Annotated in this window: 117 protein-coding genes and 3 pseudogenes; 61 read left to right on the top strand and 59 right to left on the bottom strand. The window is 39.5% G+C overall.

Annotated features, from left to right (window positions below; genetic code table 11):
* Positions 1-10: 10 nt before the first annotated feature.
* Genes FTU06_RS07845 through FTU06_RS07825 form a run of 5 tightly spaced genes read left to right on the top strand, consistent with a single transcriptional unit; the run spans position 11 to position 3,619 of the window.
* A complete protein-coding gene (locus FTU06_RS07845; RefSeq protein ID WP_373684698.1) occupies positions 11-685 on the top strand; it encodes a 2'-5' RNA ligase family protein in 675 nt (224 codons plus the stop codon).
* The gene (gene cobU, locus FTU06_RS07840) at positions 682-1,203 is read left to right on the top strand and encodes a bifunctional adenosylcobinamide kinase/adenosylcobinamide-phosphate guanylyltransferase (RefSeq protein WP_180003751.1); all 522 of its coding nucleotides are present in this window, start codon (positions 682-684) and stop codon (positions 1,201-1,203) included. Before FTU06_RS07845 ends, cobU begins: the two co-directional genes overlap by 4 nt.
* Positions 1,200-2,252: a nicotinate-nucleotide--dimethylbenzimidazole phosphoribosyltransferase gene (gene cobT / locus FTU06_RS07835; protein ID WP_180145903.1), complete on the top strand. Its 1,053-nt coding sequence runs from the start codon at positions 1,200-1,202 to the stop codon at positions 2,250-2,252. Before cobU ends, cobT begins: the two co-directional genes overlap by 4 nt.
* Positions 2,253-2,876 (top strand): histidine phosphatase family protein, encoded by a 624-nt coding sequence (locus FTU06_RS07830; protein WP_180145900.1) that lies wholly within the window; start codon positions 2,253-2,255, stop codon positions 2,874-2,876.
* Positions 2,873-3,619 carry an adenosylcobinamide-GDP ribazoletransferase gene (locus FTU06_RS07825; RefSeq protein ID WP_180066518.1) on the top strand — a complete coding sequence of 249 codons (747 nt, stop codon included), beginning with the start codon at positions 2,873-2,875 and terminating at the stop codon, positions 3,617-3,619. Before FTU06_RS07830 ends, FTU06_RS07825 begins: the two co-directional genes overlap by 4 nt.
* Positions 3,620-3,683: 64 nt before the next feature.
* Here the strand turns inward: FTU06_RS07825 and FTU06_RS07820 are convergent, their stop codons facing one another.
* Positions 3,684-4,394 carry an LrgB family protein gene (locus tag FTU06_RS07820; protein ID WP_171262654.1) on the bottom strand — a complete coding sequence of 237 codons (711 nt, stop codon included), beginning with the start codon at positions 4,392-4,394 and terminating at the stop codon, positions 3,684-3,686.
* Complete coding sequence (locus FTU06_RS07815; protein WP_111884333.1) at positions 4,391-4,843, bottom strand: CidA/LrgA family protein; 453 nt, start codon at positions 4,841-4,843, stop codon at positions 4,391-4,393. Before FTU06_RS07815 ends, FTU06_RS07820 begins: the two co-directional genes overlap by 4 nt.
* A gap of 97 nt (positions 4,844-4,940) precedes the next feature.
* Here FTU06_RS07815 and FTU06_RS07810 point away from each other — a divergent pair, with 97 nt between their 5' ends.
* A complete protein-coding gene (locus FTU06_RS07810; RefSeq protein WP_180011413.1) occupies positions 4,941-5,840 on the top strand; it encodes a LysR family transcriptional regulator in 900 nt (299 codons plus the stop codon).
* 149 nt (positions 5,841-5,989) lie between these two features.
* Positions 5,990-6,469, top strand: a complete 480-nt coding sequence (locus FTU06_RS07805; RefSeq protein WP_078191046.1) for a helix-turn-helix domain-containing protein — start codon at positions 5,990-5,992, stop codon at positions 6,467-6,469.
* An 82-nt stretch (positions 6,470-6,551) separates the two neighbouring features.
* Here the strand turns inward: FTU06_RS07805 and FTU06_RS07800 are convergent, their stop codons facing one another.
* Genes FTU06_RS07800 through tusD form a run of 4 tightly spaced genes read right to left on the bottom strand, consistent with a single transcriptional unit; the run spans position 6,552 to position 7,977 of the window.
* Entirely contained in the window at positions 6,552-6,863 is a 312-nt protein-coding gene (locus FTU06_RS07800) for a TusE/DsrC/DsvC family sulfur relay protein (RefSeq protein ID WP_180026275.1), read from the bottom strand.
* Positions 6,864-6,911: 48 nt separating this feature from the next.
* Positions 6,912-7,199, bottom strand: coding sequence for a DsrH/TusB family sulfur metabolism protein (locus tag FTU06_RS07795; RefSeq protein WP_180054851.1), 288 nt, complete (start codon positions 7,197-7,199; stop codon positions 6,912-6,914).
* A gap of 13 nt (positions 7,200-7,212) precedes the next feature.
* Positions 7,213-7,563: a hypothetical protein gene (locus FTU06_RS07790; protein ID WP_180145897.1), complete on the bottom strand. Its 351-nt coding sequence runs from the start codon at positions 7,561-7,563 to the stop codon at positions 7,213-7,215.
* Between the two features lie 45 nt (positions 7,564-7,608).
* On the bottom strand, positions 7,609-7,977 hold the full coding sequence (tusD, locus tag FTU06_RS07785) for a sulfurtransferase complex subunit TusD (protein ID WP_180078898.1): 369 nt from the start codon (positions 7,975-7,977) through the stop codon (positions 7,609-7,611).
* Positions 7,978-8,278: 301 nt separating this feature from the next.
* Here tusD and FTU06_RS07780 point away from each other — a divergent pair, with 301 nt between their 5' ends.
* From FTU06_RS07780 to FTU06_RS07765, 4 genes are all read left to right on the top strand, one after another.
* Positions 8,279-8,875 carry a phosphatase PAP2 family protein gene (locus FTU06_RS07780; protein ID WP_180145894.1) on the top strand — a complete coding sequence of 199 codons (597 nt, stop codon included), beginning with the start codon at positions 8,279-8,281 and terminating at the stop codon, positions 8,873-8,875.
* Between the two features lie 516 nt (positions 8,876-9,391).
* On the top strand, positions 9,392-10,399 hold the full coding sequence (locus FTU06_RS07775) for an SDR family NAD(P)-dependent oxidoreductase (RefSeq protein WP_180145891.1): 1,008 nt from the start codon (positions 9,392-9,394) through the stop codon (positions 10,397-10,399).
* Between the two features lie 198 nt (positions 10,400-10,597).
* Positions 10,598-11,992 carry a class II fumarate hydratase gene (gene fumC, locus FTU06_RS07770; protein ID WP_111884341.1) on the top strand — a complete coding sequence of 465 codons (1,395 nt, stop codon included), beginning with the start codon at positions 10,598-10,600 and terminating at the stop codon, positions 11,990-11,992.
* Between the two features lie 361 nt (positions 11,993-12,353).
* Complete coding sequence (locus FTU06_RS07765; protein ID WP_078193829.1) at positions 12,354-12,845, top strand: hypothetical protein; 492 nt, start codon at positions 12,354-12,356, stop codon at positions 12,843-12,845.
* A 125-nt stretch (positions 12,846-12,970) separates the two neighbouring features.
* On the opposite strand, the pseudogene FTU06_RS17090 reads toward FTU06_RS07765, so the two are convergent.
* A pseudogene (locus tag FTU06_RS17090) lies at positions 12,971-13,757 on the bottom strand (IS3 family transposase); the annotation flags it as partial.
* Between the two features lie 385 nt (positions 13,758-14,142).
* Here FTU06_RS17090 and FTU06_RS07760 point away from each other — a divergent pair.
* Complete coding sequence (locus tag FTU06_RS07760; RefSeq protein ID WP_180124021.1) at positions 14,143-14,355, top strand: DUF4177 domain-containing protein; 213 nt, start codon at positions 14,143-14,145, stop codon at positions 14,353-14,355.
* Positions 14,352-14,564: a hypothetical protein gene (locus tag FTU06_RS07755; RefSeq protein WP_168378640.1), complete on the top strand. Its 213-nt coding sequence runs from the start codon at positions 14,352-14,354 to the stop codon at positions 14,562-14,564. Before FTU06_RS07760 ends, FTU06_RS07755 begins: the two co-directional genes overlap by 4 nt.
* 85 nt (positions 14,565-14,649) lie before the next feature.
* Here FTU06_RS07755 and FTU06_RS07750 read toward each other — a convergent pair whose 3' ends face one another.
* Complete coding sequence (locus FTU06_RS07750; protein WP_078188537.1) at positions 14,650-15,135, bottom strand: Lrp/AsnC family transcriptional regulator; 486 nt, start codon at positions 15,133-15,135, stop codon at positions 14,650-14,652.
* Between the two features lie 216 nt (positions 15,136-15,351).
* The gene (locus tag FTU06_RS07745) at positions 15,352-16,212 is read right to left on the bottom strand and encodes an alpha/beta fold hydrolase (RefSeq protein ID WP_180007848.1); all 861 of its coding nucleotides are present in this window, start codon (positions 16,210-16,212) and stop codon (positions 15,352-15,354) included.
* Positions 16,213-16,385: 173 nt separating this feature from the next.
* Here FTU06_RS07745 and FTU06_RS07740 point away from each other — a divergent pair, with 173 nt between their 5' ends.
* On the top strand, positions 16,386-16,847 hold the full coding sequence (locus FTU06_RS07740; protein ID WP_180007847.1) for a hypothetical protein: 462 nt from the start codon (positions 16,386-16,388) through the stop codon (positions 16,845-16,847).
* Positions 16,848-17,120: 273 nt separating this feature from the next.
* On the opposite strand, the gene FTU06_RS07735 is transcribed toward FTU06_RS07740, so the two are convergent.
* Positions 17,121-17,357: a hypothetical protein gene (locus FTU06_RS07735; RefSeq protein WP_078188534.1), complete on the bottom strand. Its 237-nt coding sequence runs from the start codon at positions 17,355-17,357 to the stop codon at positions 17,121-17,123.
* 559 nt (positions 17,358-17,916) lie between these two features.
* Complete coding sequence (brnQ, locus tag FTU06_RS07730) at positions 17,917-19,209, bottom strand: branched-chain amino acid transport system II carrier protein (RefSeq protein WP_180007846.1); 1,293 nt, start codon at positions 19,207-19,209, stop codon at positions 17,917-17,919.
* Between the two features lie 349 nt (positions 19,210-19,558).
* On the opposite strand from brnQ, the gene map reads away from it, so the two are divergent.
* Positions 19,559-20,353 (top strand): type I methionyl aminopeptidase, encoded by a 795-nt coding sequence (gene map, locus FTU06_RS07725; RefSeq protein ID WP_180145887.1) that lies wholly within the window; start codon positions 19,559-19,561, stop codon positions 20,351-20,353.
* Between the two features lie 325 nt (positions 20,354-20,678).
* On the opposite strand, the gene FTU06_RS07720 is transcribed toward map, so the two are convergent.
* Positions 20,679-21,593: a LysR substrate-binding domain-containing protein gene (locus FTU06_RS07720; protein WP_180084912.1), complete on the bottom strand. Its 915-nt coding sequence runs from the start codon at positions 21,591-21,593 to the stop codon at positions 20,679-20,681.
* A 279-nt stretch (positions 21,594-21,872) separates the two neighbouring features.
* Between FTU06_RS07720 and FTU06_RS07715 the strand changes: the two genes are divergently transcribed.
* Positions 21,873-22,784: a LysR family transcriptional regulator gene (locus tag FTU06_RS07715; RefSeq protein ID WP_078188530.1), complete on the top strand. Its 912-nt coding sequence runs from the start codon at positions 21,873-21,875 to the stop codon at positions 22,782-22,784.
* A 133-nt stretch (positions 22,785-22,917) separates the two neighbouring features.
* On the opposite strand, the gene FTU06_RS07710 is transcribed toward FTU06_RS07715, so the two are convergent.
* Entirely contained in the window at positions 22,918-23,826 is a 909-nt protein-coding gene (locus tag FTU06_RS07710; protein WP_180145884.1) for an alpha/beta fold hydrolase, read from the bottom strand.
* A 24-nt stretch (positions 23,827-23,850) separates the two neighbouring features.
* Positions 23,851-24,390: a PadR family transcriptional regulator gene (locus tag FTU06_RS07705; protein WP_180005106.1), complete on the bottom strand. Its 540-nt coding sequence runs from the start codon at positions 24,388-24,390 to the stop codon at positions 23,851-23,853.
* Positions 24,391-24,571: 181 nt separating this feature from the next.
* Between FTU06_RS07705 and FTU06_RS07700 the strand changes: the two genes are divergently transcribed.
* The 3 genes from FTU06_RS07700 (at position 24,572) to FTU06_RS07690 (ending at position 28,418) form a co-directional block, all read left to right on the top strand.
* On the top strand, positions 24,572-26,596 hold the full coding sequence (locus FTU06_RS07700; protein WP_180145883.1) for an NADPH-dependent 2,4-dienoyl-CoA reductase: 2,025 nt from the start codon (positions 24,572-24,574) through the stop codon (positions 26,594-26,596).
* A 122-nt stretch (positions 26,597-26,718) separates the two neighbouring features.
* Positions 26,719-27,123 (top strand): nuclear transport factor 2 family protein, encoded by a 405-nt coding sequence (locus FTU06_RS07695; protein ID WP_078193923.1) that lies wholly within the window; start codon positions 26,719-26,721, stop codon positions 27,121-27,123.
* A 203-nt stretch (positions 27,124-27,326) separates the two neighbouring features.
* Complete coding sequence (locus FTU06_RS07690; RefSeq protein WP_180145880.1) at positions 27,327-28,418, top strand: YheT family hydrolase; 1,092 nt, start codon at positions 27,327-27,329, stop codon at positions 28,416-28,418.
* 38 nt (positions 28,419-28,456) lie between these two features.
* Here the strand turns inward: FTU06_RS07690 and FTU06_RS07685 are convergent, their stop codons facing one another.
* The gene (locus FTU06_RS07685; RefSeq protein ID WP_180145877.1) at positions 28,457-29,632 is read right to left on the bottom strand and encodes an MFS transporter; all 1,176 of its coding nucleotides are present in this window, start codon (positions 29,630-29,632) and stop codon (positions 28,457-28,459) included.
* A gap of 1 nt (position 29,633) precedes the next feature.
* On the bottom strand, positions 29,634-30,440 hold the full coding sequence (dkgB, locus tag FTU06_RS07680) for a 2,5-didehydrogluconate reductase DkgB (RefSeq protein WP_180145874.1): 807 nt from the start codon (positions 30,438-30,440) through the stop codon (positions 29,634-29,636).
* Positions 30,441-30,548: 108 nt separating this feature from the next.
* Here dkgB and FTU06_RS07675 point away from each other — a divergent pair, with 108 nt between their 5' ends.
* Positions 30,549-31,433, top strand: a complete 885-nt coding sequence (locus FTU06_RS07675; protein ID WP_180145871.1) for a LysR family transcriptional regulator — start codon at positions 30,549-30,551, stop codon at positions 31,431-31,433.
* Between the two features lie 111 nt (positions 31,434-31,544).
* On the opposite strand, the gene FTU06_RS07670 is transcribed toward FTU06_RS07675, so the two are convergent.
* Positions 31,545-31,958 (bottom strand): internalin, encoded by a 414-nt coding sequence (locus FTU06_RS07670; RefSeq protein ID WP_180145868.1) that lies wholly within the window; start codon positions 31,956-31,958, stop codon positions 31,545-31,547.
* 229 nt (positions 31,959-32,187) lie between these two features.
* On the opposite strand from FTU06_RS07670, the gene FTU06_RS07665 reads away from it, so the two are divergent.
* The 6 genes from FTU06_RS07665 (at position 32,188) to rodA (ending at position 38,390) form a co-directional block, all read left to right on the top strand.
* Positions 32,188-33,828, top strand: coding sequence for a CTP synthase (locus tag FTU06_RS07665; protein WP_180145865.1), 1,641 nt, complete (start codon positions 32,188-32,190; stop codon positions 33,826-33,828).
* Between the two features lie 31 nt (positions 33,829-33,859).
* Positions 33,860-34,717 (top strand): 3-deoxy-8-phosphooctulonate synthase, encoded by an 858-nt coding sequence (gene kdsA / locus FTU06_RS07660; RefSeq protein ID WP_078188522.1) that lies wholly within the window; start codon positions 33,860-33,862, stop codon positions 34,715-34,717.
* 64 nt (positions 34,718-34,781) lie between these two features.
* Positions 34,782-36,071 (top strand): phosphopyruvate hydratase, encoded by a 1,290-nt coding sequence (eno, locus tag FTU06_RS07655; RefSeq protein WP_180145862.1) that lies wholly within the window; start codon positions 34,782-34,784, stop codon positions 36,069-36,071.
* 16 nt (positions 36,072-36,087) lie between these two features.
* Complete coding sequence (locus FTU06_RS07650) at positions 36,088-36,480, top strand: septum formation initiator family protein (RefSeq protein ID WP_078188520.1); 393 nt, start codon at positions 36,088-36,090, stop codon at positions 36,478-36,480.
* Positions 36,443-37,168 carry a 2-C-methyl-D-erythritol 4-phosphate cytidylyltransferase gene (gene ispD / locus FTU06_RS07645; protein ID WP_180145860.1) on the top strand — a complete coding sequence of 242 codons (726 nt, stop codon included), beginning with the start codon at positions 36,443-36,445 and terminating at the stop codon, positions 37,166-37,168. The genes FTU06_RS07650 and ispD overlap by 38 nt, the downstream gene beginning before the upstream one ends.
* An 85-nt stretch (positions 37,169-37,253) precedes the next feature.
* Positions 37,254-38,390, top strand: coding sequence for a rod shape-determining protein RodA (gene rodA / locus FTU06_RS07640; protein WP_180145858.1), 1,137 nt, complete (start codon positions 37,254-37,256; stop codon positions 38,388-38,390).
* Positions 38,391-38,807: 417 nt separating this feature from the next.
* Here the strand turns inward: rodA and FTU06_RS07635 are convergent, their stop codons facing one another.
* The 8 genes and pseudogenes from FTU06_RS07635 to FTU06_RS07600 all read right to left on the bottom strand — a co-directional run bounded on the left by FTU06_RS07635 (position 38,808) and on the right by FTU06_RS07600 (position 44,721).
* A complete protein-coding gene (locus tag FTU06_RS07635) occupies positions 38,808-39,929 on the bottom strand; it encodes a hypothetical protein (protein ID WP_180145855.1) in 1,122 nt (373 codons plus the stop codon).
* Between the two features lie 251 nt (positions 39,930-40,180).
* Entirely contained in the window at positions 40,181-40,483 is a 303-nt protein-coding gene (locus FTU06_RS07630) for a cyd operon YbgE family protein (RefSeq protein WP_078188516.1), read from the bottom strand.
* Between the two features lie 3 nt (positions 40,484-40,486).
* Complete coding sequence (gene cydX, locus FTU06_RS07625; RefSeq protein ID WP_002120988.1) at positions 40,487-40,588, bottom strand: cytochrome bd-I oxidase subunit CydX; 102 nt, start codon at positions 40,586-40,588, stop codon at positions 40,487-40,489.
* Positions 40,589-40,612: 24 nt separating this feature from the next.
* Positions 40,613-41,758: a cytochrome d ubiquinol oxidase subunit II gene (gene cydB / locus FTU06_RS07620; protein WP_180040995.1), complete on the bottom strand. Its 1,146-nt coding sequence runs from the start codon at positions 41,756-41,758 to the stop codon at positions 40,613-40,615.
* Positions 41,755-43,341, bottom strand: a complete 1,587-nt coding sequence (locus tag FTU06_RS07615) for a cytochrome ubiquinol oxidase subunit I (RefSeq protein WP_078188514.1) — start codon at positions 43,339-43,341, stop codon at positions 41,755-41,757. Before FTU06_RS07615 ends, cydB begins: the two co-directional genes overlap by 4 nt.
* Positions 43,341-43,532 carry a cytochrome oxidase putative small subunit CydP gene (cydP, locus tag FTU06_RS07610; protein WP_078188513.1) on the bottom strand — a complete coding sequence of 64 codons (192 nt, stop codon included), beginning with the start codon at positions 43,530-43,532 and terminating at the stop codon, positions 43,341-43,343. Before cydP ends, FTU06_RS07615 begins: the two co-directional genes overlap by 1 nt.
* Before the next feature lie 752 nt (positions 43,533-44,284).
* Positions 44,285-44,512 (bottom strand): annotated as a pseudogene (locus FTU06_RS17085) (transposase).
* Positions 44,513-44,571: 59 nt separating this feature from the next.
* Positions 44,572-44,721: a hypothetical protein gene (locus FTU06_RS07600; RefSeq protein WP_168378620.1), complete on the bottom strand. Its 150-nt coding sequence runs from the start codon at positions 44,719-44,721 to the stop codon at positions 44,572-44,574.
* A gap of 335 nt (positions 44,722-45,056) precedes the next feature.
* Between FTU06_RS07600 and FTU06_RS07595 the strand changes: the two genes are divergently transcribed.
* Positions 45,057-45,275 (top strand): transposase, encoded by a 219-nt coding sequence (locus FTU06_RS07595; protein WP_168378619.1) that lies wholly within the window; start codon positions 45,057-45,059, stop codon positions 45,273-45,275.
* Between the two features lie 134 nt (positions 45,276-45,409).
* Here the strand turns inward: FTU06_RS07595 and FTU06_RS07590 are convergent, their stop codons facing one another.
* A complete protein-coding gene (locus FTU06_RS07590) occupies positions 45,410-46,129 on the bottom strand; it encodes a UDP-2,3-diacylglucosamine diphosphatase (protein ID WP_180065076.1) in 720 nt (239 codons plus the stop codon).
* Between the two features lie 87 nt (positions 46,130-46,216).
* On the bottom strand, positions 46,217-46,726 hold the full coding sequence (locus tag FTU06_RS07585; protein ID WP_078193500.1) for a peptidylprolyl isomerase: 510 nt from the start codon (positions 46,724-46,726) through the stop codon (positions 46,217-46,219).
* A 168-nt stretch (positions 46,727-46,894) separates the two neighbouring features.
* Between FTU06_RS07585 and FTU06_RS07580 the strand changes: the two genes are divergently transcribed.
* Both FTU06_RS07580 and FTU06_RS07575 read left to right on the top strand, forming a co-directional pair.
* Positions 46,895-48,622, top strand: a complete 1,728-nt coding sequence (locus FTU06_RS07580) for a glutamine--tRNA ligase/YqeY domain fusion protein (protein WP_180004641.1) — start codon at positions 46,895-46,897, stop codon at positions 48,620-48,622.
* Positions 48,623-48,757: 135 nt separating this feature from the next.
* A complete protein-coding gene (locus FTU06_RS07575; protein ID WP_180145852.1) occupies positions 48,758-49,669 on the top strand; it encodes a bestrophin family protein in 912 nt (303 codons plus the stop codon).
* 7 nt (positions 49,670-49,676) lie between these two features.
* On the opposite strand, the gene FTU06_RS07570 is transcribed toward FTU06_RS07575, so the two are convergent.
* Positions 49,677-50,600 carry a LysR family transcriptional regulator gene (locus tag FTU06_RS07570; RefSeq protein ID WP_180134927.1) on the bottom strand — a complete coding sequence of 308 codons (924 nt, stop codon included), beginning with the start codon at positions 50,598-50,600 and terminating at the stop codon, positions 49,677-49,679.
* A 96-nt stretch (positions 50,601-50,696) separates the two neighbouring features.
* Between FTU06_RS07570 and FTU06_RS07565 the strand changes: the two genes are divergently transcribed.
* Positions 50,697-51,758, top strand: coding sequence for an aldo/keto reductase (locus FTU06_RS07565; protein ID WP_180049640.1), 1,062 nt, complete (start codon positions 50,697-50,699; stop codon positions 51,756-51,758).
* Between the two features lie 83 nt (positions 51,759-51,841).
* Positions 51,842-52,300, top strand: a complete 459-nt coding sequence (locus FTU06_RS07560; protein ID WP_373684697.1) for an SRPBCC domain-containing protein — start codon at positions 51,842-51,844, stop codon at positions 52,298-52,300.
* A 139-nt stretch (positions 52,301-52,439) separates the two neighbouring features.
* On the opposite strand, the gene FTU06_RS07555 is transcribed toward FTU06_RS07560, so the two are convergent.
* A complete protein-coding gene (locus FTU06_RS07555; protein ID WP_111883727.1) occupies positions 52,440-52,976 on the bottom strand; it encodes a lecithin retinol acyltransferase family protein in 537 nt (178 codons plus the stop codon).
* 135 nt (positions 52,977-53,111) lie between these two features.
* Here FTU06_RS07555 and FTU06_RS07550 point away from each other — a divergent pair, with 135 nt between their 5' ends.
* Entirely contained in the window at positions 53,112-53,888 is a 777-nt protein-coding gene (locus FTU06_RS07550; protein ID WP_257234330.1) for a phosphodiester glycosidase family protein, read from the top strand.
* A gap of 56 nt (positions 53,889-53,944) precedes the next feature.
* On the opposite strand, the gene FTU06_RS07545 is transcribed toward FTU06_RS07550, so the two are convergent.
* The 4 genes from FTU06_RS07545 to putA all read right to left on the bottom strand — a co-directional run bounded on the left by FTU06_RS07545 (position 53,945) and on the right by putA (position 59,978).
* Positions 53,945-54,193, bottom strand: a complete 249-nt coding sequence (locus tag FTU06_RS07545; protein ID WP_168378614.1) for a hypothetical protein — start codon at positions 54,191-54,193, stop codon at positions 53,945-53,947.
* Positions 54,194-54,454: 261 nt separating this feature from the next.
* Complete coding sequence (locus tag FTU06_RS07540) at positions 54,455-54,679, bottom strand: hypothetical protein (protein ID WP_168378613.1); 225 nt, start codon at positions 54,677-54,679, stop codon at positions 54,455-54,457.
* Positions 54,680-54,931: 252 nt separating this feature from the next.
* Complete coding sequence (gene trmA, locus FTU06_RS07535) at positions 54,932-56,014, bottom strand: tRNA (uridine(54)-C5)-methyltransferase TrmA (protein ID WP_180117323.1); 1,083 nt, start codon at positions 56,012-56,014, stop codon at positions 54,932-54,934.
* A 229-nt stretch (positions 56,015-56,243) separates the two neighbouring features.
* Positions 56,244-59,978 (bottom strand): trifunctional transcriptional regulator/proline dehydrogenase/L-glutamate gamma-semialdehyde dehydrogenase, encoded by a 3,735-nt coding sequence (putA, locus tag FTU06_RS07530; RefSeq protein ID WP_180145846.1) that lies wholly within the window; start codon positions 59,976-59,978, stop codon positions 56,244-56,246.
* Positions 59,979-60,111: 133 nt separating this feature from the next.
* Here putA and FTU06_RS07525 point away from each other — a divergent pair, with 133 nt between their 5' ends.
* Positions 60,112-60,606, top strand: a complete 495-nt coding sequence (locus FTU06_RS07525) for an Lrp/AsnC ligand binding domain-containing protein (protein WP_180007830.1) — start codon at positions 60,112-60,114, stop codon at positions 60,604-60,606.
* A 61-nt stretch (positions 60,607-60,667) separates the two neighbouring features.
* Here FTU06_RS07525 and putP read toward each other — a convergent pair whose 3' ends face one another.
* Positions 60,668-62,170, bottom strand: coding sequence for a sodium/proline symporter PutP (putP, locus tag FTU06_RS07520; protein WP_180145842.1), 1,503 nt, complete (start codon positions 62,168-62,170; stop codon positions 60,668-60,670).
* A 438-nt stretch (positions 62,171-62,608) separates the two neighbouring features.
* On the opposite strand from putP, the gene aspA reads away from it, so the two are divergent.
* The 5 genes from aspA (at position 62,609) to FTU06_RS07495 (ending at position 70,565) form a co-directional block, all read left to right on the top strand.
* Positions 62,609-64,042 (top strand): aspartate ammonia-lyase, encoded by a 1,434-nt coding sequence (aspA, locus tag FTU06_RS07515; protein WP_218954082.1) that lies wholly within the window; start codon positions 62,609-62,611, stop codon positions 64,040-64,042.
* Between the two features lie 333 nt (positions 64,043-64,375).
* Entirely contained in the window at positions 64,376-64,732 is a 357-nt protein-coding gene (locus FTU06_RS07510; RefSeq protein WP_078193486.1) for a hypothetical protein, read from the top strand.
* A 179-nt stretch (positions 64,733-64,911) separates the two neighbouring features.
* Entirely contained in the window at positions 64,912-68,379 is a 3,468-nt protein-coding gene (mfd, locus tag FTU06_RS07505; RefSeq protein WP_180145953.1) for a transcription-repair coupling factor, read from the top strand.
* A 223-nt stretch (positions 68,380-68,602) separates the two neighbouring features.
* On the top strand, positions 68,603-69,037 hold the full coding sequence (locus tag FTU06_RS07500) for an HIT domain-containing protein (RefSeq protein ID WP_067762788.1): 435 nt from the start codon (positions 68,603-68,605) through the stop codon (positions 69,035-69,037).
* A 61-nt stretch (positions 69,038-69,098) separates the two neighbouring features.
* Positions 69,099-70,565 (top strand): adenylate/guanylate cyclase domain-containing protein, encoded by a 1,467-nt coding sequence (locus tag FTU06_RS07495; RefSeq protein ID WP_180004649.1) that lies wholly within the window; start codon positions 69,099-69,101, stop codon positions 70,563-70,565.
* 176 nt (positions 70,566-70,741) lie between these two features.
* Here FTU06_RS07495 and fdx read toward each other — a convergent pair whose 3' ends face one another.
* The 8 genes from fdx to FTU06_RS07455 all read right to left on the bottom strand — a co-directional run bounded on the left by fdx (position 70,742) and on the right by FTU06_RS07455 (position 76,917).
* Entirely contained in the window at positions 70,742-71,080 is a 339-nt protein-coding gene (fdx, locus tag FTU06_RS07490; protein ID WP_180145836.1) for an ISC system 2Fe-2S type ferredoxin, read from the bottom strand.
* A 16-nt stretch (positions 71,081-71,096) separates the two neighbouring features.
* Positions 71,097-72,956: a Fe-S protein assembly chaperone HscA gene (gene hscA / locus FTU06_RS07485; RefSeq protein WP_180145833.1), complete on the bottom strand. Its 1,860-nt coding sequence runs from the start codon at positions 72,954-72,956 to the stop codon at positions 71,097-71,099.
* A 39-nt stretch (positions 72,957-72,995) separates the two neighbouring features.
* Positions 72,996-73,511 (bottom strand): Fe-S protein assembly co-chaperone HscB, encoded by a 516-nt coding sequence (gene hscB, locus FTU06_RS07480; RefSeq protein WP_180007824.1) that lies wholly within the window; start codon positions 73,509-73,511, stop codon positions 72,996-72,998.
* A 104-nt stretch (positions 73,512-73,615) separates the two neighbouring features.
* Positions 73,616-73,936 carry an iron-sulfur cluster assembly protein IscA gene (gene iscA, locus FTU06_RS07475; RefSeq protein WP_078188668.1) on the bottom strand — a complete coding sequence of 107 codons (321 nt, stop codon included), beginning with the start codon at positions 73,934-73,936 and terminating at the stop codon, positions 73,616-73,618.
* A 37-nt stretch (positions 73,937-73,973) separates the two neighbouring features.
* Positions 73,974-74,360 carry a Fe-S cluster assembly scaffold IscU gene (gene iscU / locus FTU06_RS07470; RefSeq protein WP_078188667.1) on the bottom strand — a complete coding sequence of 129 codons (387 nt, stop codon included), beginning with the start codon at positions 74,358-74,360 and terminating at the stop codon, positions 73,974-73,976.
* Between the two features lie 104 nt (positions 74,361-74,464).
* Positions 74,465-75,682, bottom strand: a complete 1,218-nt coding sequence (locus tag FTU06_RS07465; RefSeq protein ID WP_078188666.1) for an IscS subfamily cysteine desulfurase — start codon at positions 75,680-75,682, stop codon at positions 74,465-74,467.
* 1 nt (position 75,683) lies between these two features.
* Positions 75,684-76,157 (bottom strand): Rrf2 family transcriptional regulator, encoded by a 474-nt coding sequence (locus tag FTU06_RS07460; RefSeq protein WP_078188665.1) that lies wholly within the window; start codon positions 76,155-76,157, stop codon positions 75,684-75,686.
* Between the two features lie 112 nt (positions 76,158-76,269).
* Positions 76,270-76,917 (bottom strand): hypothetical protein, encoded by a 648-nt coding sequence (locus tag FTU06_RS07455; protein WP_180004651.1) that lies wholly within the window; start codon positions 76,915-76,917, stop codon positions 76,270-76,272.
* A 207-nt stretch (positions 76,918-77,124) separates the two neighbouring features.
* Between FTU06_RS07455 and FTU06_RS07450 the strand changes: the two genes are divergently transcribed.
* From FTU06_RS07450 to FTU06_RS07425, 6 genes are all read left to right on the top strand, one after another.
* On the top strand, positions 77,125-77,595 hold the full coding sequence (locus FTU06_RS07450) for a phasin family protein (RefSeq protein WP_180004652.1): 471 nt from the start codon (positions 77,125-77,127) through the stop codon (positions 77,593-77,595).
* Positions 77,596-77,761: 166 nt separating this feature from the next.
* Positions 77,762-78,034 (top strand): HU family DNA-binding protein, encoded by a 273-nt coding sequence (locus FTU06_RS07445; RefSeq protein WP_078188662.1) that lies wholly within the window; start codon positions 77,762-77,764, stop codon positions 78,032-78,034.
* A gap of 132 nt (positions 78,035-78,166) precedes the next feature.
* A complete protein-coding gene (locus FTU06_RS07440) occupies positions 78,167-80,032 on the top strand; it encodes a SurA N-terminal domain-containing protein (RefSeq protein ID WP_180004653.1) in 1,866 nt (621 codons plus the stop codon).
* 187 nt (positions 80,033-80,219) lie between these two features.
* Positions 80,220-80,867, top strand: a complete 648-nt coding sequence (locus FTU06_RS07435; RefSeq protein WP_180109198.1) for an Ig-like domain-containing protein — start codon at positions 80,220-80,222, stop codon at positions 80,865-80,867.
* 63 nt (positions 80,868-80,930) lie between these two features.
* On the top strand, positions 80,931-81,557 hold the full coding sequence (locus FTU06_RS07430; RefSeq protein WP_180145830.1) for a hypothetical protein: 627 nt from the start codon (positions 80,931-80,933) through the stop codon (positions 81,555-81,557).
* A 250-nt stretch (positions 81,558-81,807) separates the two neighbouring features.
* Positions 81,808-82,725 (top strand): alpha/beta fold hydrolase, encoded by a 918-nt coding sequence (locus FTU06_RS07425; protein ID WP_373684066.1) that lies wholly within the window; start codon positions 81,808-81,810, stop codon positions 82,723-82,725.
* 77 nt (positions 82,726-82,802) lie between these two features.
* On the opposite strand, the gene FTU06_RS07420 is transcribed toward FTU06_RS07425, so the two are convergent.
* Entirely contained in the window at positions 82,803-83,672 is an 870-nt protein-coding gene (locus FTU06_RS07420) for a DUF2797 domain-containing protein (protein ID WP_078189198.1), read from the bottom strand.
* Between the two features lie 34 nt (positions 83,673-83,706).
* Between FTU06_RS07420 and FTU06_RS07415 the strand changes: the two genes are divergently transcribed.
* The gene (locus tag FTU06_RS07415; RefSeq protein WP_078188659.1) at positions 83,707-84,177 is read left to right on the top strand and encodes a DUF6231 family protein; all 471 of its coding nucleotides are present in this window, start codon (positions 83,707-83,709) and stop codon (positions 84,175-84,177) included.
* Positions 84,178-84,289: 112 nt separating this feature from the next.
* A complete protein-coding gene (locus tag FTU06_RS07410) occupies positions 84,290-84,916 on the top strand; it encodes a YidB family protein (protein ID WP_180090200.1) in 627 nt (208 codons plus the stop codon).
* A gap of 98 nt (positions 84,917-85,014) precedes the next feature.
* On the opposite strand, the gene FTU06_RS07405 is transcribed toward FTU06_RS07410, so the two are convergent.
* The 3 genes from FTU06_RS07405 to FTU06_RS07395 are packed head-to-tail and all read right to left on the bottom strand — an operon-like array spanning position 85,015 to position 86,970.
* Positions 85,015-85,623, bottom strand: a complete 609-nt coding sequence (locus FTU06_RS07405) for an OB-fold-containig protein (protein WP_180145827.1) — start codon at positions 85,621-85,623, stop codon at positions 85,015-85,017.
* A gap of 16 nt (positions 85,624-85,639) precedes the next feature.
* Positions 85,640-85,966: a Rieske (2Fe-2S) protein gene (locus FTU06_RS07400; protein WP_078188656.1), complete on the bottom strand. Its 327-nt coding sequence runs from the start codon at positions 85,964-85,966 to the stop codon at positions 85,640-85,642.
* The gene (locus FTU06_RS07395; protein WP_180004657.1) at positions 85,966-86,970 is read right to left on the bottom strand and encodes an adenosine kinase; all 1,005 of its coding nucleotides are present in this window, start codon (positions 86,968-86,970) and stop codon (positions 85,966-85,968) included. Before FTU06_RS07395 ends, FTU06_RS07400 begins: the two co-directional genes overlap by 1 nt.
* Before the next feature lie 278 nt (positions 86,971-87,248).
* Between FTU06_RS07395 and FTU06_RS07390 the strand changes: the two genes are divergently transcribed.
* The 4 genes from FTU06_RS07390 to FTU06_RS07375 all read left to right on the top strand — a co-directional run bounded on the left by FTU06_RS07390 (position 87,249) and on the right by FTU06_RS07375 (position 92,895).
* Positions 87,249-87,698 carry a GNAT family N-acetyltransferase gene (locus tag FTU06_RS07390; RefSeq protein WP_078188654.1) on the top strand — a complete coding sequence of 150 codons (450 nt, stop codon included), beginning with the start codon at positions 87,249-87,251 and terminating at the stop codon, positions 87,696-87,698.
* A 235-nt stretch (positions 87,699-87,933) separates the two neighbouring features.
* Positions 87,934-88,638: a hypothetical protein gene (locus FTU06_RS07385; RefSeq protein WP_257234326.1), complete on the top strand. Its 705-nt coding sequence runs from the start codon at positions 87,934-87,936 to the stop codon at positions 88,636-88,638.
* A gap of 141 nt (positions 88,639-88,779) precedes the next feature.
* Entirely contained in the window at positions 88,780-91,719 is a 2,940-nt protein-coding gene (locus tag FTU06_RS07380) for an insulinase family protein (protein WP_180145824.1), read from the top strand.
* Positions 91,720-91,737: 18 nt separating this feature from the next.
* A complete protein-coding gene (locus FTU06_RS07375; protein ID WP_180145820.1) occupies positions 91,738-92,895 on the top strand; it encodes a phospholipase A in 1,158 nt (385 codons plus the stop codon).
* Between the two features lie 65 nt (positions 92,896-92,960).
* Here the strand turns inward: FTU06_RS07375 and FTU06_RS07370 are convergent, their stop codons facing one another.
* The 4 genes from FTU06_RS07370 to ilvA form a co-directional block, all read right to left on the bottom strand.
* A complete protein-coding gene (locus FTU06_RS07370; protein WP_078188650.1) occupies positions 92,961-94,298 on the bottom strand; it encodes a TrkH family potassium uptake protein in 1,338 nt (445 codons plus the stop codon).
* 51 nt (positions 94,299-94,349) lie between these two features.
* A complete protein-coding gene (locus tag FTU06_RS07365) occupies positions 94,350-95,009 on the bottom strand; it encodes a TrkA family potassium uptake protein (RefSeq protein WP_180145817.1) in 660 nt (219 codons plus the stop codon).
* A 104-nt stretch (positions 95,010-95,113) separates the two neighbouring features.
* On the bottom strand, positions 95,114-95,581 hold the full coding sequence (locus tag FTU06_RS07360) for a hypothetical protein (RefSeq protein WP_180007813.1): 468 nt from the start codon (positions 95,579-95,581) through the stop codon (positions 95,114-95,116).
* A gap of 194 nt (positions 95,582-95,775) precedes the next feature.
* Entirely contained in the window at positions 95,776-97,314 is a 1,539-nt protein-coding gene (gene ilvA / locus FTU06_RS07355) for a threonine ammonia-lyase, biosynthetic (protein ID WP_180145814.1), read from the bottom strand.
* A 107-nt stretch (positions 97,315-97,421) separates the two neighbouring features.
* Between ilvA and rpiA the strand changes: the two genes are divergently transcribed.
* The 7 genes from rpiA to FTU06_RS07320 all read left to right on the top strand — a co-directional run bounded on the left by rpiA (position 97,422) and on the right by FTU06_RS07320 (position 104,643).
* Complete coding sequence (gene rpiA / locus FTU06_RS07350; protein ID WP_180004663.1) at positions 97,422-98,093, top strand: ribose-5-phosphate isomerase RpiA; 672 nt, start codon at positions 97,422-97,424, stop codon at positions 98,091-98,093.
* A 215-nt stretch (positions 98,094-98,308) separates the two neighbouring features.
* Entirely contained in the window at positions 98,309-98,986 is a 678-nt protein-coding gene (locus FTU06_RS07345) for a SprT family zinc-dependent metalloprotease (protein ID WP_180007811.1), read from the top strand.
* Between the two features lie 629 nt (positions 98,987-99,615).
* Positions 99,616-100,662 carry an N-acetyl-gamma-glutamyl-phosphate reductase gene (argC, locus tag FTU06_RS07340; RefSeq protein WP_180007810.1) on the top strand — a complete coding sequence of 349 codons (1,047 nt, stop codon included), beginning with the start codon at positions 99,616-99,618 and terminating at the stop codon, positions 100,660-100,662.
* A gap of 79 nt (positions 100,663-100,741) precedes the next feature.
* Complete coding sequence (locus FTU06_RS07335; protein WP_180054369.1) at positions 100,742-101,491, top strand: hypothetical protein; 750 nt, start codon at positions 100,742-100,744, stop codon at positions 101,489-101,491.
* Between the two features lie 18 nt (positions 101,492-101,509).
* Positions 101,510-101,923, top strand: coding sequence for an ATP-dependent Clp protease adapter ClpS (clpS, locus tag FTU06_RS07330; protein WP_078188641.1), 414 nt, complete (start codon positions 101,510-101,512; stop codon positions 101,921-101,923).
* A gap of 12 nt (positions 101,924-101,935) precedes the next feature.
* On the top strand, positions 101,936-104,212 hold the full coding sequence (clpA, locus tag FTU06_RS07325; protein ID WP_180145811.1) for an ATP-dependent Clp protease ATP-binding subunit ClpA: 2,277 nt from the start codon (positions 101,936-101,938) through the stop codon (positions 104,210-104,212).
* Positions 104,213-104,289: 77 nt separating this feature from the next.
* Positions 104,290-104,643, top strand: a complete 354-nt coding sequence (locus FTU06_RS07320) for a YnfA family protein (protein WP_180007869.1) — start codon at positions 104,290-104,292, stop codon at positions 104,641-104,643.
* A gap of 330 nt (positions 104,644-104,973) precedes the next feature.
* Here the strand turns inward: FTU06_RS07320 and FTU06_RS07315 are convergent, their stop codons facing one another.
* The 3 genes from FTU06_RS07315 to FTU06_RS07305 form a co-directional block, all read right to left on the bottom strand.
* Positions 104,974-105,450 carry a hypothetical protein gene (locus FTU06_RS07315; RefSeq protein WP_180054365.1) on the bottom strand — a complete coding sequence of 159 codons (477 nt, stop codon included), beginning with the start codon at positions 105,448-105,450 and terminating at the stop codon, positions 104,974-104,976.
* Positions 105,451-105,541: 91 nt separating this feature from the next.
* Positions 105,542-106,462, bottom strand: a complete 921-nt coding sequence (gene argF / locus FTU06_RS07310; RefSeq protein ID WP_078193464.1) for an ornithine carbamoyltransferase — start codon at positions 106,460-106,462, stop codon at positions 105,542-105,544.
* 112 nt (positions 106,463-106,574) lie between these two features.
* On the bottom strand, positions 106,575-107,228 hold the full coding sequence (locus FTU06_RS07305; RefSeq protein WP_111883702.1) for a TetR/AcrR family transcriptional regulator: 654 nt from the start codon (positions 107,226-107,228) through the stop codon (positions 106,575-106,577).
* 239 nt (positions 107,229-107,467) lie between these two features.
* Between FTU06_RS07305 and prpB the strand changes: the two genes are divergently transcribed.
* Both prpB and prpC read left to right on the top strand, forming a co-directional pair.
* Positions 107,468-108,352: a methylisocitrate lyase gene (gene prpB / locus FTU06_RS07300; RefSeq protein WP_180145808.1), complete on the top strand. Its 885-nt coding sequence runs from the start codon at positions 107,468-107,470 to the stop codon at positions 108,350-108,352.
* Positions 108,353-108,355: 3 nt separating this feature from the next.
* Positions 108,356-109,492, top strand: a complete 1,137-nt coding sequence (gene prpC / locus FTU06_RS07295; RefSeq protein ID WP_180007804.1) for a 2-methylcitrate synthase — start codon at positions 108,356-108,358, stop codon at positions 109,490-109,492.
* 64 nt (positions 109,493-109,556) lie between these two features.
* On the opposite strand, the gene FTU06_RS07290 is transcribed toward prpC, so the two are convergent.
* Both FTU06_RS07290 and FTU06_RS07285 read right to left on the bottom strand, forming a co-directional pair.
* On the bottom strand, positions 109,557-110,174 hold the full coding sequence (locus FTU06_RS07290; protein WP_180145804.1) for an aminotransferase: 618 nt from the start codon (positions 110,172-110,174) through the stop codon (positions 109,557-109,559).
* A 79-nt stretch (positions 110,175-110,253) separates the two neighbouring features.
* On the bottom strand, positions 110,254-110,730 hold the full coding sequence (locus tag FTU06_RS07285; protein ID WP_180007802.1) for a CinA family protein: 477 nt from the start codon (positions 110,728-110,730) through the stop codon (positions 110,254-110,256).
* 236 nt (positions 110,731-110,966) lie between these two features.
* On the opposite strand from FTU06_RS07285, the gene FTU06_RS07280 reads away from it, so the two are divergent.
* Entirely contained in the window at positions 110,967-111,197 is a 231-nt protein-coding gene (locus FTU06_RS07280; RefSeq protein ID WP_078190858.1) for a hypothetical protein, read from the top strand.
* A gap of 438 nt (positions 111,198-111,635) precedes the next feature.
* Here FTU06_RS07280 and FTU06_RS07275 read toward each other — a convergent pair whose 3' ends face one another.
* Positions 111,636-112,841: an alpha/beta fold hydrolase gene (locus FTU06_RS07275; protein WP_180145950.1), complete on the bottom strand. Its 1,206-nt coding sequence runs from the start codon at positions 112,839-112,841 to the stop codon at positions 111,636-111,638.
* Between the two features lie 272 nt (positions 112,842-113,113).
* Positions 113,114-113,620 (bottom strand): GNAT family N-acetyltransferase, encoded by a 507-nt coding sequence (locus FTU06_RS07270; protein WP_180145801.1) that lies wholly within the window; start codon positions 113,618-113,620, stop codon positions 113,114-113,116.
* Positions 113,621-114,102: 482 nt separating this feature from the next.
* Between FTU06_RS07270 and FTU06_RS07265 the strand changes: the two genes are divergently transcribed.
* Complete coding sequence (locus tag FTU06_RS07265) at positions 114,103-114,465, top strand: NirD/YgiW/YdeI family stress tolerance protein (protein WP_180145798.1); 363 nt, start codon at positions 114,103-114,105, stop codon at positions 114,463-114,465.
* 336 nt (positions 114,466-114,801) lie between these two features.
* Here FTU06_RS07265 and FTU06_RS07260 read toward each other — a convergent pair whose 3' ends face one another.
* Positions 114,802-115,035, bottom strand: a complete 234-nt coding sequence (locus FTU06_RS07260) for a DUF2171 domain-containing protein (RefSeq protein ID WP_180090177.1) — start codon at positions 115,033-115,035, stop codon at positions 114,802-114,804.
* Between the two features lie 198 nt (positions 115,036-115,233).
* A pseudogene (locus FTU06_RS07255) lies at positions 115,234-115,343 on the bottom strand (IS5/IS1182 family transposase); the annotation flags it as partial.

Raw genomic sequence — 115,343 nt, 5'->3', positions numbered from 1 at the left:
TGATTTATCTGTGTTTTTAAAACCCTCAATGCAAGTCGTACCGACGCTCAATCAGGATTATCCCGATTGGCATCAAGGTCGTCAGCACTATGCTTTGTGGTATATAGAAATACAGGATCCTGAATTATTGGCGTATCTCACAGCACTTCGAGCGCAGTTTTCAGATCTTTTATACACGCCAAATACGCGCCAATTTCATATTACCGTGTTTATTTGTGGTTTTTTTGAAGAGTTAAATAAAACCCAATTAATCGATCATTCTGAACAACGATGGAATGATAATTTCTCAGCAGATGAATTGGCACTGCACCAACAACAACTTCGACAGTTATCGCTAACCAATATTCGGTTACGTACAGGTCAGATCAATAGCTTTCAAAGCGCGCTGTTTATTGAAATTGTGGATTTAGAACGTAAGTTAGACCATCTACGTCAAGCTTTGAATTTTAGTTCGAATGAAATTGCACCAATAGACTATTGTCCGCATATCACATTGGGCTTGTATAAACAGGCGTGGAATAGCGATGATATTTTTGAAAGAATCCAACAAATTGAGCAGCACAGCTTTGATTTTGAAAGCGAGCAACTGACTTTTGGTCATTATCAGGCTCAAGTATTACAAGGCGCTTTGAGTCCTTATTATCAACATCAGTTCAGACAAAATATAGAGATGGCACAGTCATGATTCATTTCATTTTGGGTGGGGCGCGTTCAGGTAAGAGCCGACTTGCAGAACAAAAAGCCAAAGAAAGTGCTCAAGCCGTCATCTATGTGGCGACAGCACAAGCCTATGATGAGGAAATGCAGGAGCGAATTCAGCATCATCAAGCGGACCGACCTGAACATTGGGGGCTGATTGAAGAGCCTTTGTATTTAGCCGATCGCTTAGTTGAAATAGACCAAGCTCATCAAACCATTCTTATCGATTGTTTAACGCTGTGGATGAGTAATTTATTGCTGCATGAACAAGCAGATTTTCAACAGCAACAATGCCAAAAATTACTTACGGTGCTGCCAATATTAAAGTCAGACATTATTTTAGTCAGTAACGAAACTGGACTGGGCGTTGTTCCCATGGGACAAATCAGTCGAAAATTCGTCGATGAATCTGGGCGCTTACATCAACAAATTGGTCAAATAGCTGACCATGTGGTGTTTTGTGTTGCAGGTTTTCCAATGATCTTAAAAGGAGATAAAGCATGAACTGGTGGCAAGAACCCTGTCAAAATCCGAGTATCGAAGCTAAGCAACAGGCGTCAAATCACCAGTTACAGCTAACCAAACCTACGGGCTCGCTTTCAGAACTTGAAAATGTTGCGGTGCAACTTGCATCATTACAAAACACGGATCAACCTAATATGGATTTTCCATGGATCACCATCTTTGCAGGTGATCATGGCGTGATGGAAGAAAATATTTCGGCCTACCCACAAGCTGTCACACGCCAAATGCTACAAAACTTCACGACAGGTGGAGCATGTATTAGTGTCATTGCACGTGAGTATCAAGCCAAACTACAAGTGATTGACTGTGGCTCTGTAGGTGAAGCCTATGAATATGCAGGGGTTGAGCGCTACTGTATTGCAGCAGGGACGGCAAATTTTGCTAAAACTGTTGCGATGAGCGAATCACAATGTATTGAAGCGATGAATCTCGGCCGTAAAAGTGTTGAAAATGCTATCGCTGCAGGTGCGTCTATTTATGTCGCAGGGGAAATGGGCATTGGCAATACCTGCTCGGCCTCTGCTGTCGCATGTTTTTTATTTAATGAGCCGGCCGAAAAACTGACAGGTGTTGGTACAGGTATTCGTGCTGAACAATTGGCACATAAGAAACAAGTGATTGATCAAGCTTTAGCTTTACATCAGGACTATGTCGGCCAAGATGTCTTTAAAGCTCTATGTGCTGTAGGTGGTTTGGAAATTGCCGCAATGGTTGGAGCATACATTCGCTGTGCGCAATTGGGTCTGGCAATGATCGTGGATGGATTTATTAGTACGGTTTCTGCCTTGGTCGCTGTTCGTTTAAATCCTGCTGTACGTGAGTGGATGCTCTTTGGTCATCAATCGGCTGAATATGGGCACCAACGTTTACTTCAAGCTCTTGAAGCTGAACCACTTTTGAAGTTGAATTTACGTTTAGGTGAAGGCAGCGGTGCTGGTGCGGCCTTGGGTTTAATTCGTTTGGCATGTCGTTTACATAACAACATGGCGACTTTCGCACAAGCTGCTGTGATTGGTGAAAAAGTCTAAATGGAACATTTCCGTTTAGATATATTGCGTCATGGTGAGACTGAACTGAGCCATACCTTACGTGGCTCTACAGATGATGCTTTGACGCAAAAAGGTTGGCAGCAGATGCAGCAGACCATAGATGAAGCATTAGACGGTACGTATACATACGGTTTAGCGAGCTGGGATGTCATCATCACTTCTGACTTACAGCGTTGCCGTTTATTTGCTTTGGAACTGTCTCAACAACTTGAACGTCCAATGCTTGAAAATGCGAAGTTTCAAGAAATGCATTTTGGCGACTGGGAAGCAGTATCGACTCAGCATATCTATGAAAACACCCCAGAGTTACTCGGACAGTTTTGGCAAAGTCCTAGCACATTTACGCCACCGAATGCAGAAAGTCTTCAACAATTTCAACAAAGGATCTTAAGCGGTCTAGATGAGCTAGTCTTGCAGGCTCAACAGCATCATTGGCAACGCGTTTTATTGGTTTCCCATGGTGGCGTGATTAAATTATTAAAATGTATGGCACAGCAAAGTCATTTAGATGATTTATTAAAAATGACGGCTGAATTTGGACAATTAAATTCATTCATTGTGCAAAATCGTGCAAATATTCGTCTTTTGGAGCAAAGAGAATGACACCTTTTTGGATTGCTCTACAGTTTCTCACGACTTTCCCGATTCAACTTAAAGCGATGCCATCGAAACAGCAAAATGGACAGTCTTTGTTGTTTTATCCTATGGTGGGATTGTTGATCGGTGGCATTCTTGCCTTGCTTGCTTTTATATTTCACAGCCTGCCAATCATCTTACTCGGCAGTATTTTGCTGGTAGTTTGGATTTGGCTCACAGGTGGATTACATCTAGATGGTTTAGCTGATACGGCAGATGCATGGGTCGGTGGCTTTGGTGATGCCGAGCGTACACTTAAAATCATGAAAGACCCTGCATGTGGGCCGATCGGTGTTTTGAGCCTCGTCGTGATTTGCTTACTCAAATGGTCGGCACTTTATGTTTTGCTACAACAGCAAATGTATTTGGCATTAATTGTATTTCCAGTATTAGGTCGTTTAGCCCCTTTATTTTTGTTTTTAACAACTCAGTATGTTCGTGAAAAAGGCTTGGGCTCATCGATAGCAGCAACTATTCCACGAAAGTCGGCATACCTGGTCTTTATACTCTGCCTAAGTGCATGTTTGTATTTTAGCTGGCTTGGAGTGGTGAGTATATTCGCGTTTATTTGTACTTTACTGTATTTGCGATGGAAATTTATTCAGCGTATTGGTGGCGTGACGGGCGATACAATTGGTGCTGCGATTGAAATTACTGAGGTATCTAGTCTTTTAGCGTTTGTCATTGCACTACATTATTTAGCTGCATAGTTTTACAGATGAAACAGTTTAAATCATCATTTAAAAAGCCCAGCTATTGCACTGGGCTTTTTATTTATCCCAATAGATAAATGACCAAATGAATAAGTGATGGCCCAAGCAATACCATAAAGACCCCAGCAAGTACCATGCTCAAGCAGGCTGCAACACCTTCTTCTTTATGACGTGATAATGCTTTACTTGTACCAAATCCATGTGCGGCATTGCCAAGAGCCGCACCTTGCGCAAAGCGTGAATGCAATTTAAGCCCAGCCAAAACTAGGTCAGCCAAAGCCACGCCGGCAATCCCAGTAATCATGGTAAATAGAATCACCAATTCTACTGAGCCCCCAATATTTGAGGTAAGTTCCATGGCAAATGGCGTAGAAATGGAACGTGCCATCAAGCTATAAGACGTTTCTTGGTCAAATTGAAATAACTGTGCCAAATAAAAAGCACTAATAATCCCAGCTAACATGCCAATCACGATGCCTAAACTAATACTCAGCGCATGCTGACGGATAATTTGTCGATATTCATAGATGGGGATAGCAAAGGCCACAGTGGCCGGGCCGAGCATCCATACAATCCATTGGCTTTCTTGCATATAGGTGTCATATGAAATATGAAAGCAAAGCATGAGTATAATCAGCACAAACGGGACGAATAGTGCAGGGGAAAGAACCATATACGGTAACTTACGATGTAGCTTTTTCGCCAAAATATAACCGACAAGGGTCAGGACGAAAAACAACACTGAGATACTGTTCAACCCAAAATCGTTCATAAGGTTTTTCCTGCTGTGTTGACATCATGATCTGTCGCAGTTTGGTGTTTCGCTTTAAGTTTTGCCTCGAGTTTAAAGCCCCAATAAACCGTAAATGCTGTAAACACCATGACACAGACGGTACCCAGTACCACGGCTAAAATTAACTGCCAGCCAGAGCTGAGTAATAAATCTTGATATTTAATTAATCCAACTACACAGGGGATAAAGAATAGAACCAGTTCAGCCAAAATAAAATCTGAGCCTTGTTTGACCCATTGCATTTTAAATAAACCACTCAACAATGCAGCTAAAAGGAGCAATAAACCGATCACGCCAGCAGAGATCGGCAAGTTAAACCATGATTGAATGCAAGAGCCGATCCACCAGATCAATATCAATAAACTTAGCTGCGCTAAAGTCTTAAGAAACTGGGTAAATTTGGAAGTAGATTGTGGAAACGTATCCATGAGACAACAGCAGAATAGGAGATGACGCTATTTTAAAAGTGCATACCCTGTATAATTATGAATAATTAATTATTAATTATGCTTAAATGGAATAATAATGGACATTAAAAGCCTAAAAGTCTTTGTGACCATCGTACAAAAACAGAGTTTCAGTCATGCAGCTGAAGCGCTTTTTGTCACTCAGCCGACCATTAGTAAATTAATTCGTCAGTTAGAAGATGAGATCGGCGTGCCTTTATTTCATAAAGGAGAAGCAGGTCGAAAAAGGGAAGCACAGCTCACCTATATGGGAGAGCAGATTTATCAGCATGCTTTAGTGATTTTGAATGAACAACAACGGATGCTTGATACTGTCACCCAAGTTCGCGCCTTAAAACAAGGTAAATTGACTCTAGGTTTACCGCCATTGGCATCGGTATTGTTCAGTCAGTTAATTGCGCTGTTTCATAAAAAATACCCCAATATTGAACTGAGCTTTTTTGAGGTAGGGGCGACGGGTATTGAAAATGCCATTTTAAAAAAACAGGTCGATGTGGGAATTATTTTGGGTCACTTGAAACCGGTGTTAAGTGGTATTCCAGTGATGGAGTCACCTTTATGTTTATTATCTAAAAAAAACTCACAGTGGCGTAAGCGAAAAACCGTTTCGTTGATTGAATTAAAAGAAGAATCTTTTTTATTGTATGACGATACCTTCACACTCAATGACATCATTATACAGGCGGCAAATTACGTCGGATTTGAGCCAAATGTGGTGTGTAAAAGTAGCCAGTGGGACTTTATCGCCAAAATGGTAGATTCAAATGTCGGGATTGCACTACTGCCTAAAATTTATTGTGAACAACTTGATGCGGCAAAATACCATATGGCTGAATTAGAAAATCCAAACCTAGACTGGAAACTCAGTATGGCCTGGAATACCACTGTTGCCATGAGTCCCGCAACGCGTGCATGGCTAGAAATAATTGAGGACAATAAAGACAAAATACATTTTTAGTTCATTCTCAGATCAATCCGATGAAATAAATGATTGGAAATGAAGGTCGATTTATGATTTGTATATCAAAGATTATTGAAAAGGATTTTGCAAAATCAACAGGCATGAATTAAATTGGGTGTTGGTCGTTATTTTTGATGGTTCATAAAATGAAATGGGATGATATTGGTCAACAACCGTGTTCAATCGCTCGTGCGCTTTCAGTGCTAGGGGATCGTTGGACCATGTTGATTATCCGTAATGCATTTATGGGCATTCGACGTTTTGATGACTTTCAACAAAATCTCGGTGTGACGCGTCATGTGTTATCCGACCGATTAAAGCGTTTGGTTGAAGAGGGTATTTTAACCAAAGTTGCTTATGTCGAGCGTCAGGAACGTTTTGAATATCGACTGACGCAAAAAGGCTTAGACTTGTATCCAATCCTTTTAGCTATGACACATTGGGCCGATCAATATATGGATCAGGGCTTAGGATCACCTGTTGAATATGTGCATCAGGCATGTGGGCAAAAATTTAAACCGGTTTTGGTGTGCTCATGTTGTGCTGAACCGATCCAAGCCAAACAGGTCAAACCGATATTTACCCAAGCCTATTACATCGCTCTCAACCAATTAAAACCTGCCTAAGCTGTTTTATGGCTTTCTTCAAGATGCTGATTTGCATCTATTTAGCCAAAATAGCCTAAGCGGCATTTAGATTGCTTTAAAATTACAAACAATTTGCAGGCTTAGGGATTCCCGCTAAACGACTTAAATGCCGAGCGACCAAACCCGTGTTAAATTTGTCTTGTAACACCGCATTATTAATATCAGCGCTCACCGTTTTCATTAAAAATTTAATGAGTGGGCGAGTTGCCGGTGAGTGACCAAACTGTTGATAAAACTGTCGCACAGCTTTTAAAACTTCAAAATGCCAAGGGCTTAACTCAAGTTCTAAACTTTTAGCCAGTTCTTGGGCAACAGTTTCATTCCAAATAGTGTAATCCACCAAATGGCCATCTTGGTCTAATTCAAGATTCATATTCATTCCAAAAGAGAAGATTGTAGAAATGGATCGCTTTTACTCAATTTATTTGAGTGAAATACATCTTTTAAATCCAAGGCATAGATCAGCAAAAGCGGCATAGTCGATTACTTTCATATGACTATAATTCATAGTTTTATCTAAAATTTCAGCATCATTTTCAAGTACATAACATGTGCCAAATTGCTGAATTTGTTCATCTGCAATATGTAAGACTGCTTCACCCATCAGGATGATTGCATCTTCAGGATTGATTAAACTGGCTAACTGCTGGATGTGCTGTAGGGTATTGGCATAGCTGGCTTGGACTAAATACAGCGTAGAATTTGACATCATCATTCCTCTTTTACCAATACAACACATGATCAAATTGTTGAATCAATTCAGTATTGAAGTGAACAAACTCAAGTTCTTGTTCACTATTGATCACAAATGGATGCTGTGAATTTTTTTGTTCAATATAAATCGGGGTGAGATCATAAAACTCAAAGCTATCAACCATGTTGGAAGCGAGTTTAAACGCATGCTTGAGCTGACTAAACTCTTGTTCGGCTTGAAGTAAGCTCAGCGCAGCATCTTTGAGCAACACTTTTACGTCACAACCGAAGGTTGCAAGCACCATGGTCGCAGAAAGACTTTCATGTACTTGTAAGCTTGCAAGATTTGCATGGGTTAAAACAACCAGTACAGATTTCACGTAATTTTCCTTTTCAATGCTACAAATGCGCGGCAATAAAAATACTTAGAATTGCAATAAACGGTCTGCAGTTTGTACGGCATCGGCAAGTTCGCCTAGGCCCACAAGTTCAAATTGCTCAGCTAGATTATGTTGCTGAATATTGTGACGCTGTGCATTTTCCTGATCTGTGATCCCACGTGCGAGAGCTGCACTTACGCAAACAGGTAAACGAATGCCGAGTTTTTGCCATTCACTACTGAGTTTGCGTTGATCATCTGGCACCCATTGCAGGGCATTTGCGACATTTACAGCATCTTGATAGAAAAAAACCCGAAAGTTTTCGCCTTTCTGCTTCAGCGCTTGGGCAAGACCCAAAGCATGCCAAGCCAATATCGAAGTGGGTGAGGAGGTAATTAGTAATAGAGTACTCATCGAAATTCACTAAATGAATAAACGGTCTAGATCGACAGTTTGTTCTGAGTTCAGAAGAAAAAGCTAGTATACAATGATTTACTCAATGATCTGAATATTTGCAAAGTTTTGCTTATTTAGGCAGCGAAGTCATTGCCAATTTTTCTTCAAATATAACTTTTGGTTTATTTTGGATTCAGCCTCAAGCTAACACTTTTCATAAATAAACTGTGCGGTTACATACTGAAAAATCTTTATATGAATAAAACGCAATTTTTGATTTTGCAGAGTGCTATGATCTTTTCATTTTTTAAACCATCTCATGAATATAGAGAAATTTAACTTAAGTTTATTTAATTCAATCAATGCTTCGGACAATGCTTTAGATTTCACCATTTCTTTCGCCATATTTATAGCCAATGATCTATTTTATATCGTGATTCTTTTGATGTTTTTGGCTTGGTTTAAAGGCAATTTTGATATCAAAAAACAAATCGTTAAAGCCACTGTGTTTACTATCGTCGCTTTTCTTATCAGCCAAGTGATTTCAAGTTTCTTTTACTATCCTAGACCCTTTGTTTTGGACGTTGGACGTACAATTATAGAACATTCACCGAATGGATCATTCCCGAGTGATCATATGCTGTTTTTTAGCACGATTGCATTTTCTTATATTTTTTCAAAGCAAAAAGCTGTCGGCTATGTATTTCTAGCTTTCGCTTTTCTTGTGGCGTGGTCGAGAGTCTATTTGGGTGTGCATTATCCAATGGATATGGCAGGCGCGTTGATCATTGCGGTTTTGCTGAATTTTGTTGGACTGTCTTTATGGCGAAAATATGGGTCTTATTTGGTGAACATGATCTTAAAAGTTTACGAGTTCCTATTCTCAGCCATGATTAAAAAAGGCTATATCCGCTAAATTAAGTTTGCTAGATATTTGCGATTTCAAACTTTTGCTGCTGCTATAGTTACATTGGCAACATCTTGCCAGATGAATATTTCTGATGATTCATCTGGCGTTCACATCCAGATCCTATACCTCAAAAATAGTCAGACTGCTCAATTCAATTTGCTCATTCGATCAAGATCATTTCTAATATTTTGTTGCTGTCTAACATGCTTCGCAATGTAACTATTATTAAATATCTTCTTCAAAAACCCTTCAACTCAAATGCCACGAAAACTTGTGATGTCTTCAAAATTGATCGCTAGCGAGGTCATTTGTCGTAAATCAAATACAGTTAATATCCATAACTGCAACACAGTCAAAATTCTAAAGCAGTAAGATAAAACTAGAATGCTCTTGCAGATTATTCGGCTCATGAAAAATGCTGAGGCGAAGTTTCAAAATTTAGATCTGTAGATAAGTTGGTGACGACACCAAGATGATGCCAAAGATTTGTAAAAGCTTGATAACTATAAGGAGTATCTAACAATGATTTTAGTGACTGGTGGTTTAGGCTTTATAGGCTCACATATAGCCTTGAGTTTAATGGCTCAAGGTCAAGAAGTCATTATTGTGGATAATTTATCCAATGCAAATTTACAAACACTTGAACGACTTGAATTTATTTCAGGCATGTATGTGCCTTTTGTCAAACTCGATATTCGCAATACTCCCGCACTCAATAAAGTATTTGAACAATATACCGTCGATGCTGTCATTCATACGGCAGGCTTTAAGTCATTGGAAGAATCCGTCCTTAAACCACTTGAATATTATAATGATAATGTCAGTTGTATCATGAGTTTGCTGCGTGCCATGCAGCGAACAGGTGTACGAACACTGATCCATTTATCAAGTTTAGCGGTATATGGTCAGTCGTCGGCAGAATTAACAGAAGACACAGAAATCAATTTTACCTATCCAAATCCCTATGTGAAATCTCAACAAATGGTGGAAGAAATTATACGGGATACTGCACGTACGGATAATGAGTGGAAAATTGCGATTTTGCGTTTAGGAAACGTCGCAGGTGCTTTCGAGCATGCAGTTTTAGGTGAGTTTGTAGCGCCATTGCCAAAAAATATCGTGCCACTAGCGATGCAAGTTGGGGCTTTACAACGAGATTTTATCGAACTTCGCAAACAAGCTAAAACTGGAGATGGTACTGTGGAACGGAGTTTCTTGCATGTACTCGACTGTTGTAAGGCGGTGTGGCAATGTTTGCAATGGTTGTCGCAGCAGCAATTCGCCTGTGAGGCTTTTAATATTTCAGGTGAGTTGGTTTCGATACAGCAACTATTAGATACGCTTTCAGAAGTGACACAGGCGGAGATTAAGACGGTCGAATCTAGTTTTTACCCAAGCCATGAATATGACCAGCTTGGGGCAAGTACACAGAAAGCGAAAAGTACTTTTGATTGGCAGCCTGAACAAGATTTAAAGAAAATGCTAGAAGATGAATGGCGTTTCTATCAACAAACATTAAGAGGGAATTAGCTCGTCTTGTATTGGATAAATTTAATCATTGTGCATGATAATCTTTATAAAATCACGATAAAGATTATCAAATAAACCACTTATAATTGATAATGGTTATTATTTACAAATCTAAGCAAGTTACCTAAACTGTATTTATCAGCAGAATTTGATTCTGCACAGACGTTCAAGTTTATAGATAAGGATATGAGGTCATTTATGCAAACACGTATTGAACATGACACAATGGGCGATGTTGAAGTACCTAGCGATGCGATGTGGGGTGCACAAACACAGCGTAGTTTGCAAAACTTTAAAATTGGTGGTGAACGTTTACCACGTCCAATGATTCGTGCAATGGGTCTCGTGAAAAAATCAGCAGCGATTACTAACGCAGCATTGGGTCAAATCCCTCAGGAACTATCTGGTTATATTGTCAATGCAGCCGAAGAAGTGATCTCAGGTCAATGGGATGCACAATTTCCATTGGTAGTTTGGCAAACGGGTTCTGGTACGCAAAGTAACATGAACTGTAATGAGGTAATTGCCAATATTGCCAATCAAAAACTAGGCAACCCATTGGGTTCACAAAAACCTGTGCATCCCAATGATCATGTCAATCGTGCTCAATCGACCAATGATTCGTTCCCAACCGCAATTCATGTGGCTGCAAGTCTACAAATCAATGAGCTTTTAATTCCAGCAGTAACAAAACTGCGTAATACCTTAGAAGCTAAATCTAACGATTTTAAAGATATTGTTAAAATTGGCCGTACACATTTACAGGATGCAACGCCTTTAACATTAGGCCAAGAGTTTAGCGGCTATGTTTCACAGCTCGATCATGGTTTGAAGCGTTTAAATCAAGCTTTAGAAGGACTGTATGAATTACCACTTGGTGGTACGGCTGTAGGTACAGGTCTAAATGCACATCCTGAATATGCTGTAAAAGCAGCAGCAGAACTTGCGAAGCAAACGGGTCTGCCATTTGTCACTGCGCCCAATAAATTTGAAGCACTTGCAGGACGTGATGCTGCTGTATTTGCTTCGGGTGCATTAAAAACACTTGCTGCAAGTTTAAATAAAATCGCCAATGACGTGCGCTGGTTAGCCAGTGGTCCACGCTGTGGTTTTGGTGAGCTACGCATTCCAGAAAATGAGCCAGGCTCAAGCATCATGCCAGGTAAGGTCAATCCAACTCAAAGTGAAGCCATGACAATGGTGGTTGCTCAAGTACTTGGGAATGACACAACCATTAATGTTGCGGGGGCATCGGGTAACTTTGAATTAAACGTGTTTATGCCGGTTATTGCCTTTAACTTATTGCAATCTATTCAACTCCTCGGTGATGCATGTAATAGCTTCAATGACCACTGTGCAGTAGGCATTGAGCCAAACCGTGAAAAAATCGATCATTTCTTACATGATTCATTAATGTTAGTTACGGCACTCAACCCTGTGATTGGTTATGAAAATGCTGCGAAAGTTGCTAAAACTGCATATAAAGAAGGTAAAACTCTAAAACAAGTTGCGGTAGAACTCGGTTTAGTCACTGCAGAGCAATTTGATGAAGTGGTTCGTCCTGAGCAAATGGTTTCACCAAATACCAAATAAATTGTTTTGAGATCATTCATCTAGAGTGTTGGAAAATAATTAGAGAGGCTGATTCATATTTAGCCTCTCTTTTTATTGGATATATGATTGAATTATTTTTCAACTAGTTATTGCCTAACACAGATTCTTTGGATTCATATTCATCTTGAAATGTATGTATAGAAACTAGACGATTTATTAAAAATAGGGGAACGAAAAAAATGAAGAAAGGCCTGATGATGAAGCGAGTAATTCATTGGATTGGGCTTTGAATTCATTGGCACACTTGTTAAAATGCCTTTCTTTTTCTGTTTTCGTTGCTATTTGACATTTGTTTGAATAAATATTTGCAAGACAGTGTTTTATTTAAGGATTTCCCCCAATGCTCACCATCTATTTGACAGATGTCCAAAAGAACGTTCAATTTAAAGACTATCCGGGCGAGCATCCTGTTAAATTTGTATTGAATTTTAAAAAGATTTTCCCAAGTGTTATGGAGCTTTTGCTACCCGTTTTGCCTGAAAATGAAAATCTAGAAGAAATGAGCTGGGAATCGACAACGACAGATTTTGAAAAATTTAAATTGCTACTCAGTGGTTGGGGCGTAATCGAACTACGTTTGAATGCTATTGCCCAATATAAAGACCGTGCTTATGCAGATAACTTGGTAAAAAAAGCACAGCAAAAGCGTAAAGAATATAAAAAAGCACAGTCAAAATTACAAACTGTTGAACTGGATTATCTATTCATGCACGAAGTTCATGGTTTGATTGATGCAGAGTTGGTTGAGTTAGGTGAAAAATTCTATCTACCGACGTTACGTGAGCTTTGGAAAAACCAAGTGTCAGCGAATGTACTAGAAGCAAAATTCTAAACGTCAAAAAGTTAGTCGAAAAATCCTCCGCTTAGGAGGATTTTTTATATGTACAGCAGAACTTCAGATTTACTTCGACAAGTGACTGTTTCATAGTGACCCATCAAGTAACTGAAGCATTGATCCTAAATAATATCGTGAACGGTCATCCCTTCTAAATACTTAAAATATTTCTGCTTAAAGGCTTTTAGACTTAACCAGTCATTTGTAGAAGGTCGTCTAATTCGATGGTAGTAAACTTTGAGAATAATACAGCATCGGTTTCTTTTCTAGTAGTAAACACTACCGTGAATCACATGGTCTTTTAATGTGGGAGACAAGCTTCGCTTACTGCATTATCCCATGAGCAGCATACTGTGTAAGGTCGCGACGGTTGTATACTAGAATACCGTTATTCATCAATAAATAGCCCCTACAATCATGATTACAGTACTTCGAGTCTGTGAAGTATTGCTTTGCAAGGAAATGTACCATGCACCTGTTTGGATAACCTTGATGAGCTACTGCTTAATTAAATGCATTACACGCATATCAATTGATGGTCTGATTTTACTTGACCATTACAATGGCTAGTTTGCCAACAGACAGTACAACGACTAAATAAACTTAGCATCCACATAAATACAACCCATCTTGCTTGGTACTGATATAAGTAATATCCGTTGTATGCTTATATTTGCGTGCAACTTTATTCAGTAAACTTAGCTTTTTAAATATTCTTAGATTCTACAGACAGAACATTCATTCATACGATAATCAAGATCATGTATGTCATGGACATGATTGTGCGCCTAAATGAGTATGATGCTGCCAATGAATAGCTTTCAAATCATCATACATAAATAAATCTAACATTTTTCATGCATAGAAGCGTGAAGTGCTGACACCTAGATATTTGCAGGCAGAAGAGACTGCAGTGATTATTTTTAACTGATCGGTGATAGATTTAAGTAAGTATATCGTTGCTTTGAATACTTTCTTAGCTTTACGAGTATAGGGCTATGCTGGCAGCATGTCGAAAGACACAGCAAACTATTAGCGAAAGAGTCTCTCAAAGATGCTAAAACTTGAAAATCATAAATGCGGACATTAAAAAGCCCCATGGTTAGGGGCTAGTCGTATCACTCGCGTGATACTCATATAAGGCTCATCTCATACTGCATGTATTAAAACATAAAATCGAAAAAATTGCTGAGCAAATTAGGCGGGTAAAACTAGGTTATTTTAGAAAAAAGCGATCGCTATACTTTGCCCTGAACATTTGTTCATTTCACTATAACCATAAAGAACTATATTGATGAAAGAATATAAAGTTGTTATCTATCAAGAAGGCATGCTGGGATCTTTACTGCTTGGCTCTTCAAAAGTTGATCCTGTTAAATTCACCAATTTTTTAAATCAAAATGCGCAGCAAGGTTGGGCGGTGATTACGATGGAAAAAGATATCCGCCGTATGCTACTTTTTTGGAAGCGTGAAGCTTATGTAGTTGTTTTGGATAGAGAAATATGAAATATGGTGTCTTTAGCGCACTTATTATTTCAGTTTTATGGGGGTTATTAGCCATCGCTCAGTTGTGGTTTGAGTTGCTCAGTGTCGAAGTATTTACCAAAATAACCGTCACTGTGGCGATTCTAGAAGCCATCATTATTATCGCAACATTGGTCATACGTGAGTATTTGACAGATAAAAAATTGAAAAAAGATGGCTTTATAGATTAGACCGCATAAATAGGGCGATTGAGTGCTGAACTCAATTGCCCTTAAATTTTAAAGTCATCTTATAGATTAAATCTATATTGGCTCATTACTCAATCATCATAAGGTCAGCACTGCTGGCAGATTTTAATTGTCGTAGCGCAAAAATAGAGCGTGTATGGCGTATACCTTTCATAGAATATAAGTTTTTACGCAAAAAACGCTCATAGTGTTCAGCATTTTTAACCGCAACTTTCACTAAATAATCGTAATCGCCAGTGACTAAATGTGCCTCTACCACTTCTGGCATATTGGCTAAAGTTTCACTAAATTGATCTAAAATTTCATCATCGTGACGTTCTAATGTGATTTCAATAAAGAATAATTCATTGATCCCAATCGATTTTGGATTGATGTTGGCTGTATAACCATCGATAATTTTTAAATTTTCTAGACGTTTTAAGCGTGTCCAACATGGCGAAGAGGAGAGACCAACACGTTCAGAAAGCTGGGCTATGGTGAGTCGTCCATCTTCTCTTAATGCGGATAATATTAAACGATCAATTCTGTCGAGGTTGTGTCGTGCTTCACTCATGCCAAAATAGAATATAATTGAGAAAAAATAGTTATATCATTTTTTGCAATGGTCGGCTGAAGAAAATTAGCACACTCGGACTTGCAATGCAGATTTTAAAGATAGAAAAATAAATTATGTAAGGTGTTAGGCAGGGTGATTGAAGCTAAAAATAGAAAATCTTGTGCAGATTATAAAAAGACCACTCAGCCGGATTACTGACTGAGTGGCAAAAACTTAAGCGTGTAACTGTTGTTCAATGATCGGCCATAGGTTTTGATGTGACGATTTAAACATCAACATATGTCCGATGGCTTTATGACCTGTTTCTTTCGGTTTTAACTCAATCATTTGAGTCGAAGCATTCGGGTATAAGCGCAGCAAGTCTTTGACATTGGCTTCCGTGGCGATTTCGTCATCAGAGCTCCATACGGCAGTGATCGGACAGCTCACCTGTTGATGAAAATCATGCTGAACAGTTTTGCCTAAGGCGTTGATGACATAACCGGGTTTGCTACAAAATTCAGCCCATTCACGAGCAACATCTTTTGGCAAATTTTCACCCATGCCAATCGCATTAGTCGGGCCATAGCCAATGGTATAGCGTGCAATCGGGAAGATCACATTAAACATCACTGGAGCTAAAAGCTTGGTGCGACCTTTAAGATCTTTGACATGACCTGTAGAGCCAGAAACAGCAACCACTTTGGCAACTTTGTCATAATTTGGCACGATACCTAATAATTGTCCGCCTGCGCTATGACCGAGTAATATGACTTTAGGTGCCTGCGTTTTACTGATCAAAGCGTCGATTGCCGCAGGGATATCTAGCTGCCCCCATTGCACAATACTTGCTGTCGATTGTTTTAAAGGGCTGTGTAGCGACTCACCAATACCACGAAAATCGAAAACTAAAACGTCATAGCCTTGTTGGCTCAACCATGTTGCATAGCTATTATAAAATTGCTTGGTAATGCCTGTGGCTGGACAAATCAACACAGGTAAAGCCTGTTTGAGCTCTGTCTGGTGCGGATAAAAGCGCGCACTCAGTGAATAGCCGTCTTGGCAATGAATCGTGAGTTTTTCAGATGATGACATGATTCAAACTTCATGGGTGTGTTCCGATGTCACTAATTTACACAAGTTCCAAAAAGAAACCTGAAAAGAGTATGACTCTAAAGTCATGTCATAACAGGTTTGAAGCAAGTACTATTGCAGAAGAAATACAGATAAAAATAATGCGTATAATTGAACAATGGATGTAAATTAAAATGGACATGCTTCAACTTTCGAGTGCAGTAAAAATTGCGATAGTTTTTAGTGGGATTTATTTATGGGTAGGTATGCTCACAGGTGTGTGGAAATATGCACAAATAAGGCAGTCTGAACTGGCACGTGCGCATTATTATGTAGATATCGCACATCGGAGCAGTTTGTTATACGCCCCAGCGACGCTTATTTTAGCGGTATTGGCCTATTTTTCAGCACTTCCACATACACTCAATTTACTCTTTGTAATCATCAATTTGTTCTTTTTTAGCTTTTCGATTTTAAGCTATGTGCTGCATGGCTTTTTAGCTGATACCACCAATCAATTTAAAGTACCGCACGTCTTAGGCAAATGGCATTTACCTAAATGGATGATGAGTATGGCAATGCTTGGATTGGTGATTGGCGAGTTAATTGCAACACTCGGATTGCTCTTCGGAGTCATCGTTAAATTTTGGTTTTAAGCAAAGTAGTATCAAATAAAAATCGTATCAATTAGATTGGAGGCTAATCAGGAGATAAAAGCTTTTAAAGTGCAGACGATTGTTAGGTCGAAGAATTTATATAAACAAAATTTTAAGTTCTGCAGAATTGAAAATTTATGAGAAAAGGCTGATGATTTTCTGGTTATTTTAGGGATTATTTGTATTGTTATTTAAAAAGGATTAAATGATCGAGAAGGTGGGGGTGGCATCTTTCTTTTTTCAAGATGGATGATGCCTCATCCATCTTCTAACTTAAAATTCTGTTGATTTTTGCTTTCGATATTTGTGGTCAATGACTGCCCATAAATAAAAGGCTACAGAGACAATAAGCGCATAAGCAAAATATTCAGGTCTTAAATTTCCTTGTATTAAGCCTTGAATAAGTAGTGTCAGCATGAGAGCAATAGTGGTGCTTGTATAGGTCACCATGTTCTTATTTGCCTTCAGAGCGTTAATGAAGAATTGCTTTTTGAAATGTACTGATAACATCTCCACCCCTCCTTGTTGTTGTTTAGCCAAAACCCATGATTTTGGTCAGGTTTGAACTACTGTTGTACTTCGAAACTAGAAGTATTTCAATAGCAAATGTCATTATTTTGTCATAAAACTATGTTAGATCATCGTATAAGAATAATCATTTTATTCATATACTAAATATTATGAATCTAAAGGTGTTGACTGGTGAGTAAAATGGTCGATGCATAATATCTATGTATGAATAAGCAATATATATACCAACACGGGTATATCGGCTTTATGACACGAAACCGCCTAGCTTACAGTCTGAATCGGGCTTAATCATGGAGTTTGTGTACGGTGTATTTTGCAGAAAGTAGTTGTATTTTAACTATTATTATATTTTGTAGCCAAAGGGCTGGATTTTTTTCTCATCATGAAAATAAAACTTTATTAAAAAAGTTCAATGACTTAGGATTTTTGCGCTGTAGTAGGACAAATAAAAGTCAGTTTGGGTAAAACTCGACAATTATTGGTCACAGGTAAAATCGTCATTCGGGTAAAACTCCGATTTTAGACAGGTCAAAAAAGGTTATTTTTTAACTTTGTCAATTACAGCAGCAATAATCAGCACAATCACAGAAGGGATCAGCCATGCTAAATTTTGTTGAGCAAGCGGTAGATTGGCAATAAAGCTTGGAAGCGCATCTTCGAAACCAGCTACTTTTAAACCATCAAAAATACCGAAAATAAACGCACAAGCGGTAACAGGAGCAATAACTCGTGATGGTGAAATAAACCATTTAGAGCAGAAGCTAAGTAGGATAACTGCAATCGCAGGTGGATAAATTGCACTTAAAACAGGCACTGAAACTGCAATGAGTTTGGTTAAACCTAAGTTTGAAATCAGCAGTGAGAAACCAACTAAAATGAACACAAAAACTTTGTATGGAATTTTAGTCAATTCTGAGAAATATTCAGCACATGCGCAGGTCAAGCCAATCGCGGTAACCATACATGCAACAAAGATCATTGCAGATAGGAAATAAGCGCCCATATCACCAAATGCATGTTGTACATATGCATGCAGGATCACTGCACCATTTGTTGCATTTGGAGCAATATCATGGCTGCCCATACCGAGTTTGAACAAGCTGATATAAACCAGTGTAAGTCCAATACCTGAAATAATACTGGCAATGACAGCATACTTGGTGACGAGCTTACTATCCGTTACACCACGTGAAGTAATGGCTTTTACGATCACGATACCAAAAACTAAAGCACCTAAAGTATCCATGGTTAAATAACCATTGACCACACCTTCAGAAACTGGTGCAGCCACGTAGTTACCAATTGCAGGCGGAATTACACCAGCAGGGATAAAGAACGCAGAGATACCCAGTACAATGAGACCTAAGATCTTGAGCGGTGAAAGGAAATAACCCACAGTATCCAAAATTTTGTTTGGATAAAGTGAAACAATGGTCACTAATGCAAAATAAATCACGCTATAAATTAGCAGACTGTTTGCGCCGTTACCAAAATAAGAAGAGAAACCAATTTCATATGAAACGGTAGCTGTACGAGGTGTTGCAAATAAAGGTCCAACAGCTAAGTAACACGCGACAGTAAGGATAATGCTGGCTGCTTTACCCAAAGGTGAACTTAAAACTTGAATAGAACCCTCAACACGCGACAAAGCAATAATCGTGATGACAGGTAGACCAACTGCGGTGATTAAGAAACCAAATGCAGCTAACCAAACATGTTCACCCGCTTGCTGTGCGACAATTGGTGGGAAAATAATGTTACCTGCACCAATAAACAGTGCAAAGGTCATAAAACCTAAGGCAACAATATCCCGTGTACGAAGACTTGTCATAAAGGGGAGATGAACTGTGAAAAAAGGCAATTTTAGTGCAATTAAGCTCGTTTTTGGAGCAAAATTTATAAATCGTATAGATAGTTTTTATAATACGAATCATGAATATATTGACAGATAAAATAATGTTTTATTTATATTTATGATAAATAAAAGAAATTTATTGTATATAAAATTTTTATAGGAATAAGTTTAGCTATTAAGATTTATCAGATATAAATCAATTGTTCTAATTTTCAGCACTAAATAGGATGCTATAAGCCGAATAAATGCAGAAATATTGGCTGAATAAAACAAAAAAAATCTAAAAGGTCTATAATTCGGTGTATTCAAATTTGAGGATATTCAGATGAAAGCTTCCAAAATCACGATTAAAACCGAGCAAGATATTGAAAAATTACGCATTTCAGGTCGTTTAGCTGCTCAGGTTTTAGAGATGATCGGGGAGTATGTCAAGCCGGGCGTGACGACTGAATATTTGGACGATATCTGTAATGATTTTATCATCAACACACTTAAAGTGATTCCTGCCAATGTTGGCTACTATGGCTATACCAAAACCACCTGTATTTCACCGAATGAAGTGGTTTGTCATGGTATTCCTTCGAAAGAAACCGTATTGAAAGATGGCGACATTATCAATATTGATGTCGCCATCATTAAAGATGGTTATTTTGGTGATACCAGTCGTATGTACTATGTGGGTGAAGTTTCACCTGCGGCTAAAAAGTTAGTCGAAACTACCTACGAGGCCATGGTTGCTGGGATTCATGCAGTTAAACCGGGAGCAACTTTGGGGGATGTAGGCTATGCCATTCAACAAGTTGCTCATCGTGAAGGCTACAGCATTGTACGTGAATACTGTGGTCACGGGATTGGTAAAGTTTATCATGAGCAACCAAGCGTTTTACACTATGGTCAACCGGGTCAAGGTGTCATTCTGAAAAAAGGCATGGTCTTTACCATTGAACCGATGATCAACAGCGGTAAAGCGCGTACTAAAGAGTTAAAAGACGGTTGGACAGTAATTACCACAGACCGTTCTTTATCGGCACAGTGGGAACATATGGTTGTTGTAACCGATACTGGTTTTGAGTTGTTATCTCCATGGCCAGAGGGTACAGGCGAATATCCCGCGATCTAAGCTCTGTAGTGTTGTTAATGCCATATCTATCTGCTGTGTTCAAATGATTGAAGTTAAATAAAATTATACAGTTGTATATTTTTTGACTTTAGTCTAATAAGTTGTAGTGTGTATGAGCGTTATAGGTTTTAAGACTAAGAGGTTTTCTCTATAGCTTAATTTATAAGGTTTTGCTTATAACTCTGAAAATCAGTTAGAGCTATTAACGATTTAATAAAGATGTATTTTATTTATATAATATGATTACAGATTCTGCTGTAGTTTCTGATTTTACTTAGTTTTTAAGTTTTCGCTTACCCATCACATGGGTAAGCTTTTTTTTTGCTTAAAATTTAGCGTGTTCATGTTGGCTGAGTTTTTCAACTAAGTAATCAATGAATACACGTACAGCAGGTAGTAAGCCACGACGAGATGGATAAACTGCATGGAAAATACCATGTGCAGCTTTCCATTCAGGTAGTACACGAACCAAAGCACCTGATTTCACGTGATCGGACACAATACTGTCGGGTAATAACGCCACGCCACAATCTTGGCAGGCCAGTGCAGCTAACATAGACAGGTCAGAGCCCATCACGGTTGGGTTAACTTTGATTTTTTTCTGATGATGCTGTGCATCGGTCACAATAATATGTTGATCGAGATGCTCATCCGCCATACTTAATATTTGATGCTGTGATAAATCTTCGGGCTGTTTGAGTTCACCAAATTTATTTAGATAGGCCTGACTGGCAAATAAGTGCTGCTCAATTGTTTCAAATTTACGAATGACTAAATTCGGGTCATCGTCTAAATTTGAACGGACACGTAGAGCAAGATCGAAGCCTTCATTAATGATATCTACGCGGCGATTGGTCACCATCATTTGCACTTTAATTTCTGGATATTGCTTTAAAAATTCAGGCAAAATTTTGGTCATTTCATTTTGCGCGATGGAAACAGGCAAGCTGACTTTAATTAAGCCGCGCGGCTGTGTGCTGAGATGATCAACCAAATCGTGTGCGGCTTGAGCGGCATTCATCATGACTTGTGCATGGCGATAGATATTCATACCAATATCTGTAACAGCAAAATGTCGTGAGCTACGTTGAATCAGGCGGACACCTAAACGTTCTTCTAAGTTATAGACTCGACGACTCAGTTTTGATTTTGGAATATCTGTTGCACGTTCGGCTGCACTAAAACCACCATGTTCGACCACTTGGGCAAAACAATAAAAATCATCTAGATCACTCAGCACTGTTCTTATTCCATATTTGCAACGATTTTGCTAATTAACTTGAATTGTTTCATGAAGTCAATCACGTTTTGTAGTTTTTCATGTGAGAAAGTTGAGCAAAATTGCCAAGACTAAAGTCGGGTTAACCTTGTAATCGTTTCACATTAGCATGACCAAACAATAAATGTGGTGTATATATCTTTTAAATAACCGAATTTGAAGGATGTGATTTGAGTGTCGTCCTGATATATTCAAATACAAGACCATTATGAAAGAAATTCGACATTAAAGGACAATGTCATGGAATTAAGACATTTACGTTACTTTGTCGCCGTTGTAGAAGAACAGAGTTTTACGAAGGCTGCTGAAAAGCTATTTATTGCTCAACCTCCTTTAAGTCGTCAAATTCAAAATTTAGAAGAAGAGTTGGGTGCACAGCTTTTTGAGCGTGGCAGCCGTCCTTTAAGAACCACCACCATCGGCCGTTTCTTTTATCAGCAAGCCGTGAAATTACTCTCCAATGCAGAAGAGATTAAGCTCATTACGCAGCGGGCCAGTGCCACTGAACGTACTATTAATATTGGCTATGGCGGTTCGTTACTCTGTGGTTTATTACCTCGAATTGTTTATTTGTTCCGCCAGCAATACCCACACTTAAATGTAAATTTAATCGAACTGAGTGCAGTTGATCAGATTCAGGCATTAAAAGAAGGTCGGGTTGATGCATGTTTTAGCCGAGTTCGTGTGTCGGATCAGGCGGTTAAACGTGTGCTATTGCGTGAAGAGCCGCTAATTGTTGCGGTGCATTCGAGCCATCCTTTATCTTCACAGCAGCAGATTGCATTAAATAATCTCAAAGATGAGCAGATTTTTATCTATCCAGCAACGGATGGTCAAAGTTATGCAACGCTGATCAAGTCGTTGTTTTTAGAATACGGTATGGAGCCGAAACGCTTTAACACCCAAGCAGATTTGCAGCAATCACTAGGCATGGTTGCAGCAGGCGAAGGTATTTGTATTGTTCCTGAATCTGTACAAATTATGCAGTTTAGGCATGTGAATTATGTGAAATTATCGGATAGTGCGGCCATTAGCCAAATTTACTTGATCGTGCGGAATGATGATGAAGGGGAGTTGGCGCGTCCTTTATTTGACTGCGTTTACCAAGTATATGATTTGGAAGCAATTGAATACGATCGTCGGGTTTTCTAGTGCTTATTTTAAAAAGTAATAATAACGTTAAATTTGAAATTCAATTTTGAAGCAAACGTTTAAGTAACACCTTTCTGCATAAAACATAGGCTCATTCTTGAAAGTATTGAGCCTATTTTTTTATTCAGTCTTATTAGAGCGCTTGTTTTAAGAACTTGGTGATTTCACGGCTGAATTTGACCGGTTCACTGAGCAATGGCGTGTGTCCCGATTTTTTAAAAATAATCTGCTCTGCATTGGCTAGGCTGTCAGCAATAATTTTTTGACCTTGAGCAGGATAGAGGATCGATTTTGCCCCTGTGAAAAAAGTTGTTGGCGCGGTGAGTGCTGCAATGGCTTCACGATAATCTTCAGTATGGTTTAAATAATTTTGAATATACCAATATAAATACGCCACACTTTGTGAGGGTAACATCAGCTTCTGTAAAGTTGGTTGTTGGTATGCAAAACGGAAAGCGGATAATGCATATGGATTGCTATTTTGTAAGTCTATGAATCTTAACCAAGCGTCGACCAGACCTTGACGGTCATGTTTATTCATCTGCTGTGCAAATGGCACGGAGAGGTTGGTTGCAAGTACCTTCGAGATGTCTTCTAAAATACTTAAAAACTCATTGTGGCGTTTGCCATATAAACCATATTGCCAATCTGCATCTACTCGTATTTTAGGGGTTTGATCGATGTGTAAATAGCGTTTAATTTTTTCAGCAAACTGACCGTATTTTAAACCGTGCATGGTGGTCGTTGCCCCCATGGAGTAGGCAATCACCGTGATTTTATCGTAACCAAGCTGGGAAACTAAGCTGTCAATATCTCGCCAATGGCTTGAAATGGTGTCCGTATTTGGAATTTGACAATGTTTAGAGCCGCCAAATCCACGCCAGTCTGGAATGATAAATTTAAAATGCTTTCGGTGTTGATATAGAAAAGGGTGCCATTGCCAACTTTGCATGCCCAGTCCAGATAAAACCAGGATGGGTTCTCCTTGACCATATTCACGAACATACAGTTGTTGTTGATCTGGCATTGTATAGTGTGGCATGCGGCTTCCTATTTATTTTTTGTTTTAGCGATTAAATTTATGCAACTGTGGAATGATGGTTTCAAGCCATTTGATCCAACCGATTTCCAAATCAATCCCAAGCTGTAAAATCATTTTATGAATGTACAAAGTACGGTCTTCATCATGCGCATGTGCAAAGTCTTTTGCAAAAATAGACTGGTACACTTTTAGTTTTTCTTTGTGAATTTCTAGGTGACGTTCTAATTCGGGTAATACGCCGTTTGTGCCCAGTTGAGCTTCAGCACGTAAACGAACCATTAACTCTTCACGTAACTGAGCCGGAGGGCTTTGCTCAACCATCCAATTGGCTAATTCAACACGTCCAAGCTGTTCAACTTGGTAGGTTTTTTTACGGGTTGTACTGTGGTCATCTTCAATGGTGCTGATCCAGCCTTTTTGCTGCATACCACTGAGTTCACGGTAGATTTGCTGATGTGTCGCATTCCAAAAAAAGCCCATAGAGCGGTCAAAACGGCGTGCAAGGTCAATTCCTGTACTCGGTTTTTCAAGTAAGCTCGTGAGTAAAACATGGGCTAAAGACATATATGGCTCAGTCAAAATAGTTTTGTACTTTTTATTATGCAACATGTTGCATAAAAATCAAATCTCGCATATAAATTAGTGCAACAAGTTGCAAAAATCTTGTATGCGTAGATGGAAATAGAAAGCTCGTATACAAGCGAAGATAAAAATAGCCAGCTTTTCAGCACGCTAAGGAGAAAAAATGTCAAATTATCCAAATTTATTGGCACCACTAGATTTAGGTTTTACAACGCTAAAGAACCGTGTATTGATGGGTTCTATGCATATCGGCCTTGAAGAAGCACCGGGTGGCTATGAACGCATGGCTGCTTTTTATGCAGAACGTGCGAAAGGTGGTGTAGGTCTGATTGTAACCGGTGGTATTTCTCCCAATGATGATGGTGTGACATTTGCTGGTGGTTCAAAATTAGACTCTTTAGAAGAAGCAGAAAAACATAAAGTGATTACGCAGGCGGTACATGATGCTGGCGGTAAAATTGCGATGCAGATTTTGCATACAGGTCGCTACTCGTATCAAGCCAATAATGTTGCACCTTCATCTATTCAAGCACCAATTAACCCAGTAAAACCGCAAGCTTTAAGCACAGCAGACGTCGAACGCACGATCAATGATTTTGCCAAATGTGCTCAGTTAGCACAGACAGCGGGTTATGACGGTGTAGAAGTCATGGGGTCAGAAGGTTATTTAATTAATGAGTTTATTGCTGCACGTACCAACCACCGTGATGATGAATGGGGTGGCAGTTATGAAAACCGGATTCGTTTTCCAATTGAGATCGTGCGTCGTACGCGTGAATTAGTCGGTGAAAATTTTATTATTATTTACCGACTTTCTATGCTGGATCTGGTTGAAGGTGGTTCGACTTTCGAAGAAGTTGTGCAACTTGCAAAAGCTATTGAAAAAGCCGGTGCAACTATTATCAATACCGGTATTGGTTGGCATGAAGCGCGTATTCCGACCATTGCAACCAAAGTGCCACGTGCTGCATTTACATGGGTGACCAAGAAATTAAAAGGTCTTGTGAATGTTCCTTTAATCACCTCAAACCGTATTAACACTCCTGAAATGGCTGAGCACGTACTTGCTTCGGGTGATGCAGATATGGTGTCCATGGCACGTCCAATGCTGGCTGACCCACGTTTTGTAGAAAAAGCAGAACAAGGTCGTAGTGATGAAATTAATACCTGTATTGGTTGTAACCAAGCCTGTCTAGATCATATTTTCTCAATGAAAATTGCAACATGTTTGGTTAACCCTCAAGCTTGCTATGAAACTGAACTGATTTTTAAAGAATCTGCACAGGTGAAAAATATTGCTGTGATTGGTGCGGGACCTGCAGGTTTAAGCTTTGCAACTTATGCTGCAGAGCGTGGTCATAACATAACTATTTTTGAAGCATCGAGCCAAATTGGTGGGCAGTTTAATATTGCGAAAACGATTCCTGGTAAAGAAGAGTTTTATGAAACGCTGCGTTATTTCAAACGTAAAATAGAACTATTGCCTCAGATTAAATTGGTATTGAACCATACAGCAACCTATGAAGAATTAGCTCAGTCTGATTTTGATGACATCGTGGTGGCGACGGGTGTAACACCGCGTCAGTTAGATATAGATGGTATTGATCATCCAAAAGTATTGAGCTATTTACAGGTATTACGTGAACGTCAACCTGTTGGCAAACGTGTAGCAATCATTGGTGCAGGCGGTATTGGTTTCGATACGGCTGAATATTTAACGCATGAAGGTGAAAGCGGTAGCCTCAATCCTGAGAAATTTTATGATGAATGGGGTATTGATACCACTTATGCGCAAGTCGGTGGCTTGAAACATCCAGACGTCGAAGAATCGCCGCGTGAAGTGTATTTATTGCAACGTAAGGCTAAATCGGTTGGTGCTGGCTTAGGTAAAACCACGGGTTGGATTCACCGTACAGGTTTGAAACACCGCGATGTGAAAATGATTGCGGGTGCAAGCTACGACAAAATTGATGATCAAGGTTTGCATATTACCGTTGATGGTCAATCACGTATTTTAGATGTTGATCATGTGGTGATTTGTGCAGGTCAGGAATCCTATACCGCGATGTATGAACAGCTAGAAGCAGATGGGAAAAATGTGCATTTGATTGGTGGTGCGAAAGAAGCAGGTGAGTTAGATGCTAAACGTGCCATTCGTCAAGGTGCAGATTTGGCTGCGGTGATTTAATCAGCCTCATACTAAACCACGACAACTTCATTCAATTTAATATGCAGTTGTCGTGCTTCCTCTCCATTTGGGAGAGGAGTTTGAGGAAAGGGAAATGATTCATCAAAAAAAAGGACATAAACATGACTATTGAAACAACAAAAAAATCTGTTGCACGTTGGCACGAAATGCTTAACACACGGGATATGAATATTTTAAATGAACTCTTGGCAGAAGATGTGGTGTTTCGTTCACCTGTCGCGTTTAACCCATATCCAGGTAAGCCTGTAGTAACTTTTATTTTGACCAATGTGATTCAAATTTTTGAAAATTTTACCTATCACCGTGAGTTTTACTCAGAAGATGGTTTAAATGTGGTGCTTGAGTTTTCTGCCAATGTTGGCGAGAAAAAGTTAAAAGGGATCGACATGATTCAGTTTAATGAACAAGGGCAGATGATAGATTTTGAAGTCATGCTCCGTCCGAAAAGTGGGTTGGAAGCATTGGCTGCGAAAATGGGTGAGCGCATTATGCAATATCAGCCTTAAATCTGCTGATTTTTAAATGCTCATCACAGAATGATAAAAAGCATGATGGATATTGTCATGCTTTTTGCTTATGAGGCTTAAGCAAACAAATATTGCTAGCGAGATATGGTTTTGTAGATACGTTTGTTTAATGGGCATTGTTAGGCAAAGTGAAAAGATTGAAATGATTTGCTGTAGTTTGAAGCGAGGTGAAGGTAGGGTCAATGAATAATGTGATGCATAAAGGGCGTCAGGCTCTTTTAAATTTTGTAGATCATGCAATCGGTGCAGAATTACCACAGCTTTATTATCATCCAGAAGGGCAAATGAAACATGTGCTGCCGAAGTTAAAGCAACTACATGAAAAATATCGTCCTACGCCTTGGTTGTCGAATACCCATGCACATTTACTGTATTTTGATGTCATTAAAAAGCGCCAAGTGAAGCTCAAATACGACGCCATAGAGCAACTGACCATGGCTGATGGAGGGATCACGGCTATAGCATGGTTGGGTTTAGATTTGCCTGCGGATGTGCCAACGGTGGTGCTCATGCATACGATTACGGGAACGCCTGAAAGTATGCGAGAAGTGGTTCGGGATCTTCATCTATATACAGGTTGGCGTATTGCACTGTGTTTAAGACGTGGTCATGCCAATTTGCCTATGCCAGTTGCCAAAATAAATTTATTTGGTTCAACCGATGACTTACGTGAACAGATTGCCTTTATTCAGCAGAAATTTCCTGAATCGAATTTATTTGGCGTTGGTTCATCTGCCGGAACGGGGCTATTGGTCCGCTATTTAGGCGAACAAGGGGAGGAAACACCATTTAAAGCTGCATTTGCTTTATGTCCGGGCTATGATACTGAGCTTGGCTTTAAAAATGTACATCCTTTTTACAGTAAAATGATGACCAAGAAGCTCTTTCAGAAATTTGTAGAACCCTATTCTGCAACATGGTCAACAACACCCTCTTTAATTGATGTATTGAAAAGTAAAAATTTGGCGCAGTTTGAGCGTGCTTATTTCCAAATGGCTGGTTTTGCCGATTATGAAAGTTATGCAAAATCTACCAATCCAATTTATGTATTTGAAAATCTTAAAATTCCATTGATGATTTTAAATGCCGAAGATGACCCTGTTTGCCACATTCAAAACTTTGAACCCTATAAAGAATTAATCCGTTCTTTGCCGAATGTTGTGGTGGTAACCACCAAAAAAGGCAGTCACTGTGGTTATTATGAAGGTTTAGTGGAAACCCATTCATGGGCAACCAAATTGATGGCAGATTTTTTAAAGTTATATGCGAACTAAAAAATAGCCTACTTTGGGTAGGCTATTTTAAGTGTGTGTTACTCAGCTTGTGGGCAACATGCAGTAATTTGAGGTTTAAGCTTCATCTGTATCAATACTAAAATCAACGCTATAGCGCTCAGTGTAGCGCCTGCATAAGACACTGCAGCATAGCTTAGGTTGAGATTTAGCACTGCGGCACCTGCAACAGCGCCCAAAGCATTTCCAAGATTAAATGCACCAATATTCACTGAAGAAGCGAGGCCTGGTGCATCGTGAGCGACTGTCATAATACGCATTTGTAAAGGTGGTACGACTGCAAAAGCTGCTGCTCCCCAGATGATTAATGCAATCGCCGCGCCAATGGTGGTTGTTGCTAAAATTGGAAATAACAGCATCATTAGCATCAGTAAGACTAAAAAGCCAATCAAGGTTTTATCTAAAGATTGATCTGCAAACTTACCACCGAAATGGTTACCGATTGAAAATCCGATCCCGATTAAGACCAACATGAAAGTGATAAGCTTAGGACTTGCATGGGTAAAGACTTTTAAGCTTGGTGCGATATAGGTATAGAGCGCGAACATCGCTCCAGCACTCATGACTGTGGTGAGCAGTGCTAAAACAACAGGCATGCGTGTTAATACTGTTAACTCTGCTCGTACATCAGGTTTTTCGGTCTGTTGCTGATGGGGTAGTGCTTTCCATAATGCCAACATGGTGATGATGCCCAGTAAGGTAATAGCGGCAAAAGACATACGCCAACCGATATTTTGACCCACCCACGTTGCGAGGGGCACACCTCCAATATTGGCAATGGTCAAGCCCATAAACATCATAGCAACAGCACTGGCTTGTTTATCTTTCGGAACAACACTCGCTGCAACCACAGAACCTAAGCCAAAAAATGCACCATGATTTAAGCTGGTGACTAAGCGTGCAGCCATTAAACCAAGATAATTGGGTGCAATCGTTGCCAAAATATTGCCGACCGTGAAGATTGCCATCAGTAAAATAAGGGCAGTGCGTTTTGGAAAACGTGCTAACCATAATGTCATTAATGGTGCGCCGATCATGACGCCAACGGCGTAGGCGCTAATCAGTAAGCCCGCTTGCGGAATAGAAACCGATAAATCTGCTGCGATTTCAGGCAAAAAACCCATCGGTGAAAATTCTGTTGTACCTATTGCAAAAGCACCTACAGCTAATGCAATTAATGGAAAATTGAATTTCATATTAAATATCCCAAACTGGAGCAAGTTCAGGTGGATTCACTTCACGCGCATTTCTGTCCAGTGTGGCAATGGCCTGCATCTGTTCTGGTGTTAAATGAATCTCTTGAGCTTTTAAATTACTGATTAAATGTTCACGTTTGGTTGATGATGGAATAACGGCATAGTCTTTTTGCAGTGCCCATGCGAGTGCAATTTGAGCCGAAGTGACTTGGTGTTCGGCCGCGATGTTTAACAGGATTGGGTCTTGCAACACTTTGCCATAAGCCAAAGTCATATAGGATGTGACATCTATATTGTTCGCTTGCAGATAATTGACTAAGTTTTGATTTTGCAAATATGGACTAAGTTCAATTTGATTGGTTGCAATATTTTCCAGCCCGATGTGATCAATGGCTTGTTGAGTGAGCTCAATATTAAAATTAGATACACCAATATGTTCAGTCAAACCTTGTTTTTTTGCCTCAAGTAAATGTCCCATTAATTCTGGAATATTGACTCCAAGTGCAGGTGCAGGCCAATGAATAAGTGTGAGGTTAACTGCATCCGTCCTTAATTTAATTAAGCTGTCCTTTAGGCTGGGTATCAGTTTGTCGGCAGCATAATTTTCAGTCCAAATTTTCGTGGTTAAAAAAATATCAGCTCGATTGACCTGACTTTCGTGGATTGCTTGGCCTACTTCTGCCTCATTACCGTAAATTTGTGCGGTGTCTACAGCACGATATCCAACTTCTAAGGCAGTTTTAACAGAATGAATGACAGTGTCACCTGTCAAACGGAAGGTACCGACACCAAATTGGGGAACAATCATCAGGAATTCTCTTTTTTGAATTGATGCTATTGTGCTGCTAATTTTAATGAAGAAAAATGCATGAGTTTGGAATATATTATTGATTAAAAATCACGAATCGAATAAGCAATGAAATTGACCATTGAGGAGCTGCAGGCTTTTACTGTTATTGTAGATAGCGGCTCTATTATCAAAGCAGCAGAAAGGCTGGATCAAACAGCATCTGGTGTCAGCCGCGCATTACAGCGTCTGGAATCTAAATTAAATGTAACCCTGTTAGAACGAACAACCCGCAAAATTAAGCTCACGCAAGAGGGGCAATTGTTTTTAGCAAAAACACGGCGGATATTGAATGATTTGAGCGAAGCGGAAGATTCTCTGCTAAAATTAGATGCAGATACTTCGGGGTTAGTGCGAGTCGATTCAGCAATTTCTTTTATTCTGCATATGATCGTTCCCTTGATTCCAGAATTTAATGCACGTTATCCGCATATACAGATTGAATTAGTAAATCATGATCAAGTGATTGACTTATTAGAGCATAAAGCGGATGTTGCAATTCGCTTTGGAAAATTAAACGACTCCAGTTTGCACGCAAAACTTATCTACAAGAGTCGACTGTGTTTGGTGGCGAGTCCTGAATATCTTCAGCAACATGGACGTCCGCAAAATGCTGATGAGCTAACCGCACATGCTTTACTTGGATTTAGTCAAATTACCCATATGAATACTTGGCCGATCCAAGTCGCAGGGAAGCCCCTGACGATACGCCCGAACATCAAGGCGTCAAATGGTGAAACGATACGCGAGCTTGCGATTCATGGGATGGGCATCGCTTGTCTTTCGATTTTTATGTTAGAAAAAGATATTGCAGAAGGACGATTGGTACAACTTTTAGACGATCAAATTGAGCCACATGAACAGCTTATTCATGCTGTCTATTATCAACAAGAGCATTTACCGAAACGTGTTCGTTTATTTATTGAATATTTAGCTGAAAAATTACAAGAATAGTTGTGAGAAAAACAGTGCATCGTCGGGTACAGATTTTTATTTACATAGAAACAATAAAAAACCCGACTTTTGCCGGGTTTTTTTGATCATTTGTTTGATAAAACTTCGATCTTAATTCTCTAAAGCTGGTGTTGCAGCAGCAATGGCAGCAGCTACGGCGTCATCTTCAGACTGTGTAGAACCTGAGTTTTGTTTAGGTTGAGCAGCTTGCGCAGGTTTTTCTGCTGCTTTAGGTGCTTCTGCTTTTGGAGCAGGAGCTTCTGCAGGAGGAGTAGGTTCACGACGAATTTCAGTTGTTGTATTCGGTGTCTCTTCACGAATCACTTCAACATACTGTTGAGTCGGTTCTTCAACAACTGGTTGTTCTTCAACTGGTTCTAATTGTGTAGGTACAGATGCTGTTGGTTCAGATGCTGCAACTTCAACCTGTTCCTGTTCTTCTTCTTTTGGTGCTTCTTTTTTTACACATGCTGTAAGAAGTAGACCTGTTGCGATTGCACCGCAGATTAAAAGTTTCTTATTCATAATTACACAAAACAAAAAAGTGTGGATTGGATAAATGCATTATAACAGCAAATAAGAATATAGAAATGATAAGAACTTACTCTAAATTTTTATGATAATTGCTGTTACAATAGCCAATTGTTAATTGTTCTATGAATTGATGCGGAATGACTTTGCTTTCTTGGTACAGAGTAAAGTAAAATCGCACAACATTGTAGGCCAATTTAGGCTCCATTGTACGAGAAACTTAATGACCCATTTTATTTTCGTTACTGGTGGTGTTGTATCATCACTAGGTAAAGGTATTTCAGCTGCATCAGTGGCTGCGCTTTTAGAAGCCCGTGGTTTAAAAGTAACCATGGTAAAAATGGATCCATACATTAATGTCGATCCAGGGACTATGAGTCCATTCCAACACGGTGAAGTTTTTGTCACAGAGGATGGTGCTGAAACTGACTTAGACTTGGGTTATTACGAACGTTTCTTGCGTCGTGCGAAAATGACCAAACTGAACAACTTTACTTCAGGACGAGTGTACCAAGATGTCTTGAATAAAGAACGTCGTGGTGACTACCTCGGTGGTACAGTTCAAGTTATTCCACATATTACTGACAATATTAAAGAACGTGTTCTTCGCGCAGGTGAAGGCTATGACGTTGCGATCGTTGAGATCGGCGGTACAGTAGGTGACATTGAATCTCTCCCATTCATGGAATCTGTACGTCAACTTATGGTCGAACTAGGTCATAAGCGCACAATGTTAATGCACTTAACTTTACTCCCATATATTAAGTCAGCTGCGGAATTAAAAACCAAACCAACTCAGCACTCTGTAAAAGAACTTTTGTCGATTGGTATTCAACCAGACATCCTGATCTGCCGTACAGAACATGATGTTGATGCTGACACTACACGTAAAATTGCGTTATTTACGAACGTTGAAGCACGCGCAGTTGTGGTATGTAAAGATGCGCGTTCAATTTACCAAATTCCACGTACTTTCTATGAACAAAACGTTGATGATTTAATCTGTGAACGTTTTGGTTATAACGATCTTCCAGAAGCTGACCTTACAGACTGGGATAACGTTGTAGATGCATTACTGAACCCTGAATACACAGTTCGTGTAGCGATGGTTGGTAAATACGTTGAACTTCCAGATGCATACAAATCTGTAAACGAAGCACTTTTACATGCGGGTATTCAAAACCGTGTGAAAGTTCAGATTGATTATGTCAATGCAGAAGAACTTGAAAGCCAAGATGTAAACGATGTATTGAAAGATGCTGATGCGATTCTTGTACCAGGTGGTTTCGGTGAACGTGGTACAGAAGGCAAAATGAAAGCGATTCGTTTTGCACGTGAAAACGGTGTGCCATTCCTTGGTATCTGTTTAGGTATGCAGTTGGCTGTGATCGAATATGCGCGCAACGTTGCGGGTATTAGCGATGCAACTTCAACTGAATTTAACCGTTCTACAAAATCACCATTGATTGGTCTAATCACTGAATGGTTAGATGAGCGTGGCGAAGTCCAACAACGTAATGCAGATTCTGATTTAGGCGGTACAATGCGTCTGGGTGCTCAAAAATCTGAATTGGTTGCGGGAACAAAAACTGCACAAGTTTACGGTTCTGAAGAGATCGTTGAACGTCATCGTCACCGTTATGAAATGAACAACCGTTATATCCCAATGCTTGAAGAAAAAGGCATGAAGATTTCAGGTTATTCTCCAGTGCAACGTCTTGTTGAAACTGTTGAAATTCCTGAACATCCTTGGTTTATTGCTGTACAATTCCATCCGGAATTTACAAGTTCACCACGTGATGGACACCCATTATTCGCAGGCTTTATTGATGCTGCTAAAAAGCAGTACCAAAAAGCGAAATAATGTGTTTTTGACTAAACCAGGAAGAGTTTAAATGTCACAATTAAAACCACAGGAAATTGTACGTTTAGGCGATATACAAATGGCAAATCATTTGCCATTTGTACTATTCGGCGGCATGAACGTACTTGAGTCAAAAGACCTTGCTTTTGAAATTGCTGAAACCTATGTGGATATCTGCAAACGCTTGGATATTCCGTATGTGTTTAAAGCAAGTTTTGATAAAGCCAATCGTTCAAGCTTGAACTCTTTCCGTGGCCCAGGCCTGGAAAAAGGAATCGAGTGGTTAGCTGACATAAAAAAACACTTTAATGTGCCGATTATTACTGACGTACATGAACCATATCAAGCTGCGCCTGTTGCTGAAGTTGCGGATATTATCCAGCTTCCTGCATTTTTAAGCCGTCAAACTGACCTTGTTGAAGCGATGGCGAAAACTGATGCCATCATCAATATTAAAAAAGCACAGTTCCTCGCACCACACGAAATGCGTCATATTTTGCATAAGTGTTTGGAAGCAGGGAATGACAAACTGATTCTTTGTGAACGTGGTTCAGCATTTGGTTACAATAATTTAGTTGTAGACATGTTGGGCTTTGACATCATGAAAGAAATGAATGTCCCTGTGTTCTTTGATGTTACACATGCGCTTCAAACGCCGGGTGGTCGTGCGGATTCTGCAGGTGGTCGTCGTGCGCAAATCACGACACTGGCACGTGCAGGTATGGCGACTGGTTTAGCAGGTTTGTTCTTAGAAGCTCATCCAGATCCAGAAAATGCCAAATGTGACGGTCCATGTGCGCTACGCATGTCACAGTTGGAACCTTTCTTGGCACAGTTAAAAGAGCTCGATACCTTAGTTAAAGGTTTCGCAAAGTTAGACACACACTAATTCGATACACATTGATGCGTCACTTTTGACGCATCATTTTTATTAATCAACTGAGGAATTGTTCATGAGCCAAATCGTTGACATTCGTGCACGTGAAATTTTGGACTCTCGTGGTAACCCTACCATCGAAGCAGACGTAATCTTAGCCTCTGGCGTTGTAGGCCGTGCATGTGCACCATCTGGTGCTTCAACTGGTTCTCGTGAAGCTTTAGAACTTCGTGACGGCGACAAAGCTCGTTACTTAGGTAAGGGCGTTAAAACTGCGGTTAACAACGTTAACACAGTAATTCGTGATGCATTGTTGGGTAAATCAGTATTCGAACAAAAAGACATTGATAACACAATGATCTCGCTTGACGGTACTGAAAACAAAGAAAAATTAGGTGCGAACGCAACTTTAGCGGTATCGCTAGCTGCTGCACGCGCTGCTGCTGACGAAAAGAAAATTCCACTTTTTCAATACATTGCAGACCTTCGTAATAACAGCATTTTGACTATGCCTGTTCCAATGATGAACATCCTAAATGGTGGTTCACATGCAGACAACAACGTAGACATTCAAGAATTTATGATTGAGCCAGTTGGCTTCACTTCATTCTCTGAAGCTTTACGCGCTGGTGCTGAAATTTTCCATTCTTTAAAATCAGTTTTAAAGAAACAAGGTCTAAATACTGCAGTTGGTGATGAAGGTGGTTTTGCACCGAACCTTCGTTCTAACGAAGAAGCAATTACAGTAATTCTTGAAGCAATTGAAAAAACTGGCTACAAAGCAGGTTCTGACATTATGCTTGCGCTTGACTGTGCATCTTCAGAATTCTACAAAGATGGTCAATACATCCTTGCAGGTGAAGGCAATAAAGCATTCACTAGCAACCAATTTGCTGACTACCTTGCAGGTTTTGCAAAACAATACCCAATCATCTCAATTGAAGATGGTTTGGACGAGTCTGATTGGGAAGGCTGGTCTTACCTCACTTCAATCCTTGGCGACAAAATCCAATTGGTTGGTGATGACCTATTCGTTACGAATCCTAAGATTCTTCAACGTGGTATCAATGAAAAAGTGGGTAACTCTATCCTGATCAAGTACAACCAAATCGGTACGTTGACTGAAACTCTAGATGCAATCTATCTTGCGAAAGCAAATGGTTACACTACAGTAATTTCACACCGTTCTGGTGAAACTGAAGATTCAACTATTGCGGATCTTGCAGTGGGTACAGCAGCGGGTCAAATCAAAACTGGTTCACTTTGCCGTTCTGACCGTGTAGCGAAATATAACCAATTACTTCGTATTGAAGAATTGACTAATGCAGCATATCGCGGTAAAGCTGAGTTCAAAGGTTTGAACTAAGCAGATCATGCTATCTATGTTAAATGTATTTGACTCCAAAGCGAGTAAAGCATTGTTGGGCCTTGCGATCTTTTTGATCGCAGGGTTTCAATATTTATACTGGTTCGGTGAAGGTGGTTATCATCAACATCAACAACTGAGTCAGAAAATACAACAACAAGTCGAACTCAATGACGAATTAAAAGAACGAAATCGCGTGCTTGCCGCTGAAGTATACGATTTAAAAAATGGCGTTGAAGCTATTGAAGAGCATGCTCGTCTAGATTTAGGTTTAATTAAACCGCATGAGACTTTCGTACAAATGAGTACGATCAGTACTCAGTACAAACCAATTTATATTGATCCAAACGCAAAAGTAGACCTACGTACCAATGAGTCAGAACCAGCCGAACTTCCACCCGAACCTTAAATTGTGGGCCATTATTCCTGCTGCTGGTTCAGGAAGTCGATTTTCTAAAACTGAACTAAAACAATATCAAAACATTGCGGGTCTAACTGTGCTTGATCACACAGTTGCACGTCTCAACCAATTGCCTTTAACAGGCTATATATTGGCTATAGGCGAGCAAGATAATGTTGCGCAGACCTTGGCACTCACTAATCAAGATAAGGCACATTTTTGTTTAGGTGGTGCAGAGCGTGTGCATTCTGTACTCAATGCATTGCAATATCTATCTAGGATTGCCAATGATGATGATTGGGTGTTTGTTCATGATGCAGCACGACCATGTGTCTCACAGTTGAGTTTAGAAAATTTAGTTCAATCGGCAGTCGATTCAGAGCTAAGTGCGATTCTCGCCATTCCCGTACGCGATACATTAAAACGAGTTGAAACGGCACCACAAATATCAACTACGGTAGATCGTTCAACTTTATGGCAAGCGCAGACACCACAAATTGCCAAATTGGGTGTGCTTAAAAATGCCATTGAACAAGCGCTTGCCGCTGGTGCGACCATCACAGATGAGGCTAGTGCTTTAGAATTTGTCGGTGAGCATGTCAATGTCGTGCAGGGTCGTTCGGACAATATTAAAATTACCTATCCAGATGACTTGGAATTGGCACGTTTAATTTTAGCGTCTCAAGTTAATAGATGATTATTTCAAGGAATATTTAAGGGACAGTGATTTTTACTGTCGCTTTAATCTATAATTCCCGCATCCTTTTTAGATCTGTTTCGCAATGATCCCTTCTCAACAGTATCGTTTTTTACGTCAGTCATTACGCGATGGCCGCAGTATAAAACACGATTCTTCTCGATGGGCTAAACTTCATTTAGACCCGTGGTTACTTTGCTTCTTGGTACTCAATGCAATATTGGGGCTGATGGTTGTCTATAGTGCGACCGCGGAAGATTCGGGAATGGTACTACGTCAAGCCACAAGTTTTGGTGTAGGCTTTATTGTGATGCTGATCTGCGCGCAAATTCCACCCAAAGTTTACCAATCTATGAGTCCGTACTTATATGCCATCGGTATATTTTTACTGTTGTTGGTTCTGGTTATTGGTGAAAAAAGGATGGGGGCGAAACGCTGGATTAGCTTGCCGGGTATCGGCAGTATGCAGCCGAGTGAGTTTATGAAATTTGCCATGCCACTGATGATGGCGTGGTATTTTGCGCGAAAACCATTTCCACCGAAATTTTTACAAATTGTCGGGGCATTAATTTTATTATTGATTCCATTTGCATTGGTCGCTTTACAGCCCGACTTGAATATTGGTTTGATTATTCCAGGTATTTTTGTTTTATTTTTAAGTGGTATGTCTTGGCGTTTAATTGCAGGTGCTTTAACAACCTTTGCAATTGCAGCACCTGTACTCTGGATGTTTTTTTTGCAGGAATATCAGAAAAAACGTGTACTGACCTTATTTGACCCTGAGTCTGACGCACTTGGTGCAGGTTGGAATATTATTCAGTCTAAAATTGCCATTGGTTCAGGCGGTTTAATGGGTAAGGGGTATACCGAAGGGACGCAGTCGCACTTGGGCTATCTGCCAGAGCATCATACTGACTTTATCATGTCGACTTATGCTGAAGAATTTGGCTTTATTGGTGTATTCCTTTTATTTAGTTTGTTTACAGCAATTATTGTTCGCTGTCTGATTATTGGACTAAATTCCTTCCATAATTTTGGACGACTTTATGCAGGGGCGATGGGCTTAACCTTCTTTTTCTTTGTGTTTTTGAACTCAGGTATGGTTAGCGGTATTTTGCCTGTAACAGGCGATCCATTGCCTTTGATGAGTTATGGGGGTACAGCAGTCATATCCATGCTTGCAGGTATGGGGATTGTGATGTCGATTCATACGCATCGTTAAACAGAATAGACAACATTAAGCCGGATTTATATTCGGTTTTTTTATGGGTTGGGTTTATAGATTTAAAAATTGGCTATTTAAGTAACCACTAAATGTCTCAAGCTGCATAAAAGTACCATCTCGTAGGATAGTACTTTTATGCATAGTTTAAGGTTGATCTAGCAAAGGTAATTGGAAGTATTTTGTGTAACGTGTATTGTGTTGATTTTTCCTTTAAAATAAATGGATCTAAAGTAAAATTTTTCTTAAGATCCATTCGGTTGATCTTTAAAAACAGAATGTAATTCAGTTAGAAAAGGGATAAAATATAAAAAATACTACTATATATTTAATAGAATACTTAAAATAGTTGCCTGTATTTTAGATAAGTCCAATCTTTTTTAATTTTTCGATAATAAAAAAACTTAACTTTACTCACTATTTTATTTTATTAGGAATTTTAACACCTTTTTCTTTTGCCAGTTCAATTAGACTTTGTGCAAAAATATCTTTTTTTGAATCTTGAATAAGTTGTGCAATATAAAAACCTTTCACTTTTTTATACTTTTTAATATCAAAGATATTTTCATATTTATTTAGATTTCCTGAAAGATCTAAAGCAAACAAAGTTCTTAGGCATTTATTGCAAGTTGAACAATTTTCATGTGTATCATCACCACTTACACATACATTTAAATATCTATACGTTGGCTCGTAGTTTGATATATCTACTATTTTGTCAACACGTGAGTACGCAGCACCCTCTTGATAAAACTCCGTACTTTCTGTTGATAATAAAGGTAATAAAATAGGATCACAATAAATACCAATATCTTTATCTCTATATTTTTTTGAGAAATTTATAATCTGAGTGTAATTAAATCCAGCAGATGCATAATAATATTTTGAAAAATGTTTTTGTAGTACTAGGACACCAGCACAGCCTGTCAAAGTATGTATCTTTTCATGCCCCCAGGGATGAAAAGTGTGTAAATTAGAATCTATAGGTATGTAATCAAGATTTACTTCTTTGGGATAGTTTTTAAGGTGGTTATATCTTTGCAAATATTTTACCTTTGCACTTTCCTCCTTACTGCCATGAGAACCTACATTTAAAAATAAAAGTGTATTTACTCTTAAACCTATATCATTTTGTTTAACAAATAGCTCATGTATCGCATTAAAAGAGTCTACACCACCAGAAAATCCTGTACCAATACCTGTATTATCAAAAAATTGTTCACTTAGTTCCTTCGCACTAACTTTTATTTTTTTAGCAGTAGGGCAAAATGAAATGAGTAATGGAATGACATATTTATTTATGTTAAAAATTAATTTCTTAGACACAATGCCATCAATATAAAGATCTTCTCCACACATCATTGCTGGAAAAAGCATCCCTACAAGAAATGCGTCCATTTGAGTGGTACAAATATGTTGTTCATACAATTCTGGTACAGAAAACCAAAGATTTTTAGATCCTAAGACACTACTTTCTATAGTGGCTGATAATATTAATTTATCGTTTTGGTGAGTAACCTCAATACTTTTAATATACATGTTTTTTACACTAACTATAAAGTGGCTGAATTTTATATATTTTTACTTTTTTTTTACAAATAAATGTTCGCTATTTATCCATTAGTATATTAATTACTTTTTTATATCCATTGAGCATAACGGCGATTATACGAACTCTAAAGTATCTAACTCGGATCGTTTTTTTTATTTATCTGTGGGATTTAAAGCGGTTTTGGTGGTTTCAGTCTAAAAAATAAAGCCCTCTAGTGAGGGCTTTATTTAGATATCAATTAATGTAGGAACCATGTGTAGTAGCCCCATAACATGAGTGGCCAAGCGAGAAAGGGGCTAAAAAGCCATTTCCAGAACCAATGGTGTGGCGTAAAACCCACACCATGCACAAAACCACCTGAAATACCTATCATGATGAACATCAGCGCTCGATGGCTATATCCACCATTGTCATCCAGCATGGCAGCAGGATGTACAAGTAACACGGCTGCCAAAGGAAAAGCTAACAGGCAGGAAATGACCATTGCAAATTTATTTGGCTTCTTTTCTACAAGTGATTTTTCTACAGCAGCATCAGTCATTTGTTATTCCTCATCTAGATCTTGATGATGTTCGATATAAAGCGCACTAAGTACACCTGCAAAACATGCCATCAAAATACCGAGAATCCAAGCAAAATACCACATCGTCTTTTCTCCTTAGACACAGCCTTAGTATAGGCTGTGTGAATTCTCTTCAATATGTTTGTTAGTAACCACGCCCCACATTTTGTAGTAACACCAAGTTGTGTAGCACAGGATAAGTGGGACAAAAATACATGCTGCAACTGTCATCACAGTTAGGGTATTTTTACTTGATACCGCATCCCACATAGTCAAACTTACAGTTGGGTTGATGCTCGATGGCATAAGGAAAGGGAACAATGCAAAACCAGCAGTTAAGATTGCACCAATGACTGCCAAGCTTGAACCAAGGAAGCTGAAACCGGCTTTACCTTTACCTGCGGCAAGGATAATGATCAAAGCACCTAAAATTGCCATGATTGGCGCAATCATAGTAATTGGATAAATACTATAATTGTTCATCCAACCTGGATTGGCATTGGTGATCACTTCTTTAGCCAATGGGTTAGCAACGCCATTTGTGTCAAATGGTTGCGCTAATGTGTAGCCTTGGATATTACCGAAGTATAACCATGCGCCTGCAAGTAAGAAGCAAACCAAGAATACGATACCCATAAGTTGAGTCGCTTTTGCAGAGCGTGCACGTAGGTCGCCATCTGTACGAAGCATGAGCCATGCACCACCATGAGCGCAAAGCATAGATAAACTCACAATACCGCAAACTAAAGCGAATGGGTTAAGCAGCGCAAAGAAACTACCTGTATAAGTCGAGCGAACAGTTTCGTCCATAGTGAATGGAACACCGAGGAACATATTACCAAACGCAACACCAAATACGAGGGCAGGAACTGCACCACCAATTGCTAAACCCCAATCCCAAGAATTACGCCACTTGGTATTTTCAAGTTTAGAACGGTAATCAAAACCGACTGGACGTAAGAAGAGGGCGAAGAGTACCAGTAACAGTGCCCAGTACATGCCTGAGAATGCAGTCGCATATACCATTGGCCATGCTGCAAACAGCGCACCACCGGCAGTAATAAACCAAACTTGGTTACCGTCCCAGTGTGGGGCAATCGTATTGATTGCCGCACGACGTTCTTCGTCTTTTTTACCTACGAATGGCATGATCGCCATTGAGCCCATATCGAAGCCATCGGTGAGAGCGAAGCCGATCAGTAGGACACCGACTAATACCCACCAAATGATTTTGAGTAATTCATATTCGATCATGCTTGAGCCTCCTCATTTGCCTTTTTTGCAGCTTCAAGTTTCTCGAAGTGGTATTTACCAGTATGTAGAGAACTTGGGCCAAGGCGTGAGAATTTAATCATTAAGTACATTTCAATGATCAGCAGTACAGTGTAGAACGCTGCCAATGCAAGGATAGAACCCCATACATCACCTGTACTTAAGCTAGAAGCTGAAAGATGTGTAGGTAGAACTTCACCGATAGTCCAAGGTTGACGACCAACTTCGGCAACATACCAACCTGTTTGTGCTGCAATCCAAGGTAATGGCAGGGCAAATAAAGCAAACTTTAATAACCAAGGTTTGTTTTCTGCATTACGTTTACCGACAGCAAAGGTAGCAAGTACGAACAGAAGGAGCATTAAGAAACCAGAAGCAACCATTGCACGGAATGCCCAGAACAAGCTTGGGACATGTGGAATAGTGTCTTTTGCAGCTGCTTTGATTTGTTCGTCAGAAGCATCGACAACTTTGTCTGTGTATTTTTTCAGAAGCAGACCATAACCCAAGTCTTTTTGAGACTCAGCAAATGCTGCTTTAAGTTCAGGAGACGTATCGCCTGCACGAAGTTGTTCTAACTGCGAGTAAGCCACCATACCGTTACGAATACGCGCTTCGTGTTGTACGATCAGGTCTTTAATACCTGTCACTTCTTTGTCAGTTGAACGTGTTGCAATAATCCCCATGACATAAGGAATTTTGATCGCGTAGTCAGTAGACATGGTTTCTTTATTTGGAATACCAAACAAAGTAAATGGCGCTGGAGCTGGGTGAGTGTCCCATTCAGCTTCAATCGCAGCTAGTTTAGTTTTTTGTACGTCACCAATTTCATAACCAGATTCATCACCCAGTAAGATCACCGAAAGTGTAGACGCTAAACCAAAGATAGCAGCGATGGCGAATGAGCGACGCGCAAATGGCAAGTCACGCTTTTTCAATAAGTAGTAACTTGAAATTGCCAGTACGAAAATAGCACCAGTCACATAACCTGCAGATACGGTATGCACGAATTTAACCTGAGCCACGGGGTTGAAAATCAGCGCACCGAAGTCCACCATTTCCATACGCATGGTTTCATAGTTAAAAGCAGAACCAACAGGGTTTTGCATCCAACCATTGGCCACTAAAATCCATAGTGCAGACATGTTCGAGCCTAGAGCAACTAACCAAGTGACAGCCAAATGCTGAACTTTGGATAGGCGATCCCAGCCGAAGAAGAATAAACCAATAAATGTTGATTCAAGGAAGAATGCCATCAGACCTTCAATGGCTAATGGTGCACCAAAAATATCACCGACATAGTGCGAGTAATACGCCCAGTTAGTACCGAACTGAAACTCCATGGTCAAACCAGTAGTAACACCTAATGCGAAGTTAATACCGAAGAGTTTTCCCCAGAATTTAGTCATGTCTTTATAAATTTCTTTGCCAGAAATCACATAGGTGGTTTCCATAATGGCAAGAATAAAAGCCAGACCTAAAGTCAGCGGAACAAAAATAAAGTGATACATCGCGGTCATTGCAAATTGGAACCGCGAAAGATCGACCACGCTTTCAGAAATCATCAACGTGTCTCCTTGATTTGGGAAGGACTGCCAGCAATATGCTCGGCAACTTGATTGTCAAAGTTTTTAGGGATGGTAGGGGCGTCGAACCAAATGTTCTTAATGATCATTAAAATAATCACTTTAATTATTAGTATTGCGGTTATTTCTCTGACCACACGACGATTTAAATCTTTGAATTTTAAGCTCATGGAGATAAGCCTATTCTTTAAACTTGTACTATATTATTAACAAATATACACAAAAAGCAAATAGGTTGAACAGTTAAAATAAAAATATATTATCAAAGTGTTTTAATACAATAACTTAATCGTTTTAATGATTTAAAAATAAACTAATTCTGTTATTTAAATACCTGACTAAAATACTTATATTTAAACTTTTTAAACCCGACTAAATTGCTTATGTATCTAATTTAAATTCTGACTAATTTACTATATTTACTAAAATTTACATTGTGAATAATGAGAATCTTTACTAATTAAATATAAGTAGGTTAAGTCTTGAAGTGCGACACCACCTCGCTATTAAATAACCCGAATCATGAATAAGCCCAGATATATCATGATAAATTGAGGCTTGTTTTGATGTGGGCCGCATTCTTCAGTGTATAAACTTCTGTCTGCGGACATATCGCAGCAATTGCCTCAGGAAGCTTTTACGTCCATCAATGCAGGCGATCAGAATGTCTGTCACTATTCTGCAAATCTGTGAATACGCTGAACATTCATTAGCACCTTCACTTTTTGAAAGGTAAAGACCTAGCCGTTCTTTATGGTCCTCGGCATGTAATCCCAGAATGGTAAAACGGCTTTGTTGACAGAAATACCTTCATTCTTGATCTTTTTTGTTAAAAACACGACATTTTAATTGGTGAATAATACTTGTAATGAATGGTATTGAGCCACACAAATGGATATACGGCAATATCGAGAAGACGCAGTTACCAAGCATGTAATTCAGGGATTAACTTGTCTGTAATATTGGTAATGCCACCCTTGGAAAGAACCAGTGCATACATATCGGTAATTTGTTTCTGAATATTGCGGTAGCCCGTACGGAGTGCATATAGCGAAATGACTTTGTTGTCGATCTATTTATGGAGTTAGGTTTGATTTTTCTTGACGAGTTGAGGCTCAAAATCGTCAGCACGATCCCGAGGTATTTCCAGTTCAAATGAACCGTAAGATGATTTTACAGTCTTACGAGAATAGCTATTCCTACAATTGGCTAGTGGGGGCTTCTAAATTCAATTTCAGCATTTAAAGCTGCTTCTGTCAGTTGTTTGAGGGGTGGGGTTAAGATACCGTTTTCACCAGTGAGGAGGGCTTGACTGTAATTGTTTTTAAAAACAGCTTTGAAATCAAAGTTGCTTGCCATGATGTGTCATTTCTTGTTTCTTGCCATGATGTGTCATTTCTTGTTTGATTCAGTTTATTGAAATGACACAGATTTTTGAATACTATTGAAAAAGCAGGTATTTATAACGTATATAAGTCCTACTTTTGCTAATCAAAGCGCAATATTGTATACTTCTGCTTAACTCGAAGCGGGTAATGTTCCTGCTTATCTTTTTTTATTTAGCTGATTGTGATTTATCTGTATTCAAGCTTCTGACTTGAATCATATCTTTGTAACTACAGAATTATTATTCCAAACCCGATTGATTAATCTCTTTGTTCTGTCACAAAAAGCTCACATGTTGAGTAAATCTTTTGAATATTTTAAATACTTGGCAAACTGCCAAAGCCGTAAATGGCGACGAAATTAATGTAAAAATGGTGCCTTTAAAACGTCAACAAAATACCAATGCTGGTTTAATTTGGGTTGATGTTGGGCAAATGGTTGAATTAGAAACAGGCGAGACATTTAACCTGAATCTAGATGGCAAAAGCTTCTATACTGGCCCAAACCAGCTATATCGCTTAGCCTAAAAGCAAAAAACAGCAGATGATCTGCTGTTTTTTTTTTGCTTAATTTAAAGTCTACGTTTGCATGGTCTGGATGCGTATATTAATCAAATATGATGGTAAGTTTTTCTAAAGGCTAACGATTAGAAAGCTATGGACTAGTAAGACCAAATTTTTAATTTTAAATCACTCACAGATGGGTTTTCACCAATCTCTAATATTTGAGCTTGTTCTGTACGCCAGTCCCCTAAAACGATACGAGGTTTGCCATGCACATCGTGTATTTGGGGGCGGTGGGTATGTCCATGAATCAGTAGATCGGCATGCTCTAAAGCTTTTTCTACAGCTTCGGCATTTACATCCATGATTTCATAAGATTTAACTTGCTTGGTTTCTGTACTTTTTTTGCGGAAGCCATTGGCGATTTTTTGTCGAATGCTAAGCGGTAAGCTCTTTAAGAAACCTAAAAGCAAAGGATTACGAATCACTTTACGAAACTTTTGGTAAGACACATCATCGGTGCAAAGTAAATCGCCATGTTCGAGGCGAATTTTATAGTTGCCAATGTGGAGATAATCAACGTCTTGTAATAATTGACCGTGAAATTTATTTAAAAACTTTTGACCCAATGCAAAGTCACGATTACCCACTTGGAAATAAATTTGATTTCCCAAAGCAGTAAAATCTTTTAGCACTGCAATGATTTCATCTAACCAAGGGGCAGTGAAGTCATCACCAATCCAAGCATTAAACCAATCACCTAAAATATACAGCTGGGTATTTTGAGTTTTGTATTGTTCTAACAAAGCTAAAAACCCCCGAACGAGTCGAGGGTGTTCAGGTGACAAATGTAAATCAGCGATAAACAGATAGGTCACGAATCTTTTCCTTTGAATCTCCCTAAATCCCTCTTTAAAAAAGAGGGACTTTTCCTCCCTTTTATAAAGGGAGGTTAGGAGGGATTCTTATTCAGAAATGATTTTAGCTGATTCGATTACAACGTTCTCTAGAGGAACGTCTGCGTGGTAGCCACGGTTACCAGTACGAACGCTTTTGATTGCGTCAACAACGTCAAGACCTTCAACTACTTTACCAAATACTGCATAGCCCCAACCTTGCGCTGTTTTACCAGTGTGATTAAGGAAAGAGTTGTTTTTCACGTTAATGAAGAATTGAGCTGAAGCAGAGTGAGGTGCTTGAGTACGTGCCATAGCGATCGTACCAACATCATTGCTTAAACCGTTGTCAGCTTCGTTTTCAATAGAATCACGAGTTGTTTTTTCTTTGAAGTTTTCATCCATGCCGCCGCCTTGGATCATGAAACCATCAATAACACGGTGGAAAATCACGCCGTCATAGAAACCATCGCGAACATACTGTAAGAAGTTTTCAGCAGTTTTAGGTGCTTTTTCAGTGTTAAGCTCAAGAACAATACGACCTTTATTGGTGTTTAATTCGACTTGAGGAAAACTCATTGTGTAATCTCCTGTACATGGACATGAAAGCCATGGGTTTTTTGGTTGTGAGAAGCATAAGCAAACTGTAAACTACAAGGCAAGTAAAAACGTTACTTTCTTTGTTAAAAATGAAGAAAAGCGTTTTAATTATCCTAATTTTATCTTTATAGAAGTGATTTTATTACCATGAAGCCAAACGATGTTGTTTCATCCCTGCCTAACAATCCGACAACCAAGAACAATGCCCCTGTCGAAGCTGCGCAGCAGGAACAACAGCCAGGCTTAGATTTTGTACGTCAAGTCATTACCGATGATTTATCTGCAGGTCGTACAGAACAAGTTGTAACACGTTTCCCACCAGAGCCAAACGGCTACCTACATATTGGTCATGTAAAAGCCATTTGTCTGAACTTTGGTATTGCTCAAGAATTCGCGGGTCTATGTAACCTCCGTTTCGACGATACAAACCCAGATGCCGAAGAACAAGAGTATGTAGATGGTATTGCCAATGACGTGAAATGGCTAGGTTTTGAGTGGAACGGCGAGCCGCGTTATGCATCGAGCTATTTTGATCAGCTTTACACTTGGGCAGTTCAATTGATTGAACAAGGTGATGCCTATGTGGATTTGCAAAGCCCTGAAGAAATCAAACTAAACCGCGGTAATTTTGTTGAGCCGGGTAAAAACTCGCCGCAACGTGATGCTAGCGTAGAAGAAAACTTAGCGCGTTTTGAACAAATGCGTAATGGTGAGTTGGGAGAAGGTCAGGCAGTACTACGTGCCAAAATTGACATGACTTCACCTAACATTCATATGCGTGATCCTATTTTGTATCGTATTTTGCATTCTGAACATCACCAAACTGGTGATAAATGGAAGATGTACCCAATGTACGATTATGCGCATCCATTATCAGATGCCATTGAAGGAGTTACGCATTCACTGTGTACACTAGAGTTTGTTGATCATCGTCCGTTCTATGACTGGGTTGTAGAGAAAGTTAAATCCCCATCTGTACCACGTCAGTACGAATCAAGCCGTCTAAATGTGGATTACACCATTACCTCTAAACGTAAATTACGTAAATTGGTTGAAGGTGGATTTGTGAATGGTTGGGATGACCCACGTATGCCGACCGTTGTGGGTATGCGCCGTCGTGGCTTTACTCCAGAAGGTCTACGTGACTTCTGCAAACGTGTAGGTGTAACGAAAGTTGATGGCAGTATCGTAGATGTTGCAATGCTTGAATACTGCATCCGTCAGTCTTTAGAAAATACTGCTTCGCGTGGCATGGCTGTGTTGAATCCACTCAAAGTGACTTTAACTAACTTGCCTGAAGCGATGGATTTGGTGCATGCACGTCATCCAAACGTAGACATGGGTGACCGTATCATTCCGTTAACTCAAGACATTTACATTGATCGTAAAGACTTTGAAGAAGTTGCACCTAAAGGCTTTAAACGTCTGATTCCGGGCGGTGAAGTGCGTTTACGTCATGCGTATGTGATTAAGTGCGATGAAGTGATTAAAGACGAGAACGGTGAAGTGGTTGAATTGAAATGTTCAATTGACCCTGAAACTTTAGGTAAAAACCCCGAAGGCCGTAAGGTGAAGGGCGTTGTACATTGGGTTTCTGCAAGCAAGGGTATTGCTGCGGAAGTTCGTATCTACGACCGTTTATTCACTGAATCAGACCCTGAAGTGGGTGATGACTTCCTTGCAAACTTAAATCCAGAATCACTTAAAGTGGTTCAAGCGGTCATTGAGCCTGCATTGGCAGAAGCAAAACCTGAAGATCGTTTCCAATTTGAACGTGAAGGTTACTTTGTTGCAGATCAGTTTGATCATACAGCTGAAAAACCAGTGTTTAACCGCATCTTAGATTTGAAAGACAGTTTTAAACCGGGTAAATAAAATCTTAGTTTTTAAAGGGATTCATCTTTGAATCCCCAATAGGTTAAGATCAAGTAGGTTAAGATTAAGCTCAACTTCGGTTGGGCTTTTTTCATGCTTGAGATGGTTCATTAAGGCAGTACAGAGGGGAAATAAGTGATCATTCGAAATAAAAATAATAGCTTTAAACTTTTATTTGCATGGCATGGCACGATACTCCCAAAAGTCATGCCTGCGTTGGCTGTCGTCGTGAGTTTGTCGGCGATTTTGGTGTATCTAAGCGCTGCACACTACCTGAATACGCCTGAAGTTCCAGCCATCGGATTTACCATCTTTGGGGTGATTCTGTCGATTTTTTTGAGCTTTCGAAATACTGCCTGTTATGACCGTTGGTGGGAAGGGCGCAAGCTTTGGGGCTCATTGATTGCCAATACACGCCACATGATTCGTGATAGCCATGTCCTTGAAGATGAGCAAAGAAACGTGTTGATGTACCGCATCATGCTGTTTTGCAATTTGTTACGTGATCGCTTACGCCATGAATCACAAGATATTGCACATTTTAAAGACGGCGTAGCTTTGACGGATCAGCAATGGCAGCAATGCCGAGACAATATCAATGCACCACAGTATTTACTTGAAATTATTCAAAAAGATTTAGTCAAAACCTATAAACAAGGTCAGATTACAGACATTATTTACAGCACGCTCACACGTCATACTGTAGCGATGGGTGATATCCATGCAGGCTGTGACCGTATCATGACCACGCCATTACCATTTTCCTATTCGGTGCTTTTACATCGCGCAGTGTATTCATTTTGTCTGATTTTGCCATTTAGCCTAGAGGCCAGTTTAGGGATATGGACACCTGTCATTGTGGCTTTGATTGCATATTTATTTTTAGGTTTGGATGCGTTAAGTGCAGAACTGGAAGAGCCTTTTGGCTTGCAGGAAAATGATTTACCGCTGGACTCGATTGTACGAAACATTGAGCGTGAAATATTTAGTAGTTTAGAGGTGGATCTGCCACCGCTGATTAAGACTTTTAACAGTAACCTAAGATAAGTTTGGCCTAATTTTCAGATAAATTGGGCGATATGTACCAAGCATACTGATGCTGAAAAAAATCGTCCAAGTGCTGCATAAAGGCCTGTACTTTAGGCGGGACAAAATGTCGATGCGGAATTACCACATAGATTGCTGTGCTTTGAACAGGGATTGCTGGTAGAACTTGGACAAGTCGGCCAGAGAGTAGATCGTCCTCCACATGCCAAATAGAGTGGTTTGAGATGCCTAAACCTGCAAGTGCTGCTTGGCGTACACCTTCACCTGAGTTGATATGAAATTGCCCTGAAACGGGTATTTTTATGCTGTATTGATCTTGGAAGAATGTCCAATATTGCGAAACGCCTTTAGGGTATTTCTGTAAAATGCATTGGTGCATAGAGAGCTCTTCTAGAGAGCGAGGTTCGCCATGTTGCTCGATATAGTTTGGCGAGGCACACAAAATACGACGGTTTAAGCTAAGTGGTTTAGCAATCAGCGATGAGTCTTCTAGTTGACCAATACGTATCGCAACATCGATACCTGCCGAGACCAAATCTAAATTTTGATCGGTCTGTTCAATATCCAAAGTCAATGTTGGATGCAACTTGGCAAAGGCTGCAAATACTGGCCCTAAAATACGATTTCCAAAAACTTCTGAACATGTGATTTTTAATACGCCACTGAGTTGTTGTGGTTCAGGCTGAAATTGGCTCAGTAGCGAATTAAATTGTTCGAGTAAGGGAAATCCTTGCTGCAATAAAACAGCACCTTCCTGTGTTAAATGTAGCTGCCGTGTGGTGCGATGAAAAAGGCGCAGCCCTAAACTTTGTTCAAGTCTGTGTAGACGGCTACTAGCGACAGAAACAGAGAGATTGGCTTCTTTGGCAGCTTGACTGATTGAACCCAGTGCCGCCATTCGTGTGAATAAGTCGAAATCTTCAGTTAGCATTATCAATATAATCAAGAAAGTCTTTCTCGATATTCAGGGTTTTTCTGATAAATATCTGTGCCTATTCTGTGTGTAAATTAAACACAGGAAATCACCATGAACTATCACAATCTAGGGCAATCTGGCTTACAAGTTTCAGAGTTCGGCTTTGGTGCAGGTACATTTGGCGGGCAAGGCCCTATTTTCTCTGCATGGGGGCAATCGAGTTTAAATGATGCCCAACGTATGATTGATCTGTGTATTGATCAAGGCGTGAATTATTTCGATACCGCAGATGCTTACTCAAATGGTGCCTCAGAGCAGATGCTCGGTGCATTACTTCAATCAAAACGCCAAGAGGTGATTATTTCCAGCAAAGTGGGTATCCGATTGAACGATGGAATCAATCAAGGTGGATATTCTAGAAGCTATTTAATACAAGCTGTGGAGGCGAGTTTAAAGCGTTTAGGCACAGATTATATTGATGTGCTGCAACTACATCAGTTTGATAGCACGACGCCACTTGAGCAGCTGATGCGCAGTTTGGATGACTTGGTACGTAGTGGAAAAGTTCGCTATATCGGTGCGTCGAATTTTTCAGGCTGGCAGCTCATGAAAGCTCAGTCGATTGCCCAACAGCAGGGCTATGAAAAGCTAAGTGTGCATCAAGTCTATTATTCTTTGATTGGACGTGACTATGAATGGGAGTTGATGCCTGCGCAGCATGATCAACAGATTGGTGCAGTGGTTTGGAGTCCGCTGGGCTGGGGGAGATTAACAGGGAAATTTGATCGTGAGCACGCGATTCCAAAGCAAAGCCGGCTGCATGAAACAGCACAATTCGCACCGCCAGTTCAACACGAGAAGTTATATGCGGTGTTAGATGTAATGCAAGAAATAGCCATGGAAACAGGGCACTCTATCCCGCAGATTGCATTGAATTGGCTGAAAACCAGACCGACAGTTTCTAGCATTTTGATAGGCGCACGTAATGAACAGCAACTGTTGGATAACCTTGCGGCGAAAGATTGGTCGTTAAGCGTAGAGCAGTTAGCCCGATTAGACGCAGTCAGTGCAGTGTATCCACCTTATCCATACTATCCCTATTGGAATGGGCAATTTACAGAGAAGAATCCCACGCTAGTGACATCAGCATTTATTACAGAACATACAGCATAATAGGGCAATAACAATTCAGTGGTAGGCAATGATCAGTTCTCTGTGCTATCACTGAATAAAATTAAAATACTGTAGGAATGCTGATGAGTGTCGTGATTGAAACCCAGATGTTAATTCGTAAGTCCATCAATATCGTATTTAATGCTTTTGTTGATCCTTTAATAACACAGCATTTTTGGTTTAGTGCATCGAGTGGCTATCTAGAAGAAGGTAAAACCGTGCAATGGACTTGGCAGAAATATAATGCAGTCGCCGATGTAGACGTGCTGAGTATTAAGGAAAACAAATTAATTCAAATACAGTGGGGAGAACCAAAAACTCAAGTCGATTTTATTTTTGAGCAGATTAGCCCGATGGAAACCTACGTTCGTATCAAAAATTCAAAGATTCCTCTGCAAGGTCAGGCATTAATTGATTTTATTATCGATAGTACAGGTGGTTTTACAACGGTTTTGGATGCAGCCAAAATTTATTTAGAACATGGCCTGCAAAGCAATTTGGTTGAAGATAAATTTCCACCTTTTAGCAATGTGAACTTTTAGCAATGTGAAGAGTGACCAAAATTAAGCATGACATCTGATACGCCGTAAGGAAAAGCTTGTGTATTAGCGCAGTATTTCTAAGCAATGTGCTGATGTATTGAAATTTGATAAAGCCACGGTTCAATGCTGCTGCAGTGAATTAACGATTCTTATGTTCTTCACGCTTTAAATAGGTATAAACCGGCATCTGCATTTTGGCTTTTTCGCGCAGTTTCTTTTTGATATAGAACACCAGTGCAAAGCAAGTGGTGGTCACGGTCAGCATCATGCTACTCATAAAACTCATCAGAGAACTGACATACCCAATCGTGGTGAGTCGGTTCATCATACGAAACACCTGAGGACTACTTTCAACACCGGTAATGGCCCAAGTGCATAAGTGTTCACAGTTATTAATAATCAGATGATAGTTGTTTTCATGCATACGTGAGCGCATACGACGCACCACTTTACGCCCTTTAAATTTTGGATTGCTATATGACTGAACGATAATTTTTTTGCCGTGGCTGAAATTTTCGATAGAGGTCATTTCAATCGGATGTTTTTTGAAAAGGTGTGCAAAACCAGAGTAGTGAATGACTCTACCGCGGCCGGCATATATGCCATGATGGCTATAACCGAAGTGTTTAACAATAAGATGTGTTCCAAGAGGAAAACCATCTTTCTGCACGTGCATGAATTTACTAGTCCTACTTTAAATCCGAATTATTTTTAAGGATTAGTCTACTTTTAATCTGTGAATTAATCGACTATTTTAGCGATGATTTAGCTAAAATTTGTTCGATTTTTAACTCACGCTATGGATAGGGTCATGCTTGGTGTTCAATCAACCTCAATGTTTAAAAAAATGCGCTTTATGATGCTGCTCGGTCTGATTTTCTCACCGACTATTTCCTATGCCAATATTCAAGCGAAACGTGTCAGTCAGCCCATTGCCGTGGATGTGGTTGAAATTTCGGATCTGAGTCAACTAAAGCTCTATTTATATGATGCAGAGCAGCAGCCATATCGAGACTTACAGCGTTTAAAGCAGGCATTAGCGCGTAAATGTAATACGATGAACTTCGCAATGAATGCAGGGATGTATCATGCAGATTTAGCGCCTGTTGGTCTTTACGTTGAAAATGGGCTGCAGAAAAAAGCCTTGAATCGTGCAACACGAGGCTTTGGTAATTTTTTAATTCAGCCGAATGGTGTTCTAGCATGGAATGACAAGCAAGCGGTGATATTAACTACACAAAAATATGCTTCCACCAATTTTAATGCACGTTATGCGACGCAGTCAGGCCCGATGCTGGTGGTAGATGGAAAAATCAATTCAAACTTTATCCCACAGTCAGATTCATTGAAAATCCGCAATGGTGTGGGGATCAAAAACGGCAAGTTGTATTTTGTGATCAGTCGTGAAGGCGTGTCATTTTATGCATTTGCACAATATTTTAAGCAGCAATTATCGATTAACAATGCCTTGTATTTAGATGGATCTGTGTCTAGTGCAGAAATCCAAGCGTTGAATAGACATGATTCAAGTTTGAAAGCTTTAGGACCAATTGTAGCGTATACAACAGCATTTCAATGCAAACAATAAAAGCCCGAATGGTCGGGCTTCATGTATACAGTCTTTAGATTGATAGCAACTACTGTTTATTTGCCAACTAAACCTAAAAAGGTACTTTGGGTTTGGCACATTTGAATGGCTTGTTCTTTAGATTGTTGCTTAATACTTTCTTCAAACTGTTTTTTCTGTTCTTTGATTTGCTCTTCGTTTAAGCCCATTTGTTTCGATAGGGCTTCGAGTTTATCCCAAGATTCTTCGCATTCTTTGGGGATTTGGCTACAAGCACTTAGACTGAGTATGCAGCAGGCAATAAGGCAACTTGTTAATTTATTCATGTTCATTCCTTTAATTTTTATATCAATGCTGTTTAGAGGTCTTCGGCATCATATTTGATGCAATATTGGGTTTTATTGTCGAGTGCTTAAAAATTATATATCGCTAATTTGCCTTGGAGCATAGCATAAAAGTTGTAAATTACGATGTGGCCGACTCACAAAACCTGATCTGTAAATAAGCGGCATCATTATGATTATTTTAAAAATGAAAAAGGCACTCTGTAAATAGAATGCCTTGTTTGAACACTGAATGTTCAGACTCTACTGTAGAGGTAGATGCTGGATTTCATTTAATTCCTTACGGCTATAACCGCGCGAAGCGAGCACTTTTTTAATACCGAGGATAACATCTTCATCTGTTGCCTTTGTAAGAGCAGCAATAAGCTGTTCATTGGTTTTACAAGAGCAATCATTTTCAACACAGGCAATTTGATTCTTATGCCCGTTTTGCTGTTCATTAGCGAACAACTTATGCCAAAAACTCATAGAGCCTTCATTTGCGACCTAACATAGGACGAAATATAACCAATCCAATAAATAAAGCAAGACTACTAAAGTGAAATTTTAGCCACTTGAATCATCATTTTTTCGATTGGACTTTTAGAATCTTTGCCTAATTGATATAAAAAGGCATCCATTACACCGCATGTGGCGAGAAAATAAAGCTTTTTTAGTATATAAAAAAGGAGCTTTTAGAAAGCTCCTTTTATGACAACAACATGACTTGAAATAATTTGTTTAAATCTTCTCAAGAAACACACCAGACTCTACATGGTGTGTATAAGGGAATTGATCAAACAAGGCAAATTTACTGATTTTATGCGTTTGTGAAAGCAGTTTAAGATTGTCATGTAAAGTATCTGGGTTGCATGAAATATAGATAATGCGTTCAAAACGTTGCAACAGTTTTAGTGTTTCATCATCGATACCTGCACGCGGTGGATCGACAAATACCGTATCGAAGTTATAGCTTGAAATTTCAATCTCAGCTTCTTCAAGGCGGCGGAATGTACGTTCAGCATTGTAGGCTTGGGTAAACTCTTCAGCTGATAGACGAGCCACTTGGATATTATCAATGCCATTTTGCTCAATATTCCACTGTGCTGCATAAACTGAAGACTTGGCTAATTCTGTTGCCAAAACGCGATTAAAGCGTGTGGAAAGAGGCAGCGTGAAATTGCCATTACCACAGTAAAGCTCAAGTAAGTCTTGGTCTGAGTGATCGGCAGCCTGACACGCCCATTCCAGCATTTTTTGACATACGCCGGCATTTGGCTGTGTGAAGCTACTTTCGATTTGCTTGTACTGATATTTACGATCAAATACTTGGAGTTCTTCAACCACATAGTCATCAGTTAAAATCACGCGCTGACCACGACTACGACCATAAATCTTGATGTTGAGCTTTTCAGACAGCGCTTTGGCAGCTACCTCCCATTCAGCATTGAGCGGGCAGCGGTAAACCAATGAAACTAACATTTCACCTTTCAGCGTTGATAAGAAATGAACCTCAAATAAACGGCTCGATAAGATCTCTTGTGCCTTGAGTTCATTTAATAATACGGGCATTAAATCATTAATGCTTTTATCTGCAATCGGGAAATCTTTAATTTCTACAACTTGTTTTTCATTATCTGCATTGCGTTCAAACATTGCATAGAACATATCATTTTCAGTATGCCAAATTCGGAATTCCGCTCGCATACGAAAGTTTTGTTCAGCAGAAGGAAAAACTTCTAAAGAGGGAGGGTTGTATTCTGAAAATTGAGCCGTAATGCGGGCAACTTTGGCATCAAGTTGTTGCTGATAAGTTGAAGTCATATGCAGTAAAAAATCGCAAACATATTAAAAAAAGTCATGTTAGCAAAATTCACCTTATAAGACTAAATTAATTCCACTTTTGGCTGTATTTATCTGTCGAGAAAATGAGTCTGAATACGCTAAACAGAACTTTTATCGAGGGGAAGTTAAAAAAACGCTCAATCTTTATGGAACATTCATAAAGATTGAGCTAAGTGAGGAACTGATTAGTTGGAGTTCAATTCAGTGTTTAATTCATTGTCATTAAGCTAGCATTACCACCGGCTGCCGCAGTATTGACACTGATTGCACGCTCAATCACGAAACGTTCTACAGGGATGTCATATTGGCCTGAAGCTAAATGCGTAATGCCAATAATTGCACCTTCACGAGACGCGATGACTTGTTGAATTTTTAATAACTCAGCTTTTTCACCATGATGTAAAACTGCATCAAAATTGCCATGATAAATATCCGTGATCACTTTAAATTGGTCTACGAGGACTTTTGGCATGCTATTTAAGTGTTTCAACACAAAAGTATTGTCTGCAAGTACAACAGGCTGACTACCTACCGATAAAATCGCAGCAATTTGATTCAGTTGATCTGCATCATTATTAGCCAATGAAAGCACACCTTTACGTGCCAAAATGGCATATTGGTTGTTTTCACCAGTTGGGCCTTGCAGTTCAAAACTTTGTCCTGCAGCTATGGCCTGCGGTGTTTGAATCGCAATGCCTGAAAAATGCTGCTTCGCCCAAGTGTTAAAAGCTTCATATGCAGGGAAGTGTGCAGCTTGCGTTTCTGCATGAGCTGCATACGGTGAAGCTAGTTTTTTCTCAGAAACTTGATGCATTAAACGATAAATATATAAAGGACCGCCCGCTTTTGGACCAGTACCTGATAAGCCCTCGCCGCCAAAAGGTTGTACACCAACCACAGCGCCTACAATATTACGGTTAATGTACAGGTTGCCGACTTCTGCATGACCGATAACTTTTTGAATCGTGTCATCAATACGTGTATGCAAGCCCATGGTTAAACCATAACCTTTGGCATTAATTTGCGTTAATAGGTTTTCAATCTCACCATATTTGTAGGTGATTAAATGCAATACTGGCCCAAAAACTTCGCGTTCTAAATCATTTAAATTTGGCAGTTCAATCAAAGTTGGTGCAACGAATGTTCCCGTAGTAATTAAGGCATTGTTATCAGCATTAAACATGATTTGATGTACTGGATAGCCTTTGCTACGCATCTTCTCAATATGTTTTTCAATATTTTGCTGTGCTTCAAGGTCGATCACTGGGCCAATGTCAGTTGCTAAAAGTGCAGGATTTCCGACACGAAGTTGCTTCATCGCACCTTGTAACATGGTACGGACAACGTCCACATTATCTTCTTGTACACAGAGAATACGTAGGGCAGAACAGCGTTGGCCTGCACTGTCATAGGCAGAGTTAACGACATCTAATACCACTTGTTCTGTCAATGCAGATGAGTCAACAATCATGGCATTCTGACCGCCAGTTTCAGCAATCAAAACCACACTTTCGCCAAATTGGTTTAAGCGCTGTGCCACGGTTTTTTGCAAGATACGTGCGACTTCAGTGGAGCCTGTAAACATGATGCCTTGGATACGTGAGTCCGCGCTGAGTTTGGCCCCAATGGTTTCGCCACGCCCAGGAAGGAGTTGCAATACATCAAACGGAACACCTGCTTCCCATAAAATATGTACAGCTTGAGCAGCAATCAGTGGCGTTTGTTCAGCAGGCTTAGCAATCACTGTATTACCTGCAACCAATGCTGCAGCAATTTGACCTGTGAAAATAGCAAGCGGGAAGTTCCACGGGCTAATGCACAGCACAGTGCCAAGGGGTTCAATTTGCGTATTCTCTGCTAGATCAATTATTTGAGCTGCATAATAACGTAGGAAATCTACAGCTTCTCGAACTTCAGCAATAGCATTGGCATAGGTTTTACCACTTTCACGTGACAACAACACCAAGAGAGATTGCAATTGTACTTCCATCAAATCCGCCGCACGGTTTAAGCATGCTGCACGCTGATCTTTGTCTAAAGTTTTCCATGAAGCTTGGGCATTTAACGCATTATTTAGGGCGATTTCCGCTTGCTCTAGACTAGCTTCACTGACACTGCCAACCACATCACTACGGTTTGCAGGGCTTGTAATGTTGATACTTGCAGTATGAATTTCTTCTAAATTAGCGCCCATTGCACTAGCATGCCACTGGGTATGTGCATGCTGTACTGCCGTGGTATTGAGCTGAGATAAGTCGCGATCATTGGCTAAATCGAGTCCTTTTGAGTTGCGACGTTCTGTGCCATACAAATCTTGCGGAAATGGGATAGAAGGATGCTTAGCGCCAGTGATACCTTCTTTTTCAGCCGTCGCTAATATCGTCTGTCTTGGATTTTCAATTAAATCTTCAATTTTTAAGTTTTTATCTGCAATACGGTTGACGAAAGAGGTATTCGCACCATTTTCCAGTAAACGTCGAACCAAATAGGCCAATAAGGTTTCATGGTTACCCACTGGTGCATAAATACGACATGGCACACCCAGTTTGTTGTCAGACTTTGAACCCACCACTTGTTCATAGAGGGGTTCACCCATGCCGTGAAGGCACTGGAATTCATACTGGCCTGGATAGTAAATCTCTGGCTGTGCTAATTGGTAGATCGTAGCAACAGTTTGCGCATTGTGTGTTGCAAACTGAGGATAAATTTGCTCAGGCGCTGCCAAGAGCTTTTTAGCACATGCAATATAAGACAGGTCGGTATGAACTTTGCGCGTAAATACAGGATAGTCACTCATACCTTCAATTTGCGCTTTCTTAATTTCGCTGTCCCAGTATGCACCTTTCACTAAGCGGATCATTAAACGTTTTTGGCTACGCTTAGCGAGGTCAATAATATGGTCGACCACATAGAAACAGCGTTTTTGGTAGGCTTGAATCACAAATCCAATACCTTTCCAATCCGCTAATTTAGGCTCAAAACATAGGCGCTCAAGTAGTTCCAAAGAAATTTCAAGGCGGTCAGTTTCTTCAGCATCAATGTTTAGACCAATATTGTAATGCTTGGCTAATACAGCAAGTTCAAGCACTTTGCCATAAAGTTCGTTATGTACACGGTCGATCTGTGACCGTTGGTAGCGTGGGTGTAGGGCAGATAATTTGATTGAAATACCTGCACCGTTATAAACATCCTTACCTTCAGAGGCTTGACCAATCGCGTGGATCGCATCGGTATAGTCTTGATAATATCGTTCAGCATCAGGTTCAGTTAATGCTGCTTCACCCAACATGTCATATGAATAGCGGAAGCCTTTATCTTCTAAAATTTCTGCATGTTTAAGCGCTTCATTGATGGTTTCGCCTGTAACAAACTGTTCGCCCATCATACGCATAGCCACGTCGACAGCTTTACGGATAATGCCACGTCCACTGCGTGCTAAAATACCCGTCAATAGACTAGAAAGACTTTTTTGTTGAGGGGTTTCCATTAGTTTACCCGTCAGCATTAAACCCCAAGCAGCAGCATTTACGAACATGAGGCTACTTTGGCCAACATGATCTTTCCAGTTACCTTGGTTGATTTTATCTTTGATCAGTAAATCACGTGTTGCTTTGTCTGGAATACGGAGTAGCGCTTCGGCTAAACACATGAGCGCGATGCCTTCCTGAGAAGACAATGAAAACTCTTGTAGCAAGCCTTGCACAATGCCTGCTTTACCTGTACCGCTTTTACGTTCACGTAATGAATGGGCTAAGTCAAAAGCCAATTGTTGAATTTGATCGCTGATCGGGGAAGGGATTTCACTGTGTGCTAATAAGTTTTTAATACACTCAGTTTCAGCACGACGCCATGCTGTATTAATCGATTGTTCAAAGCTATTCTTGTCTTTAAATTCAGTGATGTAGTCATCGCTTCCCGTGACTTCAAATACTTTTCCATTCATGTTTCAATTTTCCGTGTCAAAGTTCTATGACGAGCAAATAAATCTTGAGCTTGATCCTTTATTTAATTTATCATCACAGAATATTTAGCGAATAACTCACTATAGTTTTAATAATATTTAGAGAAAAATTCAGATGAGTAGCCCATATTTGAGCTTAGACCGTATAGATATTCGAATTTTAGAGCTGCTGCAAGAAGACGGAAAATTGTCCAATATTAAGCTTGCGGAAATGGTGAATTTATCACCCACTGCGGCGTTGGCACGTGTGCAAAAATTATCGAAAGAGGGCTTTATTTTAGGCTATGAAGCACGTTTAAATCCGGTCTTACTCAACAATGGATTTGTGGTTTTTGTGGAGATTTTACTAGATAAAACTACACCCAATGTATTGGAAGATTTTTCGGATGCAGTGCGTCAAATTCCAGAAATCGTAGAATGTCACATGATCAGCGGTGGTTTTGATTTTGTGGTGAAAATACGCTGCGCAAATATGGAAGAATTTAGAAAAATTTCAGGGCAGGTACTTTGGCAATTACCTGGTATCAAGGAAACGCGTAGTTATCCTGTGATGGAAGTGATCAAAGAAAGTATGCAAATTAAGCTGAAACCTGCGGCTCGGCCGAAGTAGCTAATCATCAATAATTGAGTATAAAAAAGGGGCATTTAGCCCCTTTTTAGTGTCAAAAATTTTAGATTTCAGACATTTCTTTTTGATATTGCGCTTCGGCTTTTTCAAAGCGTCCAACCACATCCGCCTCTGGTGCTTTACCCAATAAGCTCACGACAACGATACTGATTGCAGAGAAAATAAAGCCTGGAATGATTTCGTATAAACCAAGGTGGCCTAAGTAGTTTTTCCACACGATGACAGTCACAGCACCTACGATCATGCCAATGATTGCTCCGTTAAGCGTCATACGTTTCCACAGCAATGAAAGAATAATCAGCGGGCCAAATGCAGCACCGAAACCTGCCCATGCATAAGCCACTAAGCCTAAAACTTTACTTGCAGGGTTCATTGCAAAGGTGATTGCAAATACAGCAATTGCCAAGACCATCGCACGTCCAATCCAAACCAATTCTTTTTGCGATGCATTTTTACGAATAAAACCTTTGTACAAATCTTCCGTCAAGGTTGTTGAACATACCAATAACTGACAGCTAAGTGTGCTCATCACCGCAGCTAAAATTGCGGCTAAAATAATCCCTGCAATCCACGGATTGAATAGAATTTTAGTCAATTCCATAAATACCGTTTCAGGGTTGGCATTAACGACGCTTGCCAGTTCTGGGTGAACTTGGAAGTAAGCAATACCGATATAACCGGCTGCTACAGCACCGCCTAGACATAGGATCATCCATGTCATTCCAATGCGACGTGCATTTGGAATGGTTTTAACAGAATCGGCTGCCATAAAGCGAACCAAGATATGCGGTTGACCAAAATAGCCTAAGCCCCACGCCATGCTGGATAAAATCGCAACTGTACTTAAACCTTCAAATAAATTAGAAGCTTGTGGGCGAGCTGTTTCCAAAACAGCAGCAAGATTTTGACTGTTATCACCTAAAGCAAGGTAGGTGATGATCGGTGTGATCAGCAGTGCAAAGATCATCAGACCCGCTTGGAAAGTATCGGTCCAACTGATCGCTAAGAATCCACCAATACAGACATAGCTGATGGTTGCAATTGCACCAATCCACAGTGCTGTTGTGTAGTTCCAACCGAATAAACTTTCGAAAAGTCGTGCGCCAGCCACCATGCCAGAAGCACAGTAAATCGCAAAGAACACTAAAATCACTACAGCTGAAATGATACGTAAAATCTTTTTACGGTCTGCAAAACGGCTTGTGAAATAATCGGGCAGGGTCAGGGCATTATTTTGATATTCGGTATGAACACGCAAGCGACCAGCAACGATCAGCCAGTTCAACCAAGCACCGATAATTAAGCCGATTGCAATCCAAGCTTCGGAAAGACCAGATAGATAAATTGCACCAGGGAGACCCATGAGTAGCCAACCACTCATGTCGGATGCACCTGCTGAAAGTGCAGTCACAACACTTCCTAAACTTCGTCCACCTAAAATGTATTCGTCAAAGTTATGCGTAGCTTTGTAGGCATACAAACCAATGGCAAGCATTGCAAGAATATAAAAAATAAAGGTGACTAATGTCGGGTTTAAATGGCTCATAGGCGGTTCATCCTTAATGAAAGCAAATCATCTCTGTCCTAGATGAAAATTTGTACTTCTGTCGTAAGTCGCAGATTCAAGCACGATTTAAAAATTACACTCTGTAACCTTTAAGCATATTTTATGTATATTTTGTGTAAATGATATTTCTTCTTATTACAAATCGAATTTTTTATTGTGCTGCTGAAATGTTGTCCAGACGGGAATTTAAATTTTGAAATGTAAATCTACTTAAGACTTTTCATCACAAAAAGAGAACTAATGAAAATAGGTAAAAATTACACAATGTTACATATTGAACAAGAAATGTGTATTTGAAATATTTGGTTGCAAATGTGCATCACATCATCTGTAGTGAGATGATTTGAACAGGTCGAATATGAGGTATGCACAGTCTTGGTGCGTAATTAGAGGGAATGCGCAGTGACAACGGTTCAAATGAAAAAAACGAGAATAGAGCATGATTTATTGGGGGATAAAGCAGTCCCGCAGTCATGTTATTACGGTATACATACATTGCGTGCCATCGAAAACTTTCAAATATCAAAGCAGCATGTCGGACAAAATTTAAACTTTGTACGCGCTATTGCTCGGGTAAAAAAAGCGTCAGCAGAAACCAATTATCAATTTAACTTAATACAAGATGATATTCGCCAAGCGATTCAGCAGGCGTGTGATGCATTGATTGATCATCCTGAACAATGGGCAGATTCATTTCCAATTGATATTTATCAAGGTGGAGCAGGCACTTCTATTAACATGAATGCCAATGAAGTCATTGCCAATATTGCCCTTGAGTTGCTCGGAGATGCTAAAGGCAGTTATCAACGGATTCATCCAAACGATCATGTTAATAAGTCACAATCCACCAATGATGTCTATCCAACAGCGCTGCGTCTAGCAACATTTAGCGCTTTTGATGCTTTATTTGTGGTTTTAAATCAGCTAATTGGAAGCTTACATATTAAAGCCGATGAGTTTAAACATGTCATCAAAATGGGGCGTACACAGTTACAAGATGCTGTTCCGATGACTTTGGGGCAAGAGTTCCGAGCATTTGCAACATTATTAAAAGAAGATTTGAAGTTGATTGAGCAAAATCGACAGCTTCTATTGGAAATTAATTTAGGTGCGACGGCAATTGGCACTGGCGTGAATTCTCCTGCGGGTTATGCAGGCAAGGCCGTTGAAAATCTAGCTCATTTGACCGGTCTAAAATTGCAAGGTGCAGAAGACTATGTCGAAGCAACCAGCGATTGTGGCGTATTCATTTTATTATCAAGCTGCTTAAAACGTTTAGCTGTCAAACTTTCTAAAATTTGTAATGACTTACGTCTTTTAAGTTCAGGGCCACGAACAGGTTTAGCGGAAATTCGTTTACCTGAGTTACAAGCAGGTTCGTCGATCATGCCTGCAAAGGTCAATCCTGTGATCCCTGAAGTGGTCAACCAAATTGCATTTCGAGTAATGGGGAATGATTTAACCATTACTTTGGCCGCAGAAGCGGGGCAATTACAATTAAATGTCATGGAGCCGGTGATTGCATTGTCCATGAATGAATCAATTGAGCTTTTGGTGAATGCGGTGAAAACTTTAGACAGCAAATGTATTCAAGGGATTCAGGCAAATGAGCAAGCATGTTTTGATGCTGTGATGCGTAGTGTAGGAATTGTGACCTTACTCGATCCATATTTAGGTCATGCAAAATGTGATGAAATCGGCAAGCAATGTATTGCCGAAAATAAAACCATTCGCCAAGTGGTTTTAGAGCAAGAGCTGTTAACTGAAAGTCAATTGGATGAAATTTTCTCGATTGAAAATCTAGTTTCTGAAGTGACACCATTTAGTATGCCACTCGCTCAAGTGAGTTAAATGCTTATTTAGGACTTTTAAATAGCTAAATGGTGGGTAAATGACGAAGGTTAATCCTTCGTTTTTTATTTGAAGAAATCAGTGGTAAAGCTAGAGAACTAATCTGAGCAGTGATGTATTAAGTCTCTAATAGGAACTTAATTTCTAAAAGAAAGTATTGGGTTGAAAATAAAACGCTATATTTGCTTAAGATCGTAATTATAGTTCTATATATAGTCATGAAGGTTTGGATGAAAAATTTAGCGCATAGATAAAGTCAGAAATACTTTAACTTGCCCAAAAAAGGATGTAATCGAAGTACAATAGGTTTTTTATCATGTTGTAGATAGTCAGATGTTTAATAAGTTAGTCGATTTATTCAAAGGCGCTAAAGAGTCGCCTGAGCAACTTTACTTAGAACAACACCACATTCAATATGATGAAACACAGGGCTATATCATTGAAGGCGTAGTTTTAAATACATTGTCTGAACGTATGGAATATCTGTCAAATAGAAAAATGACAAATTTCGATGATTTAAAACAGCTCTATGCCACTGCAATGATTATCAATGAAAAAATAGACTTGGAAATTGCAAGTCAACGCTTTGTTGCACGATTAGGCAATACTGAAGAAAATCTGTTGCAGTTTAAACTCTATGTCAAACTATTGAATGATTATTATCGTCAATTCATCCGTGATCGTAAGTAAGTGAATGGACTGCAGTGTTTGAGTTTGATGGGTGCGTTAAGGGTACTCTTCAATAGAAAATAAAATCGTAAATCCATATTGGTTAAAACACTGTATATAGTTGCTTAAATCTCGGAATGTAAAAAGCATCGTGTTAATATGATCACTAAGTGATTAAAACATTAAAAGCTATTTACATCATGTTCCAGCAAGAAATTTCACAACTCAATCTTAAACAGCTCAAAGCTGGCGAAAAGCGGTGGGTCGGAAACTTACAAGGCTCATCTGCTGCATTATTATTTAAAGAAATTAGCAAACAATCCAAACAGTTGTTTGTGATTGTAGCACGTAATAATCAGCATCTCGGGCAGTTAGAAAGTGAGCTGGAATTTTACGGAATTAAGCCGACTATTTTCCCTGATTGGGAAATTTTACCTTATGACCGGCTGTCGCCACATCAAGACATTGTTTCTGAACGCTTGGCGATTTTGTCTAATATGCCACAGCAAGGCGTGTTGTTGGTTTCGGCAACAACCTTGGCGCAGCGAGTTGCGCCTGCATCTTGGGTATTAGGTGAACACTTTGATATTAAAGTGGGTCAAAAATTTGATATCGAACAACAAAAATTAAGATTAGTACAAGCGGGCTATCACTTGGTGGATACCGTTTATGATCATGGTGAATTTGCAGTACGCGGCAGCATCATGGATATTTACGCTTCGGGGCAAAGTTCACCGATTCGTATTGACTTATTTGATGATGAAATCGATACCCTCAAATTCTTTGATCCTGAAACTCAGCGAACCACCCAAAACTTAGATTATTTTACGGTTTTACCTGCAAAAGAATTTCCATTAAAAGAAGCGCGCTCACTGTTTCGTGATCGATATGCGGAAAATTTTCCGACGGCAAATCCAAAGAAAAATCCAATTTATCAGGATGTACAAGATGGCATAGCTTCACCGGGTATTGAGTTTTATTTTCCGTTGTTCTTCTCTGAACATGCCATGAGAGAGCAAAGTACGCTATTTTCGTACTTACCTAAGAATGGCATTGTCATTACAGACAGAGCCATAGATGACACATTGATTCAGTTTTGGTCGGATATTGTGCGTCGTTATGAAGACCGCCGTCATAATGTCGACCAACCGATTTTGCCGCCAGAGCAGATTTTCCTACAACCAAATCAGGTTTTAGAACAATTAAATCTCTGCCGTCGTATCGTGGCTTCGCCTGAGGCTTTTGATGAACGCAATGGCGTGATCAATCTTGCAGCTGAGATTCCACCCCGTTTACCTGTCGATCCAAAACGTGAAAAGCCATTTTATGCTGTTAAGCAATATATCGATGCGGCAAATTATCCAGTGCTTTTGGTGGCTGAAAGCGCTGGTCGACGTGAAACTTTAAAAGATGCATTGCGTCCAAGTTTGGGTGATATCCCAACGGTCGAAAGTTTTGATGATTTTATGCATTCTATGCATGCGATTGCGATCACCAATGCGCCCTTAGATCGTGGTTTATTGCTAACTGACAAGCTCAGTGTAATTTCTGAAAATCAGCTTTATGAACACCGTGTGGTTCAACGTCGTCGTAAACGCCAACAGGAAGTATCAGAAGAGTTTCTTGTTCGTAGTTTAACCGAGCTAAGTATTGGCGCACCTGTGGTTCATATTGATTATGGTGTGGGGCGATATGCAGGTTTAATTACCTTGAGTATCGATGAGCAAGACCATGAATTTTTGCAGTTAGACTATGCCGATGCAGCCAAAGTGTATGTCCCTGTGACAAACCTGCATTTAATTAGCCGATATAGCGGTGGTGACCCAGATCTAGCACCATTACATAAATTGGGCACAGATGCATGGTCTAAAGCCAAACGCAAAGCTTTAGAGCAGATCCATGATGTGGCGGCAGAACTTTTACATATTCAAGCTCGTCGTCACTCGAAGCCGGGTTATGGATTTGAACTGGATCAAAGTCTCTATATGCAGTTTGCCAGTGGCTTCGCCTATGAGGAAACCCTAGATCAAGCCAATGCTATTGAAGCGACACTCTATGACATGCAACAAGCGAAGCCGATGGATCGCTTGGTTTGTGGTGATGTCGGTTTTGGTAAAACAGAAGTGGCCATGCGTGCTGCATTTGTGGCAGTACAAAATAACAAACAAGTGGCTGTACTTGTCCCAACCACCTTGTTGGCGCAGCAGCACTACGAGTCTTTCAAAGATCGCTTCGCGGATTGGCCTGTACGTATCGAAGTCCTTTCACGCTTTGGTTCATCAAAATCACATACCAAAACCATTGAAGACCTCGCAGAAGGCAAAGTGGATATCGTGATTGGCACACATAAAATCTTGCAGGAAAGTGTGCAATTTAAAAATCTCGGTCTCATGATCGTGGATGAAGAGCACCGTTTTGGTGTGCGTGATAAAGAGCGAATTAAAGCCTTACGTGCCGATGTCGATATGCTGACGCTAACTGCAACGCCTATTCCACGTACGCTGAATATGGCTTTTAGTGGCATGCGTGATCTATCTATTATTGCAACGCCACCTGCACGTCGACTTGCTGTGAAAACCTTTGTACAAGAGCATACTGGAGATTCGATCAAAGAAGCCATCTTGCGTGAATTGCTACGTGGTGGACAAGTGTATTTCTTACACAACGAAGTCGAGACCATTGAACGTACGGCAGAAACCTTACGGGAATTGGTCCCTGAAGCACGTGTTGCGGTTGCTCATGGTCAAATGCGTGAGCGTGAACTAGAGCAAATCATGCAACAGTTCTATCACAAAGAATATAACGTACTGGTGTGTTCAACCATTATTGAAACTGGGATTGACGTACCAAACGCCAATACCATTTTGATTGAGCGTGCAGATAAACTTGGACTAGCGCAGTTGCACCAACTACGTGGTCGTGTTGGTCGATCGCACCATCAAGCCTATGCTTATTTACTAGTGCCTTCGCTCAAAGGTCTAAAAGGTGATGCTGAAAAACGCCTAGATGCCATTTCTCGTGCATCGACTTTGGGTGCGGGCTTCATGTTGGCTACAGAAGACTTAGAAATTCGTGGCGCAGGTGAGTTGCTGGGTGAACAGCAAAGTGGCTCAATGCAAACCATCGGTTATAGCCTGTATATGGAAATGCTTGAAAAAGCCACCAAAGCCATTCAAAAAGGTAAAACGCCTAACTTTGACTCTCCATTGTCATTAACGGCTGAAATTAGCATGCACATGCCAGCCTTAATTCCAGATGATTATTTAGGTGATGTACATCAACGGTTATTGTTCTATAAACGCATTAGTAATACGGATACTCAAGAGAAACTCGATAACATTCGTATGGAGTTGATCGATCGTTTTGGCTTGCCGCCGCAAGCAGTCAAGCAATTATTCTCTGTCCATCAGTTGCGTTTAAAAGCGGAACAATTGGGTATCACAAAAATTGATATCAGTTCACATGGCGGCAGTATTGAGTTCTCACCAGATACACCAGTTCAAGCCATATCGATCATTCAAATGATGCAAAAGCATCCGACTTTCTTCCGAATGGAAGGTGGACAGCGTCTAAAAGTGATGGTCATGCTCGAAGAATATGAGAAACGCATTCAATTTATAAATGACTTATTAGACAGTTTGCTGAAGGAATTGGCGCCAAATCAATAGATTTGGCGTATAAATTGCTTGTTTAGAATGAGTAGATTTTCATGAGTGTTTTTTATATAGAAGAAACGCTTGATTTTTTTGAAAAATTTATTAGAGTCATAAGCACGCAACGTTTTATTCAAATGCAGTTTATTTGTAATGAAACGTTCTGTACAGAATATTCACACCCATAAGGATGTGATAGTATTAGCCATCATTCTAATTTTGCATCATTTATAAAGATATGTTTAGTTTACATCCACAACTTGCTCAAGATACGTTTTATGTAGGCGACTTTCCTCTGTCAACATGTCGTTTGATGAATGATATGCAATTCCCGTGGCTTATTTTGATTCCACGTGTTCCGGGAATTACAGAGCTTTATGAATTAAGTCAGGCAGACCAAGAGCAGTTTTTACGTGAATCAAGCTGGTTATCAAGCCAATTGTCACGTGTATTCCGTGCAGACAAAATGAATGTAGCTGCATTGGGTAATATGGTTCCACAATTACATTTTCATCATGTTGTTCGTTATCAAAATGATGTGGCTTGGCCGAAACCAGTTTGGGGTACGCCAGCAGTTCCTTATAACAATGATGTCTTGGCACACATGCGCCAAACACTAATGCTTGCACTACGTGGTCAAGGTGATATGCCTTTCGATTGGCGTATGGACTAATCCCGATTTACGGACAATATCAGGATAGTAGAAGAATGAGTGTCCGTATGGGGGCGATCGAGTGCCGTTAGACAATTTAATCAGCAAAGAGCCTAAACAGTTTGAATATTTTCATCGTTTGATGGGATATATCATGCTGTCTTTGGTGATTGTTGTCTATCACTACACCCAACCAGATACGCATTATCAAATCTATATTCCTGCATTTTTATTTTTTCTGATTTTAGTTGTTCCCAAGTTTTCCCATTGGCTAATTTATCGATATAGCAATCAAACTAAACGCAATGTGCTGTTTCTGATCGATATCATAGTTATTGCTGTACTGATGTCTGCGGTACATTTAAGTCTTGTTTTAACCTTTCTTGCGGTCTTTGCGCTGCTATACACAACAATCTATAACAAGATCAATTTCTTAATGATGTCCTTGGCAGGGATTGTTGGCGTCACTGTATTTTATTTATGCAATATTTATGTCTTTGGTTTTCAAGAGTATTTTGAGTCGACCAGCAGTGAATTAACCGTTCTTGGCTTTTTATGCCTCATTACCTATTTCAGCGTAGGGGCTTTTTATCAACACACCCAAGTTCAGTCGTTGAGTAATAAAAAGAACCATTATTATGATCAGATGAATCGTTATATGGAATTCGCCAATCAATTGAGTCGTTATGCGCCAATGCAACTTTGGCAATCGATTATGAAAGGTGAGTCTGAAGCTAAAATCGAATATAAACGTAAAAAACTCACGATTTTCTTTTCAGATATCCAAGGATTTACCGAGCTTTCTGAAACATTAATCCCAGACGATTTAGCATTTCTACTCAATGACTATTTGAGTCATATGACTGAAATTGCCAAGCAGTATGAAGCGACTGTCGATAAATTTATGGGGGATGCAATTCTAATCTTCTTTGGTGATCCACATAGCCAAGGCGTAGAGCAAGATGCAAAAACTTGTTTAGAGATGGCAATGGTCATGCGTCAGCAAATGAAGTTGCTGCGTGAACGTTGGATTAAAATGGGTTATCCGCCGTTACATATTCGTATGGGTATTTCTACAGGGTATTGCCACGTTGGGAACTATGGTGCAGCTCACCGTATGGCGTATACCATCGTTGGTCGTGATGCGAACTTGGCTGCACGATTGCAAAGTGCTGCTGAAGTCGACGAAATTTTGATTTCAGACGATACGCATCATTTAGTGAAAAATGACTATTTATGTGCACCCAAAGCGCCGATCTTCTTAAAAGGCATCAAAGGCCCAGTACGTACTTGGCAAGTGATGGAAAAATACACCTCACAGAAAACAGATTATCAACGTTGGTTTGACTACGAATATAAAGGCTTTAATCTATTGTTGAACTTAGATGAAGTACAAAACTTTGAATATCCAGAACTAATACATGTCTTAGAACGTATGATTCAGCGCCTACAAACACAGCAAAAAATGACCAACTCTGCTGGTATTGTTAAACTGAATTTGGAAGATGAAGTGATTGAAGAAGTCAAAAAAACTGAATCGCACTCTTAATGATTCAACACATGCATAATTAAAATTAGATCTAATCGTATCGCGTAAAATTTAAACAAGAACTCAATTCATGCTTTTATCAAAATGTCTTCTTTTTTGATATGTTGAATACATTTATGTATAAAAAAGCCAGTTACGATAAACTGGCTTTTTAATTATAGAAAATATTCTATAAATTAATGATTTTCTGAAGCATGGTTGATGGTGTATTTAGGAATTTCAATTTCCAAATCTTCATCTTCAATTTGTACTTGGCATGACAGACGAGAGTCTGGTTCTAATCCCCAAGCACGATCGAGAAGATCTGCTTCGACATCATCCATTTCATCTAGACCATCAAAACCTTTACGTACAACCACATGGCAAGTGGTGCATGCTTTAGACATATCACATGCATGTTCAATTTTGATGCCGTTTTTTAACATGCTTTCGCAAAGGTTAGCATTTGCTTCGACTTCAAACTCAGCGCCGTTTGGGCAGATTGTTGCGTGAGGCAGTACTTTAATACGTGGCATAATCTTGACCTATAAATTAATTTGAGTTTGACCAATCATCGAGTTTTGTGCCTTTCAGTGCGGCATCAATGTGCTGATTCATACGAGCTGCAGCAAATGCATCGCTATGTATTTTAAGCTGTTCTACAGCATGTTCAATAGCTTTGATATCTGTCGTTTCAAGTGCAGCATCTAAAACTGTGCGTGCAGCAGTGAGGGAACTATGTTGCTCTTGGCTGAGAAGTTGAGCATCTACTTTAAGTGCTTGATCAAGTGCTTCAAGTTCACGTTTTGCTTCCACTTTGGTTTCTTGAAGATGGCGTAAGTTTTTGTCTTCTTCAGCAAACTTATAACCATCAATCAGTAAGCGTTCAGTGTCGGCATCAGATAAACCATAAGAAGGTTTGATGTCAATTTGAGCATGCACACCAGAAGTGGTTTCTTTGGCTGACACCGTCAATAAACCATCTGCGTCAACTTGGAAAGTCACTTCGATACGCGCTTGACCTGCAGTCATCGGTGGAATTCCACGAAGCGCGAAACGACCTAGACTACGGCAATGTTCAACCAAATCACGCTCACCTTGTACAACATGAATCAACATCGCTGTTTGACCATCTTGATAGGTTGTGAATTCTTGGCGACGCGCCACAGGAATAGCTGTGTTACGCGAAATAAGGCGCTCAACCAAACCGCCCATGGTTTCTAAACCTAAAGAAAGCGGCGTGACGTCTAAAAGCAGTGAACCATCTTTAGAGTTACCAATAAGTTGGTTCGCTGTAATCGACGCGCCAATGGCAACAACTTCATCAGGGTTGATGGTGCAAAGAGGTTCTTGATTGAAGACATCTTGAACGGCTTTTTGTACAGCATACGAGCGGGTAGAACCACCGACCAATACCACATTTTGAATATCGCTGAGCTCAAGCTTGGCATCACGCATGACACGTTTACAAACGCTGATGGTTTTATCCAAAGCAACTTTGATGATTGATTCAAAAGTAGGGCGGTCTAAAGTCAATGATTGATCAAGAACTTTAAGCTCTACAGATTTAGCCTCGGTTAGAGCTTCTTTTGCTTTACGTGCAGAAACAATGAAATGCGCATATTCAGCATCATCTAAAGTTTCAATGTTCAGTTGTTTTTTTGCCCATTTTACAATCAGACGGTCTAAGTCATCACCACCAAGCGCCGTGTGGCCACCAGTTGCTAGAACTTCAAAAACACCTTGAGAGAAACGTAAAATTGAAACGTCAAAGGTGCCGCCACCTAGATCATAGATCACATAGTTTTGATCATGTGCAAGATTGGTGTCTTGGTCTAAGCCATAAGCCACTGCAGCAGCAGTCGGTTCATTTAATAGACGTAGTACATTTAAACCTGCAAGCTGAGCCGCATCACGCGTTGCTTGACGCTGTGCTTCATCAAAATAGGCAGGTACAGTAATCACAGCACCATTAACAGGATTATTTAAGCTGCTTTCTGCAAGGTCTTTAAGCTGTTTTAAAATTTCTGCAGAAATTTCAACGGGTGTTTTGCGACCTTGTGCAGTTTCAAAAGCAGGCATTTCATTCGCTTCACCGACTAAGTTGTACGGGTGTTGGAATTTAATATCTGCCTTAGAGCGACCCATAAAGCGTTTTACAGAAACGATGGTGTTTTTAGGATCAGTCGTTAAGAATGCCTTTGCATCGTCACCATATTGCGTAGTGGATTCGCCATAGTGTGCAATAGAAGGGAGTAACACACGACCATGTTCATCGTTAAGCACTTTCGCTTTACCAGAAAGTACCGTGGCTACTAAAGAGTGTGTAGTCCCAAGATCGATACCAATTGCAATGCGGTGTTCATGCGGTGCACTTGATTGACCAGGTTCTGCAATTTGCAAGAGAGCCATGTGTGTTACATCCTTTGAACGTCAAATATAAAAAATAAATTAAAAATCATCGTCTAAATCAAAGCTATCGTCGTCTAAGAAGCGATCTTCAGCTTTATCGATGTCAGCCATTACTTTTTGGAAGAAGCGTAATTTACGTACGGTATCACGTGCTTCTGCCCAGTCTTCGTCGTCATAATCAATCTTGAATTCACGAACCAAACCGTCTATCCATTGCTGAACTTCAGTTTTAAGTGAAGTGAGGTCATCAGCAGAGCATGCCTCATCTAACTGTTCACGAATTTCTAAGGCATCTTGTAGGAACTCAAAATCACTAATTGATTGATCAAGGTGATAATCTTGTTTTTTGAGACTTAAAAGATATGCAGCGCGGCTATCAACATTGGATAAAGCTTTAAATGCTTGATTAATCTCACTAGATTTTATCAGGGCTAGATCTTTGTCTTCGGCTTTATCTGGATGATATTGTTGCTGCAACTTTAAAAATTCAGCTTTTAAAACTGCTAAATCAATATCGAGTGCTACAGGTAAGTTAAACAACTCAAAATGATTCATGGGAGATGGTGTCCGCAATAGAGGTGCAAAAAGTGTTGCTTTAAATGCAATTAAAACAGTGAATTTTACACTGTTTTAATGCGAAAAAGGAGCGTGGAAATGGCTTAAACCGTAAACGATTCGCCGCAGCCACATTCGCCTTTTTTATTTGGGTTATTAAATTCAAAACCTTCGTTTAAACCATTTTTCACATAGTCCATCTCCATACCTTCAAGATAAACTAAGCTTTTTGGATCAACGAATACTTTTACGCCAAACTGATCGAATACTTGGTCATGCGTGTCAATATCATCGACAAACTCAAGTACATAAGCTAAACCAGAACAGCCAGAAGTTTTCACGCCAACGCGAATACCTTCACCCTTACCGCGATTCTTGATGTAATTGCTGATATGAGTTGCAGCATTTTCAGTTAAATGAATCATGAAAACTCCGTTAATCTTTTTTAAAACACGTAAACAATTAAGCTTTTACTTTCTTGCTACGGTAGTCTTCTACAGCAGCTTTGATTGCATCTTCAGCAAGTACAGAGCAGTGTACTTTTACTGGTGGAAGTGCAAGTTCAGTTGCAATATCAATGTTCTTAATTGCTTGAGCTTCATCAAGAGTTTTGCCTTTTAGCCACTCTGTTACTAATGAGCTAGATGCAATTGCTGAACCACAACCGTAAGTTTTGAAGCGAGCTTCTTCAATTACGCCGTTGTCATCAACTTGGATCTGTAGACGCATAACATCGCCACAAGCTGGTGCACCGACCATACCTGTACCAACGTTTTCTGCATTTTTGTCTAAAACACCTACATTACGAGGGTTTTCGTAATGATCAATTACTTTTTCGCTATAAGCCATGACGCTTCTCCAAACCTCGGGGTCAGCCTTAAGATTAATATGGGGGTGAAATTACGTTAATCAATGAGATAGCCTTAAAATAAAAGCTATCTCACCGGGATGAATTAGTGTTCAGCCCATTCTACAGAATTAAGGTCGATACCTTCTTTGTACATGTCCCAAAGCGGTGAAAGATCACGTAGTTTTTCAACTGCTGCTTTGGTAATTTCAAGTACGTGGTCAATATCGGCTTCAGTGGTGTATTTACCAAAGCTGAAACGAATCGAGCTGTGAGCCAATTCGTCTGAAAGACCCAATGCACGAAGTACATAAGATGGTTCTAAAGTTGCTGATGTACATGCAGAACCAGAAGATACTGCGCAATCTTTAAGTGCCATCATTAACGATTCACCTTCAACAAAGTTAAAGCTGACGTTTAGATAGTTTGCAACGTTGTATTCTGGGTGACCGTTCAGGAAGACTTGTTCAAGACCTTGTAAGCCATTCCAAAGTTTGTCACGAAGTACACGAATACGAGTTTGTTCGGCATGTAGGTTTTTGCCTGCAAGTTCGAACGCTTCGCCCATACCCACGATTTGGTGAGTCGCTAGCGTACCTGAACGCATACCACGTTCATGACCGCCACCGTGCATTTGCGCTTTAATACGTACACGTGGTTGACGACGTACATAAAGAGCACCAATACCTTTAGGACCATAGATTTTGTGGCCAGAGAAACTCATCAAATCAACTTTCATTGTTGAAAGATCAATTTCTACTTTACCTGCAGCTTGCGCAGCATCTACGTGGAAATAAGTTTTGTTTGCACGAGTCAATTCACCGATTGCAGCTACATCTGTAGTTGTACCGATTTCATTGTTCACCATCATCAAAGATACAAGAATCGTATCTGGACGAAGGGCTGCTTGAACCATTTCAGGTGTGATTAAACCTGTTTTTGCTTCTGGCTCAAGATAAGTAATTTCGAAGCCTTCTTCTTCAAGCTCGCGGCAAGTATCAAGAATTGCTTTATGTTCAATTTTACTTGTAATAATGTGCTTGCCTTTAGATGCATAGAACTGAGCAATACCTTTAAGCGCAAGATTGTCAGATTCAGTTGCACCAGATGTCCAAACGATTTCGCGTGGATCAGCTTTTACTAGATTAGCAACTTGTTCACGTGCATATTCTACTTTTTCTTCTGCCTGCCAGCCGTAAGCATGAGAACGAGAAGCTGCATTACCAAAAGTACCGTCAAACGTTAGACATTCCATCATACGTTCTGCGACTTGAGGGTCTACAGGTGTAGTTGCTGCATAGTCAAGATAAATAGGACGCTTCATGTCAAATACCTGTAACCGATAAAAGGGCTGAATCAAAGTTTGCTGAATTTTGACGAATAGATACGGTTTGAACGTTATCGCGTGCTACAAGGTCAGCAAGGGTGATTTTTGCAAGATAATCGGCAATGTGGTGGGAGAGTTCCTGCCATAAATCATGAGTCAAGCACATTGCACCATTTTGGCAGTTGCCTTTGTGGTCACAACGGGTTGCATCAACTGTTTCATTTACAGCTTCAATAATTTCCAAAACAGTGATGTCTTCAGCACTACGAGCAAGGTGATAACCACCGTTTGCTCCACGGATGCTGGAAACTAAGCCGTGACGCTTTAATTTTGCAAATAACTGCTCAAGATAGGCCACTGAAATGGTTTGACGAGCTGCAATTTCTGCAAGAGTGATCGTTTGTTCAGTTGGCTGCAAAGCTAAATCAAGTAGAGCAGTCACTGCGTAGCGACCGCGAGTTGTTAAGCGCATGATTCGATACACATGTTAAGTCTAGATGTGCAGATTTTATGAATCCTGACTAAAATAGTCAAGTTTTTTTGAGATTGTTTATTTGTTTTATTTTGTCTGAAAAATTATGTATTTATTTGAACCACACATTATACACTAATAACGTTATTAAAAGAACAGATATTAGACTAAAAGCGATATTAATCCGCTTTTGACGACGTTCGATACGCTTAATACGGTTTTTATATTGTTTAACTTCAACTTGCAGTGTGTTGATTTTAGAGCGTTGCTGTTCGATTTTTTCTAAAAGTGGGGCAATACGTTTTTTTGACGCAACGATATCGTTTTCTTCGACAGGTTCAGACAGCCAGTGTTTCCAGTCAGATAAAATTTTGGGCACACTAAATAATGAAACCAGATCACGAAATTCATCTTTTAGAACCACATCACCATCGATACGCATGGTTTTGATGCTTTTACGATTACCAAATACAAAAATTTTTACCAAATCTATTAGTGTCGTGCGGACATCAAGGTCGATGGCTTTATCTGGAGATTTCGTGTCGAACAGAATACCGTGCTCAGTAAACTGAACATAAAAATCAAAATAAGGGATGTAGCTATTTATTTTCAGTGCGACTTTTTGATCAACAAATTTTTTAGCTTGTAATGCTACAACACGGTCATGTTTTAAAATGAAAGTAAAAATCGTTTCTAAAACAATCAGGGTCATAGTAAGCAACAAATGTGGTTGAGCTTGTGTTTGTTGCGTATCACTCATAAAAAAAATGTCCTTGTTAAAATCTGAAAGCACTGGAAACTGAGCATCCTGCTCTAGAGGAACTTAGAATATACCAAAAAGTTGGTAATTCACCAGCTTTGTAGAACAGTTTAATCAATCTATCAAGTCATATGTTTGCTATTATGTTGTTAAAATGAAGAATCACATGTTGCTGTGCACATAAAATAATCAGGAGAAGTGCGGATTATGGAAAATACAGAAGGCATAATTGACGATGCACAAGAAACATCAGAAAAGCCGGCTAAAACTCGCGTACGTAGTCATTCTGATCGTCGCTCTAAAATGGATTTTCGCAAATATACCAAACAGATTTGGTTGGCTGGATTAGGTGCTTTTTCACGTGCTGAGGGTGAAGGAAATAAGCTTTTTGACTCTTTAGTCAAAGTTGGAGAGGAGCTTGAGTCCAAAACGATTGATATTGCAGATCAAACTGTCGAAAAAGTTTCAGAAAAAGCCAAAGAATCTGTAACCGATACGAAAGATAAAGTAGAAAAAATTTTAGATAATGGTGTTAATCATTCTTTAAACCGTTTAGGATTGGTGACTGTAAAGGATTTACAGCACTTAGAAAGGCTTATACTTCAATTACATACTAAAGTTGACCAATTGGCCGAAGAAAATGCCCAACTGAGGGCCGAAATACTAAAAAAACACTAACTTTTTTACTATTATCGAATTTTCAAGGTTTTTTTCGTCAAAAAATTCTATAAAAAGAGGTTGATGAGTATTGCGTTTAACCCTAAAGCATTGCTATAAAGGCGTTATGGCGTTTTATACAAATTCTTGAACCTTAAATAAACGATATTAAGAGGACGTAATTTTCATGAATAAATCAGAATTAATTGATGCAATTGCCGAAAATGGGGGATTATCTAAGGCCGATGCCGGTAAAGCTTTAGATGCTACAATTGCTGCAGTTACCAATGCATTAAAAGCTGGTGATACAGTTACTTTAGTTGGTTTCGGTACTTTCAGCGTTAAAGAACGCGCTGCACGTACTGGTCGTAACCCACAAACTGGTGCGACTTTAGAAATCAAAGCAAGCAAAGTTCCTAGCTTCAAAGCTGGTAAAGGCTTGAAAGATTCTGTAGCTTAATCTTATTAAGCACATGAGACGCGCCATTATTTGGCGCGTTTTTTATTGGTAAATGTGATTAATTGATATATCGCATTCATTCATCTCGGGTTTTCGGTTAAAATTCACCGCAAATAAAATATTGGAATACTTATGGAATCGTTTCGTAAAGTCATTAAGGGTTGGCTGGGCAAGGTCTTGCTCGTTTTGTTTTTGACCCCTTTAGCACTTGTAGGTATTGAAGGATATTTTAGTGGTGGATCTAAAGATGCAGCAAAGACTGTAAACGGTACTGAAATTTCTCAAAAAGAACTCGAAGCACTGACGAACTCATTAAAAGAACAATATCTGGCATATGCTCAGGGTGATGAAACATTATTGAATCAAAATTTCATTAGCAATAAAGCGATGGATACTTTGGTTTCACGCCAATTGTTATTGCAACAAGCTGATAAATTAGGCATTAGCTTGAGTGATGCACAAATTGTGCAAATGATTCATCAGCAGCCAAGCTTCCAAGTCAATGGTCAATTTTCAGATGAAGCGTTTGGGAGATACCTCGAATCGATTGGTATGACAAACCGCACATTCATTGATAATTTACGTAAAGACCATGCTTTAAAAATGTTGTCTACAACATTTATGGAATATGCATTGGTGAGTAAGCTTGATATCTTGCAAATTGCGAACTTACAAACGGAACAACGTAGTATTCAGTTGGCGAGCATTAATCTTGAAAATTACAAGAAAAATGTAAAAGTATCTGATGCTGAAATTGCGGCTTATTATGAGCAGCATAAAAACAAATTTAAGCAAGCAACCAGTGTTGATGCAGATTTTGTCGTATTAACACCTGCCAATATTACTGCACCAGTAGAAGCTGCAACTGATGCTGAATTGAAAGAAGCGTATAACAGCTTTGTTGAGAATGCACAGAAGTCAGTTAAACCACTCGTTAAGCACATCATGATCACTGCGGACAATCGTTCAGATGCCGAAGCTAAAAAACTGGCTGAAAGTGTTCAAGCTAAAATTAAAGCGGGTTTAAGCTTTGACCAAGCTGCAGCGCAATTCTCTGAAGATCCGGAATCTAAAGCAAAAGGTGGTGAACTGGTTGCTTATGAAAAAGGTGTGTTTGGTGATGCGTTTGATGCTGCAGTTGAAGGTGCTCAAGCTGGTCAAGTGACTGCTCCAGTAAAAACAGACAGTGGTTATCACTTGATCGAAAAAGTGGCACCAGCTGTAAAAGTGGCTTCATTTGAACAAGAAAAAGCACGTCTACAAGCAGAAGTCGCTGCTTCGAAAAAAGCCAATGTTTTTTCTGACACTGTAAACAGCCTCAATGACATGGTCGTGAGCAGTGATGCCCTTGATGTCGTGGGTCAAGAAGTGAAAGGCGTAAAAGTACAATCATTGAATGGCTTAACATTAGCATCGCAACATCCAGTTTTAAGTGATGCAAACGTCAAAGTTAAATTGTTTAACGATGATGTTAAAAATGGTGAACGTAATGTTTCATCGAGCATTCAGTTGAAAAACGGTGATGTGGTTTGGGTGAAAGTGCGTAACTATCATGCTGCGGGTGTTCAAACCTTAGCTGAAGCGAAAGCGCATGTGAAAACTCAGTTGATTGAAAAGAAAGCGTCTGATGCTGCAAAAGCCCAGATTCAAGCGACATTAAAAGAGTTTGCTGCAAAACCTGCTGCTTCAGTTGCAAAAGGCAGTTTAAACTTTGAAAATGCGGGTACATTCACTCGTGCGGATGGTTTGTTAAAACGCGAAATTCAACGTGCTGCATTTAGTGTAAAAGCGCCGAAAGCAGGTCATTGGTCTGTTACTACGACTAATCTACCAAATGAATTGGTTGTGGTTGCTGTGACTGCAGTGAACAAACAATCTGATGCGGCATTAACGGGTGAGCAGTTAGATGAGTTAACAAAACTTTATCAACAGCTTCGTGGTCAACAAGAATTTGATGACTACACACGTTATCTAAAAGATCATGCCAAAATTAAATAATTAAGGCAGCTTTAAAAAAAACCAGCTTTCGAGCTGGTTTTTTTATGTTTAAGTTTAATGCATCACACTTTAAGAAAAACTTTTAAAAACAAAGATTAAATAAAATTGACTATTTAAATAATTCTCTTAAATTGAGTTTGGGAAGGCATTTTCCCAAATAAATATAATGATGTGATTTGAGGGTGTTATGCAAAAGATGAGAGATTTAAACGGTATTTTAAAAAACATTTTGGGACAAGTTGAAATAAAGCAGTTGCTGATTCAGGGGAAAACACAGCATCAGCATATTCCCTCAACACCAGAAGTGACTGGACTAGATGATCTTATAACTGGCACGGCAGAGCCAAAAACATGGGTGATCATTTCAGTCGGTGAAACTGTTACACGCGTCAAAGTGGATAAACAAGGACATCGGCAGATTGATAATCCACTGAAGGATGGTGGAGTTGCCACAATTTATGCGGTAAATCATCATGGCTTACGCTCAGAGGCAATAATGATTGCTCCAATTGCAGAGCCAAGTGTGCTACCCAAGATGCCGGAAATAATTGAAAAAGGCGAATATTTGGTTGGTAAAGCTGATGCAGGAAATACGGTGGTTGTGACCTATGGTGAGCAAGAGTTTATAACAGTTGCTGATGTAAATGGCGATTGGTCGATGCTCAATCCTTTAACGACCACAGGTGCAATAAGTGTTGTGGCAATTGATCAGGACGGTAATCGTTCTGAGGCGTTGCATACAGCGCAAATCATTTTACCGCAAGCTGTTACGATTTTAGAGTCTGGCGCGGTGATATCAGGTACTGCCGCACCAAATACGACTGTTGTGATTTAGTCGGATCAAGCGGTCTATCGTATTCAGGTCGATGAAAATGGTGATTGGTCAATAGAAAATCCAGTGGCAAATGGTGGCATGTTGATGATTGTTGTGGAAGATCAATTTGGTCAGCAATCTCCTGCGATTGGCTTGGTATTTCCATTTATTCAGACCTCGCCTGAAAATCCAAGCTATCTACTGCCGGCGCCAGAAGTGACGCTAAATACTGAAAAACTCGAAGGCAATGCATTTCAACAGGCTAAAATCATTGTTACAGCCAATGGTCAAGAGTACGTGACGTATGCCAATGAAAGTGGTTTTTGGTCGATGGATAACCCGATTCAAAATGGTGGCTTTGCAACAATCGTGGCGGAGGACAGTCGTGGTGTTCAATCGCCTGAAATCTCAATAGCTAAACTGTTTCTTGCACAACCTGAATCATCTGTTGAACTTACAGAGATTTTATTGGCAAGTGATGAGCAAAGTGAAAACCAAAATGACAGTCAAATTGAGCCGATTCAATCTGTGATCAATCTAGATACGCTTTTACAGGATGCGAATGAAGTCCCAATTGTATTGCACATCGATGAACAGGATTTGATCGCATTGGGCAGCGACGTTTCAAATCCGCCCGCTATACTTCCTGCGCTTGAATATCCAAGCTTACTCATTGAAGCTCCACTGATACCGTCTGATTGGCTTGCTTAGAAATATGAACCAGCTTCCGAGCTGGTTTTTTTTGGTTTAAATTGACAGATATAATTTTTATTTAAAAGATTTGGCAAATGAAATATTGACTCTAGCATCGTAGATTGGTGTTCTCAAAAAATAATATGAAAAAAATAACTCATCACGACAAAGGATTAAGTGGATGATATCTCTGTATATGCCTCAATGTAAACGTTTAAAGAACCCGTTATTGCGATGGATGGATCATTATTTTAAACACATGATACAGATGCTACTAACGATTTGCGTTGCCAGTAGTATTCAAGCTGCAGAACTAAACTTTCAAAAAGTTTTAGAGCAGGAAAGAGCTTGGGCGGGCTTGAGTAGTAAAAAAGTCAAAAATAATGAAATCGAATGGACATACAGTGAAGGAGGAGATCCACGAAAACCGACGCTACTGTTGCTGCATGGTTTGTCTGGCACGCGTGATAATTGGAACCGAGTTGCCCGTTATTTAACGCCCAATTATCATGTCATTATTCCAGATCTGCCGGCACATGGAGAAACTATTGTCGCAGATCAATTTGATCTATCAATTCCTAATTTAACTGAAAAATTACGACGATTTATAGATGCTGCAAAGTTAGATCCAAATTTACATATCGCAGGGCATTCGATGGGTGGTGCAATTGCCATGCTCTATAGCGCTCAGTATCCCTTAGAAGTGAAATCTTTATTGTTGGTGGATTCAGCAGGTGTCTTTAAGTCGAGCAATACAGCGTATCTAAAAGATACGGCAAAGCTTGCAGAGCTAGTGGTCAGAAAAACTGGTGATTTTGATCGCGTGATGAAGATCGTGATGCAATCTCCGCCTTTTATTCCACAAGAATTAAAAATTGGGCAAGAAAAGTTGATGATCGTTCAGTCTAAACAAACCAATAAAATGGTGGAGCAACTGCAAAAAATGGCCACCTTGTATACGCCAGAGTCCTTTGCTTTGGCTGCACGAGGCATTGATGCACCTGTGTTTATTATCTGGGGGAAGCAAGATCAGATTATCAATGTTGAAGTAGCAGAAGAACTGAGACGCTTATTTAAAAAAGCCGAAAAGCCTCTGATTTTAGACCATGTTGGTCATATGCCAATCTTAGAAGCGGAGCAGTTAATGGCGTTGCCATATTTAAAGTTTCTTTCAACTGTTCAATGAATCAGATTGGTAGAGTAGGTGTAAAAAAGCGAGAAATATCTCGCTTTTTTAAACTTAATTAGATACTTTGAGTCGATTTAAGTACGTACTTTAATTTCATAGCCAGTGTATTTTCGAATATTAATCACACCGGTATCCAAAATCAGATACTGACCTTTAATCCCTTGTAATTTTCCTCGAATAATCGGTGTTTTGTCCAAATTATGCGATTTGATTTTTTCAGGATATTCATCTACCGGGTAGATAAATTGGCGTGGCAACTCATCTTCTAGCAGTTCAACGGTTTCATTAAACTCTAAATTTTGGCTAAATTCTTCACGAATGGTCTGAATTTTTGGTGCGAATTCTTCTACCAATTGGTCGCGAATTTCGATCAGGTTGATCGGTTCTGCTTCACCTTTGAGCAATTTACGCCAATCGGTTTTATCGGCCACTTGCGTACCAAACATGACTTCAAGCTGACCAGATAAACGACGTGAACCAACTTTCATAATAGGCAAAGCTTGCGTCGCACCTTGGTCTAGCCAACGTGTAGGCATTTGACCCAAGCGGGTAATCCCCACTTTTAAGGCACTCGAATTGGCTAAATAGACAATATGCGGTTGAAAGCAAACTTCATGGGCAAAATCATCTTCACGGCAAGTCCCGAGATGATAATGACAGGTTTCAGGCTTCATAATGCACATATCACAAGATGCCTTAGTCTTCATGCATTTGAAGCAATGACCTTGTGAATACGATTTAGGCGTTTTTGCGCCGCAAGAAATGCAGTAGATATTTCCAGTGGCTTCAATTTCAATTTCTTGGCCAAGGCTAAACGGTAGATCAACTTCTGAGCGATCTAGAATAAATTTATACTCAACATTTGCCTTGTGTGTATGTTGATCAGTTACACTAAGGTCTTTAAGACCTGCATGCATTTTATGGCAAATGCCTTGTAGTTCCATAAGAATACTCACTTCATTATTAAGGATGCGGTCAATGGCTGAACAAAATGTCATCACTTCTATGCTAGACGATTTGTCAAAAGAGCAGCCCATTTCAACCGCAATCTGTATTGGTCAGGATCTTGAGCAATACAATCAATTTCATCCAATTCAATGGCAACATTTTAACGTAACTGAGTTTTTAAATCTGCCTTTTACCCAGCGTTTTGACCTTGGATTTGTGATTCTTGATACTGAAACGATGTTGAGTTTGGATCAGCAGCAGAAAACGCAGATGTTGGTAAAATTGCGTGACCTATTTGCCAAACGCATCGTAGTGGTGAGTAAATTACACGATGAACAATTATTACGTGCTTTAGGCTTTACTCAGCTCATTGATAAAACCACGCATGAAAGTGATTTTGCTTTATGGCAGTTTAATATTTTGACTTATAAACATATACCAGATTGGTTTAACTCTAAATTTTGGGCAAATCCTGAAAACTGGGATAAATTCCGTTGGTAACAAATACTTAGCCTGCGAGAAATTGCAAAAATTAACAAACATTTATGATAAATCTGTGTTTTCCCACGTATGCTGTAATTAAGTTTATCTAGGTTTCACTGGGAAAAATAAAATGACAAATTTAAATAATATTGTTGAGATTTTAGCAAAGCAGGCCCTTGGTGGTGCAAACAATCAAAATCAACAAGGTGGTTTGGGTGGTATTTTAGGTTCGGTGCTGGGTCAATTGGGCGTAAATGCAGGCACTCAAAATACCCAAACCAATGCTCAAAACCAAGCAGGTGGTTTAGGTGGAATTTTAGGCTCTGTGTTGGGCCAACTGGGTGGTGCAGCGCAGCCGCAGCAACGTAGTAGCGGTGGTAATGCATCAACCATTTTAGTAGCAGTGTTACCTCTGGTGCTGGCTTGGATTCAAAAACAAGGTGGCCTACAAGGTGCTTTGGATAAATTACGTGGACAGGGCTTGAGCAGTCAGGTTGATGATTGGGTATCTACAGGCCCTGGTGATAATGCTGCTGTAACTAATCAACAAGTACAAAATTTATTTGATGATGCCGAAGTGGAGCAAGTTGCACAAGAAACACAAACTCAGAAACAAGATGTATATAGCGCAATTTCAAGGGTATTGCCGCAAATTATTGACTCATTGACGCCACAAGCTGGACAAACCAATCAGCAAGAAGCGAATGCTGATATTCAACAAGTGATGAATTTGGTCTCAGGTTTCCTGAAGCGTTAATCAAAATATCGATTTAGGTATTTGATTGAATACAAGCCAGTGAACACTGGCTTTTTTATGATTTGAAAAATGATAACAATGTGACGCTTAGATTGTCACTAGGATGGATTAAATAAACGGTTCGACACACTGATTTTTTTGCCAATATAGTGTGATTTTTTTTGACGAATCAAAATGATTTTCGACTGAAACTCTAACTCACCAAACTCTGGCTCAACTTGCACATAATGTAGTTGACCAAACTCATCACGCACACGCGCTTGAGCCGAAAAGCCGGGACGGGCATTTCCACTTGAAATGGTTGCTAGACGACCCAGTAGGTTAACGGTTTGTTTTTTATATTTGGGCGGTACAACCTGATCCAAACAATGAATCATAAATACCGTAAAGAATATGGCAATAATAAACGCAGGTAAAATAAGATAATAAGCGGGAACGAATTGACCTTCTTTGGCGTGGATACAAAACTGAAGTACATAGCCTGCAAAGCTAAAATTCATCAGTAAGAAGAACAAAATCAGAGTTTTGGAAAATTTGACATTTAATAATGCCAATTCTTGTATGCGCTGTGGGGCAATTCTTTTCAAAACTTGGCTAGGACTAATATTGATGTAATAGCCAATGGTTTCAACCATGCCCAATAACAGTACGGCCAATAAACTTAAATGAAAAGGTATCAAGTTATAGTCTGTTAAAAATGCGGACATGGTTGTATTCCAGTGTTTATTCTTCTGTGAGGTAGATTCCACCATCAGAATGCACGTTAATGTTCACTTTTTCAAGGGCTTGACCTTGGCATGGGCCAGAAATACATTCCCCAGATTCGACCATAAACAGTGCGCCATGTGTTGAGCACTCAATAAATTCTTGGTCACGATCTAGAAACTGATTTTCTAGAAACTCAAGTTCCACGTGCAAGTGTGGGCAGTTATTTTGATAAGCGTAAAACATGCCATCACGTTGGGTGATAAAAATCGTTTCACCTTCAGGCGTTTCGAATGATCGTGCTTCACGTTCAGGCACATCATCCGTCATGCAAATTTTAAACATTAAGCACATTCCTTCTGAAATGATTGTAAAAGCTGAGCATAGTCTTCAACTGCTAGGCGTGGACCAAACTGAGCCACAACTTCACTTGAGATCAAGATGGCAAGTTCAGCAGCCGTTTGATAGTCATGACCTGCATTGAGTGCATATAGGAAAGCACCAGCAAAAGCATCACCAGCACCATTGGTATCTACTGCGGTAACTTTACGACCTGGCACGGTAAATGTTGCGGCTTCATTATGAATTAAGGCACCTTTGGCACTTAATGTAATGACAATGTGTTTGCTTAGTGATTGCAATTTCGTAAGTGCAGCATCTAAATGATCTGTTTCTGTATACATCAGTGCTTCTTGTTCATTACAGAACAATAAGTCCACGCCATCATCGAGTAATTCATCTAGACCTTGACGTGCATATTGCACCATTGCTGGATCAGATAAGGTCAATGCAATTTGTACACCATTGGCTTTGGCGATTTGACGTGCTTGTTTTACCGCAAGGCGTGCGCTGTCTGATGTAGAAAGATAACCTTCGATATATAACCATTTCGCAGTATTTAAGCTGCCAAAATCAATTTGGCTATCAGTCAATTCCGCAGTAATACCGAGGTAAGTATGCATCGTACGTTCAGAATCAGGGCTGACTAAAACCATACATGTGCCAGTTACACCTTCACTGATTGATTGAGTTGCAGTTTGGATGCCAGCGTCGTTTAAACCATTTAGGTAAATTTGACCTAAGTCATCATTGCCGACACGACAACCATAAAATGCAGTTCCGCCTAAAGCACTAAAAGCAACCGTTGTATTTGCTGCAGAACCACCAGAAGCTTGACCTTTATATTCTTGAGTGGCTTTTAAATTGTTATAAAGGGCTGCTTGAGTATCGCCATCAGTCAGTTGCATCGTACCTTTTTGCAGATTGTGTTGAATTAGGAATTCGTCAGAGACTTTAAATTCTTGGTCAATAAGTGCATTACCAATTGCAAAAAGGTCAACAGTTGCCATGTTGTATGTTCACATCAAAAAAATGAAAGTGCTAAGTTTACACGAATGCTCAGGATTGCTGTAGTTTGTTGAAGAAAATTCAATTAAAGGACAAGTGTGTATAAAAATCGGGCAAATCCATTATATTTTTACATTTTTTTTTGAATTAGTTGCCGTTTTAATCAGCTTTGCTATTGTGCAAATCGAAAAATTTTACTTTTATAGAGCTATAGGGTGTTCAGACTGAATCAAGATGATTTGGTCATCATAAATAGATAACAGATTAAAAGTGTGAATATATGGAAATTACGATTCGTCCAGCAGAGCAACTTCCTGCTCAAATCGAAAATATTGCTGCTTTGGCGCAGCATGAAGGCTATACATTTATACACCGTTTAATTGAAGAATATCAAAGTGGTAAAAATCGTTTTGACCAAACGGGTGAGCAATTATTGCTTGCTTATGATGGCGATAAATTGATTGCTTGTGGCGGTTTAAATCAGCAATGGGGTGATACTGGTGTAGAAGAACGGATTGGTCGAGTTCGCCGTTTCTATGTGCATCCGCAGTACCGTCAGCATGGCGTGGGTAAGCAGCTATTGGTGGAATTGGAAAAGGGTGCGAAAAAACACTTTTCTGCACTTTGCTTAAATACTGAGCTGAAAAATGCTGCAAAATTCTATCAAAAACAGAATTATGTCTATGTCGAAAGTCATCCAAATTATAATTATTTTAAATATCTAGTTTAGTTTTAAATCCACAAATAGACAGTAAATACTGTAAATGAAGCATCCGATATCGGGTGCTTTTTTTATTTGGTAATTCTAAAAAATAGTGCGATTTTTAAAACAAAATTTTAAGCAAAAATTCATTTCAGTTGTCGAAGATATAAGCATCAAAATAACTGCATTGAGTGATGCATATGCACGTGCATGAGCTACAAGACTACGTTAAAAAAGTCCCGAGATTACAGCGCTGTTTTGGTTGACCAAAATTTTTGCGACCACCTTTGGTGAAACCAGTGGTGATGCATTGTCCATGTCCTTAAATTTGGGCTATTTACTCAGTACCTTTATTTTCGCAGGCATATTTATCAGTCTGCTGTATTTTCAAATACAGTCCAAAGCCTATAAACCTTATTTATATTGGGCCACGATTATTGCCAGTACTACGGTCGGTACGACTTTAGCGGATTTTGTAGATCGTTCTTTAGGGATTGGCTACTTGGGTGGTAGTTTTCTGTTACTCAGTTTGGTGCTCATATCGCTTTTTAGTTGGTATCGAGTCGAAGGGTCAATCAATCCAAGTGTAGTGAATTTGCCGCGCACACAGATCTTTTATTGGTTGACGATTACATTTTCTCAAACATTAGGTACGGCTTTGGGGGACTGGACTTCCGATAGTGCAGGATTAGGCTATAGCGGTGGCATTTGGCTATTTGGTGGTTTAACTCTATTGATGGCGTTGTTGTACTTTTTTAGTCGGGTCTCAAAGACGATTTTATTTTGGGCTACTTTTGTTTTGACACGTCCATTGGGCGCAGTTGTCGGCGATTTTTTAGATAAGCCCATCAGTTCAGGTGGATTGGATTTAAGTCGCTTTATGGCTTCTTTTGTATTGTTATTGGCGATTGTGATTTGCGTCTATTGGTCAACACGAAATGATAGGCAATCCATAAAACAAGTCTAAATGTCTTAGTGCGAAAACAAGTGATTTTTAAAATTAAAGTTCAAGTTGATTAAAACAGTTGGAAATGTTGTTTCGGTGAATCTAGTTGTGATTTTTTAAGGTATACTTTGCCTAATTTAAATGAATAGATTAGGAGCACACATGACTGTAGATGTCACTGAAACCATTTCTCAAACTGTACATCCCGCGTTTCAGTTGATTCGTCAACATCATGTTGAAGCTTTAGACATTTTAGTGTCTGAATATAAACACAAAGTGACTGGCGCAGTGCATTATCACTTAGCCACAAACCATGACGAAAACGTATTTTTAGTTGCCTTCCGTACACAGCCGATGGATTCAAAAGGCGAGGCGCATATTCTTGAGCATACGGCACTTTGTGGCTCAGAAAAGTTCCCTGTACGTGACCCATTCTTTTTAATGATTCGCCGTTCACTCAATACGTTCATGAATGCGTTTACCGCAGCGGATTGGACGGCTTATCCATTTGCAACGCAAAATAAAAAAGATTTCCAAAACTTGTTAGAAGTTTATATGGATGCTGCTTTTGCTGCGAATTTGAACCCGCTTGATTTTGCGCAAGAAGGGATTCGTATTGAGCTAGAAAATGGCGAAGCTGTATATAAAGGCGTGGTATTTAATGAAATGAAAGGTGCAATGAGTTCACCTTCAGATCAGTTGTATCACCAACTTGCCCATCATTTATTCCCAGAAACGACATATCATTACAACTCAGGTGGTGATCCGAAAGACATTCCTGACTTAAGCTATGAAGAGTTGGTCAGTTTCTACAAATCACATTATCACCCAAGTAATGCGGTGTTTATGACCTTTGGTAATGAGCCTGCATATAATTTACAAGAACAGTTTGAAACGCTTGCTTTGTCTAAATTTGAAAAAGGTCAAACGCTGTATTCAAAACCTGAGCGCCGCTTAACTGCGCCTGTAACTGTAACTGAAACGTATGCAGTTGATGCTGAAGACCTCAAAGACAAAACATATCATGTGCTTTCTTGGTTATTGCCTGAAGCAAGTAATATTAAATTACGTTTAGGTATGCGTTTGGTTGAGGGGGTATTGCTTGAAGATTCTGCTTCGCCATTACGTCATTACTTAGAAACCTGTGGTTATGCACAGTCTACTGGTCCATTCATGGGCGTAGATGACTCAAACTATGAAATGACGTTCTACTGTGCAATTCAAGGTTCAAACCCTGAGCATGCAGAACAATTTAAAAATGGCGTGTTTAAAGTATTAGAAGACGTTGCGGCTAAGCCTGTTGATTCGGCTTTAGTTGAAGCGATTTTGCATCAGATTGAATTGCATCAGCGTGAAATTAATGGTGATGGTACACCATATGGCCTAAGCTTAATTCTGAATGGTTTAAGCAGTGCGATTCACCATTCAGACCCTGTGGATGTCTGGGATGTGGATACGGCCATTGAACAAGTGAAGGAAGAGTTGAAAGACCCAATGTGGTTATCTAACTTAATCAAAACATACTTGCTAGATAATCAACATCGTGTGCAATTAACTTTGGTTCCAGATGCTGAAAAAAATGCTTTGGAAGCGGCAGCAGAAAAAGCACGTTTAAAAGAAATAGATGCGAACTTAACTGAAGCGCAAAAAGCAGAGATTATTGCGCAGACTGAAGCACTGAACATTCGTCAAGATACCCCAGATGATTTGAACCTATTGCCTAAAGTAGGTTTAGAAGACGTTCCTGCACAATTACAGATTGTACAAGGTCAATTACGCGAAATTATCAGTAATGGCTTGGATACGCCGTTAAATCTTTACCACGCAGGCACCAATGGTCTTTACTACCAACAAGTTTTGATTCAGATTCCTGATGAAGTGGTGCAATCGCCGTATTTCAACCTCTTGTCGATTTTGATGGGTGAAGTTGGTGCAGGTGAATACGACTACTTAGAGCTACAACAGTTGCAAACAGCTGTGAGTGGCGGTTTAGGTATGGGTGCATCCCTGCGTTCAAAAGTGGACGATAAAGGTCAAATTAGTGCTTGGCTAACGTTGACCACTAAATCATTGGTGAATAATCTTGAAGCCATTCGCTTATTGAAATTGGCTTTTGAACAGCTACGTTTTGATGAGAAAAACCGTATCGTAGAGTTATTGCAACAACGTAAAGCACGTTGGCATTCACGTGTTTCTGGCTCTGGTCATAGCTATGCAATGCAAATTGCAGGTCGTCAACATAGTGCATTGGCGTTACGTGATTATCATAATACAGGCCTAGGCGCGCTGAACTGGTTGTCAGAACTTGTCAGCAAAATTGAGCAAGACGACACGGCTTATAATGCCTTGATTGATGAGCTTAAGTTAATTCATAACCGTTTGCTTAAAGCACCAAAACAATTCTTGGTGGTGTGTGAAGAACATCATTCAGACAGATTGGTTGAAGAAGTTCAAACCATTTGGGATAAAGTGGCAATTGACGATAACCCTCATGCTTTAACCCAAGTGAATTTTGCAGATAGCAACAATGACGAAGCTTGGCTCATTCAAGCCAATGTTCAGTTCTGCGCTTCAGCATATCCTGCGGTGGAAGTGTCGCATCCAGATGCAGCACCTTTGATGATTTTGGCGGCTTATTTACGTAATGGCTTCTTGCATAGTGCGATTCGTGAAAAAGGTGGCGCGTATGGTGGTGGTGCAAGCTATGACGGCAATGCATGTTCATTCCGTTTCTATAGCTACCGTGACCCACGTTTAGCTGAAACGTTTAAAGATTTTGACGCAAGTGTGCAGTGGCTACTGAATGCTGAACAACAACCTCATCAGCTAGAAGAAGCGATTTTGGGTCTAATTGCCAGCATGGATAAACCGGGGTCACCAGCGGGTGAAGCCATTACAGCTTGTTATGCTTTATTGCATAAACGCACGCCAGCTTTCCGTCAAATGTTACGTGAACGTTTGTTGAATGTGACTTTGGAAGATCTAAAACGTGTTGCTGTGGCGTACTTGGTTGAACAACAACCGACAAAAGCTGTGGTTGCACCGGTGGCTAAGCGAGATGCTTTGGTTGAGCTTGGTTTCGAAATAAAACAAGTGAATTAAAACAAAAAAGGGGTTTTTATGGCGTTCAAATCTCTTGAGCGTACGACATTGCAACTGAGCCTCATTGCGCTCAGTTCAATGTATGTCAATATTGTAAATGCACAAAATGCGGAAGTGGCTGTTAAACCAGCTACCGCTGAAGCATGTGTGGCACTTGAGTCAAATGCAGAGCGATTATCGTGTTATGACGCTTTGTTTAAAGTGCAACCTGCTGAAAAAGAAATGCTGGTTTCTGAGCGCCAAGCCGCCCAAGAAATTAAACCTGAGCCGACTGAAAAGCTGACTTTCAAAGAAAAAGTCAGTCATGCGTTTACGGACCGTTTATTTGCTGTAGAAGCACCGAACCTCAATCCAAATCTTTCATTATTGGATAGTCGTTGGGAGCTTTCTCCAGAAAGTAAATTGGGGACGTGGAATATTCGTGGCTATCAACCTGTGTATTTAATGCCGGGATATTGGACTTCGGATAAAAATGAACGTCCATCAAGCCCGAATGAAAACAACACGGTACAAGCCGATCAGGAACAAAACCTGAAATCGATGGAAGCCAAATTCCAATTGTCATTAAAAACCAAAGCTGTTGAAAACTTATTTGGTGATAATGGTGATATCTGGTTGGGCTATACCCAGTCTTCTCGTTGGCAAGTCTACAATGAAGACGAATCACGACCATTCCGTGAAACCAACTATGAGCCTGAAGCCAGTCTGGTTTTTCGTACCAACTATGAACTCTTGGGTTTGAACTGGCGTATGCTGGGCTTAACTTTTAACCATCAGTCTAATGGGCGTTCTGATCCTTTATCGCGGAGTTGGAATCGTGTCATGTTAAATCTTGGATTTGAACGTGACAATTTTGCACTGATGTTACGTCCTTGGTATCGTTTCGAAGAAGATACCAAAGATGATAACAACCCTGACATTACCGATTATGTGGGACGTGGGGATTTAACAGCGTTTTATCGTCATAAAGATCATGACTTTAGTTTGATGTTACGTCATTCATTGAAAGGTGGTGATGATTCACATGGTGCGGTGCAGTTCGATTGGACTTTCCCAATCAATGGTAAATTACGCGGCACAGTTCAATTGTTTGATGGCTATGGTGAAAGCCTGATTGACTATAACCATCGGGCAACCTATGTCGGTGTCGGTGTGTCATTAATGAATTGGTTCTAAAGATTCGAATTTAAAAAAAACCACGCTAAGGCGTGGTTTTTTTTAACTGTGAGAAAATGTACAAATCAACCAATCTGAATCTCAGAAGGTGGGTGTTTTAAGCGACTCTTCTTCGGTGTGGCAATCAGATAAGCCAGTGTTAAGGGTCCAAGTCGACCTGCGAACATTAATAACATCAGGGCAACTAAACTAGCAGGTTGTAAGTCACTGGTGATGCCACGAGATAGGCCTACTGTACAGGCAGCGGATACCGCTTCGAACAACAAATCTAAAAAGCGTTTATCAGGTTCGAGAAGCAATAGACTGAAAAAGCCAATGAAAATCAACGTTACTGTAATGAAAATCACCGCTAATGCTTTAAAGGTCGTTTTTTCAGAAACAGAGTGGTTAAACACACGCAGTTCATCTTCACGTCTTAAAAAACTGACCACACTGAGTACAACAATAATAAACGTCCCGACTTTGATGCCACCAGCTGTACTGAGAGAACCACCACCAATAAACATCAGTAACATCGTGATCAGTGAAGATGCATCGCTCATGCTTTCCATGGGTAAGCTGTTAAAACCCGAAGAGCGCGGAACAGTTGCATGGAACCAAGCATTTAGGGCTTGGTCACCAAGTGACATCGTAGCTAAGGTAGCAGCATTATTAGCTTCTAATAACCAAATGGTGATGAAGGCAAAGACATTTAAACCCGCAATAGTCGATAAAATCAGCTTGCTATTGGTACTGAGTTTTTTCCAACTTTTATTGCGCTTAATGTCCATCAGTACCAAAAAGCCGATACCCCCAATAATGTAAAGCATACTGATGGTAAACGTAATGAAATAACGGTCAGCAAAGCTCATTAAACTATTGGGAAATAATGAAAATCCACCATTATTAAATGCTGAAACACTATAAAAGGCAGCATAGAACAGGGCCTGGTTAAAATTGTATTCTTGCATCCAAGCGATGGTCAAAATAACCGTTCCCACCATTTCAAAAAATAGCGAATAAAGCAGTACGCCTTTAATAGTCATGGTCACTTTGGCAAGACTGGTTTGTCCAATGGTTTCTTGAGCCATAATTTGTTGTTTTAGCCCAATTTTAGGGGACAAACTCATAGCGGCCAATATCGCAAAGGTCATAAAACCGAGACCACCGCATTGTAGTAAACCCATAATCACGACTTTACCAAACACCGTATAGGCTTCGCCGACATTCACAACTGAAAGTCCAGTAATGGTTACGGCAGAGGTCGCTGTAAAGAGGGCATTGATCCAACTTAAATCACCATGATGTGAATATGGGAGCTTTAACAGCAAGGTGCCAATGATAATGAGCCCAAGAAAACCCAATGCCAAAATACTGGGTGGGCTGAGATTAATGGTATTACGCTGTTTATTGTGCAGTTTCATGTTTTTTACTGTCATCTTGCGTGATTATGTGCAAAAGGAGCTCGACGCTGATTACAAAGTTGCTTTAAAGTGTTTAGCCAGTCGACGTAAATGTTCGAGTAAACCTTCAACCACTAAAATATCGCCTGTTTGTAAAATCAGGTTCGGATCTAAACTATATTGAAGCTCGGTGCCACGTTTATGCAAAATCGTCTTCACTTCAGGGACATGATCCATTATTTGATTTAAACGCGTGCCTTGTTGTGATTCTTTAATTTCAATTTTCACCAAATAATGGTCATCTTCGAGCACCATGTAGCGGCTCACCATTGGATAACTTAGTGACTGAGCAACACGGACACCCATATCTTCTTCAGGATGGATGATTTTGCTGATGCCTAAATGGGTTAAAATCATGTGATGCGCTTTGGACTTGGCTTTGGCCCAAATTTTGTTGATCCCCATGTTTTTAAGATGGAGCACACATAAGATGCTGGCTTCAATATCTTCACCAATTGCGACTACGACGGCTTCACAATTTTGAATATTGAGTTCATGTAAAACGTGCTCATCTGTTGCGTCAGCAATCACTGCATGGGTCAGTTGGTCCGAAATACTTTCAACAAACTTTTTGTTGCTATCGATTCCAATGACATCGTGTTTTAAACCCATGAGTTCAGTGGCTACAGTTGCGCCAAAACTTCCTAAGCCAATCACAGCGAATTGAGCCATGCCGTATTCCTAAATTATTCTAAAGTTATTGAATATGTTGATGTTAGCTTGTTCAGCCTGGAGCGGCTATGGAAATTTACATAATCCATCTAAACCGAAAAGCTCTAATTTTTAATTTCTTCAGCATTTTGATAGGCATAAAGTTCAACAATATTGGGGCAATTATCCATAACTTGTTGGTATTTAAAAATTTCATAGCCTAATTTATTTTTTAGAATGTATTGAAATTGATGCTGATCTTCTTTAATGACATTTAAGGTGGCTTTACGAACGAGCTCAGAATTGTTCTTTAAACGGTTTAAGCCATCGCATGAAAATTCACGGATGATGGCTTGAACAGGTTCGGGAGCGGTTTGATCACTTAGCTCATCAAAGCGAATATATACAATGTAATTTGGATATTGATTCAACATTTCAGCTTGCGCGGTATAGCCGTAAATATTTTCTAGATTTTGCGTACGGGACTGATTTGGAATTTGTTTCATACTTTGACGAATCTTATCTTCCTCTTGCTTAAGTTGATAAGCCGGATATGCATAAAAATATCCACCTAAACCTACAATAGCGATCATAAATAAGGCATAAAAATTCAATTTTAAATATCCATTTTGTTTTATTTTCAATGGATTATAGGGTGTGGTGAATTTAACAACAATGACAGCGTTGATGAATTAATTTGATGAATTTATTTATTTTGATTCAGGAAATAGTTGATGCAAATAAAAAAGCTGGAACCTAGATCCCAGCTTTCATATAGAAATTTTACTTATTTCAAGAAACGTTGATAACCGAGGTTATTGGTAATCTCAACATATGGATAGGTAATATTTTCCAATGTTTCAATCAAACCATCTGGGTTTTGTTTCGCATCCGTTGCTTCCATACCCACCAATACACGACCTTCCGCAGCACCGTGGTTACGGTAGTGGAATAGGGTGATGTTATGCGTTGGGCCTAGACGTTCTAAGAAAGTCAGTAATGCGCCTGGACGTTCAGGGAATTCCACGCGGAATAGGCGTTCATTCTCGATATCGGCATGACCGCCAATTAAATAACGGATATGGAGTTTAGCCACTTCATCGTCTGAAAGATCGTCTACATCGTATTGGAATTTTAAGGTTTCAAAAATTTCCTGACGTTCTTTTTCGCCATTTTTGAGACTAATACCCACAAACACTTGAGCGGCACTTGAGTAGCTTGCGCGGTAGTTAAACTCAGTGATGTTACGGCCTTGTAGTGCGCGGCAGAATTGGAGGAATGAACCTTTTTCTTCTGGAATGGTCACAGCAAAGATCGCTTCTTTACGTTCACCCAGTTCAGTACGTTCTGCAATGTAGCGCAGACGGTCAAAGTTCATATTAGCGCCGCATACAATCGACACCATATTTTTATTTTCTAGACCATGCTCTGCAACATACTTCTTAATACCTGCAAGCGCCATTGCACCTGACGGCTCTACAATGCTGCGGCACTCATCAAAGGTATCTTTAATTGCAGCACAGATTTCATCTGTATTCACCAAAATAACGTCACGCTCAACAATTGGGCCTGAGTTATCTGATTTTTGTAGCTGAATCACTTCAAATGGTTTTTCACCAATTTGTGCAACTGCTGTACCGTCGGCAAAAAGACCAACAGATGGAAGAATGACACGTTCATTAGCTTCAAAGGCTGCTTTTAAACATGCTGATTCGTCATATTCAACAGGAATGACTTTAACATGCGGTGCCACATCACCAAGATAAGCAGCTACACCGGCAATGAGACCGCCACCGCCAACAGCAACAAATACATAGTCTACATCACGCCATTGACGCAAAATTTCGTTGGCAATGGTTCCTTGACCGGCCATAACGAGTTCGTCGTCATAAGGTGGAATAAAGGTCATACCTTCATCTTTTGCACATTGGATTGCATATTTATTGGCTACGTCAAAAGAATCACCATGCAGAACCACTTCACCGCCTAAGCGTTTAACCGCTTGTACTTTAATGTCTGGTGTGGTTTTAGGCATAACAATAATGGCGCGAATACCTAACTTTTTACCAGATAACGCCACGCCTTGAGCATGGTTACCTGCAGAAGCAGTAATAACGCCACGTTCCAACTGAGATTTCGGTAATTGACTAATACGGTTGTAGGCACCGCGTAGCTTGAAAGAAAAGACAGGTTGTAAATCTTCGCGTTTAAAGCGAATGTTATTGTTTAGTTTTTCACTAATTCGTGGCGCTGCTTCGAGTGGGGTTTCGATTGCAACGTCATAGACCGTTGCCTGTAATATTTGTCGAACCAAACGAGACAGCATGTTAATTTTCCATCTAACAGTTTAAAATAGGGGTTTATTGTAACAAACCCCTGTACATTTGGGCTGAAAAATCAGCGTCTAATGTCAAAAAATAGTTGAGCCAAGTTATGAGTCTGTATGCAACCCAAGATGAAAAGAAACAAGCTGCCGCAAAAGCTGCGTTAAAGCATTTGCCAAAGGGCGGTATTTTGGGTGTTGGTACAGGAAGTACTGTGAACTTCCTCATCGAATTATTGCCAGAGCTTCAACTCGAAGCTGCTGTTGCAAGTTCTGAAGCAACTGCACAACGTTTGAAAAAATTAGGCATTGAAGTGGTTGATATGAACCACGTTGGCGGTTTAGATGCCTATGTGGATGGTGCAGATGAAATCGACCGTCATATGCACATGATTAAAGGTGGCGGAGCTGCGTTGACTCGTGAAAAAATCGTGGCGTCTATTGCGAAAAAATTCGTTTGTATCGTAGATGATTCTAAATGGGTTGATCAGTTGGCACGTGAATTTCCGCTTCCTGTAGAAGTGATTCCAATGGCACGTTCTGCTGTGGCACGTAAAATCGTTTCTTTAGGCGGCGATCCTGTGTACCGTGAAGGCGTAGTAACAGATAACGGTAATGTAATTTTAGACGTACACAACTTAAATATCCTAAATGCATTGGAACTTGAAAAAACTTTAAACAATATTCCGGGTGTAGTGTGTAACGGTATCTTTGCTCTAAACAAGGCGGATATTGCGGTTGTAGCCACTGATAACGGTATTGAAGAGCGTACAGCGGTTTAATCTATAGAAAATTTAAATGTAAATAGAGTTTCGATTTATATTTAAATTTCTAATGGAAGTTCCCTCTCCTTTGAGGAGAGGGTTAGGGAGAGGTCAATTTAAATGTCCCCCTCATCCTAACCTTCTCCCAGAGGGAGAAGGAACCCTCAATATACTTTTGAAAACTGCTTAAAGTTAAATTTTATGCATTATTAATAAGCTTTTAAAAAGAATAAATGACTCCCAACCTCCCTGAAATTCAAATCACCCGAAAATTACGTGCCACACGCTTAAGATTGCGAGTAGAACCAACTCAAATTAAATTAACAGTGCCGCAATTTTGTACACAGCGCCAAGTGCAAGATTTTCTGAAACAATCAGAACAATGGATGATTGAGACATGGCAGAAGCAGCAGGAAAAAGCAGGGCTGCAGGATCGAAGTCTGCCAATAAAATTAAAGTTATTTAATTTAGAACAACCGTTAATGGTTGTTTATCAAACGCAAAAACATTCATTTATCTTGGATGACGAAAGCCATCAACTATTCATCAGTGATCGACAGCCTGAGCAATATTTAAAAAGCTTTGTGATTGCTTATGCCAAAGAGTATTTACCAATTTATTTAAAGCAAGTGAGCAGTGAAACAGGCTTGAAATATGGTGATTGCTCAATTCGTCAGCCCAAAACGCGCTGGGGAAGCTGTTCAGCGCGCCATGATATTATGCTGAATAGCGCATTGGTGCTGTTTCCAGAGCAAGTTGTACGATATGTGGCTGTACATGAGTTAGCGCATACCAAGCACTTTGACCATAGCCCAAACTTTTGGGCTGAAGTGCAAAAGCATGATATAAATTTTCAGCAGCATCGAAAAATACTAAAAATGACGGCAATGCCTTGGTGGTGGGTGCTCTGAATTAAAGGCACTAAGTTGTAAACACTAAAGCATTTCTTAATATATTATTTCAATTAAATCAAATCCTTCTTGGTATGTAGGCGGTTCTAATGCGTAATAAACATTGGTTAATGCCATCAGATCGACTATTTCATCTGAAGGGCGTTGAGCGTTTCTTTTTATGCATACTTCGAGCGGGATTTGAAACCATACAGCAACGCATTTTTTACCCAATTATTTAGCTTGCTCAATTATCGGTAGACGTTCAGATTGCTTTACTAAAATAGCATCAAAAATAATATTTTCAGGTTCGCGGGATATTTGGTTTTTGGCCCAAGTTGATTTCCCAGCCCCTTGGCATCCGATCAATATATAAATGATTTTAACCTTTGGGTTAGTTTTTAATTCATGCTTAAAAGCGTCAAAACAGCATTGTCATGCTGGAATATTTCTTTCTTTAGTGAAGACACGACCTTGAGCTGTGGATAGGTAATGATCAGGATTTATATGCATGATCTGACTTAATAGGATTCAGAAGATAAGCTAACATTATAAAGTGAAGCTTTATATGTCAAAACAGTTCAGAAAACCGTAACTTCCTGTCATACTACGCAGTCATCAAATGGATACTTTGAATAGAGGTAAAGAGCGTGATTTCAGTAGGTATTGTCGGCGGTACAGGTTACACAGGTGTTGAATTACTGCGTATTTTACTGCGACACCCAAATGCAGAAGTGAAAGTTTTAACTTCGCGTACTGAAAATGGCCGCCGTGTGGATGATATGTTCCCAAGCTTGCGTGCACATACAGACCTTTGCTATTCAGATCTAAATATTGAAGAACTAAAACAATGTGACGTTGTATTCTTTGCGACGCCGCACGGTGTTGCAATGAAACACGCAGAAGAGTTAGTTGCTGCAAATACTAAAGTGATTGACCTTGCTGCTGACTTCCGCTTGCAAGATTTAGCTCAATTTGAGAAATGGTATGGCCTCGACCATGCTTGCCCAGAATTATTAAAAGATTCAGTTTACGGTTTGTCTGAATTAAACCGTGAAAAAATTCAAAAGGCTTCAGTGATTGGTAACCCAGGTTGTTACCCAACAACTGTTCAGCTCGGTTTAGCGCCAGTATTAAAAGCTGAAGGATTAGTGAAACCTGAAAGCATTATTATTGATGCAAAATCAGGTGTGTCTGGTGCAGGTCGTAAAGCCAGCCTGGGTATGATCTATTCTGAAAATGCAGATAACTTTAAAGCTTATGGTGTAGCGGGTCACCGTCATCATCCTGAAATTGTAGAAGCCTTAGAAAATATTTCAGGTCAAAAAGGTGTGTTTAATGAAATTTTATTCGTACCGCATTTAGTACCGATGATTCGTGGCATGCTCAGCACTATCTATATTGATTTGACAGACGCAGGTGCTTCTGCGGATTTACAAAGCATATATGAACAGTTCTATGCCAATGAGCAGTTTGTAGATGTTATGCCTGCAGGTAGCTCACCTGAAACACGTACTGTGCGTGGTGCGAACCAATTACGTATTGCGATTTGCAAACCTCAACCGAAAAAATTGGTGATTTTGGTGGCTCAAGACAACTTGGTGAAAGGTGCTGCAGGCCAAGCCGTACAAAATATGAACTTGATGTTTAGTTTTGCTGAAAATGCAGGACTTCAAGGCATTGGTTTATTACCATAAGAAACGATTTAAAACTTCACACACATTTAAAACTGGATTTTAATGTGTGCCTTGAGTGAATTAAAAATAAGAGATGACGATGTCGAATACAGAATCTAATTTCAAGTCAGAATCTGAAAACAGTGAAAAAACGCCTTTTATGAAGACGAATATGCCACTGGCGATTGGTGCAGTTGTACTTGCATTGAGCAGCGGTTTGCTCGGATATAGTATCGGTCATCGTCAGGGCTTAACTGTGGTCGGTTATGATGCAGATGCAGAGCAACTTGTTGATGTGGTGCAAAAGCAAAAAACTGAATTAGCAGGCCTAAATAAAAGTTTGAATGCGGCAATCCAAGAGCGTGATGTCGCTGTAAGTAATTCAAATGATTTATATTTGGCTGTTAAAAAAGCACGTGATGATCAAGAATTAACTGGTAATTTGAGTGTTTTGTATCGTGAAGTATTGCGCCAACGTGGTGGTATGCCTCTTGCAGTACAACATTTAGCGATTAAACCTTTACCTGAAAATGCGTATGAATACCAACTTGATCTCGTTCAAGTAAGTCCGTCAAAAAGTAATGTGTCTGGAAGTGTTGAGCTGCGTCTAATTAAGGGTACAGAAGTACTTGCAGTGCCTTTAGAAGACAAAAACTTTAACTTTAGCGAAAGTGAGCGACTCACTGGACGTTGGACCATGCCAAAAGGCTTTAGTCCAGACTTTATTGAAGTGCGTTTAAGCGGTTCTAAACCCGTTATTCGCCGTTTTAGCTGGTCGAAAGGTCAGCCTGTTGAAAATCAATCTGCCTTCCTTTCAGAAATTCCTCAAACTGAAGCAAGTGCAAACTAAGTGTGAAACCTAAATCCTATGCGAACCAATAAGCGTCAAACGTGTTTATCTGACATTAAAAATTCATTTTACCAATCTGGTTTAGTGGACTGGCATCTAAACCCGACTCTCAGCCAAGGTACGCAGGATGATGGTGATTCAGACATTCAAGTATTGACTGCGCCACCTGAGTTAAAGCGTCCTCCTATGTATGCTGTCGTTTTAATGAACGATGATTACACCCCAATGGACTTTGTAATTGAAATTTTACAACAATACTTTGCTTTGAATCTTGACCAAGCCACTCAAGTAATGCTAACTGTACATTATGAAGGAAAGGGTGTTGCAGGGGTTTATCCGCGAGACATCGCAGAGACTAAAGCAAATCAGGTCAATAATTACGCTCGGTCGCAAAGTCATCCATTACTTTGTCAGATTGAGCCAAAAGATTAATAAGGGGATTACATGCTCAGTCGTCAATTAGAAGTATCATTACGTTTGGCTGTCAGCATGGCTCGTCAAAAGAGACATGAATTTTTGACGGTAGAACATTTATTATTGGCTTTACTGGATAATGATTCCGCTGTTAATGCATTGAAAGCATGTGGCGCAGACATTATTGTGCTTCGCAAAGAACTTGAAGAATACGTAGAACAACATACCCCTAAGCTTGGCGAAAATAGCGATCAAGCGCCACATCCTACAGAAAGTTTTGATCGTATTTTGCAGCGTGCAATTTTCCATGTTCAATCGAGTGGTAATGACCGCACTGTAGAAGGTGCAGACATTTTAGTTGCGATGTATTCAGAGCGTGATTCATTTGCGGTGTATTTACTTAAACGCCATCAAATCAACCGTTTGACATTAACGCAGTATTTGTCACATGGCACACGTAAAGATGAAGTCCAAGCTGAAGAGGAAATTGAAGAGCTCGATGGTGAAAGCACCACGTCTTCAAATTCTGGCCCATTAGAGCTTTATACGACCAATCTCAATGTTGAAGCTCAAAAAGGCAAAACAGATCCACTGATTGGTCGTGAAAAAGAAATTGAGCGTGCCGCACAAATTTTATGTCGTCGTCGTAAAAATAACCCATTATTGGTAGGTGACCCAGGCGTGGGTAAAACTTCCATTGCCGAAGGTTTGGCTTGGTTAATTGTGAATGGTAAAGCACCAGCACCATTGGCCAATGCAGAAGTATATAGCTTAGATATTGGTGCTTTGGTTGCAGGAACGAAATACCGTGGTGATTTTGAAAAGCGTTTAAAACAGCTATTAAATGCCTTGAAAAAGAAACCTGATGCAATTTTGTTTATTGATGAAATTCACATGATTATTGGTGCAGGCTCGAGTATGGGCAGCACTATGGATGCGTCAAACTTAATCAAACCTGCGTTGGCAAATGGCACTCTACGCTGTATTGGCTCGACTACATTCCAAGAATATCGTCAGGTATTTGAAAAAGATCATGCGCTGTCACGCCGTTTCCAAAAAATTGATGTCAATGAACCTTCAATTTCAGAAACGGTTGATATTTTACGTGGTTTAAAATCGAAATTTGAAGAATTTCACCATGTAAAATATGACGATAAAGCCTTGGTGTCTGCGGTAGAGCTATCGGCTAAATTTATCAATGACCGTTTCTTGCCAGACAAAGCCATTGATGTGATTGATGAAGCGGGTGCACAGCGCCGTTTAAGAGCCGAGCAGGATGACACCTTAATCACAGTTGAAAACATTGAAGATATCGTGTCGAAAATTGCCCGTATTCCACCGAAAACTGTGTCTAAAGATGACAAGAGCGTCCTTGAAAATCTTGAGCGTGATCTGAAACGTGTGGTGTTCGGTCAGGATGAAGCGATTGAAGCGCTTGCATCTGCGATTAAATTATCTCGTGCAGGTCTAAAAGCACCAGATAAGCCAGTGGGTAATTTTGTCTTTGCGGGTCCTACAGGTGTGGGTAAAACTGAAGTCACTAAGCAATTGGCGAAATTGTTAGGTGTTGAACTTGTACGTTTCGATATGTCGGAATACATGGAACGTCATGCCGTATCTCGTTTAATTGGTGCGCCTCCGGGTTATGTAGGTTTTGATCAAGGTGGTTTGTTGACCGACGCGATTCATAAAAATCCGCATTGCGTACTTTTACTAGACGAAATTGAGAAAGCGCATCCAGATGTCTTTAATTTGTTATTACAAATTATGGATCATGGTTCATTAACGGATAACAATGGTCGTAAGTCTGACTTCCGTAACGTCGTGTTAGTGCTGACTACAAATATTGGTGCGGAATCAATTTCACGTGTGAGCATTGGTTTCATGGATCAAGATAACAGTAATGACAACCAAGACGCGATGAAAAAAGCCTTCTCTCCAGAGTTCCGTAACCGTTTAGATGGTGTCATTCAATTTAAAGCATTGCCAACAACTGTCATTGAAAGTGTGGTTGATAAGTTTTTAACAGAGCTTCAGGCACAGTTAGATGACAAAAAAGTGGTTCTTGAGGTTGACCAAGATGCACGCGAATGGATGGCAGAGCAAGGATACGATCGCTTGATGGGCGCTCGTCCAATGCAGCGTTTAATTCAAGAGCATTTGAAGAAACCGCTTGCTGAAATGATTTTGTTTGGCGAGCTTGCGGAACATGGCGGTAATGTTGGTGTTTCAGTGAAGAAAGAAAATGGCAAAGCTGTGGGCTTAAAACTCGAAGTGTTTGAAGACCAAACCGCTGAACCCGCTTAAGTAATTTAATTAACGAAAAACCCGTGCTTGCACGGGTTTTTTATATTTATTCAACGCTAGATTTGGATTTCTCAATGATGGACGTATCATTAACAAAAGTGCTGACCACTTTCGGTTTATTTGCACTAACAGCATTGATGGAAATTTTAGGCTGTTACTTCCCATATTTGATTTTAAATCAGCAAAAATCGCAGTGGTTATGGATTCCTACAGCACTTGCATTGGCTGCATTTGTTTGGTTATTGACGTTGCATCCAGCAGCTTCGGGTCGTATCTATGCAGCTTATGGCGGAATCTATATTTTCTCTGCATTACTGTGGTTGCGTTTCGTTGATCAAATAAGTTTAACGCGATGGGATATGCTAGGTGGCGTTATTGTATTGGTGGGGGCGGCAGTGATTGTATTACAGCCTCAAGGTTTAATTCGTTAAGTAAACATTGCAGAAGTTAAACCAAGAACTGTAAGAAATCAGAAGCGCAATCTGATTCAAATAAAAAGAACAATACGCGGAAAGGTCATCCGCAATTGTTTGAGACAGGACTACTTTTAATCAAAAATGTTTTTGCGATACCTTGAATAAGTAGGTGCTAGTGAACGAGTTTTGCGGATGGCAATGGTTTTGGGTACTTTTGTCGAAACAAAAGTACCTCCAGCCGAAGGCCAATCCATTCATTCAAACCCTAGATGTAAGACTCCGTCGAATGAACTTAAAAATCATTTTAAAATACGAAATTACTTTGGCGTGCGTAACATCAGATGTTTATTTAAATTTGCATTCAGCGTTGTGGATTTTGATTTCGTATTTCTGTTGAGGTGAAGATAAGTCCATTTCTAACACATATGGATTTACACGTTGAAATTGATGCTCAAATAGCAATTCACAATTTTGTAGAGAATTCTTTTTGATCAGTTGCTTGACTTGCTGTTGGCCGACCGATTCTGCAAATTGTGTAAAGTCAGGTGTGGTGATAATTCCTTCGATTTCTATTTTATCTGCTGAAACTTCCATTTTTTCCATCAACATATTTTGGTCAACTTGATAAGGAAGAGTACGAGAGTCTTCGTCACTTATGGCAGAAAGTATTTCATCTAATGCTGTCTTATTTTTAATTTGATATGAAGCATCCAAAATTCCTTTTTTTACGAGGTATTGATCTAACTCAGTTGGAGATGCTGCAAATGTAACGGTGCTTAGGCCCAAAGAGACTAAAATTAAAAAGCGTTTTTGAATGTGCATATTTTAAATCACTTATAAAAGTTATGGTTTTATTAAAGCATGCAAAAACAAAAAAAGCACCCGAAGGTGCTTCATTTATCTAAGTAAAAACTTAGTCTTTTTTTAGATTTTCGTTAATTAAAAATTCAACAAGTGCTTTTTGTGCATGTAAGCGATTTTCAGCTTCATCCCAAACCACTGCATTTTTGTGGTCAAGCATATTTTCAGAAATTTCTTCGCCACGATGCGCAGGTAAGCAGTGCATAAATAGGCAATCAGCGTGAGCAAGATCCATCAGGCGTTCATTCACTTGATAATCTGCAAACGCTTTTTCACGAATTTTTTGTTCTTCTTCTTGGCCCATACTTGCCCAAACATCTGTCACGATTAAATCTGCATTAACTGCAGCATCTTCTGCAGAATCAACAAGTTCAACACAGTGTGCAAATTCAGATAAAAATTCTGCTTTAGGTTCATAGCCCTTAGGTGCAGCGATTTTTAATTTAAAGCCCCACATATGAGCCGCTTCAATATATGAGTTACACATATTGTTGCCATCACCAATCCAAGCAACCGTTTTACCTTCAATAGAACCACGGTGTTCAACAAATGTTTGAACATCGGCAAGTAATTGGCAAGGGTGGTGATCATCTGTTAATGCATTGATGACAGGAACTTTTGAATAAGAAGCAAAGCGTTCAACAATGTCATGACCAAAAGTACGAATCATCACAATATCAAGCATGCTTGAAATCACGCGTGCAGAGTCTTCTACTGGCTCACCACGACCTAATTGAGAGTCGCGAGATGAAAGGAAAATTGCGCTACCACCAAATTGGCTCATTCCTGCTTCAAACGATACACGTGTACGGGTGCTCGATTTCTCAAAAATCATGCCCATGACTTTACCAACGAAAGGCTGGAAAACTTCATTGTTATGCTGTTTGCGCTTGAGTTCGATACCGCGCTGTACAATTTGATTAAGTTCTAAAGTCGATAAATCGCGTAAAGTTAGAAAGTGACGTAGAGCCATTGTTACTCCACAATAATTGCTGAATCAAAAAACAAAACAACAATTAGTTGTTGGTTGGTTAGAGAAAAAGGAATCGATTAATATACTATAAGAGAGGTAAATTGCAAAAAATCTAGCGCTTTTGGTGACCGTCTAGGAAACGATCGACGCAATAACTGATGTAATTGATGGTTTCTTGATCATTTTCATCAATGGTGATGCCCATGAGAACGCGCCATTCTAAATTTCGCAGAATTCCAAAATAAAACTGAGCAGAAAACAATGGGTTTTCACAATACAGCAAACCGTGCTGATGTGCTTGATATAAAATTTCCGCAACGGTGTTCTGAATTTGTTTCGGACCTTGCTCATGAATATAACGTGCTATTTCCGGATTACGTCCAGTTTGTTCTAAAACTAAACGCATAAATGCCGCATTTTCAGGCATCACAATATGCTGATGAAAGTCACTTAAAGTATTGATGAGATAAGCACGAATATCGGTGTCAGGGCTGACTGTAAATGGTAGGCAAATATCTTTGAAAAATAAGCAGCGACGATAGTCACAAATAGCCTTAAATAACCCGTCTTTATTACCAAAATATTTATAGATTGACGCTTTTGAACCACCCGCATGATTCACGATGTCATCTAATGAAACTGCATCAAACCCACGTTTTAAAAAAAGCTCCGTAGCACTTTCTAAAAGCGCAACACATCGTTCATGTCCGCGCCGCGTTTGTGGCTGGTCATGCGTTAAAGGTTCAATGTGTATTAAATCTTGCATAAAGTGATAATATTTAACAAAAAAAGAGCTGATTTGACGATAATTATAGCAAAAAATTCAGTACTTTTCTGCTTTGCTCATAAATAAGGGATCTTTGACTAAAGAATAACAACAGATAAGTGACAAGTGAAATATTTGACTAAAGTTTTAGAGTTAATATTCTACAAAGCCATAGAGTTGGAAAAAAATATGGATATACTCAAACTTCGAAAATTAAAGTAAATGCCGTGGAAAGGAATATGACACAACAAACGTCTGCAGGCTTAAGATTTAGACAAGCATTGGAAATCGAAAAACCATTACAAATCATTGGCACAGTAAATGCCTATGCAGCAATGATGGCAAAAGAAGTTGGCTATAAAGCCATATATTTATCTGGTGCAGGTGTTGCGAACTATTCATATGGTTTACCTGACTTAGGCATGACCAGCTTAGACAATGTTTTGGAAGATGTTCGTCGTATTACTGAACGTGTAGATACGCCATTGCTTGTCGATATCGATACAGGTTGGGGCGGTGCATTTAACATTGCTCGTACTGTGAAACAAATGATTGCAGCAGGTGCAGCAGCGGTTCATATTGAAGATCAAGTGGCACAAAAGCGTTGTGGTCACCGTCCGAACAAAGAAATCGTGTCACAACAAGAAATGGTTGACCGTATTAAAGCGGCTGTCGATGCAAAAACCGATTCAAACTTTGTGGTGATGGCGCGTACAGATGCTTTGCAAAAAGAAGGTCTGCAAGCAGTGATCGACCGTGCATGTGCATGTGTAGAAGCCGGTGCTGATGCGATCTTTGCTGAAGCAATGACAGACATCACCATGTACAAAACTGTCTGCGATGCTGTTGGTGTCCCTGTACTGGCAAACATTACAGAGTTTGGTGATACCCCTTACTACACCAAAGAAGAACTAGGTGAGCAAGGCATTTCAATGGTGCTTTACCCATTATCACCAACACGTGCAATGCAAAAAGCGGCACTAGAAGTAATGCATGCGATCCGCAATGAAGGTACACAAGTCAATGTACTGGATAAAATGCAACAACGAAAAGAACTCTATCAATTCCTCGATTATCACACTTTTGAAAATACCTTAGATAAATTGTTCACTGAAGGAAAATAAAAAATGGCTGAAGGAAAAGTACTCACGGGCGCAGGACTGCGCGGACAAGTAGCGGGTAAAACTGCACTTTCAACTGTAGGCAAAAGCGGTGCGGGCTTAACCTATCGTGGTTATGACGTTCAAGACTTGGCAGAAAACTGTCAGTTTGAAGAAGTTGCGTACCTGATTTTCTTTGGTGAATTGCCAACAACAGAACAATTAGCAGCATACAAAGCTAAACTCAAATCATTGCGTCAATTGCCACAAGCGTTGAAAGAAGTATTAGAACGTATTCCTGCGGACTCACATCCAATGGATGTGATGCGTACAGGCGTTTCAATGTTAGGCAACCTTGAAACTGAACAATCGTTTGAACAACAACAAGATGTTGCAGACCGTATTTTGGCAACGCTACCTGCGATCATTTGCTACTGGTACCGTTTCAGCCATGATGGTGTACGTGTAGAAGAAAACACCGATGATGATTCAATCGGCGCTCAATTCCTACATTTACTGCGTGGCGAAAAACCAAATGAATTGCACGAGCAAGTGATGAACGTATCACTGATTTTGTATGCAGAGCATGAGTTTAACGCATCTACATTCACAGCGCGTGTATGTGCATCAACATTGTCAGATATGCATTCATGCATCACAGGTGCAATTGGTTCACTACGTGGCCCATTACATGGCGGTGCGAACGAAGCTGCGATGGAAATGATTGAAAACTGGACGTCTCCAGAAGAAGCTGAACGTGAAATGCTCGGCAAACTTGAGCGTAAAGAAAAGATCATGGGCTTTGGTCATGCGATCTATAAAGACAATGATCCACGTAATGGCATCATCAAAATTTGGTCTGAACGCCTAGCTAAAGACGTCGGTGATACTGTGCTTTATCCAGTATCAGTACGCTGTGAAGAAGTGATGTGGCGCGAGAAGAAATTGTTCTGTAATGCAGACTTCTTCCATGCATCTGCATACCATTTCATGGATATTGCAACCAAATTATTCACGCCAATCTTTGTGATGAGCCGTGTAACAGGTTGGGCAGCGCATGTGATGGAACAACGTGCGGACAATCGTATTATTCGCCCAAGTGCGGACTATACAGGTCCGGAATTACGTAAAGTTGTGCCAATTGCAGAGCGTTCTGCAGCATAATTTTAAGTGTAATAAAAAAGCCTCAAAAGAGGCTTTTTTATTATTTGTTATTTAATTTAACAATCTATTTGGTTAATAAAACTGGATCTTCAACGCTATATCCTGTTTCAAATGGAATCCCTAGATATTTAACAGTTACTAAATAAAAAGGCTTTTGCACTACACGATAAGTTTTAGAGATTTTTAAACCTTCTTTATAGGTCTCAGCCTTTTGTACAGCGCTTTTATACTGCGAATTTTTAACACGATATTGATAGGTCCATTTATCAATGGTTTCAGTGGGGTCATACCATGATTTTGCAGTGCCATTCATGGTTGTTAATACCTGTATTCGAGCATTATTGTTATTTACTGGTGTTAATTCGACCAAACGTTTTTTTATTTTCGCGATTTCTTTATCAAACTGGGTGCTGTCTTGATCGTAATCAATCCGTTTTGTCTTTGGATTAATATACAAAGACTTCACTGTAATTAATTGCGTCGGTTTTTGGCTATTTAATTGATAATAATATAATTGTGGTAAACGACCACGACCATCTTCAAAATGACGCATTAAATAGATTTTTTGGTCTTTTTTATCAAAACCTAAAACCTCAATGGTTTGAGGGCCGCCTACCGTAGCCAAAGCAGAGCAGGACAGTAGTGTGCTAATTGCGAATGCATTGAAATGACGTAGCTGCATTTTCTTGTCCTGATGAGAAAAATTTCTCAATACAGTATGCTATGCAAAATGATATTTAAATATGAAGATTATGTATGTTTTATTCTGCATTTAAGATGTCTAATACACTGTGAGCAACATTTTCAGTTAACTGATCTAAGCGTTCTAAAGCTGTACCTAAAATAAAATAGTGGTAATTATAAATACGACTGTCATGTAAGATTGAAATATAAAATGTTCCTTCGGGTTTTTCTACAGTTGCGCTGCCACCGGATTTGAGTAATCCAGTGCAGGCAACCACAAAGTTTGCACGTGAAAAAAGCTGTTGTCCGTGCTCAGCCATCGCTTGAGTCACTTCTGCCGATTCGGCCGTATATTGTTCTATCAGTAGAGGATCTACTTTTAAAATTTCACGCTTGATCGACGGATCATAGCTGACCAGACCACCTAACAAGATATCTGCACCACTATTCTTATAAATTGAAAATTGGCTACATAAATAACCAGAGCTTGCACTCTCGATAAATGCGATAGTCATGGATTTTTGTTCTAAAGCATCGCAACACTGTTTAAGCATGTGCTTACCCCAAAGTAGAATGGTGAATGATCATTAGTATTCTTAAAATTTTAGCATTGATTCCGCTCGCCTGTAATTTCACTAAAAGTCTAAGTTGGTACTGTGGGTGTTGTGGAATTCACAAAAATAGCGTGATTGCTTAGAAGCTGTACGAAAATATGAAATAAAGGTTTTTTCGGAAGGAAAACGATGTTAAAACTTAAAATAAAGAGCGTAACAAAAGTAGGTTTATTTCAATGAAAACGACTGTTAAATATGTAGTATTAAAAAGCCTAGACTATCAATTGGGCACGCCACTTTTTCAAGAAGAATTAGACGCAGATAGCCTGTATTTTGATCAAATTCCGGCTGTAATTCAGTATCAAAATCATCAATTCAAAGTGAAAAGTAAAGAGTTAAAGCGTGTTTATTTGGCTGAAGAAAATGAAGACATGCAAACCATTATTGTGAAAGTACTTGCTGTTTAATTTCGATCAATTTGTAGTATTAATAATACAGTTCTCATTGAGTTGGGAACTGTATTTTTGTATTTGCCTGATTCAAACTTTAGATAAGTCTAGATTCAAAAGTAATACATATTTTTTTAATGATCACTTGATCCATAGCTCTAGCTATTCGACCAACGGCTATTTAATCCACGAGATATTATTGAGTATAATTTATTTATTTTTTCATGGGGGGAAGAAATAATGGATTTATTTAAATTTCTAAAAAGCTTTAATACAACGGGTACTTATTTATTCATTTCAACTATTTCTTTGATTTGTTTAGTTGTGTATTTTTATTTTATTAATCCAAATTGATCTAGGCTGACAGCCAACATCTTTAGGTTTGAATAAAAAACTTAATAAATAAAATTACATAATGAATTTTCTATCAAAAATATTGATATAAAATTTTAAGTATTAGTTTATTGGGCAGGTATTTAAATACGTCTTATTATCAATTGAGTGAATAAAGTTGTCGATTAAATATTCGCTTTGTTTGAGTGAATCACGATGGTCACCATTTTTAATTGGGTGAAAGGCTATGGGCTTATTTTCCTTGCAGACTTTTTGGTAATAAGCATGGACACCCCGATAATCTACCAATTGATCTTGATCACCTTGTACTAACAGTAAAGGTACCTGAGGTGTCATCAATTCGATCGACTGTTTTTTTAAATAACGGGTCAATGGCGTTAAATCTACATTAGGTTTAAAAACAGTTTTTGGCGATACTTTTAGTTCATTTTGTAGTTCTGATAAGCAGCGATTGCGAGCTTGATTGAGGATTTTCTGCATTTCTGGGCTGACAAAATCTTTTGCTGAAAGTGTAGGCTCTGCAGCTTCAGCACCTAACAGGACGATAGGTAAAAATGCTGCAACGCTCGGATCAATATTAGACTGATTTGCTACATATTCAGCAATCCCTTCATATTGGTAACCGCCCGGTGCCAATGCAATTGCTCCGCGTAAATTGAGTTCAGGGGCATCCTTTTGTCCAAACGCTGCTACGGTTAGGGAAGCAGCGCCGCCTTGACTGTGGCCCATGACATACCAGTTTTTACTTAATTTGACTGATTTTAATTGATGTATGGCACGGACAGCATCCACGACAGTGTGTAACTGACTTTGAGCATTCATATAGGGGTGACCGCCTGGTGTGCCTAAACCTTGATAATCAGGCGCAACGACTGCATAGCCACGAGCAAGCCAAGCGTTTAAAGCTTTGGCTGCAATTTGTTGGTATATGTGAACGGGTCCATCTGCATAATCACCCGAAGGGGCGCAGGTATCAGCTACACCAGTTGTACCATGTGCCCAAGCCAAAACTGGCCAGCCGCCCTTAGGGGCTTTATCCTTAGGTAATAGGACATATCCAGAAGCAACAATCGGTTCTGAATGAACACCTCGGCTTCGATAACTGATGATATATCGTTCTGCTGCATTACTAAAAAGATCAGGCGTTTGGACTTGTAAAGATAGTATTGTACCGGGTGTAAGGGCTGTTATATTGGCGATTTGACCTTCATTTATCTTGGAAGGTACAGGAGATGCAGATGTGTATGTTGAAGCTAGACAAATACAGCTAGCAACCAATTTGAGAATATAATGCTTTGTTTCCATTATGGGCGCCGTCTTCTTTTCAAAAGGTTAATTTCAAGTTTTCACGTTGTTTCATTTATTCTATGAATTTTTAATATAGTGACTAATATGCATAAAATAAAGTTCGAAGTTGATTTTATTTTTTTGATTTGAAAATGATAAATTGTAGTGGATAAATATGAATTTACTCACAATGTTTATGCTGAAAATATAGCCTTTTGTTATTTCCCTTAAAACTAAGCCGCCCAAATGAGCGGCTTTTATGCATGAAAATATAGGAAAAATATAGACATTTTTTACTCAGTTGCATTAAAGGCTTCATGATAGTGAACCTCACCAGTAGGAATATGGTCGATGAAGCTGATAGCCTGAAAGTATTCTTGAGGTACGTTTGGTAACCTTAAATGAGGATATGATTTAAAACCAAACTGATGGTAATAATTCGGATCACCTAGCAGAACACAGCCATTTGCTCCTAATTGTTTTAGTTTCTCAAGTGATGCTTTCATGAGTAAAGTACCGATGCCCATACCTTGTTTATTTGGCAAAACGGAAATTGGACCTAAACCATACCAGCCCATTTCACCTGAGGAGATTGAGACTGGCGAAACAGCAACATGACCCACGAGGGTATTGTTCTCAAGCGCGACTAAGGAAATCGTGAGTTGGTCATGTTCTCGAAGGCTATTTACGATAAATTGCTCAGTATGGCTGGAGTGCTCTGTGTTTAAAAAAGCGGCTTTGGTTAATTCTGTAATAGCATTTATATCTTCTGGTTTTTCGTCTCGAATTATAAAACTCATCAAGATTCTCCTATTAAAGCAAAATATATATGTTGTTGAAGTAAATCAGATAGTGAGTGAAATGGCGATTTTTTAATGCTTATGATACTTTTATGGGTTAGAAGTATCCTATCACTGAATAATTAAAGTAATGAATTTTCTTGTTTATTTTCAAAAATATATGCTTTTCAAATACTTTAATAAAAATTAATTTGTATACTCATCTGATTTTATTAAAGCCATTTTGATGTAAAAATATACAACTTTGAAAATCTTATAAGTTTCTGTAAATACTAATGAATAGATGCTAATGCTTAATTTCTAATCTAGTACAAACTAACAGGATTCTATTTTTACATTTATATATTTTATAGTTAACCGTAGTCCCATTCACTTCATTTGAAGGGGATTTTACACTTGAAAGATATGAAAATTATCCAAATATATTAGACTGAAAAGTCTTATAGTTCGTAGAACAGAATTAATTAATAGGAGTCATAAGTATGAAAAAAATACTTTGTGCAGTACTTGGTGGTTTTGCCTTATTCAGTGTAAATACATCATTTGCAAAGTCCGATACAGCGTTATTAAAAGAAGCTGAAAAAAATGTTGTAACAATTGCCCAAGCAAAAAAATTATCAGATGAATCTGGTGTAACGCTAAAAGGAAAAATCACTAAACATATTGCAGGTGATGATTTTGAGTTAAGTGATTCAACAGGTGCGATCAATATAGACGTTGATGATGATTTATGGAAACCGCTTAAACTCAAAGTGGGTGATCAAGTGCATGTAGTCGGGGAGGTTGATACTCATCGTATTAAATCTACTGATATTGATGTAATTCATATTGAGCGTACAAAATAGGTTTTTGGATTTAAATATTTATAGATGCACCTAAATTCATTCTATTTAAGAAAGCTCTCAATTGAGGGCTTTCTTATTTTTAATTCAATACACAGTAACCTTCATGCTTTGTTAGTGTAGAGCTTTAACACATATATAGGCCTAAGTATGAAAGCGTTAGCAATTATAAGCGTGGTACTAGTATTGGGGCTGGTAGGTTGCCAGCAAAAAGATAGTAATGAAAATGAGGAGACAACAACACCTCATACATTAGATAAAGACTAACTTCCTCCAATGACAATTCTCAGAAGACATTAAAAAAACCCTCACTAAGAGGGGTTTTTTAGGATTGAGCTTTTAAGCTTCAACCCAAGTATCTTTAACTTCTTGAGAGTCTTTAGTCAGTACAATTTTATTGTCTGTAATTTCACCAACCCATGAAACTGGAATTAAGTGGTGATGGCCGTCACCATGTTTAGTCAGTTTAATTTGATCCGAACCTTGCAAGTGGTCAACTTCACCGACTTTAGTACCGCAAGAAGCAATAACATCTGCATGATTTTTAATATTTTCAACATTAATAGTAGTCATTGGAATATTTTCCTATTTCAATGTGAGTGAACATTTAGCCTATCGTAAATATGTCGTGTTATCCGGGATTGAAATAGAAGGGATACAAAGGGCTTTATGTTCTTACGTTCTTGACCAGATAAATTACATTGTATTATTTGGAAATAAGTTTTGATTTGAGCGTTTTACGGCCCATTTATAGTAGATTTCTTTCATAAGTCATTTTTCACTCAGCTCCAAGTTATAAATTCCAGCAATTAGATTGAATCTTAATGCTAGTCTTTTGCCTCGATTGCGATATCGCTCAGCAAGAATTTTGAAGGTTTTCA

This window comes from Acinetobacter sp. YH12052 (assembly GCF_013419835.1).
GTDB lineage: Bacteria > Pseudomonadota > Gammaproteobacteria > Pseudomonadales > Moraxellaceae > Acinetobacter > Acinetobacter amyesii.
The sequence above is the reverse complement of the archived record's forward strand: the minus strand, read 5'-3'. Positions and strand labels throughout refer to the sequence as shown.

What these genes read in the sequence shown, in the direction of transcription:
- cobU (WP_180003751.1), top strand. Translation starts at nt 682, where the DNA reads ATGATTCATTTCATTTTGGGTGGGGCGCGTTCAGGTAAGAGCCGACTT.
- cobT (WP_180145903.1), top strand. Translation starts at nt 1,200, where the DNA reads ATGAACTGGTGGCAAGAACCCTGTCAAAATCCGAGTATCGAAGCTAAG.
- FTU06_RS07830 (WP_180145900.1), top strand. Translation starts at nt 2,253, where the DNA reads ATGGAACATTTCCGTTTAGATATATTGCGTCATGGTGAGACTGAACTG.
- FTU06_RS07825 (WP_180066518.1), top strand. Translation starts at nt 2,873, where the DNA reads ATGACACCTTTTTGGATTGCTCTACAGTTTCTCACGACTTTCCCGATT.
- FTU06_RS07820 (WP_171262654.1), bottom strand. Translation starts at nt 4,394, where the DNA reads ATGAACGATTTTGGGTTGAACAGTATCTCAGTGTTGTTTTTCGTCCTG.
- FTU06_RS07815 (WP_111884333.1), bottom strand. Translation starts at nt 4,843, where the DNA reads ATGGATACGTTTCCACAATCTACTTCCAAATTTACCCAGTTTCTTAAG.
- FTU06_RS07810 (WP_180011413.1), top strand. Translation starts at nt 4,941, where the DNA reads ATGGACATTAAAAGCCTAAAAGTCTTTGTGACCATCGTACAAAAACAG.
- FTU06_RS07805 (WP_078191046.1), top strand. Translation starts at nt 5,990, where the DNA reads ATGAAATGGGATGATATTGGTCAACAACCGTGTTCAATCGCTCGTGCG.
- FTU06_RS07800 (WP_180026275.1), bottom strand. Translation starts at nt 6,863, where the DNA reads ATGAATCTTGAATTAGACCAAGATGGCCATTTGGTGGATTACACTATT.
- FTU06_RS07795 (WP_180054851.1), bottom strand. Translation starts at nt 7,199, where the DNA reads ATGTCAAATTCTACGCTGTATTTAGTCCAAGCCAGCTATGCCAATACC.
- tusD (WP_180078898.1), bottom strand. Translation starts at nt 7,977, where the DNA reads ATGAGTACTCTATTACTAATTACCTCCTCACCCACTTCGATATTGGCT.
- FTU06_RS07780 (WP_180145894.1), top strand. Translation starts at nt 8,279, where the DNA reads ATGAATATAGAGAAATTTAACTTAAGTTTATTTAATTCAATCAATGCT.
- FTU06_RS07775 (WP_180145891.1), top strand. Translation starts at nt 9,392, where the DNA reads ATGATTTTAGTGACTGGTGGTTTAGGCTTTATAGGCTCACATATAGCC.
- fumC (WP_111884341.1), top strand. Translation starts at nt 10,598, where the DNA reads ATGCAAACACGTATTGAACATGACACAATGGGCGATGTTGAAGTACCT.
- FTU06_RS07765 (WP_078193829.1), top strand. Translation starts at nt 12,354, where the DNA reads ATGCTCACCATCTATTTGACAGATGTCCAAAAGAACGTTCAATTTAAA.
- FTU06_RS07760 (WP_180124021.1), top strand. Translation starts at nt 14,143, where the DNA reads ATGAAAGAATATAAAGTTGTTATCTATCAAGAAGGCATGCTGGGATCT.
- FTU06_RS07755 (WP_168378640.1), top strand. Translation starts at nt 14,352, where the DNA reads ATGAAATATGGTGTCTTTAGCGCACTTATTATTTCAGTTTTATGGGGG.
- FTU06_RS07750 (WP_078188537.1), bottom strand. Translation starts at nt 15,135, where the DNA reads ATGAGTGAAGCACGACACAACCTCGACAGAATTGATCGTTTAATATTA.
- FTU06_RS07745 (WP_180007848.1), bottom strand. Translation starts at nt 16,212, where the DNA reads ATGTCATCATCTGAAAAACTCACGATTCATTGCCAAGACGGCTATTCA.
- FTU06_RS07740 (WP_180007847.1), top strand. Translation starts at nt 16,386, where the DNA reads ATGGACATGCTTCAACTTTCGAGTGCAGTAAAAATTGCGATAGTTTTT.
- FTU06_RS07735 (WP_078188534.1), bottom strand. Translation starts at nt 17,357, where the DNA reads ATGTTATCAGTACATTTCAAAAAGCAATTCTTCATTAACGCTCTGAAG.
- brnQ (WP_180007846.1), bottom strand. Translation starts at nt 19,209, where the DNA reads ATGACAAGTCTTCGTACACGGGATATTGTTGCCTTAGGTTTTATGACC.
- map (WP_180145887.1), top strand. Translation starts at nt 19,559, where the DNA reads ATGAAAGCTTCCAAAATCACGATTAAAACCGAGCAAGATATTGAAAAA.
- FTU06_RS07715 (WP_078188530.1), top strand. Translation starts at nt 21,873, where the DNA reads ATGGAATTAAGACATTTACGTTACTTTGTCGCCGTTGTAGAAGAACAG.
- FTU06_RS07710 (WP_180145884.1), bottom strand. Translation starts at nt 23,826, where the DNA reads ATGCCACACTATACAATGCCAGATCAACAACAACTGTATGTTCGTGAA.
- FTU06_RS07705 (WP_180005106.1), bottom strand. Translation starts at nt 24,390, where the DNA reads ATGTCTTTAGCCCATGTTTTACTCACGAGCTTACTTGAAAAACCGAGT.
- FTU06_RS07700 (WP_180145883.1), top strand. Translation starts at nt 24,572, where the DNA reads ATGTCAAATTATCCAAATTTATTGGCACCACTAGATTTAGGTTTTACA.
- FTU06_RS07695 (WP_078193923.1), top strand. Translation starts at nt 26,719, where the DNA reads ATGACTATTGAAACAACAAAAAAATCTGTTGCACGTTGGCACGAAATG.
- FTU06_RS07690 (WP_180145880.1), top strand. Translation starts at nt 27,327, where the DNA reads ATGAATAATGTGATGCATAAAGGGCGTCAGGCTCTTTTAAATTTTGTA.
- FTU06_RS07685 (WP_180145877.1), bottom strand. Translation starts at nt 29,632, where the DNA reads ATGAAATTCAATTTTCCATTAATTGCATTAGCTGTAGGTGCTTTTGCA.
- dkgB (WP_180145874.1), bottom strand. Translation starts at nt 30,440, where the DNA reads ATGATTGTTCCCCAATTTGGTGTCGGTACCTTCCGTTTGACAGGTGAC.
- FTU06_RS07675 (WP_180145871.1), top strand. Translation starts at nt 30,549, where the DNA reads ATGAAATTGACCATTGAGGAGCTGCAGGCTTTTACTGTTATTGTAGAT.
- FTU06_RS07670 (WP_180145868.1), bottom strand. Translation starts at nt 31,958, where the DNA reads ATGAATAAGAAACTTTTAATCTGCGGTGCAATCGCAACAGGTCTACTT.
- FTU06_RS07665 (WP_180145865.1), top strand. Translation starts at nt 32,188, where the DNA reads ATGACCCATTTTATTTTCGTTACTGGTGGTGTTGTATCATCACTAGGT.
- kdsA (WP_078188522.1), top strand. Translation starts at nt 33,860, where the DNA reads ATGTCACAATTAAAACCACAGGAAATTGTACGTTTAGGCGATATACAA.
- eno (WP_180145862.1), top strand. Translation starts at nt 34,782, where the DNA reads ATGAGCCAAATCGTTGACATTCGTGCACGTGAAATTTTGGACTCTCGT.
- FTU06_RS07650 (WP_078188520.1), top strand. Translation starts at nt 36,088, where the DNA reads ATGTTAAATGTATTTGACTCCAAAGCGAGTAAAGCATTGTTGGGCCTT.
- ispD (WP_180145860.1), top strand. Translation starts at nt 36,443, where the DNA reads ATGAGTCAGAACCAGCCGAACTTCCACCCGAACCTTAAATTGTGGGCC.
- rodA (WP_180145858.1), top strand. Translation starts at nt 37,254, where the DNA reads ATGATCCCTTCTCAACAGTATCGTTTTTTACGTCAGTCATTACGCGAT.
- FTU06_RS07635 (WP_180145855.1), bottom strand. Translation starts at nt 39,929, where the DNA reads ATGTATATTAAAAGTATTGAGGTTACTCACCAAAACGATAAATTAATA.
- FTU06_RS07630 (WP_078188516.1), bottom strand. Translation starts at nt 40,483, where the DNA reads ATGACTGATGCTGCTGTAGAAAAATCACTTGTAGAAAAGAAGCCAAAT.
- cydX (WP_002120988.1), bottom strand. Translation starts at nt 40,588, where the DNA reads ATGTGGTATTTTGCTTGGATTCTCGGTATTTTGATGGCATGTTTTGCA.
- cydB (WP_180040995.1), bottom strand. Translation starts at nt 41,758, where the DNA reads ATGATCGAATATGAATTACTCAAAATCATTTGGTGGGTATTAGTCGGT.
- FTU06_RS07615 (WP_078188514.1), bottom strand. Translation starts at nt 43,341, where the DNA reads ATGATTTCTGAAAGCGTGGTCGATCTTTCGCGGTTCCAATTTGCAATG.
- cydP (WP_078188513.1), bottom strand. Translation starts at nt 43,532, where the DNA reads ATGAGCTTAAAATTCAAAGATTTAAATCGTCGTGTGGTCAGAGAAATA.
- FTU06_RS07600 (WP_168378620.1), bottom strand. Translation starts at nt 44,721, where the DNA reads ATGGCAAGCAACTTTGATTTCAAAGCTGTTTTTAAAAACAATTACAGT.
- FTU06_RS07585 (WP_078193500.1), bottom strand. Translation starts at nt 46,726, where the DNA reads ATGAGTTTTCCTCAAGTCGAATTAAACACCAATAAAGGTCGTATTGTT.
- FTU06_RS07580 (WP_180004641.1), top strand. Translation starts at nt 46,895, where the DNA reads ATGAAGCCAAACGATGTTGTTTCATCCCTGCCTAACAATCCGACAACC.
- FTU06_RS07570 (WP_180134927.1), bottom strand. Translation starts at nt 50,600, where the DNA reads ATGCTAACTGAAGATTTCGACTTATTCACACGAATGGCGGCACTGGGT.
- FTU06_RS07565 (WP_180049640.1), top strand. Translation starts at nt 50,697, where the DNA reads ATGAACTATCACAATCTAGGGCAATCTGGCTTACAAGTTTCAGAGTTC.
- FTU06_RS07560 (WP_373684697.1), top strand. Translation starts at nt 51,842, where the DNA reads ATGAGTGTCGTGATTGAAACCCAGATGTTAATTCGTAAGTCCATCAAT.
- FTU06_RS07555 (WP_111883727.1), bottom strand. Translation starts at nt 52,976, where the DNA reads ATGCACGTGCAGAAAGATGGTTTTCCTCTTGGAACACATCTTATTGTT.
- FTU06_RS07550 (WP_257234330.1), top strand. Translation starts at nt 53,112, where the DNA reads ATGCTTGGTGTTCAATCAACCTCAATGTTTAAAAAAATGCGCTTTATG.
- FTU06_RS07545 (WP_168378614.1), bottom strand. Translation starts at nt 54,193, where the DNA reads ATGAATAAATTAACAAGTTGCCTTATTGCCTGCTGCATACTCAGTCTA.
- FTU06_RS07540 (WP_168378613.1), bottom strand. Translation starts at nt 54,679, where the DNA reads ATGAGTTTTTGGCATAAGTTGTTCGCTAATGAACAGCAAAACGGGCAT.
- trmA (WP_180117323.1), bottom strand. Translation starts at nt 56,014, where the DNA reads ATGACTTCAACTTATCAGCAACAACTTGATGCCAAAGTTGCCCGCATT.
- putA (WP_180145846.1), bottom strand. Translation starts at nt 59,978, where the DNA reads ATGAATGGAAAAGTATTTGAAGTCACGGGAAGCGATGACTACATCACT.
- FTU06_RS07525 (WP_180007830.1), top strand. Translation starts at nt 60,112, where the DNA reads ATGAGTAGCCCATATTTGAGCTTAGACCGTATAGATATTCGAATTTTA.
- putP (WP_180145842.1), bottom strand. Translation starts at nt 62,170, where the DNA reads ATGAGCCATTTAAACCCGACATTAGTCACCTTTATTTTTTATATTCTT.
- aspA (WP_218954082.1), top strand. Translation starts at nt 62,609, where the DNA reads ATGAAAAAAACGAGAATAGAGCATGATTTATTGGGGGATAAAGCAGTC.
- FTU06_RS07510 (WP_078193486.1), top strand. Translation starts at nt 64,376, where the DNA reads ATGTTTAATAAGTTAGTCGATTTATTCAAAGGCGCTAAAGAGTCGCCT.
- mfd (WP_180145953.1), top strand. Translation starts at nt 64,912, where the DNA reads ATGTTCCAGCAAGAAATTTCACAACTCAATCTTAAACAGCTCAAAGCT.
- FTU06_RS07500 (WP_067762788.1), top strand. Translation starts at nt 68,603, where the DNA reads ATGTTTAGTTTACATCCACAACTTGCTCAAGATACGTTTTATGTAGGC.
- fdx (WP_180145836.1), bottom strand. Translation starts at nt 71,080, where the DNA reads ATGCCACGTATTAAAGTACTGCCTCACGCAACAATCTGCCCAAACGGC.
- hscA (WP_180145833.1), bottom strand. Translation starts at nt 72,956, where the DNA reads ATGGCTCTCTTGCAAATTGCAGAACCTGGTCAATCAAGTGCACCGCAT.
- hscB (WP_180007824.1), bottom strand. Translation starts at nt 73,511, where the DNA reads ATGAATCATTTTGAGTTGTTTAACTTACCTGTAGCACTCGATATTGAT.
- iscA (WP_078188668.1), bottom strand. Translation starts at nt 73,936, where the DNA reads ATGATTCATTTAACTGAAAATGCTGCAACTCATATCAGCAATTACATC.
- iscU (WP_078188667.1), bottom strand. Translation starts at nt 74,360, where the DNA reads ATGGCTTATAGCGAAAAAGTAATTGATCATTACGAAAACCCTCGTAAT.
- FTU06_RS07465 (WP_078188666.1), bottom strand. Translation starts at nt 75,682, where the DNA reads ATGAAGCGTCCTATTTATCTTGACTATGCAGCAACTACACCTGTAGAC.
- FTU06_RS07460 (WP_078188665.1), bottom strand. Translation starts at nt 76,157, where the DNA reads ATGCGCTTAACAACTCGCGGTCGCTACGCAGTGACTGCTCTACTTGAT.
- FTU06_RS07455 (WP_180004651.1), bottom strand. Translation starts at nt 76,917, where the DNA reads ATGAGTGATACGCAACAAACACAAGCTCAACCACATTTGTTGCTTACT.
- FTU06_RS07450 (WP_180004652.1), top strand. Translation starts at nt 77,125, where the DNA reads ATGGAAAATACAGAAGGCATAATTGACGATGCACAAGAAACATCAGAA.
- FTU06_RS07445 (WP_078188662.1), top strand. Translation starts at nt 77,762, where the DNA reads ATGAATAAATCAGAATTAATTGATGCAATTGCCGAAAATGGGGGATTA.
- FTU06_RS07440 (WP_180004653.1), top strand. Translation starts at nt 78,167, where the DNA reads ATGGAATCGTTTCGTAAAGTCATTAAGGGTTGGCTGGGCAAGGTCTTG.
- FTU06_RS07435 (WP_180109198.1), top strand. Translation starts at nt 80,220, where the DNA reads ATGCAAAAGATGAGAGATTTAAACGGTATTTTAAAAAACATTTTGGGA.
- FTU06_RS07425 (WP_373684066.1), top strand. Translation starts at nt 81,808, where the DNA reads ATGCTACTAACGATTTGCGTTGCCAGTAGTATTCAAGCTGCAGAACTA.
- FTU06_RS07420 (WP_078189198.1), bottom strand. Translation starts at nt 83,672, where the DNA reads ATGGAACTACAAGGCATTTGCCATAAAATGCATGCAGGTCTTAAAGAC.
- FTU06_RS07415 (WP_078188659.1), top strand. Translation starts at nt 83,707, where the DNA reads ATGGCTGAACAAAATGTCATCACTTCTATGCTAGACGATTTGTCAAAA.
- FTU06_RS07410 (WP_180090200.1), top strand. Translation starts at nt 84,290, where the DNA reads ATGACAAATTTAAATAATATTGTTGAGATTTTAGCAAAGCAGGCCCTT.
- FTU06_RS07405 (WP_180145827.1), bottom strand. Translation starts at nt 85,623, where the DNA reads ATGTCCGCATTTTTAACAGACTATAACTTGATACCTTTTCATTTAAGT.
- FTU06_RS07400 (WP_078188656.1), bottom strand. Translation starts at nt 85,966, where the DNA reads ATGTTTAAAATTTGCATGACGGATGATGTGCCTGAACGTGAAGCACGA.
- FTU06_RS07395 (WP_180004657.1), bottom strand. Translation starts at nt 86,970, where the DNA reads ATGGCAACTGTTGACCTTTTTGCAATTGGTAATGCACTTATTGACCAA.
- FTU06_RS07390 (WP_078188654.1), top strand. Translation starts at nt 87,249, where the DNA reads ATGGAAATTACGATTCGTCCAGCAGAGCAACTTCCTGCTCAAATCGAA.
- FTU06_RS07380 (WP_180145824.1), top strand. Translation starts at nt 88,780, where the DNA reads ATGACTGTAGATGTCACTGAAACCATTTCTCAAACTGTACATCCCGCG.
- FTU06_RS07375 (WP_180145820.1), top strand. Translation starts at nt 91,738, where the DNA reads ATGGCGTTCAAATCTCTTGAGCGTACGACATTGCAACTGAGCCTCATT.
- FTU06_RS07370 (WP_078188650.1), bottom strand. Translation starts at nt 94,298, where the DNA reads ATGAAACTGCACAATAAACAGCGTAATACCATTAATCTCAGCCCACCC.
- FTU06_RS07365 (WP_180145817.1), bottom strand. Translation starts at nt 95,009, where the DNA reads ATGGCTCAATTCGCTGTGATTGGCTTAGGAAGTTTTGGCGCAACTGTA.
- FTU06_RS07360 (WP_180007813.1), bottom strand. Translation starts at nt 95,581, where the DNA reads ATGATCGCTATTGTAGGTTTAGGTGGATATTTTTATGCATATCCGGCT.
- ilvA (WP_180145814.1), bottom strand. Translation starts at nt 97,314, where the DNA reads ATGCTGTCTCGTTTGGTTCGACAAATATTACAGGCAACGGTCTATGAC.
- rpiA (WP_180004663.1), top strand. Translation starts at nt 97,422, where the DNA reads ATGAGTCTGTATGCAACCCAAGATGAAAAGAAACAAGCTGCCGCAAAA.
- FTU06_RS07345 (WP_180007811.1), top strand. Translation starts at nt 98,309, where the DNA reads ATGACTCCCAACCTCCCTGAAATTCAAATCACCCGAAAATTACGTGCC.
- FTU06_RS07335 (WP_180054369.1), top strand. Translation starts at nt 100,742, where the DNA reads ATGTCGAATACAGAATCTAATTTCAAGTCAGAATCTGAAAACAGTGAA.
- clpS (WP_078188641.1), top strand. Translation starts at nt 101,510, where the DNA reads ATGCGAACCAATAAGCGTCAAACGTGTTTATCTGACATTAAAAATTCA.
- clpA (WP_180145811.1), top strand. Translation starts at nt 101,936, where the DNA reads ATGCTCAGTCGTCAATTAGAAGTATCATTACGTTTGGCTGTCAGCATG.
- FTU06_RS07320 (WP_180007869.1), top strand. Translation starts at nt 104,290, where the DNA reads ATGGACGTATCATTAACAAAAGTGCTGACCACTTTCGGTTTATTTGCA.
- FTU06_RS07315 (WP_180054365.1), bottom strand. Translation starts at nt 105,450, where the DNA reads ATGCACATTCAAAAACGCTTTTTAATTTTAGTCTCTTTGGGCCTAAGC.
- argF (WP_078193464.1), bottom strand. Translation starts at nt 106,462, where the DNA reads ATGGCTCTACGTCACTTTCTAACTTTACGCGATTTATCGACTTTAGAA.
- FTU06_RS07305 (WP_111883702.1), bottom strand. Translation starts at nt 107,228, where the DNA reads ATGCAAGATTTAATACACATTGAACCTTTAACGCATGACCAGCCACAA.
- prpB (WP_180145808.1), top strand. Translation starts at nt 107,468, where the DNA reads ATGACACAACAAACGTCTGCAGGCTTAAGATTTAGACAAGCATTGGAA.
- prpC (WP_180007804.1), top strand. Translation starts at nt 108,356, where the DNA reads ATGGCTGAAGGAAAAGTACTCACGGGCGCAGGACTGCGCGGACAAGTA.
- FTU06_RS07290 (WP_180145804.1), bottom strand. Translation starts at nt 110,174, where the DNA reads ATGCAGCTACGTCATTTCAATGCATTCGCAATTAGCACACTACTGTCC.
- FTU06_RS07285 (WP_180007802.1), bottom strand. Translation starts at nt 110,730, where the DNA reads ATGCTTAAACAGTGTTGCGATGCTTTAGAACAAAAATCCATGACTATC.
- FTU06_RS07280 (WP_078190858.1), top strand. Translation starts at nt 110,967, where the DNA reads ATGAAAACGACTGTTAAATATGTAGTATTAAAAAGCCTAGACTATCAA.
- FTU06_RS07270 (WP_180145801.1), bottom strand. Translation starts at nt 113,620, where the DNA reads ATGAGTTTTATAATTCGAGACGAAAAACCAGAAGATATAAATGCTATT.
- FTU06_RS07265 (WP_180145798.1), top strand. Translation starts at nt 114,103, where the DNA reads ATGAAAAAAATACTTTGTGCAGTACTTGGTGGTTTTGCCTTATTCAGT.
- FTU06_RS07260 (WP_180090177.1), bottom strand. Translation starts at nt 115,035, where the DNA reads ATGACTACTATTAATGTTGAAAATATTAAAAATCATGCAGATGTTATT.